Origin of the sequence: Corynebacterium glucuronolyticum DSM 44120, assembly GCF_030440595.1 — a bacterium.
GTDB classification, from domain to species: domain Bacteria; phylum Actinomycetota; class Actinomycetes; order Mycobacteriales; family Mycobacteriaceae; genus Corynebacterium; species Corynebacterium glucuronolyticum.
Genome location: NZ_CP047452.1, coordinates 1,441,788 through 1,557,130, shown reverse-complemented (window position 1 = coordinate 1,557,130; position 115,343 = coordinate 1,441,788). Strand labels below are relative to the sequence as shown.

The 115,343-nt window shown below is 57.4% G+C and carries 89 protein-coding genes (2 of these 89 cut by a window edge); 63 read left to right on the top strand and 26 right to left on the bottom strand.

What is annotated here, in order from left to right; genetic code table 11:
• The 11 genes from CGLUCO_RS06935 to CGLUCO_RS06885 form a co-directional block, all read left to right on the top strand.
• On the top strand, positions 1–891 hold the 3' portion of the coding sequence (locus CGLUCO_RS06935; protein ID WP_005389906.1) for an endolytic transglycosylase MltG. It extends 204 nt beyond the left edge of the window; the window shows 891 of its 1,095 coding nt (coding positions 205–1,095); the start codon falls outside the window, past its left edge; its stop codon occupies positions 889–891.
• A 756-nt stretch (positions 892–1,647) separates the two neighbouring features.
• Positions 1,648–2,463, top strand: coding sequence for a shikimate dehydrogenase (locus CGLUCO_RS06930; protein WP_005394083.1), 816 nt, complete (start codon positions 1,648–1,650; stop codon positions 2,461–2,463).
• 152 nt (positions 2,464–2,615) lie between these two features.
• Complete coding sequence (locus tag CGLUCO_RS06925) at positions 2,616–3,119, top strand: prepilin peptidase (RefSeq protein WP_084036310.1); 504 nt, start codon at positions 2,616–2,618, stop codon at positions 3,117–3,119.
• A gap of 231 nt (positions 3,120–3,350) precedes the next feature.
• A complete protein-coding gene (aroC, locus tag CGLUCO_RS06920; protein ID WP_040428822.1) occupies positions 3,351–4,571 on the top strand; it encodes a chorismate synthase in 1,221 nt (406 codons plus the stop codon).
• Positions 4,555–5,070, top strand: coding sequence for a shikimate kinase (locus CGLUCO_RS06915; RefSeq protein WP_005389911.1), 516 nt, complete (start codon positions 4,555–4,557; stop codon positions 5,068–5,070). Before aroC ends, CGLUCO_RS06915 begins: the two co-directional genes overlap by 17 nt.
• Positions 5,071–5,569: 499 nt before the next feature.
• Complete coding sequence (gene aroB, locus CGLUCO_RS06910; protein WP_005389912.1) at positions 5,570–6,655, top strand: 3-dehydroquinate synthase; 1,086 nt, start codon at positions 5,570–5,572, stop codon at positions 6,653–6,655.
• Positions 6,656–7,047: 392 nt separating this feature from the next.
• Positions 7,048–7,551 (top strand): type II 3-dehydroquinate dehydratase, encoded by a 504-nt coding sequence (aroQ, locus tag CGLUCO_RS06905; protein WP_231286055.1) that lies wholly within the window; start codon positions 7,048–7,050, stop codon positions 7,549–7,551.
• Between the two features lie 419 nt (positions 7,552–7,970).
• A complete protein-coding gene (locus tag CGLUCO_RS06900) occupies positions 7,971–9,065 on the top strand; it encodes a M24 family metallopeptidase (RefSeq protein WP_084036311.1) in 1,095 nt (364 codons plus the stop codon).
• A 146-nt stretch (positions 9,066–9,211) separates the two neighbouring features.
• Positions 9,212–9,775 (top strand): elongation factor P, encoded by a 564-nt coding sequence (gene efp / locus CGLUCO_RS06895; RefSeq protein WP_034989002.1) that lies wholly within the window; start codon positions 9,212–9,214, stop codon positions 9,773–9,775.
• A 4-nt stretch (positions 9,776–9,779) separates the two neighbouring features.
• Complete coding sequence (gene nusB / locus CGLUCO_RS06890) at positions 9,780–10,808, top strand: transcription antitermination factor NusB (protein WP_005389918.1); 1,029 nt, start codon at positions 9,780–9,782, stop codon at positions 10,806–10,808.
• Between the two features lie 244 nt (positions 10,809–11,052).
• Entirely contained in the window at positions 11,053–11,904 is an 852-nt protein-coding gene (locus CGLUCO_RS06885) for a PPK2 family polyphosphate kinase (RefSeq protein ID WP_005389920.1), read from the top strand.
• A gap of 180 nt (positions 11,905–12,084) precedes the next feature.
• On the opposite strand, the gene CGLUCO_RS06880 is transcribed toward CGLUCO_RS06885, so the two are convergent.
• Together CGLUCO_RS06880 and CGLUCO_RS06875 are read right to left on the bottom strand one after the other, a co-directional pair.
• Positions 12,085–12,585, bottom strand: a complete 501-nt coding sequence (locus tag CGLUCO_RS06880; protein WP_005394072.1) for a hypothetical protein — start codon at positions 12,583–12,585, stop codon at positions 12,085–12,087.
• Positions 12,586–12,862: 277 nt separating this feature from the next.
• On the bottom strand, positions 12,863–13,306 hold the full coding sequence (locus CGLUCO_RS06875; RefSeq protein WP_084036312.1) for a YbjN domain-containing protein: 444 nt from the start codon (positions 13,304–13,306) through the stop codon (positions 12,863–12,865).
• A 226-nt stretch (positions 13,307–13,532) separates the two neighbouring features.
• Between CGLUCO_RS06875 and pyrR the strand changes: the two genes are divergently transcribed.
• The 27 genes from pyrR to tpiA all read left to right on the top strand — a co-directional run bounded on the left by pyrR (position 13,533) and on the right by tpiA (position 48,080).
• A complete protein-coding gene (gene pyrR, locus CGLUCO_RS06870) occupies positions 13,533–14,150 on the top strand; it encodes a bifunctional pyr operon transcriptional regulator/uracil phosphoribosyltransferase PyrR (protein ID WP_005389924.1) in 618 nt (205 codons plus the stop codon).
• Positions 14,151–14,169: 19 nt separating this feature from the next.
• The gene (locus CGLUCO_RS06865; protein ID WP_005394069.1) at positions 14,170–15,483 is read left to right on the top strand and encodes a dihydroorotase; all 1,314 of its coding nucleotides are present in this window, start codon (positions 14,170–14,172) and stop codon (positions 15,481–15,483) included.
• Positions 15,484–16,743: a glutamine-hydrolyzing carbamoyl-phosphate synthase small subunit gene (gene carA, locus CGLUCO_RS06860; protein ID WP_005389926.1), complete on the top strand. Its 1,260-nt coding sequence runs from the start codon at positions 15,484–15,486 to the stop codon at positions 16,741–16,743.
• A gap of 2 nt (positions 16,744–16,745) precedes the next feature.
• The gene (carB, locus tag CGLUCO_RS06855) at positions 16,746–20,120 is read left to right on the top strand and encodes a carbamoyl-phosphate synthase large subunit (protein WP_084036313.1); all 3,375 of its coding nucleotides are present in this window, start codon (positions 16,746–16,748) and stop codon (positions 20,118–20,120) included.
• Positions 20,121–20,916: 796 nt separating this feature from the next.
• The gene (pyrF, locus tag CGLUCO_RS06850; RefSeq protein ID WP_005389928.1) at positions 20,917–21,744 is read left to right on the top strand and encodes an orotidine-5'-phosphate decarboxylase; all 828 of its coding nucleotides are present in this window, start codon (positions 20,917–20,919) and stop codon (positions 21,742–21,744) included.
• 261 nt (positions 21,745–22,005) lie between these two features.
• Entirely contained in the window at positions 22,006–22,329 is a 324-nt protein-coding gene (gene mihF, locus CGLUCO_RS06845) for an integration host factor, actinobacterial type (RefSeq protein ID WP_034989000.1), read from the top strand.
• Between the two features lie 9 nt (positions 22,330–22,338).
• Positions 22,339–22,914: a guanylate kinase gene (gmk, locus tag CGLUCO_RS06840; RefSeq protein WP_005389930.1), complete on the top strand. Its 576-nt coding sequence runs from the start codon at positions 22,339–22,341 to the stop codon at positions 22,912–22,914.
• Positions 22,915–23,070: 156 nt separating this feature from the next.
• The gene (gene rpoZ, locus CGLUCO_RS06835) at positions 23,071–23,349 is read left to right on the top strand and encodes a DNA-directed RNA polymerase subunit omega (RefSeq protein WP_034988997.1); all 279 of its coding nucleotides are present in this window, start codon (positions 23,071–23,073) and stop codon (positions 23,347–23,349) included.
• A gap of 756 nt (positions 23,350–24,105) precedes the next feature.
• Positions 24,106–25,410 (top strand): bifunctional phosphopantothenoylcysteine decarboxylase/phosphopantothenate--cysteine ligase CoaBC, encoded by a 1,305-nt coding sequence (coaBC, locus tag CGLUCO_RS06830; protein ID WP_084036314.1) that lies wholly within the window; start codon positions 24,106–24,108, stop codon positions 25,408–25,410.
• 412 nt (positions 25,411–25,822) lie between these two features.
• The gene (gene metK, locus CGLUCO_RS06825) at positions 25,823–27,028 is read left to right on the top strand and encodes a methionine adenosyltransferase (RefSeq protein ID WP_005394060.1); all 1,206 of its coding nucleotides are present in this window, start codon (positions 25,823–25,825) and stop codon (positions 27,026–27,028) included.
• A gap of 6 nt (positions 27,029–27,034) precedes the next feature.
• On the top strand, positions 27,035–29,704 hold the full coding sequence (locus CGLUCO_RS06820) for a primosomal protein N' (RefSeq protein ID WP_084036315.1): 2,670 nt from the start codon (positions 27,035–27,037) through the stop codon (positions 29,702–29,704).
• Between the two features lie 251 nt (positions 29,705–29,955).
• Positions 29,956–30,489, top strand: a complete 534-nt coding sequence (def, locus tag CGLUCO_RS06815) for a peptide deformylase (protein ID WP_005389936.1) — start codon at positions 29,956–29,958, stop codon at positions 30,487–30,489.
• A 59-nt stretch (positions 30,490–30,548) separates the two neighbouring features.
• The gene (gene fmt, locus CGLUCO_RS06810) at positions 30,549–31,511 is read left to right on the top strand and encodes a methionyl-tRNA formyltransferase (protein ID WP_005394057.1); all 963 of its coding nucleotides are present in this window, start codon (positions 30,549–30,551) and stop codon (positions 31,509–31,511) included.
• A 15-nt stretch (positions 31,512–31,526) separates the two neighbouring features.
• Complete coding sequence (locus CGLUCO_RS06805) at positions 31,527–33,389, top strand: RsmB/NOP family class I SAM-dependent RNA methyltransferase (protein WP_084036316.1); 1,863 nt, start codon at positions 31,527–31,529, stop codon at positions 33,387–33,389.
• Between the two features lie 250 nt (positions 33,390–33,639).
• Positions 33,640–34,305 (top strand): ribulose-phosphate 3-epimerase, encoded by a 666-nt coding sequence (gene rpe / locus CGLUCO_RS06800; protein ID WP_034989055.1) that lies wholly within the window; start codon positions 33,640–33,642, stop codon positions 34,303–34,305.
• Complete coding sequence (gene ribD, locus CGLUCO_RS06795; protein ID WP_331252790.1) at positions 34,302–35,357, top strand: bifunctional diaminohydroxyphosphoribosylaminopyrimidine deaminase/5-amino-6-(5-phosphoribosylamino)uracil reductase RibD; 1,056 nt, start codon at positions 34,302–34,304, stop codon at positions 35,355–35,357. The genes rpe and ribD overlap by 4 nt, the downstream gene beginning before the upstream one ends.
• Entirely contained in the window at positions 35,339–35,986 is a 648-nt protein-coding gene (locus CGLUCO_RS06790; protein WP_084036317.1) for a riboflavin synthase, read from the top strand. The genes ribD and CGLUCO_RS06790 overlap by 19 nt, the downstream gene beginning before the upstream one ends.
• Position 35,987: 1 nt before the next feature.
• Entirely contained in the window at positions 35,988–37,283 is a 1,296-nt protein-coding gene (locus tag CGLUCO_RS06785) for a bifunctional 3,4-dihydroxy-2-butanone-4-phosphate synthase/GTP cyclohydrolase II (protein WP_005389949.1), read from the top strand.
• Positions 37,284–37,398: 115 nt separating this feature from the next.
• Complete coding sequence (ribH, locus tag CGLUCO_RS06780) at positions 37,399–37,887, top strand: 6,7-dimethyl-8-ribityllumazine synthase (protein ID WP_005389951.1); 489 nt, start codon at positions 37,399–37,401, stop codon at positions 37,885–37,887.
• Between the two features lie 30 nt (positions 37,888–37,917).
• A complete protein-coding gene (locus CGLUCO_RS06775) occupies positions 37,918–38,505 on the top strand; it encodes a PH domain-containing protein (RefSeq protein WP_005389953.1) in 588 nt (195 codons plus the stop codon).
• A gap of 242 nt (positions 38,506–38,747) precedes the next feature.
• Positions 38,748–40,790, top strand: coding sequence for an excinuclease ABC subunit UvrC (uvrC, locus tag CGLUCO_RS06770; RefSeq protein WP_232621839.1), 2,043 nt, complete (start codon positions 38,748–38,750; stop codon positions 40,788–40,790).
• Between the two features lie 318 nt (positions 40,791–41,108).
• Positions 41,109–42,017, top strand: a complete 909-nt coding sequence (gene rapZ / locus CGLUCO_RS06765) for an RNase adapter RapZ (RefSeq protein ID WP_005394038.1) — start codon at positions 41,109–41,111, stop codon at positions 42,015–42,017.
• A 166-nt stretch (positions 42,018–42,183) separates the two neighbouring features.
• Positions 42,184–43,158, top strand: coding sequence for a gluconeogenesis factor YvcK family protein (locus CGLUCO_RS06760; RefSeq protein ID WP_005389958.1), 975 nt, complete (start codon positions 42,184–42,186; stop codon positions 43,156–43,158).
• Positions 43,159–43,342: 184 nt separating this feature from the next.
• Positions 43,343–44,284, top strand: coding sequence for a DNA-binding protein WhiA (whiA, locus tag CGLUCO_RS06755; protein ID WP_005394035.1), 942 nt, complete (start codon positions 43,343–43,345; stop codon positions 44,282–44,284).
• A gap of 612 nt (positions 44,285–44,896) precedes the next feature.
• Positions 44,897–45,904, top strand: coding sequence for a type I glyceraldehyde-3-phosphate dehydrogenase (gap, locus tag CGLUCO_RS06750; RefSeq protein WP_005389963.1), 1,008 nt, complete (start codon positions 44,897–44,899; stop codon positions 45,902–45,904).
• 200 nt (positions 45,905–46,104) lie between these two features.
• Positions 46,105–47,322 carry a phosphoglycerate kinase gene (locus CGLUCO_RS06745; RefSeq protein ID WP_084036319.1) on the top strand — a complete coding sequence of 406 codons (1,218 nt, stop codon included), beginning with the start codon at positions 46,105–46,107 and terminating at the stop codon, positions 47,320–47,322.
• A gap of 2 nt (positions 47,323–47,324) precedes the next feature.
• Positions 47,325–48,080: a triose-phosphate isomerase gene (tpiA, locus tag CGLUCO_RS06740; RefSeq protein ID WP_005389965.1), complete on the top strand. Its 756-nt coding sequence runs from the start codon at positions 47,325–47,327 to the stop codon at positions 48,078–48,080.
• A 51-nt stretch (positions 48,081–48,131) separates the two neighbouring features.
• On the opposite strand, the gene CGLUCO_RS06735 is transcribed toward tpiA, so the two are convergent.
• Positions 48,132–49,046 (bottom strand): fumarylacetoacetate hydrolase family protein, encoded by a 915-nt coding sequence (locus tag CGLUCO_RS06735; RefSeq protein WP_034988988.1) that lies wholly within the window; start codon positions 49,044–49,046, stop codon positions 48,132–48,134.
• Positions 49,047–49,280: 234 nt separating this feature from the next.
• Between CGLUCO_RS06735 and secG the strand changes: the two genes are divergently transcribed.
• Together secG and CGLUCO_RS06725 are read left to right on the top strand one after the other, a co-directional pair.
• Positions 49,281–49,517: a preprotein translocase subunit SecG gene (secG, locus tag CGLUCO_RS06730; protein WP_034988986.1), complete on the top strand. Its 237-nt coding sequence runs from the start codon at positions 49,281–49,283 to the stop codon at positions 49,515–49,517.
• 200 nt (positions 49,518–49,717) lie between these two features.
• The gene (locus CGLUCO_RS06725) at positions 49,718–50,935 is read left to right on the top strand and encodes a hypothetical protein (protein WP_005389971.1); all 1,218 of its coding nucleotides are present in this window, start codon (positions 49,718–49,720) and stop codon (positions 50,933–50,935) included.
• Positions 50,936–50,940: 5 nt separating this feature from the next.
• Here CGLUCO_RS06725 and pgl read toward each other — a convergent pair whose 3' ends face one another.
• The 5 genes from pgl to tkt all read right to left on the bottom strand — a co-directional run bounded on the left by pgl (position 50,941) and on the right by tkt (position 58,024).
• Positions 50,941–51,675: a 6-phosphogluconolactonase gene (pgl, locus tag CGLUCO_RS06720; protein WP_005389973.1), complete on the bottom strand. Its 735-nt coding sequence runs from the start codon at positions 51,673–51,675 to the stop codon at positions 50,941–50,943.
• Between the two features lie 18 nt (positions 51,676–51,693).
• Complete coding sequence (locus CGLUCO_RS06715) at positions 51,694–52,668, bottom strand: glucose-6-phosphate dehydrogenase assembly protein OpcA (protein WP_005389976.1); 975 nt, start codon at positions 52,666–52,668, stop codon at positions 51,694–51,696.
• A 111-nt stretch (positions 52,669–52,779) separates the two neighbouring features.
• Entirely contained in the window at positions 52,780–54,300 is a 1,521-nt protein-coding gene (gene zwf, locus CGLUCO_RS06710; protein ID WP_005389978.1) for a glucose-6-phosphate dehydrogenase, read from the bottom strand.
• Between the two features lie 532 nt (positions 54,301–54,832).
• The gene (tal, locus tag CGLUCO_RS06705) at positions 54,833–55,915 is read right to left on the bottom strand and encodes a transaldolase (protein WP_005389980.1); all 1,083 of its coding nucleotides are present in this window, start codon (positions 55,913–55,915) and stop codon (positions 54,833–54,835) included.
• Positions 55,916–58,024: a transketolase gene (gene tkt, locus CGLUCO_RS06700; RefSeq protein WP_196793942.1), complete on the bottom strand. Its 2,109-nt coding sequence runs from the start codon at positions 58,022–58,024 to the stop codon at positions 55,916–55,918.
• Between the two features lie 732 nt (positions 58,025–58,756).
• On the opposite strand from tkt, the gene CGLUCO_RS06695 reads away from it, so the two are divergent.
• The gene (locus CGLUCO_RS06695; protein WP_081446524.1) at positions 58,757–59,707 is read left to right on the top strand and encodes a heme o synthase; all 951 of its coding nucleotides are present in this window, start codon (positions 58,757–58,759) and stop codon (positions 59,705–59,707) included.
• A gap of 162 nt (positions 59,708–59,869) precedes the next feature.
• On the opposite strand, the gene CGLUCO_RS06690 is transcribed toward CGLUCO_RS06695, so the two are convergent.
• The 6 genes from CGLUCO_RS06690 to mptB form a co-directional block, all read right to left on the bottom strand.
• On the bottom strand, positions 59,870–60,505 hold the full coding sequence (locus CGLUCO_RS06690) for a sugar O-acetyltransferase (protein WP_084036320.1): 636 nt from the start codon (positions 60,503–60,505) through the stop codon (positions 59,870–59,872).
• Positions 60,502–61,470: a quinone oxidoreductase family protein gene (locus CGLUCO_RS06685; protein WP_005389984.1), complete on the bottom strand. Its 969-nt coding sequence runs from the start codon at positions 61,468–61,470 to the stop codon at positions 60,502–60,504. The genes CGLUCO_RS06690 and CGLUCO_RS06685 overlap by 4 nt, the downstream gene beginning before the upstream one ends.
• Positions 61,471–61,492: 22 nt before the next feature.
• Positions 61,493–62,491: a COX15/CtaA family protein gene (locus CGLUCO_RS06680; RefSeq protein WP_005389985.1), complete on the bottom strand. Its 999-nt coding sequence runs from the start codon at positions 62,489–62,491 to the stop codon at positions 61,493–61,495.
• Positions 62,492–62,836: 345 nt separating this feature from the next.
• Positions 62,837–63,547, bottom strand: a complete 711-nt coding sequence (locus CGLUCO_RS06675) for an ABC transporter permease (protein ID WP_005389987.1) — start codon at positions 63,545–63,547, stop codon at positions 62,837–62,839.
• A 178-nt stretch (positions 63,548–63,725) separates the two neighbouring features.
• Positions 63,726–64,709 (bottom strand): ABC transporter ATP-binding protein, encoded by a 984-nt coding sequence (locus CGLUCO_RS06670; protein WP_005394021.1) that lies wholly within the window; start codon positions 64,707–64,709, stop codon positions 63,726–63,728.
• Positions 64,710–65,247: 538 nt separating this feature from the next.
• Positions 65,248–67,161 (bottom strand): polyprenol phosphomannose-dependent alpha 1,6 mannosyltransferase MptB, encoded by a 1,914-nt coding sequence (mptB, locus tag CGLUCO_RS06665; protein WP_005394019.1) that lies wholly within the window; start codon positions 67,159–67,161, stop codon positions 65,248–65,250.
• Positions 67,162–67,922: 761 nt separating this feature from the next.
• Here mptB and CGLUCO_RS06660 point away from each other — a divergent pair.
• From CGLUCO_RS06660 to hutH, 8 genes are all read left to right on the top strand, one after another.
• Positions 67,923–68,585 carry a helix-turn-helix transcriptional regulator gene (locus CGLUCO_RS06660; protein ID WP_081446514.1) on the top strand — a complete coding sequence of 221 codons (663 nt, stop codon included), beginning with the start codon at positions 67,923–67,925 and terminating at the stop codon, positions 68,583–68,585.
• A gap of 20 nt (positions 68,586–68,605) precedes the next feature.
• Positions 68,606–70,015, top strand: coding sequence for a Fe-S cluster assembly protein SufB (gene sufB, locus CGLUCO_RS06655; protein ID WP_005389992.1), 1,410 nt, complete (start codon positions 68,606–68,608; stop codon positions 70,013–70,015).
• 3 nt (positions 70,016–70,018) lie between these two features.
• Complete coding sequence (sufD, locus tag CGLUCO_RS06650; RefSeq protein ID WP_005389993.1) at positions 70,019–71,188, top strand: Fe-S cluster assembly protein SufD; 1,170 nt, start codon at positions 70,019–70,021, stop codon at positions 71,186–71,188.
• Between the two features lie 224 nt (positions 71,189–71,412).
• Positions 71,413–72,171, top strand: coding sequence for a Fe-S cluster assembly ATPase SufC (gene sufC, locus CGLUCO_RS06645; protein WP_084036321.1), 759 nt, complete (start codon positions 71,413–71,415; stop codon positions 72,169–72,171).
• Positions 72,172–72,283: 112 nt separating this feature from the next.
• The gene (locus CGLUCO_RS06640; protein WP_084036322.1) at positions 72,284–73,546 is read left to right on the top strand and encodes a cysteine desulfurase; all 1,263 of its coding nucleotides are present in this window, start codon (positions 72,284–72,286) and stop codon (positions 73,544–73,546) included.
• A gap of 4 nt (positions 73,547–73,550) precedes the next feature.
• On the top strand, positions 73,551–73,985 hold the full coding sequence (gene sufU / locus CGLUCO_RS06635) for a Fe-S cluster assembly sulfur transfer protein SufU (RefSeq protein ID WP_005389999.1): 435 nt from the start codon (positions 73,551–73,553) through the stop codon (positions 73,983–73,985).
• Between the two features lie 278 nt (positions 73,986–74,263).
• Positions 74,264–74,707, top strand: coding sequence for a metal-sulfur cluster assembly factor (locus tag CGLUCO_RS06630; RefSeq protein WP_005390000.1), 444 nt, complete (start codon positions 74,264–74,266; stop codon positions 74,705–74,707).
• Between the two features lie 639 nt (positions 74,708–75,346).
• The gene (gene hutH, locus CGLUCO_RS06625; protein WP_005390002.1) at positions 75,347–76,885 is read left to right on the top strand and encodes a histidine ammonia-lyase; all 1,539 of its coding nucleotides are present in this window, start codon (positions 75,347–75,349) and stop codon (positions 76,883–76,885) included.
• 387 nt (positions 76,886–77,272) lie between these two features.
• Here hutH and hutG read toward each other — a convergent pair whose 3' ends face one another.
• Positions 77,273–78,235, bottom strand: a complete 963-nt coding sequence (gene hutG / locus CGLUCO_RS06620) for a formimidoylglutamase (protein WP_005390004.1) — start codon at positions 78,233–78,235, stop codon at positions 77,273–77,275.
• Positions 78,236–78,254: 19 nt separating this feature from the next.
• Here hutG and CGLUCO_RS06615 point away from each other — a divergent pair, with 19 nt between their 5' ends.
• The 6 genes from CGLUCO_RS06615 to CGLUCO_RS06590 all read left to right on the top strand — a co-directional run bounded on the left by CGLUCO_RS06615 (position 78,255) and on the right by CGLUCO_RS06590 (position 87,012).
• Positions 78,255–78,986 carry an IclR family transcriptional regulator gene (locus CGLUCO_RS06615; RefSeq protein ID WP_005394004.1) on the top strand — a complete coding sequence of 244 codons (732 nt, stop codon included), beginning with the start codon at positions 78,255–78,257 and terminating at the stop codon, positions 78,984–78,986.
• A gap of 508 nt (positions 78,987–79,494) precedes the next feature.
• Entirely contained in the window at positions 79,495–81,201 is a 1,707-nt protein-coding gene (hutU, locus tag CGLUCO_RS06610) for a urocanate hydratase (RefSeq protein WP_196793932.1), read from the top strand.
• A 54-nt stretch (positions 81,202–81,255) separates the two neighbouring features.
• Positions 81,256–82,449 (top strand): imidazolonepropionase, encoded by a 1,194-nt coding sequence (hutI, locus tag CGLUCO_RS06605; RefSeq protein ID WP_005390008.1) that lies wholly within the window; start codon positions 81,256–81,258, stop codon positions 82,447–82,449.
• Between the two features lie 461 nt (positions 82,450–82,910).
• The gene (locus CGLUCO_RS06600) at positions 82,911–83,957 is read left to right on the top strand and encodes a cation:proton antiporter (RefSeq protein WP_232621840.1); all 1,047 of its coding nucleotides are present in this window, start codon (positions 82,911–82,913) and stop codon (positions 83,955–83,957) included.
• Positions 83,891–84,931 carry a cation:proton antiporter gene (locus tag CGLUCO_RS06595; RefSeq protein WP_232621841.1) on the top strand — a complete coding sequence of 347 codons (1,041 nt, stop codon included), beginning with the start codon at positions 83,891–83,893 and terminating at the stop codon, positions 84,929–84,931. The genes CGLUCO_RS06600 and CGLUCO_RS06595 overlap by 67 nt, the downstream gene beginning before the upstream one ends.
• Positions 84,932–85,398: 467 nt before the next feature.
• Complete coding sequence (locus CGLUCO_RS06590; protein ID WP_084036323.1) at positions 85,399–87,012, top strand: metallophosphoesterase family protein; 1,614 nt, start codon at positions 85,399–85,401, stop codon at positions 87,010–87,012.
• A gap of 926 nt (positions 87,013–87,938) precedes the next feature.
• On the opposite strand, the gene pepN is transcribed toward CGLUCO_RS06590, so the two are convergent.
• A complete protein-coding gene (gene pepN, locus CGLUCO_RS06585; RefSeq protein WP_070738945.1) occupies positions 87,939–90,557 on the bottom strand; it encodes an aminopeptidase N in 2,619 nt (872 codons plus the stop codon).
• Between the two features lie 68 nt (positions 90,558–90,625).
• Positions 90,626–91,762 carry a lycopene cyclase family protein gene (locus CGLUCO_RS06580; protein WP_084036324.1) on the bottom strand — a complete coding sequence of 379 codons (1,137 nt, stop codon included), beginning with the start codon at positions 91,760–91,762 and terminating at the stop codon, positions 90,626–90,628.
• A 380-nt stretch (positions 91,763–92,142) separates the two neighbouring features.
• Here CGLUCO_RS06580 and CGLUCO_RS06575 point away from each other — a divergent pair, with 380 nt between their 5' ends.
• Complete coding sequence (locus tag CGLUCO_RS06575; RefSeq protein WP_084036325.1) at positions 92,143–93,774, top strand: ABC-F family ATP-binding cassette domain-containing protein; 1,632 nt, start codon at positions 92,143–92,145, stop codon at positions 93,772–93,774.
• 153 nt (positions 93,775–93,927) lie between these two features.
• On the opposite strand, the gene CGLUCO_RS06570 is transcribed toward CGLUCO_RS06575, so the two are convergent.
• Together CGLUCO_RS06570 and CGLUCO_RS06565 are read right to left on the bottom strand one after the other, a co-directional pair.
• Positions 93,928–95,313 carry a PFL family protein gene (locus CGLUCO_RS06570; protein WP_005390020.1) on the bottom strand — a complete coding sequence of 462 codons (1,386 nt, stop codon included), beginning with the start codon at positions 95,311–95,313 and terminating at the stop codon, positions 93,928–93,930.
• 10 nt (positions 95,314–95,323) lie between these two features.
• Complete coding sequence (locus tag CGLUCO_RS06565) at positions 95,324–95,590, bottom strand: ACT domain-containing protein (RefSeq protein ID WP_005390022.1); 267 nt, start codon at positions 95,588–95,590, stop codon at positions 95,324–95,326.
• 228 nt (positions 95,591–95,818) lie between these two features.
• Between CGLUCO_RS06565 and CGLUCO_RS06560 the strand changes: the two genes are divergently transcribed.
• The gene (locus tag CGLUCO_RS06560) at positions 95,819–96,334 is read left to right on the top strand and encodes a DUF4112 domain-containing protein (protein ID WP_232621842.1); all 516 of its coding nucleotides are present in this window, start codon (positions 95,819–95,821) and stop codon (positions 96,332–96,334) included.
• A gap of 144 nt (positions 96,335–96,478) precedes the next feature.
• Here CGLUCO_RS06560 and CGLUCO_RS06555 read toward each other — a convergent pair whose 3' ends face one another.
• From CGLUCO_RS06555 to can, 4 genes are all read right to left on the bottom strand, one after another.
• A complete protein-coding gene (locus tag CGLUCO_RS06555) occupies positions 96,479–97,930 on the bottom strand; it encodes an amino acid permease (protein ID WP_005390025.1) in 1,452 nt (483 codons plus the stop codon).
• 128 nt (positions 97,931–98,058) lie between these two features.
• Positions 98,059–98,769: a glutamine amidotransferase gene (locus CGLUCO_RS06550; protein ID WP_005390026.1), complete on the bottom strand. Its 711-nt coding sequence runs from the start codon at positions 98,767–98,769 to the stop codon at positions 98,059–98,061.
• Between the two features lie 47 nt (positions 98,770–98,816).
• Entirely contained in the window at positions 98,817–99,377 is a 561-nt protein-coding gene (locus CGLUCO_RS06545; protein WP_081446516.1) for a TetR/AcrR family transcriptional regulator, read from the bottom strand.
• Between the two features lie 368 nt (positions 99,378–99,745).
• On the bottom strand, positions 99,746–102,562 hold the full coding sequence (can, locus tag CGLUCO_RS06540) for an aconitate hydratase (protein ID WP_084036326.1): 2,817 nt from the start codon (positions 102,560–102,562) through the stop codon (positions 99,746–99,748).
• A 905-nt stretch (positions 102,563–103,467) separates the two neighbouring features.
• Between can and CGLUCO_RS06535 the strand changes: the two genes are divergently transcribed.
• From CGLUCO_RS06535 to CGLUCO_RS06525, 3 genes are all read left to right on the top strand, one after another.
• On the top strand, positions 103,468–103,953 hold the full coding sequence (locus CGLUCO_RS06535; RefSeq protein ID WP_232621843.1) for an Rv1476 family membrane protein: 486 nt from the start codon (positions 103,468–103,470) through the stop codon (positions 103,951–103,953).
• Positions 103,954–105,413: 1,460 nt separating this feature from the next.
• Entirely contained in the window at positions 105,414–107,240 is a 1,827-nt protein-coding gene (locus tag CGLUCO_RS06530; RefSeq protein WP_084036327.1) for a DIP1281 family NlpC/P60 protein, read from the top strand.
• 692 nt (positions 107,241–107,932) lie between these two features.
• Positions 107,933–109,135: a ferrochelatase gene (locus CGLUCO_RS06525; RefSeq protein WP_081446517.1), complete on the top strand. Its 1,203-nt coding sequence runs from the start codon at positions 107,933–107,935 to the stop codon at positions 109,133–109,135.
• A 226-nt stretch (positions 109,136–109,361) separates the two neighbouring features.
• Here CGLUCO_RS06525 and CGLUCO_RS06520 read toward each other — a convergent pair whose 3' ends face one another.
• On the bottom strand, positions 109,362–110,093 hold the full coding sequence (locus CGLUCO_RS06520; protein WP_084036328.1) for an Rv1486c family protein: 732 nt from the start codon (positions 110,091–110,093) through the stop codon (positions 109,362–109,364).
• A gap of 230 nt (positions 110,094–110,323) precedes the next feature.
• On the opposite strand from CGLUCO_RS06520, the gene CGLUCO_RS06515 reads away from it, so the two are divergent.
• The 3 genes from CGLUCO_RS06515 (at position 110,324) to CGLUCO_RS06505 (ending at position 113,347) form a co-directional block, all read left to right on the top strand.
• Positions 110,324–111,157 carry a DUF3097 domain-containing protein gene (locus CGLUCO_RS06515; protein ID WP_005390036.1) on the top strand — a complete coding sequence of 278 codons (834 nt, stop codon included), beginning with the start codon at positions 110,324–110,326 and terminating at the stop codon, positions 111,155–111,157.
• Positions 111,158–111,410: 253 nt separating this feature from the next.
• Entirely contained in the window at positions 111,411–111,845 is a 435-nt protein-coding gene (locus CGLUCO_RS06510; protein WP_005390039.1) for an NfeD family protein, read from the top strand.
• A 182-nt stretch (positions 111,846–112,027) separates the two neighbouring features.
• Positions 112,028–113,347 carry an SPFH domain-containing protein gene (locus CGLUCO_RS06505; RefSeq protein WP_005393971.1) on the top strand — a complete coding sequence of 440 codons (1,320 nt, stop codon included), beginning with the start codon at positions 112,028–112,030 and terminating at the stop codon, positions 113,345–113,347.
• A 407-nt stretch (positions 113,348–113,754) separates the two neighbouring features.
• On the opposite strand, the gene CGLUCO_RS06500 is transcribed toward CGLUCO_RS06505, so the two are convergent.
• Together CGLUCO_RS06500 and CGLUCO_RS06495 are read right to left on the bottom strand one after the other, a co-directional pair.
• A complete protein-coding gene (locus tag CGLUCO_RS06500) occupies positions 113,755–114,315 on the bottom strand; it encodes a hypothetical protein (RefSeq protein ID WP_034989047.1) in 561 nt (186 codons plus the stop codon).
• A 351-nt stretch (positions 114,316–114,666) separates the two neighbouring features.
• Positions 114,667–115,343, bottom strand: the 3' portion of a protein-coding gene (locus CGLUCO_RS06495) for a TVP38/TMEM64 family protein (protein ID WP_084036329.1). 97 nt of this gene lie beyond the right edge of the window; 677 of the gene's 774 nt are visible here — the last part of the coding sequence; the start codon falls outside the window, past its right edge; its stop codon occupies positions 114,667–114,669.

Sequence of the window (115,343 nt, the reverse complement as noted above, 5' to 3'; positions counted from 1 at the left end):
GCAACGAATACAAAAGCAGCGGATGTAAAACCCGGATTTTACAAGTTGCAGAAGAAGATGAGTGCCGAGGCGGCTGTCAACGCGTTTGTTAATCCAGAAAACGCGATTGATCTGCTGAAGGTTCCTACCGGCGCAACCCTCATGGATTCCAAGGTAGTTGGTGGGGACACTCGGTTCGGTATTTACTCACTCATCTCTGCTATTTCCTGCAGCGTGGGTGATTCCTGCTTGAGCCCAGAGGAACTGCAGTCTGCAGGCGCAAACGCAGACCCAACCTCGCTTGGCGTGCCGTCATGGGCAATGGGACATGTGCAGGAGGCTACAGGTGACCCGAAGCGCCTCGAAGGGTTGATTGAACCTGGTGAATACGTTATTGACCCCGAGGCGAGCGCAGAGGAGATTCTCACACAACTGGTCACAACCTCCGCTCAGAGCTTCACAGAAACTGGAATCGTCGAGCGTGCCGGAGCAATCGGTTTGAGTCCCTACGAGCTGCTTACGGCAGCATCGCTGGTCGAGCGGGAGGCTCCCGCTGGCGAGTTCGATAAGGTGGCGCGCGTCATCTTGAATCGCTTGGCAAAGCCGATGCGTTTGGAGTTTGATTCCACTGTCAACTACGGCCTGGACGAGCAGGAAGTTGCAACGACGGACGAGGATCGCGCCCGCGTCACTCCCTGGAACACCTACGCAAAGGACGGTCTTCCGGCCACACCGATCGCCTCGCCGTCTATCGAAGCAGTGACTGCCATGGAGAATCCGGCACCCGGCAATTGGCTATTCTTTGTCACCATTGACAGGGACGGAACGACTGTCTTTAACGACACGTTCGAGCAGCACATGGCCGATACACAAAAAGCTGCAGATTCAGGAGTCTTGGATTCCAACCGCTAGCGGAGGATCAGAGGCCTTTTAGTGGATAAGGGAGCGCCCTATGGGCGCTCCCTTCCCTTTATTTCCCTATTTACTGGTCACGTTTAACCGCCGGATTGTTCTGTCTCCCCATTTCTCGCTACCAACGTCGTGTGATATTCAGGAGAATGCGGTTTGCGTTTGCGCTCAGATGACGTAGGCCGCACCCTGCCGATCATCGTGAACATGGACGAGTGCGGGAGCACGAGCGCGGACACGTCGATGTGCTTTTCATCTTTTCTACCCAGCTTGTACGGCATCCCAGCTTGAACGGCATCGCTGTGTGCTGAGATTCCACGTATGTTCTCTCTCCTCCGGGCGACAGCGTGGAAGGCTCCCGCAGGCTCCCGGTTTGGCCAAAGCGCGAATCGCTTCGCCGAACACGCTGAGTACCAGTTGGCAGCCGAGTTTCTCCCGACAGTATGCAGGAATACGGATGCGGCCCTTCTTTCTCTCCTGGTACATTTGCTCCTAACAGTGCTCTCGCACACGGCTCATTGGCCACGCACGCGCCCTTTATTAATCGCTCGCCAATCATCCTGGTGTCTGGATCGTGGGTTGGTGTGCACGTTAGGTTTCGTTCTCGTTTGTCACTGACATGTTTGTCGAGGTAAACCTAATGAGGGCACCGACCTGCGGGAGCTGTGTTTGGAGTGTGTGGAACGGCAGCATGCGTGTGGTCAGCGTAAAAATCGAGCATTGCGCGTGCGCAGTGCACAACTTATCAGTGGAGAATCTATGAACACCTGCTATGTAATCGGCTCACCCATCGCCCACTCACTGTCTCCGGTACTGCACACGGCCGGCTACGAGGCGTACGGAATTGCCGCCGAATGGACATTTCTCCGTCACGAATGTGTGGCCGAGGAGGTGGCAGACTTTATCTCTCACCTTGACTCATCGGTGCGGGGAGTGAGCGTCACGATGCCATGTAAATTTGCGGCACTGGATGTCGCAGATGAAGTTTCCGATCGGGGAGCCACAATTGGTTCCGCCAACACTCTTGTGCATAACGAGGATGGGACGTGGTTTGCAGACAATACCGATTGTGAAGGAATCCTCGGTGCGCTTGAAGAGCTGGGTGTGGCTGGCACTGTGCGTGGGCGTGACGCTGTTGTCATTGGCGGAGGTGGCACATCGCGGCCAGCATTGTGGGCTCTTGGATATCTTGGTGCGTCGGGTGTCACCGTAGTTAATAGGACCGACAAATCTGATGAACTGCGCCCCATCGTCGGTGATGCGGACTTCCACTACGTCGATTACTCCGTCGACCTAGCTTCACTGACTTCAGATGCCGCAGTTGTGATATCAACAGTTCCATCTGTGGTTTTAACAGGAAAAGAAGAGGACATTGCCCAATGTCCGGTCTTAGATGTCATTTACGATCCTCGCCCGACTCCGTTGGCAACCGCCGCGCGAAAGAAAGGGTGCAGCGCGGTCGAAGGCAACGTCATGCTCTCCTACCAGTCCTTCTCCCAGTTCGAGCAGTACACCGGGTTGCGGGCTCCTCGCGACGCAATGCGGAATGCTTTGGATGAATATCTCGCCGAGTGAAACCCCGACATTGATACGAAAGATGAAGCGTACTCGAGGTAACGGTGTGCCTGGTGGACGAGTAACCATGTGCGTCGACAAGCAAGGGCGTGCGAAACCGGTTGTGCGGGGCAAGTCGGAAGCGCAACCACTATGTTCGTACACTGGGGCTCATGTGGGGGGACATCGCTCAGGCAGAACAACAGCTACCAGCCACGCACCTGCTCGTCGGTGTTATTGCGAAGGGTGTTGATGAGTGGGTGGGGACAGCTGTTCTGATCCTTACCTTTGTCTGGATGTGCCTGCTTGTCGGATGGGATGTGTGCTTTCGGCGGTTGCCCAATTGGCTGACAGTCCCAGCCTGGCTTGTCGCTCCTACTGCATGCGTGGTCCTTGACGGGGCGCATGCTCAGGAACGGCTGTTAGCTGGAGTGGTCTGGGTGGCGCTCTACCTCGCTGTTGGTCTTCTAACGGGCGGTGTCGGCGGAGGAGACATCAAGGTCGCGTTTCCCCTCGGGATCATTGTCGGTTTTCCGTATCTCTTCGCCGCTGTCGCCGGTGCGTCTGTAATCACACTCCTTTCCGCTCGCCCCACACACCCGGTAGCCCACGGGCCTGCAATGATCCTCGCGGTTGTCCTGTGCTACTACGCTCGTTCACTTTGTGCAGGGTTTTAGCGTGAAAGCATGGGGGACTGGCTTTGGTTTCCCGAAGGTGAGCTAGTGGTGCGGGCTGACAGGTGTGCGTGGAGGTTGGCTGTAGGCACGCAGTGCGGATGTGCGTGGGTGACGTTTCCGGGCGAACAGAGCCGTGCGCAGAGTTGGGAAGAAGGTGCACAGAGTGGGGAAGAACGTGCACAGAGCGGGGAGGAAATTGTTTTTCACGATATTCGTGAAAGAATATGCTCTATGCTTCGATGGTCTACTTCAGGAGAATCACACGGACAGGCGCTAGTAGCCCTGATTGAGGGGATGCCCCGCGGGATCGAAATGAGCACCCGCGATGTGCAGCGTGCCCTCGCACGACGTCGGCTCGGATACGGGCGTGGCGCCCGGATGAAGTTCGAGGCCGATGAGGTCACTTTCCTGGGGGGTTTTCGCTATGGATATACTCTCGGAAGCCCGATTTCCATTGTCATCGGAAATACAGAGTGGCCGAAGTGGACGACGATTATGAGCGCCGACCCCGTTGACGAGAATGATCCCGAGGTAGATAAGGCGCTGCATTCAGGCAGGGGAGCAACGCTGACTCGGCCACGGCCGGGTCATGCGGACTTCGCGGGCATGATCAAATACGGTGCAGAGGACGCGCGTGACATCTTGGAGCGTTCCTCTGCGAGAGAAACCGCAGCACGGGTGGCATGTGGGGAAGTGGCCAAACAGCTGCTGGCACAAGTCGCGGGGATCACCATCCTGTCCCACGTCGTATCGATCGGTGGGAGTCAACCGAAAGACACGAGTGTCCCCCAGCCGGGGGACGAAGAACGCATTGATGCTTCCCCGGTCCGCGCAATGAGCGAGGAAGCGACTGCAGCTATGGTCGCTCGCATCGACGAAGCGAAGAAACAAGGCGACACTCTCGGCGGTGTGGTTGAAGTGGTAGCGCATGGGCTGCCGATTGGATTGGGATCACACGTGACGGCTGGAAGCAGGCTGGATGGCCAACTGGCCCAGGCCGTCATGAGCATTCAGGCCATCAAGGGCGTGGAAATTGGTGATGGATTCGAAGAAGCCAACCGGCCCGGAAGCGCCGCTCACGATGAGATTGTTACTGACGACGGCGTGCCTACTCGCGCCAGCAACCGAGCTGGTGGACTCGAAGGCGGAATGACCAACGGCCAACCACTCGTCGTCCGAGCCGCAATGAAGCCAATTTCGACCGTTCCACGAGCGCTACGTACGGTGGACATGTCGACGGGCGAACCGGCTACTGCAATTCATCAGCGCTCCGACGTATGCGCTGTTCCCGCTGCAGCCGTCGTAGCTGAATCTGAGGTGGCACTTGTACTTGCTCGGGCAGTCCTAGACATGTTCGGTGGAGACACGGTGGGTGAGATCACGAAGCGGGTTTCTGACTACCGCGCGTACGTCAACGAGCTGTTGACGTGGGGGAATGGTGCGCATGAGTAAGCCGCGCGTTGTTCTCGTCGGACCGCCCGGAGCTGGGAAGACCACCATCGGGCATCGACTAGCAAGCACCCTCAACATTCCGTTCATTGACACTGATCAGCTCATCGAGAAGGAATACGGGAAGGCGTGCGGAGACGTGTTCTCCGAACTTGGTGAAGCTACATTCCGAGATGTCGAACGTGAAGCCATTTCTCTGGCTCTTTCCAACCACGGAATCGTCAGCGTGGGTGGCGGGGCAGTAACTACGCAAGCGACTCGAGATTTATTTGCCGGTCACACTGTGGTGTGGCTTGATGTCTCAGACGAGGCTGGCTTCGCTCGCACCAGCGCAGAGGGAACGCGCCCGGTGTTGGAAGCTGAAAATCCGAAGGAGCACTACGCAAAGCTTCTCGCAACACGGCGGGACTGGTACCGCGACGTGTCAATGTACCGTGTCCGTACCGACGACAAGCGACCGACCGCCATTGTAGGGGAGATCCTCGAGATCATTTGGGGGTAGTCGCTATCGCTATAAACACCCGCGTTCCTTCGGTGCGACTGGAGGGACGCAGCATGTGAGCTAAAGCGTTAGAGGAATCGCTGTTCGTTCCTGCGAAGCCGAACGGAGGACGAGCCACAACCGGCCGATAAGTGGTGACCGTGGTCCTGAATTTACCCCGGGAACGTCAGTGGAACCGTGGTTAAGCTTCGGTGCTAATGAGTTGTAAGTGGGGGAGAGTCGGTAAGTATTGTCGGAATTATTGGCCGACGTGCTCATCGTGGGGGAAGTGTACGGCTCATAACTCTTGAAGATTGCGCTAATTGTGCAGATTTCGGGGGTAGGCGTTCGTTGGAAAAGTGCAGGTCAGAGCCGTTGGTTCTGAAGAATTGAGCTAAATTTGTTCAGCATGTGGCAAAATTAGCAAAGAAGAAACCGCTATGTTACGTAACTTCGCGTGATTTTCTCTAAAATTTTAGCAAATAGATGTAGGGTCGCTACGGGCCGATGGAGGTAGAGAATGCCAGACAGGCAGAGCATCGTTGTCAATGCTCAAAGGCAGTACACTGTCACGATTGGGAACGACCTGAAGAAAGAAGTTGTAGCCTTTATCGCAGGTTTGGAGAAGGCTCGTCACGTTGTCCTCGTTCACCAGCCAACATTGGCTCACGCTGCTTCACAGCTGGAAAGTGAATTGTCCCTTTCTGGGCTCGTAGTGACCCTGGCTGAAATCCCCGATGCTGAGGCTGGCAAAACTTCTGCCGTACTAGAAAAACTCTGGGACCTGTGTGGGGAGAATAATATTTGCCGTTCCGACGTCGTTGTCGGGCTCGGTGGAGGTGCAGCGACAGATCTGGCAGGTTTCCTCGCTGCCACGTGGATGCGCGGTGTCCCACTTGTCAACATTCCTACGTCCTTGCTTGGCATGGTTGATGCTGCTGTAGGCGGAAAAACCGGTATCAATTCCTCCTACGGCAAGAACCTTGTCGGATCGTTTTACGAGCCCAACGCCGTTTTTGTTGACCTCGACTTTCTTTCCACACTTCCGGAGGAAGACCTCATTTCCGGGGCAGCCGAAATCATCAAGTGTGGTTTCATCAAAGATCCCGCGATCCTCGAGATTGTAGAGAAGAATCCGGCGTGCTTCCAGGAGAAGGCGGCGGACCTCACCTCAGTTATTACGCGCTCCATACAAGTTAAAGCCGATGTTGTCTCTCAGGATCTCCGGGAGAGCGGTCTACGCGAGATCCTTAACTACGGGCACACATTCGGTCATGGTGTGGAGAATTACGAGCAGTACACTTGGAAGCACGGCTATGCGGTTGCTGTGGGGATGGTATTTGCCGCACAGCTTGCAAAGAATCGTGGCCTGATCACGCAGGATCTCGTCGATCGGCATATCAAGATCCTCGACTCTGTCGGCCTTCCGACGACGTATAAGCAAGGTATCTTTGGCCTCGTTTACGAGTCCATGAAACACGACAAGAAGGCGCGGGCGGGCAAGCTTCGGTTTGTTTGCCTCGAAGGTGTCGGAAAAACGACTCGCGTTGAAGGCCCGAGTTTTTCGGAGCTGCGCGCAGCATACGAAGCCCTCGCCGCCGAATAAAATCAACCTCACACAACCTTGGTTATCTGGGGGAGATGCAACGGTGCCCGCCGGGCTCATTCGACGTGAGTCCATGACTGTGGTTTCACTGGTGAAGCGGCAGGTTATGGCCCCGTTTGCACTCGGATCGCCAGCGCCTTGTGTGAAAATAAGTAACGCACGCACGATTGCTCGGTTCCTGCTGATTACCCTATTTTCACCTGCGTCCTTTTAGATCCCTCGTGCGTTTTCGTCGGTGGCGGAGTGTTTTTCAGCGATGATGACGGCGATGGTAACAGCGCTGTCTGGTCTACACTGAGCAGGTGATACACCACCGACGCGGTGTGGGGCCGGCACTCGTGCATGTAGCGTACGCGTGATTTCACGATCCGATGAGAAAGGAATACCTCCCCATGACACATCAGCAGGAGAACTCGCCACTCGATTTTTCCACCAGCGGGCGCGTGTCTGACTCTGCGGATATTCTCGTGCTTAATGGTCCGAATCTGGACCGACTCGGGAAACGCCAGCCTGAGGTGTACGGAACAACAACACTGTCTGACGTATGTGCGCTTATCGATTCGGAGGCGCACGCCTACCAGGTCACCGTGTGCCATCGTCAATCTAATTTTGAGGGGCAGCTCATCGAGTGGGTCCACGAGGCTGCCGATGCGGGTATCCCAGTGATCATCAACCCGGGCGGTTTTACTCATACCTCCGTCGCGTTACGAGATGCACTAGCCGAAATTGCCGACGGAGCCGGGTTTGTAGAGGTGCACATTTCCAATATCCATGCCCGTGAGGAATTTCGGCATCACAGCTTCCTTTCGCCAATCGCGCGAGGCGTGATTGCCGGCCTTGGAATTTACGGGTACGTCGCTGCACTCGGTTACTTTGCTAGGCCATCCCAGTGCTAGCTGTTCCTCTCCCCGCATAGGAGCAGCATTTTTGCACTCTGATCCCTGATTCGGTGAGCTGCACCCAACGCGTGGACCGGACGGAACCACCGGACGGCGTCGGCACCCATACGACAGATTTTCCGAATATTCTCTCCGGATCAATTTTTTGCCGGAGAGCTCATGGTAGACCGTTTCCGCACGGCTCCATCTCCATCGTGCCGGTAGTTCTATCCCCAATGCGCTGGCATTTCCATCTCCATCGCCCCGGTTTTTCTATCCTCACCGTGCTGGCAACCCCGTCTTCGTCGTCCAGGTTTTCTGGAAAACTGCCCGTAAAACCTCGGAAGTGGGGGAGATAAGAAAAACTGCAATGCCGAATCGCAGTTCGGGGCTACTATAGGGTAAACGATTCATCCCCTACGTGAAGGTGGTTAAACATGACAGTCTATGCAGATACCCGGTTCCAAAATCGACGTCGTCGCCTGGCGTCAACCCTTGCCGGTCAGCGCATAGACGCGATGCTCGTCACGCACCTTACCCATGTGCGATTCCTCTCCGGGTTTTCAGGGTCCAACGGTGCAGTTCTGGTGAAGAAGGATCTCACGGCCCTTATCTCCACCGATGGCCGTTACACAACGCAAGTCGGAGAAGAAGCCTCCGACCTCGAGCTCATCAGTGCACGTAACTGTGGCTCTGCGCTGTTGGAAACCGTCGATGGGCCGCGTCGGGTGGGATACGAAGCCGACTATGTCACTGTGAGTGAGCTCGAAAGCCTGCAGAAAGCCTGCCCCGAAGGCATCACTCTTGTGCCTGTCACCGGCGTCATCGAGGAAATCCGTTTGGTTAAGGACGAAGTATCCCTCGACCACCTCCGCCACGTTGCGCGTATCGCCGTCGTAGCGTGGGAAGAACTCCTGGAGGCTGGGGAACTTCGGGCTGGCCGCCGGGAGAATGAGGTGGCCGCAGATCTTGAATACCGGATGCGCAAACACGGGAGTGAGCACACATCCTTCGATACGATCGTGGCAAGCGGGCTGAACTCCGCCAAGCCACACCATGGAGCAGACGACACAGAAATCCAAGACGGCGACATCGTCACTGTTGATTTCGGCGCACACCTGCTCGGCTTTAATTCCGATATCACTCGTAGCGTCATCGTTGGTCACACCACGGACTTCACAAAGGAAGTTTACGATGTCGTCCTCCGCGCACAGCTCGCGGGCATCGATGCCGCAACTCCTGGAACTGCGCTCGTTGATGTGGATCGTGCATGCCGGGATATTATTGACGAAGCCGGCTACGGCGAATACTTCGTCCACTCCACCGGACATGGGGTCGGACTCGACGTTCACGAGGCCCCCTACGCCTCCACAGGAGGAAAAGGCGTTCTTGAGCCGGGGATGACGCTTACCATCGAGCCCGGTATCTACGTTCCGGGCAAGGGCGGAGTTCGCATCGAGGATTCGCTCATTATTCGGGCTGGCGCGCCGGAAATCATAACCGATACTCCAAAGGAATTGCGACTGGTGTAAGATTTACCCGCTAGTAAAAAGATAACCCTCGACGTTCCGAGGTATTCGGCGGACTAAACAGTGCGTTTCGCTCTCTAGAGTGGGCTTTCCACGCGCTCTTTCGTCGGATTCGGGACGTGTCAATGTGTTTCGAAGGAGTTCGTTCGGTGGCAACTACCGCTGATTTCAAGAACGGTCTTGTTCTCAAGCAAGACAACAAGCTGCAGCAGATCATTGAGTTCCAGCACGTGAAGCCCGGCAAAGGGCCTGCTTTTGTGCGTACGAAGCTCAAGGACGTTGTCACGGGTAAGGTCACCGACAAGACGTTCAATGCTGGCGTGAAGGTTGAGACCGCCACGGTCGATCGCCGTGACATGACCTACCTGTACAACGACGGCAGCGCATACGTTATGATGGACGACAAGACTTTCGAGCAGGTCGAGGTCGCCCCCGAAAAGATTGGCGAGCCCGCTCGCTTCCTCAAGGAGAACATGCCCGTGGAGGTTTCTTTCCACGAGGGTGAGGTTCTCTTTGCTACTCTCCCCACGTCTGTTGAGCTCGAGATCGCCCACACCGATCCGGGCCTGCAGGGAGATCGCTCCACCGGTGGCACTAAGCCTGCTGAGCTGGAGACCGGCGCGGAGATCCAGGTTCCGCTGTTCCTGGAGACCGGCAACATTGTGAAGGTTGATACTCGAGACGGCTCCTACCTTTCAAGGGTTCAGAACTAAAACCTTGAGCGAAAACAATACCCACTCTAAGCATGGCGCCCGCTACAAAGCGCGGCGTCATGCTGCAGAAATCCTGTTTGAAGCCGAAGCGCGTGACATCGATCCGGTTGAAGTAACTCGCACCCGCGAGGAGCTTTCTCACGGGCCAGAACCTGTTACCGCTCCTGTGCGTCCCTACACTAGGGAGATCATTGAGGGGGTTGCCGTCAACCTAGACCTCATTGATTTCGCTATTGAGCGGGAGCTGGCTGATACGGATTGGACATTTGACCGCCTTCCCGGCGTCGACCGCGCGGTGCTGCGCGTAGCCACATGGGAGCTGCTGTTCAATGCCTCGAACGTTCCACAGAAGACCGCAGTCACCCAGGCCGTGGAACTCGTGAGCCAACTGTCGACCGACGATTCGCCTGCCTACGTGAATGCCGTTCTTGACGCAATGTGGAAGAATCCCGAGTCACCGGCCGACGCGCTTGCACGCGTGGAGGCCGAGGAGGAACAAAGGCGCCTGGAAGCCGAACGCGAAGCCGAGGAGCGCCGTGCCGAAGCAGAGCGTCGTGCGGCCGAGAATGCTGCTTTCACCATCGAGGGTTTGGAAGCGGATGCGGATGCGGATACTGTCACGGAAGTGGCGGATGTCGCTCCCGAGGATCCCGTTCCTAGCGACGATGCGGGCGAGGCAGAACCTACTTCGCCACCCGAGATCGGTGTCGTCAGCGGATTCACCCATACCTTCACTTACTCCCAGGAGGACGAGGGTGCAGCTGGTTCCGATTCCCCAGAGGCGGATTCTGATTCCTCAGAGCCTGCCGTTGCGGGGGCTGGTGACAAGGACCGTGCAGCTGCACCGGCTTCGGAGTCACCCTGGTCTGCTGAGACGAGGAGCTCTGCCGGGGACAGCGAGGAGTTGAGCGTCGAAAAGCCTGAACCTATCGCTGACACCGCAGTTGATGAAACCGGTGAGCACACCGCAACCATTGCTGCGGATGCGCCAGAGCCCACTAGCGATGCCGAAGGCTCTGACGAGCAGAAGTAACGCCAGCATCGGCCGGGGCTGCGTCCGTCCCGGATGGCGGGGTACGTTCGACCTGTGTAGGTGATGATGTAAAGAGCCAGGGTATTGTCCCTGGCTTTTTCCACGTCATAACGGTGGTGATTCGGGAAGACGATTCAGCTCGCAATGCGCTCCCTGCCGGGGTGGGTGTAGGATTTCGCGCACCTATTTCTCCGGATAAGGTCTTTCCAAACGCATAAGACCGTGCACTGGTAGCTTTTAGGTTATGGCTAAATTCTCCACTGATGACGCTCTTGATCTTGCTGTCGGCCCCCACTTCCGGTTAGAGGATGTGAAACCCGATTCCACACCCCACTTCGATTGGGACGAAGACGACTGGGAGGAATATTTTCACAAGCACGACGATGAGCTGAGAGATCTGCAGGAAATGCTCTACGCGAACTACCGTGCAGGTGTGGAGGGCACCGGAAATATTCTTCTTGTCCTCCAGGGAATGGATACCTCGGGCAAGGGAGGAATCGTTCGCCATGTCGTGAGCGTCTTCGATCCGAAGGGGGTAACCCTCGCTTCCTTTGGGAAGCCAACTGACGAGGAACTCCAGCATGATTTCCTGTGGCGGGTGGAAAAGGAGCTCCCGAAGCCGGGTTTCGTCGGTGTATTCGACCGCTCCCACTACGAGGACATCCTGATCCAGCGCGTGAACCAGATGGCGCCTGCAGAGGAAATTGAGCGCCGGTATGGGGCGATAGTCGCATGGGAAGCCGACCTGGTGAAAAAAGGTACCCGGATTATCAAGGTGATGCTGCACATTTCGCGTGACTTCCAGGAGGAGAATCTGCTCGAGCGCATAGAGCGAGAAGATAAACACTGGAAATACAATCCCGGAGACATCACGGAGCGCACCAAGTGGGACGACTACATGGAGGCCTACCAGATTGCGCTGACGCGGACCTCGACGGCGACGGCCCCTTGGTACTGTGTTCCGTCGGATAACAAGCCCTACGCCCGGATGGTGGTGAAGTACCTCCTCCTCAACGAGCTGCGGGCGATGAACCTTAGCTGGCCGGAAGCAGACTTTGACCCCGAAGAAGAAAAGGAACGGCTGAAGAATTCCTAGAGGACACACGTCGAAGGAGGCGAACCCCGGCTAGGACCAACATGATTCCGCATGCTAGCGTTGCGGTGAAGGAAAGGCGCACGGCACCTGGACATCAGGTGCCGTGCGCCCTGTGTGTTGGGCTCCGCACATGTTTCCGGCGGCACACGCTGAGTTCTCACGCGTCGCTCGCGGGTGAAGCTAGAGATGGTTGCGGATCTCCGAGGACTCTCTCGCGAGAATTCCATGCGAGGCGATGATGCCGGTGAACGCTGTGTGCAGCTCCTGGGTCAGCTGCTGGTCGGTCAGTCCGGCACCGGTAAGAATCTCATACTCGATTCGGGCGACTGGATCAGTATCGACATCGGCGATAACGGCCTTGATCCCGTAGATGCGGGAGTTAACGGTGTTTGCCGCGAGGTAATCTGCGGTGAAGGTCGCGTCATCCACGTCGTCCCCGGCGGGATTCAACCGCCGATCGGAGCGGACAATCATTGCGGCGGGAGAGAGCTGTACGACAAGAGTGTCGAACCCGTTGAGGTTGACCTTCCACACAGTTGGTTTGTTTTGAGCTTGCTCCGTGGCCGTGGTGGCATCGGTCGAGGATTCGGGGGTGGGGAGCTCGACAGGGGTAAGAGTGACATCGTTTGCAGCTGCGGCACGGACGATGCGGTCGGGGGTGACTTCGGTTGGTTCTATCAATTCACGTTCCTTTGGGGTATGTGGCTGTGTTTGTGGAGTATGTGGTTGTGTCAGCGGAGTGTGTGGTTGTGTTTATGGAGCATGTGGTTGTGCCCGGGCATCAGGATGGGCTAACACGTACTACTTTGCTCTTCGGGACTGACATTTCCCGTTCAGTAAAAATAGAGGAGTTTTTTGCTGCTGTGTTTGTACGTGTCTTATTCGGTACACGTATTGGTGCGACATGCTTCCGGCCATGGTGGAAGGGGGTGCCTTTTCACAAGCCGTGCATTGGAGGTTAGGCGGGGCTTCCGTCCTCATTCCAATTCACGGCCTCCGGGAAGATGCCAGCGAGCCACTGGGCAGCGCTCCCACACTGCTCAATTGTGGTGAGCAACCACGCACCTAGCTGGTTGTGGCTCAGACCGTACGTGGCATCGGTCCCACGTCGCATGAAAATGCTGAGGCGTTCGCCTTGTTTTTCGAAGCTCATCGTCGGGAAAAGCTGAGTCTCGTTAAACGTCGTGCAGGCAGAAAGCAGCTGCGCAGACGAGTCTATAGGCAGCGTGCCTCGCCACACACCCGTCGCGGTAAGTTGGTCGGAAGCAAGAGTGAATTGGATGACGATGTCGCTGAATCCGACGAGGAGGTTGTCGCCACGGGATTCCGAGCGGATTCCGTTTTCCTGCAGGATCGCGGCAGCTCTCTGCGACGTGTAGGGGGCAGGAGTGGTTGAGGTCATGCGTCCATGGTCTCACACATGAGAAGGACTGCGCTTGCTACCCCGAACGTTGCAGCAGGAGACCGGCGCGCGTGGGGGTGGCTCTGGGTTGAATTAAAGGTATGCAGGAGAAGTTATGTAATGCTTTGGGGCACAGCGTGGTAGCATGTGCGGAAGAAAAAGTTCATATATTTACCACTAGACAACCTTTAACGGACCGCACAGAGAGGCGGGGAAGGGGGTCACGATGAGAAACGACGGTAGTACCGCACAGGGATCGGAGTCCACGGAGCTGTTAACCAGCGCCGATGTCTCCCGCACTATCGCACGCATCGCGCACCAAATTATTGAAAAAACTGCGCTCGACTCGGACGCTGCGCGCCCAGTCATTCTTCTTGGTATCCCCTCGGGAGGGGTACCGTTGGCCAATCGTCTGGCCGAACTAATCAAAACGTTCACGGGGGTTTCCGTCCCCGTCGGGGCTCTCGACGTCACGCTGTACCGTGATGATCTTCGCAACAAACCGCACCGCGCCCTCCAGCCCACCACGATTCCTCGCGGTGGTATCGACGGTGCTGTTGTTGTGCTTGTCGACGATGTCCTGTTCTCCGGTCGCACGATCCGTGCGGCACTCGATGCACTGCGCGATATTGGCAGGGCAGAGGAAGTCCAGCTGGCTGTGCTTGTTGATCGAGGTCACCGGCAGCTTCCCATTCGCGCGGATTACGTAGGCAAGAACATCCCGACTTCCCGTAGCGAGGATGTGATCTGCAAGCTGAAGGAACTCGATGACGCGGACAGCGTCGAGCTCATCCGCAGCGAAAATGCCCAAGATTCAACCAGCAACGAAACGAACCGCTCGTAGCGCGAAAGTAGCAATTCACATGGAGAAGAAAAACGTGAATCTCATCATCACAAACGTTCGCCCATACGGCGAAGGCGACCCCACAGACATCACGGTTGAAAACGGGATGATCACCGCAATCGGCAAAGCAGGAAAGAAAGACGGCTTCGATGTTGTCGATGGCAACGGTGGAGTGCTTCTTCCTGGCCTCGTCGATATGCACGTCCACCTGCGTGAGCCCGGACGTGAACACACGGAGACAATCGAAACCGGGTCGCGCGCGGCAGCGCGCGGTGGCTTCACGGCTGTCATGGCCATGGCGAACACCCAACCCGTCGATGACGAACCGATCATCGCCGAATCGATCTACCTCAAAGGACGCGAGTACGGACTCGTCGACGTTCACCCGATCGGCTCCATTACAAAGGGCCTTGAGGGAAAGACACTGACGGAATTTGGGCTCATGAAGAACTCCATGGCCCACGTCACCATGTTCTCCGACGACGGAAAGTGCGTCGCCAATTCCCAGATCATGCGGCGGGCACTTGAGTACGCCGCTGGTACTGATGTTCTCCTCGCACAGCACTGTGAGGACCCGCTGCTCACAGAAGGTGCATGTGCCCACGAAGGCCCTGTTGCCGGGAAACTCGGCTTGCGGGGCTGGCCACGTGCCGCAGAGGAGTCCATCGTTGCTCGCGACATGCTGCTCACCCGTGACTACGGCGGTCGCCTGCACTTGTGCCACTTGTCCACTACGGCCTCTGCGGATCTCGTGAAATGGGGCAAGGAGCAGGGCATCAACGTCACAGCTGAGGTGACCCCACACCATCTTCTGCTCACCGACGATCTGCTCGTCAACTACGACGGGATTTTCAAGGTGAACCCGCCACTGCGGGAAAAACACGATACCGAATCCCTCCGCCAGGCCCTTCTAGACGGAACTATCGACGTGGTCGCCACCGACCACGCCCCGCACGCGGCGGAAGATAAATGCGTCGAGTTCCAAAACGCACGCCCAGGCATGCTTGGCTTGGAAACGTCGCTTGCCATTATCGCGGAGATCTTCGTTCGCTCGGGGCTTGCAGACTGGCGGTTTGTGGCCAAAGTGATGAGCGAACGCCCGGCAGAAATCGTCCGGCTGGCGGATCAAGGCCGACCCATCGCGGTCGGGGAGCCCGCCAACCTGACAGTTGTCGACCCAGATCGCACGTGGGTCTCGCGCGGAGACAATCTGGCATCGAAGGCCTCCAATAACCCCTACGAGGGCATGGAATTCCATACACGCGTGACACACACGTTCCTGCGTGGCGCGCTTACACACAGCCTGGAAGAAGCGAAGGAAAGCAGCAAGTAAATGGACAACAACAACGCTCGTCAACACACACCGGCGGTTCTCGTTCTCGCCGACGGCCGGACGTTTAGGGGGATCGGTTTCGGTGCGACTGGCCGCGCGCTCGGCGAGGCTGTGTTTACCACAGCAATGACCGGCTACCAGGAAACAATGAGTGATCCGTCGTACCACAAGCAGCTGGTTACCCTCACCGTTCCGATGGTGGGCAACACAGGCTACAACGAGGAGGACTGGGAGTCCCATGGCGATAAGATTTGGGTCGCCGGCCTCATTATCCGCGATCTTGCAGTCAAGCACTCCAACTGGCGCGCTGATGAATCGCTTGAAGACGCGATGGTTAAGCAGGGCATCGTGGGAATCCGAGGGGTGGACACCCGTGCCCTCGTGCGTCACCTCCGCAACCACGGATCCATTGCCGCCGGTATCTTCTCCGGCGACGAGGCGCTACAGGACACGGAGACGCTCGTCTCCATCGTTACCTCTCAGCCGGCAATGGAGGGCGCGGATCTAGCCGCCGAGGCGGGAACCGATGACGTTTACGTCGTCGAGCCAACCGGAACCGTGGCTAGTGGTGCGCATGCTGCACAATCCGTACCTACCGTTGTCGCCTATGACATGGGCATTAAATCCGCTACGCCAAAGAACATGGCCGCCCGCGGTCTCCGTGTCGTCGTCGTCCCCGCCAACACCCCGTTCCAGGACATTGAGCAGTACAAACCGGACGGAGTCTTCGTATCAAACGGCCCCGGCGACCCGGCTACTGCAGACACGATGGTGGGGATCGTCCGCGAGGTTCTAGCTGCAAAGATTCCGTTCTTCGGGATTTGCTTCGGTAACCAGATTCTCGGTCGCGCGCTCGGTCTCGAGACGTACAAGATGAAGTTCGGCCACCGTGGCATCAACGTGCCGGTGAAGAACCTCATCACCGGCAAGATCGATATCACAAGCCAGAACCACGGCTTCGCCCTGAAGGGAACGCGGGGCGACACTTTTGAAACTGATTTTGGACCTGCTCGCGTGACCCACGTGTGCCTCAATGACAACACCGTCGAGGGCGTGGCCCTGGAGAATGGCCTGGCATTCTCGGTTCAGTACCACCCAGAATCCGCTGCTGGCCCCAACGATGCGAACCAGCTGTTCGATCAGTTTGTGCAGCTACTGACGGAGGGGCCTGGCAACGGCCCGTACGATCCGCCGGCGGCCTTTACACACAGCGCGTCGAGCCTCATTGAAAAAGATAACGTTAAGAAGGGCGATAAGTAACTATGCCAAAGCGTAAAGATCTACAGCATGTCATGGTCATCGGCTCTGGCCCGATCGTTATCGGTCAAGCCTGTGAGTTTGACTATTCCGGTACCCAGGCCTGCCGCGTGCTGCGGGAGGAGGGCCTGCGCGTGACGCTGGTGAACTCCAACCCCGCCACCATCATGACGGACACGGACTTCGCCGATCACACCTATGTGGAGCCCATCGAGCCGGAGTTCATTGACAAGATTTTCGCCAAGGAGATCGAGCAGGGACACCCCGTGGATGCCGTTCTCGCCACCCTCGGCGGACAGACCGCACTGAACGCGGCGATCCAGCTAGACCGCCAGGGGATTCTCAAGAAATACAACGTGTCCCTCATCGGTGCGGATATTGACGCTATTGAGCGTGGCGAGGATCGCCAGAAGTTCAAGGACATTGTGGAAAAGGTAGGTGGCGAATCCGCCCGTTCTCGCGTGTGCCACAACATGAACGAGGTCCACGAGACGGTAGCCGAGCTTGGCTTGCCCGTCGTCGTTCGCCCCTCATTCACCATGGGCGGTCTGGGGTCAGGACTTGCATTTACCCCAGAAGATCTCGACCGCATCGCCGGCGGTGGCCTCGCTGCCTCTCCAGAGGCCAACGTCCTGATCGAGGAGTCCATCCTCGGTTGGAAGGAATACGAGCTGGAGCTCATGCGTGACGGAGCCGATAACGGCGTCGTTATCTGCTCGATCGAAAACGTAGATGCGCTCGGTGTACACACCGGCGACTCCGTCACTGTCGCTCCCGCGCTGACTCTGACGGATAAGGAGTACCAGCGTCTACGCGATCTCGGCCTGGCAATTATTCGCGAGGTGGGCGTCGATACGGGTGGCTGCAATATTCAGTTCGCCATTAACCCCGATGACGGTCGGGTCATCGTTATTGAGATGAACCCCCGTGTGTCACGATCGTCGGCACTGGCATCGAAGGCTACCGGCTTCCCGATTGCCAAGATCGCCGCCATGCTCGCCATTGGCTACAACCTGGACGAGATTACGAACGACATCACGGGCGAGACTCCCGCAGCTTTTGAACCGACTCTGGATTACGTTGTGGTTAAGGCCCCGCGCTTTGCTTTCGAGAAGTTCACCGGCGCGGACGATACCCTCACAACGACAATGAAGTCGGTGGGTGAGGCGATGTCGCTTGGGCGCAACTACATTTCCGCCCTGAATAAGGTCATGCGATCGCTCGAAACGAAGAAGTCAGGTTTCTGGACGGTTCCGGACTCCGCAATTGCTGGCGATGCCTGCACCGACAAGGATGCTGTCCTTGAGCTCACCAAGCGCCCGACCGATGGACGTATGTACCAGATTGAGCTCGCGCTGCGCCTTGGCGCAACGGTAGAGGAGCTGCACGAGGCGAGTGGCATCGACCCGTGGTTCCTCGCAGAGCTGGAGGGCCTGGAGGAATTCCGGACGACGTTGCTTGAAGCACCGACGCTGACGGAGGATCTGCTCCGCCATGCCAAGTACTACGGTCTTTCCGATGCTCAGATCGCCGCACTTCGCCCGGAGATCGCCGGCGAAGATGGCGTGCGCAGGCTCCGCTGGTCGCTTGGTATCCGCCCGGTATACAAGACGGTGGATACGTGTGCTGCGGAGTTCGAGGCTAAGACGCCGTATCACTACTCTTGCTACGAGCTCGACCCGGCCGCCGAATCAGAGGTGTCCAAGCAGGAGGAGAAGCCGAAGGTGCTGATCCTGGGCTCCGGCCCGAACCGCATTGGCCAGGGCATCGAGTTCGATTACTCCTGCGTCCACGCGACCCTCGAGCTATCTCGAGTCGGGTACGAAACCGTCATGGTCAACTGCAACCCCGAGACCGTTTCCACGGACTACGACACCGCCGACAGGCTCTACTTTGAGCCCCTCACGTTCGAAGACGTTATGGAGGTGTACCACGCGGAGAGCGAATCCGGGACCGTAGCAGGTGTCATCGTTCAGCTTGGTGGGCAGACCCCGTTGGGGCTGGCTCAAAGGCTTCGCGACGCTGGTGTACCGGTTGTGGGTACTACTCCGGAAGCCATCAACCTCGCAGAGGATCGTGGCGAGTTCGGTGGTGTCCTCAAGCACGCTCAGCTTCCAGCTCCGGCCTTTGGCACAGCAACGAGCTTTGAGGAAGCCAAGGCCGTTGCAGAAAATATCGGTTACCCCGTGCTCGTCCGCCCCTCCTACGTGCTCGGTGGCCGTGGCATGGAAATCGTTTACGACGAAGACAGTCTGCACGATTACATTTCCCGTGCGACAGAGATCACGAGCGATCACCCGGTTCTCGTGGATCGCTTCCTGGATAACGCCATCGAGATCGATGTTGATGCCCTCTGTGATGGGGAGAACGTCTACGTTGGTGGCGTCATGGAGCACATTGAGGAGGCTGGCGTTCACTCTGGCGACTCCTCTTGTGCGCTGCCACCGATGACGCTCGGCTACGAGGATCTCGCAGCGGTACGCCGCTCGACCGAGGCTCTCGCCCACGGCATTGGCGTGAAGGGGCTGATGAACGTCCAGTACGCGCTCAAGGATGACATCCTCTATGTCATCGAGGCGAACCCGCGCGCATCGCGTACCGTTCCCTTCGTGTCAAAGGCAACGGGTGTTCCGCTGGCCAAGGCAGCAGCACGCATTATGCTTGGTGCCACGATTGAAGAGCTGCAGGGCGAGGGTATGATTCCCACGACCTACGATGGTGCTTCTCTACCACTTGATTCTCCGATCGCTGTGAAGGAAGCCGTCCTTCCGTTCAACCGTTTCCGTGCACCGGATGGAAGCGTCCTGGATACGATCCTCGGTCCGGAGATGAAGTCCACGGGCGAGGTCATGGGACTTGCCGATAGTTTCGGTGCTGCATATTCAAAGGGCGAGCTAGCTGCTGCAGGAAAGCTTCCAACAGAGGGCACGATCTTTGTTTCCGTCGCAAACCGTGATAAGCGCACACTCATCTTCCCGATCCAGGAGCTGGAGGCCATGGGCTTCAAGCTGCTGGCAACATCAGGCACGGCCCAGATGCTGCGCCGTAACGGTGTTGAGTGCGAGGTCGTCTACAAGGTTTCCGAGGTCGCAGAAAAGAACGAGGATGCGGGCAGCGAGGCGCATGAGGGTGCGGAGACGCGCCAGTCCATCACAGACCGCATTTATGCGGGCGATGTCGATCTCATTCTCAATACCCCTGCAGGTTCCTCTGGGGCACGCCACGACGGCTACGAGATCCGCGCCGCTGCGGTGGCGACCAACACGCCCCTCGTGACTACAGTGCAGGGCATCACTGCGGCGGTGCAGGGCATCGAGGCGCTCCGCAAGGGTGGCCTGACCGTCCGTGCGCTGCAAGAGGTCGATCACTCTGTTAGATAGATAACCGCTAAGTAGGAAAACTGGCGTCGCTCCCGCACCTGCTGCGGAGAGCGTAACGGGGCGACATGAGGCGCCGTGAGAGCATGTAGGGGTGCGGGCTCTCGCGGCGTCTCTTTTGGCTTCTGACCTGTGGTTGTGGCCCGGAAGGATCCTTTCTTTTTCGTTTCGCTTCATCTGCGGGGACGTTCGCGCCGACATACGCTCTCTTGCCTGCTGAAAATACCGTGTATCGACGATATCGTGTGCCGGAGGTGCGGCCACTTTGACGGTTGCAGTGGAGGGGGACGTGGTACTCCGTGTGGTGCTTCTCATGCCCTGTTCAAAATCTGGGGGCGAAATGCGCGGGGGAGAAGGCTCGTGAGGGATGGAAGGAAACGACGCACCTGACACCTCGGGCAGATGGGCTAACGAGTAAATAGAGCTGTGGAGCGGGTCATCGTGGTTCGGTATCTCCCGGCCCTGCCCCCAGGATTGTGGGCCTCTTGGGGCGGGATGGTGTGGTTACATTCCGTGCGAAAAATGAGGACGTATTCTCAGTATTATTACGAAGTATTTATGCGATACGGTAGCCAATGCGGCAGCAAATTGAAGCTGGAAAGTTCCCTTTCTTTGTGCTTCCAATACGAGGTGGGGAGGACAACGAAGACGATATAGAAGGGCGGGGATGCGTCGATAGGCGTTAGTCAGCGCGTTAAAGACGGTTGTTTGCGCACTACAGCTGGTATGTATGTAATCTTGATACCAGGTGATTGTGGGATGATACGCAGAGCACCTGTGAGAAGCACATATTTTCTCTATGCGAAAGGATAATTCCATGGTGAGCTTCGGTGCGCGACTACGCGAGGCAGCAAACAAAACAAACCGGTTGTGTGTTGGGATCGATCCGCATCCTTACCTTCTTGAGGAATGGGGAGTGGACATCGATACGTTTTCTGCTCGCTGTGTGGAGGCGTTTGCAGGCCGGGTCGCTATGGTGAAACCACAGGTGGCATTCTATGAGGCCTACGGTTCGCGCGGATATGCGATTCTCGAGAAGACGATCGCTGGCTTGCGTGAGTCGGGAACGCTCGTGCTCGCTGATGCGAAGCGGGGGGATATCGGTTCAACGATGTCTGCGTACGCACGTGCATGGCTGTCGGAGGGGTCACCTCTTGAAGTTGATGCCGTCACGGTGAGTCCTTACTTGGGTGTGGGATCCCTCAGCCCTTCTTTCGACCTAGCAGCGGACAATGGCAAGGGTGTCTTCGTCCTTGCTGCAACGAGCAATCCCGAAGGAAACACCGTTCAGGGATGTATGACCCGGGATAGTGTCACGTTGGCGGAGGATGTCATTTCTCGTGTCAGCGCGTTAAACAGTAAGCACTTCGCAGGGGATGAACTGGGAAGCTTCGGTGTGGTGTACGGCGCAACGGTAACCATGAACGTGAATCTCAGCACATTCAACGGGCCTGTCCTCATGCCTGGAGTGGGGGCACAGGGGGCAACTTCAGACGACGTACATTCTCTCATGCGTGGAAATGTGGGCAATGCGTTTCCGAACATTTCGCGAGCTATTCTCTCGCACGGGCCGAACGTTGCTGACCTGCAAAAAGCTTGTGACGAGGCTGGTAGAGAATTTGCTTAGCGTGGCGTAGCGGGGCGCGTTGGTGGGGCTAATCGTTGACTTCGGCCGTTGTGCCTGTACACTAGCCCCTTGTGCCAGCGAAAAGGTGGTAAGCTTCATTGCAGTTTCGACAGCCATTCGCAGGTCAACCACAGTCGGTTCCGCGCATTGCTGCGAACCTTACGTGGTAGGCTATGGCAAACATGGTTGGTTTATACCTAAAGGGTATAAACTTGCTCATAGAATTACCGAGAGAAACTTTTAGATTTGGAGGAACTCCTCATGGCCCTTCCCAAGTTGACGGATGAACAGCGCAAGGCAGCCCTCGCGAAGGCAGCTGAGGCCCGCAAGGCACGTGCAACGATGAAGGAAAACCTCAAGCGCGGCAAGATCACCCTCAAGGAAGTTTTGGACAAGGCGGGTAGCGATGAGATCGTCGGTAAGACCAAGGTCTCCGCTCTCCTCGAGGCAATGCCGAAGGTAGGCAAGGTCAAGGCTCGCGAGATCATGGAAGAGCTGGAGATTGCTCAGACCCGCCGTCTGCGCGGACTCGGTGACCGTCAGCGTCGCGCCCTCCTCGATCGTTTCGGTTACGGCGAGGAGTAAAACCGGTACATGACTGACCAAAATCGTCAGGGGCGGCTTGTTGTTCTAGCTGGCCCCTCGGCGGTGGGGAAGTCCACCGTAGTCAGTCGGCTCCGTGAAGAAGTTCCCAACCTTTACTTTTCCGTCTCTATGACAACGCGTTCCCCGCGTCCTGGAGAAGTAAATGGTCGGGATTACTTTTTTGTCACACCTGATGAGTTTCAGCAGCACATCGACAACGGTGAAATGCTTGAATGGGCGGATATCCATGGAGGGCTGCAGCGCTCCGGAACCCCCCGGCAGCCTGTTGCTGAAGCAGTTAGCGCCGGTCGACCCGTCCTTGTAGAGGTCGATCTGGCCGGTGCGCGGTCGATCCGGAAGTCTACGCCCGAAGCCGTTCACGTTTTCCTCGCTCCTCCTAGCTGGGAGGAACTGGTAGAAAGGCTTAAAGGGCGTGGCACAGAGACCGACGACGTGGTGAAACGGAGGCTGGAAACGGCTCGGACAGAACTCGCTGCGCAGGATGAATTCGATATTGTGGTGGTGAACAAGGACGTTGATGACGCCGTTGCAGCACTGACCGAGATTCTTCTTGGACAAAAATGATGTGACCGGCAATCTAGATGAAAATGGCCGGTTAACTTGGGTCGCGCCTCGCCATCTACTATAATTGCTGGGAATTGCGACCTTCGCCGACGCGACCGGGTAAGAACTTGTCGGTTGACTGTCGGAGAAAACAAGCTAGAGGAATGTGGAGTACACGTGGTGACTGATAATTCAGAGAACAAGGCGGTTTTCGATCCGCCGACAGGTATTACCGATCCGCCGATTGACGAGCTCTTGGAGAAGGTTTCCTCCAAGTATGCTCTCGCGATTTTTGCGGCAAAGCGTGCCCGTCAGATCAACAGCTACAATCAGCAGACTGGCGATAGCGTTTTCGAGTACGTCGGCCCACTGGTTCCTCCGGAGCCGGGCGAGAAACCACTGTCAATTGCTCTGCGTGAGATTAACCAGGGGCTCCTGGATCACGAGGAAGGTTAAACCTCGTCGCTCAGTTGGATGTCCAGTTGAGCCGGGTTCCATCCCTCATTGAAGCAGCCGCTACGCGTTTATGCGTAGCGGTCTTTTTGCTTTTCCACTCCCGAGGACGGATATCGAAGTGAGGGAACAAAAGCAGGGGGTTGGCTGCACCGTGGACCCGTGCGCCATGTCTAGCTTCTTTAGCCAATTGAACATATTTCGCGTTTGTGCGCGAGGGCTGACCAGCGTATTTCGGCTGGAGGTTTCTCCGTGCGGAGGATTTCCTTCACCTAATGGGACGCAGATGAATGCGCTTTAGGCTCGCCAAGAGCTCCCCACAGTCTCAGGGCCTCAGAGCCCCCGATCTCACAGCCCCAAGGGCCCCGATTTCTCCAGCTTCGATCTGCTTCCAGCTTCGATCTGCTGAGGCTTTTGCACGGTTTGTCGCGGGCGGTAATTCGCAATATCGGTTGCCGGCCTTTTTCGTTGCTCCACACGAGCGACGTTTGGAACCGCCACCACGTGCTCACTCACTTAAAGGCGTGGATATGCAAGCTGGGAACTGAGTCTAGTTCGTCGATCCCGCAAATGGCGACACCCGTGGTTCAGGCAGAAAGACGTTCATTAAGGGTGTCGAGGAAGGATCAGTCTCGCAGCACAGGAGCAGAGAGGACAAAGTAAGGTAGGTAGGAAAGCATGGTGCCATTGCTGCGCCATGGTCCTAGCGTCCTATCAGCATCGAGGTGGTGACGGAACCTCTTCAGAGGATTCCTTTGCATGTTTGGTGCGTTATTGAAAGGTGAGTTCGTGTCAACGTCAGCCGTGCACAGGGACGGGCAGGAATCGCTGCCCACACCCGCAAACATTATTGTCGGGGTTACCGGTGGCATTGCCGCCTACAAGGCATGCCAGGTGATTCGGGACTTCACCAAGATGGGACACAATGTTACAGTAGTTCCCACTCCGAATGCTTTGAACTTCGTAGGTAAAGTCACCTTTGAGGCGCTTAGCGGGAATCCAGTAACGACCTCAGTCTTTGAAGCCGTAGACGAGGTCCGACACGTCTCGTTAGGGCAAAATGCTGATCTGGTTGTCATCGTCCCTGCCACGGCAGATTTTCTTTCTCGGCTTGCGCACGGGCGAGCCGATGATCTTCTCACGGCAACGTGTCTTGTCGCGACGTGCCCAATCGTCGTGGCTCCGGCTATGCACACAGAAATGTGGAGGAATAAAGCTGTTCAGGAGAACGTGTCGCTGCTCCGCGACCACGGAGTGACGGTTCTCGATCCTGCTATCGGGCGTCTGACAGGCCCGGATTCTGGTGCAGGAAGACTCCCGGAGCCGCAGCAGATCGAACAGCTCGCTCTGGCACGGCTTGGCGGTGTGGAATTTCATCGCAACCTGGAGGGGATTCGTGTGCTTATCAGTGCCGGAGGGACAAGGGAGGATCTAGACCCCGTCCGCTACATTGGCAACCGGTCCTCGGGTAAGCAGGGGTTCGCATTAGCCGAGGTTGCGGCGCAACGTGGGGCCAAGGTAACAGTTGTTGCTGCAAGCACAGAAGCCTTGCCCGACCCGCTGACCGCAACGATGGTGCACGTCCGATCGGCGCGGGAACTCAAGGCAGCAATGGAGGAGAATATGTCTCGTTCCGATGTCATCATTATGGCGGCTGCGGTTGCCGATTACAGGCCAGCATCGGAATCTGAAACGAAGATGAAAAAGGGGTCGGAAGCGGAAAGGAATTTGTCGTCGCTTGAGATGACCGAGAACCCGGATATCCTCCGTGGCCTGGTTGAGCAGCGGGATCATCAGATCCTCGTAGGTTTCGCCGCCGAAACTGGCGATTCCACTCACACACCCTTGGAGCACGGTCTAGCGAAGACGAAGCGAAAAGGATGCGACCTGCTTATGTGCAACGAGGTTGGTCGAAACAAGACGTTTGGCTCTTCGTCCAATTCGGGCTGGTTGATTGATAAAGCCGGAGGGTACAAGGAAATTGAAACGGCATCGAAGTACGTTGTCGCCGGGCAGATTCTCGATGCTGTGGCAACACTTGCGCCGCATCATTTGCATGTATAGACCGCTTGGTCTATCTTAGGTAGGTGAAAGTGACCGCTTCCCGTTTGGCTTCTGCTGGATGATCGTGTGTTTTGGTGCGTGTAAAATTTGCAGATGCCTTGCTCCGAATGTGGATGCGGCTCAACGAAATGAAGGTTGTGGTGCACCGAGCTGTGGAGCTGTGGATCCCACCTCGACCGCAAAGGAGCATCTGTGGCACAACTCCGCAGGCTCGTGCCCGCAGTCTGTTTTGTTTCGACCCGCAGGCCGGCACGTCTCTGGGTGAGGAAGAACAGGCGGTGGCATGCGGGTGTACGCTAGTGCCAGCACCGCACATAAAAGTGCTGGATGATCGGCGGAAAAGCCGCAAGAATTGAACATCCGTGAGAGACGGTAAGCCGACCAAGTATTCCAAGGAAGAATCGAGTTTTACGTGAGACTTTTTACTAGTGAGTCTGTCACTGAAGGACATCCAGATAAGATTTGTGATGCCATCTCTGACACTATTCTCGACGCGATGCTGCGCGAGGATCCACACTCGCGCGTCGCCGTTGAGACCGTTGTCACCACCGGGCTTGTCCACGTTGTGGGAGAGGTGCGGACATCGGGTTACGTGGAGATTCCACAGCTCGTACGCGAGAAGCTGAAGGAAATTGGCTTCACGTCCTCCGAGGTCGGCTTCGACGGCACCACCTGTGGTGTGACCGTGGCGATCGGTGAACAGTCAAAGGAAATCGGCGACGGTGTGGATACCTCTCACGAGGCTCGTTCCGGTGCCGTTGAGGACGACTTGGACCAGAGCGGCGCCGGCGATCAGGGGCTCATGTTTGGTTACGCTTCCAATGAGACACCGGAGCTGATGCCCCTTCCCATCGCACTTGCACACCGCCTCGCCCGCCGCCTGACGGAGGTGCGCAAGCAGGGTATCGTGCCCCATCTCCGCCCTGACGGAAAGACGCAGGTTACCTTCGCATATGAGGAGGACGGAGCGACACCGAAGTACCTCGACACGGTCGTTATCTCCACGCAGCATGACCCTGAGATCACACAGGACTGGCTTGCGGAGCAGATGCGGGAGCACGTTATTAAGTCTGTCATCGCAGACATGGGCTTGGACAATCTCATCACCGAGGAGCTCACCGTCCTGATCAACCCCTCCGGGTCCTTCACCGTCGGCGGCCCAATGGGCGACGCGGGACTCACAGGCCGCAAAATCATCGTTGACACCTACGGTGGCATGGCTCGCCACGGTGGTGGTGCGTTCTCCGGCAAGGATCCCTCGAAAGTGGACCGTTCTGGTGCCTACGCAATGCGCTGGGTAGCAAAGAATATCGTGGCTGCTGATCTTGCGGATCGCTGTGAGGTCCAGGTTGCATACGCAATCGGTCGCGCCCACCCGGTGGGGCTGTACGTAGAGACGTTCGGCACCGCTAAGCACGGGCTCACCAATGACCTCATTCAGGGTGCCGTGAGCAAGGTCTTCGATCTACGTCCGGCAGCAATCATCCGCGATCTGGATCTGCTCCGGCCGATTTACGCACAGACGGCTGCGTACGGTCACTTCGGCCGCACGGATATCGATCTGCCCTGGGAACACACCAATAAGGTCGATGATCTCCGCACAGCCCTGCTAACATAGGCAAACATGCCAGTCGCCCGCGTCCCCGCTCCTCACCAGCCGGTGGCGCGGGTTTTGCCGTTGCTGGGGCTGCCACACCTCGACCGTCTTTTTGACTACTATGTGCCCGCCGCTTTTGACGAGCAGGTTCTCATCGGCTGTCGGGTGCGCATCCGGTTCTCTGGCAGGCTTGTCGACGCCCTGGTGTACGCCCGTGCATCATCCAGCGAGCACTCGGGGAAGCTCAGCTATATCGACCGGGTCATCTCCCCGGCACCGGTCCTCACCCCGGCGATCGCTCGTACAGTCGAAATGCTGGCAGACCGCTATGCAGGCATTCGGTCGGATATTCTCCGCGCTGCTATCCCTACTCGGCATGCCGGCGCAGAAAAGGCCGATTTCTCCACCCCCTGGGAGGATTTGGGGACCCCGAGTGAGCCAGATCTGTCGGGGTGGACGAGCTACCGGTTCGGGCCGTCCCTCGTCGACGCGATTATTGCTCGGGTGGGGGAACAGCCACGTCCGCACGTCATAGACACGTGGTTAGAGATTGCGAAACGCCCGGAAACGTCCCCCCCGAGACTCTCCGTGGTGCAAGGAGAAGCCAAAGATGATGGGAGCGCAACCAACAGCGACACTCAAACCACGTCCCGTCCTGTGCTGCGGTTGGTGCAGGAAGAGCCGGTGGCCACCGACCCCGCCGACGAAGAGTCCGGTAAGTCCGCGAAAAAGAAAAAAGGTAAGCGGCGCGCTCCAGATTCGTGGAAGCAAAAACAACACCCGCCGAGGGTCATTCCTCAACCAGCTGATTCCGGAGAAACACATGCGCAGACAGGAGCTGAGGATACTCATGCCCGCATAGGGGCTAAGGATGGAGAGAGCATTTTTGGGGACCGCGTTACGCCATCGACAGGCACCCCGGTGGATGAAGACGATGTTCTCACCGAACATCCGGAAGCCAATGCCCACGGAGTTCAGTCCTGGGCTGATAAGCGCCCCTCGGTTTCTGCCTCTGTGCCGGACTATTCCGATGAAGAACACGGTGACGCGCCAAGTACCAATGCTCCCAGCAGGGATACGAGCAAGGACGCAGGTGCTCATTCCGAAGGTGGTGTTGGCGCCTGTGCCAATGCCGGTAGCAATGCCAGCACGGCTGATCGTCCAGCAGCCGTTCCACGCGCTGCATGGCAAGTTCTCCCCGGCGAGAAATGGGAAGAGCCCGTGGCAGCGCTGGCGACGAAAGTAGCGATCGATGGTGGTGGTGTTCTCATCGTCGTTCCGGATGCACGCGATGTCGCGCGAATCGACGCGCAGCTGCGTACGAACATCTCGCCGCGGCAATTTGTCACACTGGAGGCTTCACTCGGGCATCAGGCACGTTACAGGCGCTTCCTTTCCATTCTGTCAGGTCAGGCACGTATTGTTGTAGGAACCCGGTCAGCGGCCTATGCGCCCGTTCATAACCTCGGCCTCATCGTGTGCATGTTCGATGGGGATGATTCGCTTGCCGATCCTCGAGCCCCGTACTGCCATGCGCGAGAGATATTGACTACTCGTTCGACGGTGGAAAAGGTACCACTCATCATCGGCGGGTACTCGCGGACAGCGGAAACGCAGCTTTTTGTTTCCTCTGGATGGATGCATTCCCTGGAAGCTCCGCGAGGAGTGATTGAGCAACGTCGCCCGCGCATTGAGGCAGTGGGTGACCAGGCATCGGCCTTCGATCGAAATCCAGTGGCCGTAAACGCACGCATTCCGTCGCTGGCTTTCGCCGCAGCCCGTGAAGCCCTGGGCCGTGAGCTACCCGTGTTGGTTTCTGTGCCACGAGCAGGCTACATTCCCACACTGGCCTGTCAGGATTGCCGTGCCCCTGCCCGTTGCCGGTATTGCAACGGCCCGCTGCGCCTCAAACAGGGTGATAACCAGGCCCCACCGTTTTGTGGGTGGTGTGGAAAACCTGCCGCTAACCACAGGTGCCTGGAATGCGGTTCGCCGAGGTTACGAGCTGTTGTGCGCGGAAGCGACCGGACTGCAGAGGAACTAGGTCGGGCGTTCCGAAACGTGCCAGTAATCAGCTCCTCGAGTGACCACATCATTGACGATGTCGACAGCGGTCCGCGCATCGTTGTCGCCACCCCGGGTGCCGAGCCCCGTGCAGAAGAAGGGTTCGGCGCAGCACTGATTTTGGATACCTGGTCGGTACTGTCGCGTGCTGATCTGCGTGCTCACGAGGAGGCGATCGCTCAGTGGGCCGAGGTAGCAGCACGAGTGCGGCTCGATGGGCGCGTGGTTATCATGGCTGAGCCTTCACTTGCAGTTGTACGTTCTTTTCTTCAATGGAATATGACGGGTGCGGCTGAACGGGAACTAGCCAGTCGTGCGGAGGTTGCTTTTCCCCCGACTGTGCATATGGCGGCCATTGACGGCCCGATGGAGACGATTTCTCAATTTGTCGAGGAGGCCGAACTACCGGAGCAGTCGGAGATCCTCGGTCCGGTTGATTTGCCGGTCGGTATCCGGATGCCGGCGGAATACGATACCGGCGAGTGGGGAATTCCTCAGCGGATCCTCATCCGCAGCCCGCTCGGTCCCCGCTCGGAGCTGGGGAGTGCCTTGCGTCGTGCACGAGCTTTGAATAGCGCGCTAGCGAACCGGACGAGAATGCGCGTTCACGTCGATCCGCTGCACATCGGTTAGTGCTTAGGTCATGCTCAGCAGTTCGTCCTTAGCCTCACATCGATTAGTGCTTTAGACTTGACCAGCGCGAAGACGTAAAATGCCCCAGAGACGCTGCTTTGTGGGTAGTGAAACCGCCGTGAGCCACACGAGAGGATCGCTAGAGCCATCCTAGAAACATGCTCGAGGCTTGCTCGAGACATACTCGAGATAGAGTAACGGACCTGTGGTGTGCGATAGAAAGCAAAAGAGAAAGGGAAGACTGGAACGATATGATCAGGAAACTGCGCTTAATGGGAGACCCTGTTCTCGTATCTGAAGCTGAGCCCGTCGATGAGGTAACCGCCTCCACCAAGACACTGGTGTCCGACATGCTTGAGACGATGGACAGCGCTGGTGGCGTAGGTCTTGCCGCAAATCAGGTTGGTGTCCTCCAGCGAGTGTTTGTGTACGACTGCCCGGTAGACGACTCAGATCCCAACCCTGATCGGGAGTACAAGCGTGGTGCCATCATCAACCCGGTTTGGGAACCAGTCGGTGAAGAAATGCAACTCGGGCAAGAGGGGTGCCTTTCCATTCCTGACGTATACGCGGATACCGAGCGTTATATGAACGTGCATGTTACAGGGTTGGATGAAAATGGTGACAACGTTGACTTCGAAGCCACGGGGCTTCTGGCTCGATGCATTCAGCACGAGACCGATCACCTTGACGGTGTTCTTTTTATCAAGCGCCTGACTAAAGAGCGCCGTAAGGAAGCCATGAAAGAGATCCGTAACTCCGAGTGGTTCTTGAGCAATAATTAACAGGACAGCGCCCCGCAGGTGACCCCCGTTGCACACATCATGGAAAGAGAAATAAGTAAATGAGGATCCTTTTTGCTGGCACTCCGGAACCGGCTGTCGCAACGCTGGAAAGGCTGATAGCTTCAGACCACGAGGTGATCGGAGTGGTCACGCGACCCGACGCACGGCGCGGGCGCGGACGGACTCTGCATCCTTCTCCCGTGGCGGAATGTGCAGACAAACACGGCCTGCCGGTGTACAAACCTGAAACCCTGCGGGGTAATAAGAGTTTTGTTACTTTGCTCAAGGAGCTCGCCCCTGACTGTGTCCCGGTCATCGCCTACGGCAATCTCATTCCCGAAGAGCTGTTGGACATCCCGGAACACGGATTCGTCAACGTTCACTACTCCCTGTTACCCCGTTGGCGTGGAGCAGCACCCGTGCAGGCAGCAGTCGCCGCAGGAGACGACCAGACGGGAGCTACAATCTTCCGCATCGATGCCGGCCTGGACACTGGCCCCGTCCTGTCCACAGTCACAACCGCCATCACAGCCGATGACACGGCCGATGACCTGCTGACTCGACTTGCCTACGAAGGTGCGGATCTCTTGGTTCAAACACTGACGGACCTGGAGCAGGGCGCGGTTGTTCCCGTTCCCCAGGAAGGCGAAGCAACGTACGCCCACAAGCTCGATAAAGATACCGCCCGCATAGACTGGGAAGAGTCAGCGGATGTAATCGACCGCAGGATCAGGGCGTTCACACCTGCACCCGGTGCATGGACGCAGTGGGACGGCGCGAAAGTAAAACTCGGCCCGGTTTCACCGCTGCCGTGTACGCAAGCCCCAACATCATCCTTGCCGCCTTCATCGCAGGTCAGCCTCTCACCAGGGGAGGTTCGAATTGAGAAGAACAATGTGTTTGTCGGTACAGGTTCCGTTGCAGTGGCACTGTCTACTGTGCAGGCTCCGGGGAAGAAGATGATGGATGCTCCATCGTGGGGCCGGGGAGTTCAACAACAAGACGGAATCGTGTGGAAGTAGGACGGAGCGCAAGCGATGAGTGGTGGATTTAGGTCTCGCAGTAAGAAGGCATCGACGGCGAGCACGGGTTCCAAGCGGGAGCCCCGTAGCGAAGCAAACAGGGGTGCTGATGGCCAGCATCCCGAGCAGCGTGGACGTATCAGTGTCGGCGGCAAGCGTCATGCCGGAAATCTGGATGATGCGCAGGCGCAGGAGCAGAAGGGGCCTGCAGGCGAAAAGAACGGTGGCGGAGGAAATCGTGGCCGGATCAACCAGCGGGACAACAACCGAAGTGACCACAGAGGTGGCGGACGCAACGGCCGGAGAGGCGGAGGTAGAAATGACCGTCCGCGTGGCGGTAACGACCGGCGACGCGGCGAGCGGAATGATAGGCGAGGCGGCGGCCGGTCACGTGGCCAGGACGCATCATTCGAGGTACCCGACGTTGACACCCCACGCCTGATTACGCTCTCGGCTCTCGGTGCGGTGTTTAACGACGGTGCCTACGGAAACATCGCCTTGCCGCGGGAAATTACGGAGGCCGGGTTGAGTGGCAGAGATGCCGCTTTTGCTACCGAGATTGGCTACGGCACCATGCGGATGGTCGGTGTCCTAGACGAGATCATCGGCAGCTGCTCCAGTCGTCCCATGAGCGAGCTTGATCCCATCGTTCTCAACGCACTGCGCATGGGTATCTACCAACTCCTGTACACCCGGGTCGAGGATCACGCTGCTGTGGATACGTCCGTTCGACTCGTGCCCCAGAGGGTAAAAGGGTTTGTCAATGCGATCCTGCGGGCGGTGCAAAAGAAGCCCCTTGAGCAGTGGATCGAAGAACTGGCACCGGAGGGGAAACTGGCTCAGCTGGCGTTCCGTACCGGTCACCCGGAATGGATCGCGCGTAGTTATCTAGCAACGCTATCCGCTCCTAGCGGTGCCGTCCCATCCGCAAATGGGGTGGGTACTGAGTCATCTGCAGATGGGGCGCGTGCTGATGCCTCCGCTGCCCGCTCCGACCCCTCTACTGATCCTTCCGCTGAACCCTCTACTGGTTCTTCCACCATTCTTTTCGACGAACTCGCAAAGGCCTTGGAAGCAGATTCCACGCGGCCAATCGTTCACCTGGCGGCGAAGCCGGGGGAGATTTCCGCTGACGAACTGGCGTTGATTACAGGAGGCGAGGAAGGGGCCTACTCGCCGTACGCGGTTTACCTCGAAGGCGGCAACCCCGCAGACATCGAACCTGTCCAGGAAAAGCTCGCATTTATCCAGGATGAGGGATCGCAACTCATCGGCGCGGCGCTCGTGCGCGTCGATGTAGACAACGATGCTGGCCGGTGGCTCGACCTGTGCGCGGGTCCCGGTGGCAAGGCGACGATGATCGGTTCTCTCGCTGCGATTGATGGGGCCACGGTGACCGCCGTAGAGATTGCACCGCACCGTGGTGATCTCATCCGGAAGGCGACGGAGGGCTTGCCCGTCACCGTCGTGGTTGGTGACGGCCGAACTGTTGACGTCGGCTCCAGCTTTGATCGAGTGCTCGTCGATGCTCCCTGTTCCGGGTTGGGTTCCCTGCGTCGTCGCCAGGAATCGCGCTGGACGAAGGACGAGAGCGACATCGAGGAGCTCACCGCGCTCCAGTACGAACTCCTGGAGGCCGGAGTGTCTCGGTGCAAGCCAGGAGGCGTTGTGGTGTACTCCACGTGCTCACCCGATCTGCGCGAGACGCGCGAGATCGTTGACAAGGCCCTGGTCACTCTTCCCGTAGAGGAACTAGACGCACATCCGCTCGTTGCCCCGATGGACAACGTGGGACGCGAGAAATCTGTGCAGATGTGGACGTATCGCCATGGCACGGATTCGATGTTCTTTGCCGTGCTGCGCAAGAAAGCCGAATAGGTAGCTAGAATAAAACGAACCTAAAGGCCAGATCGGGCCGATCTGCCTGATGGGGCGGATCTGCTGGATGGGGCCGATCTGCTCGATGTGCAACATGGAGCAGGTTGGTTCGTGGGAGGGGCGCTCGCAACAGGAGCGCTCCTTTCGTTTTGGGACGGCGAAGGACTCCGTACCCCGGATACCCCGCAACTGGGGAGATGGGTTCTGGTACTTAGCCACCGGAATCTGCAACGTGGCTAGTATTGGTGGCATGACACTACCTACTCGTCCCATTATTGCCCCGTCGATTCTGGCTGCGAACTACGCAGCTCTGGGAGAAGATATCGCCAAGGTCGATAACGCCGGCTGGATCCACGTCGATATCATGGATGGACACTTCGTCCCCAACCTTTCCTTCGGTGCCGATGTGACGAAGGCCGTCAACGAGGTGACCGACCAAATTCTTGACGTTCACCTCATGATCGAGGAGCCAGAAAAGTGGGTCGACAACTACATCGAAGCCGGTGCGGATTGCGTCATCTTCCACGTCGAGGCTACCGATGACCCGCGCCCACTTCTCGTTGCTCTACGCGAGAAAGGTGTCCGCGCCGGATTCTCTGTTAAACCCGGTACCCCCATCGAGGATTACCTCGACCTTGTTGATATCGCCGACCTCGTGCTCGTGATGAGTGTCGAGCCCGGCTTCGGCGGGCAAAAGTTCATGCCCGACATGCTCGACAAGGTGCGCACACTCCGTGAGTACATCGACAAGAAGGGGCTGAGGACCCTGATCGAAATCGACGGGGGTGTAGGAGAGGGCACGATCACGAAGGCTGCCGAGGCTGGCTGCGATGCTTTCGTGGCTGGTTCCGCGGTGTTCGGGAAGGATGATCCCCACGCAGCCGTCGACAAGCTGAAGGAGCTTGCAACCCTGTGACCGCGAGAGGACCACTAACCTCGATTCCCGGGGGAGATCCCCCCACACCACGGATCCCCGAACACCATCGCCTGGGAGTGGACGCAGCCATCACAGCAGGTGAGGAGGCAGTTGGACGAGCGCGTCCAAACCCCGCTGTTGGGTGCGCGCTTGTCAAAAATGGCAGAGTCATCGCCACCGGCTCCACCCAGCGCGTTGGCGGGCCACACGCAGAAATCATGGCACTGCGAGCTGCCGGTGAGGATGCGCGCGGGGCAACAGCGTACGTTACCCTCGAGCCGTGCAACCACACTGGCCGTACAGGCCCGTGCTCACACGCACTCGTCGAGGCGGGTATCGCGACGGTGGTATACCTCACCCCAGATACATCGACCCCTGAAGCAGCCGGGGGAGGCGACTACCTCAAAAGCCACGGAGTAGAGGTGGAGTATCTCCCTGTCGCCGTCGGTGCGCTGACTCCGTGGTTGTTTGCACAGCGGAACCACCGACCCATGTTCACCGTGAAAGTTGCTCACACCATCGATGGGTATGCTGCTGCTTTGGACGGAACGAGCCAATGGATCACCGGAGAAACGGCACGCGCCTACGCTCATAGGGATCGATCCAGGCGGGATGCCATCCTCGTGGGTACAGGGACCGCTCTCGCCGATAACCCTTCACTCACAGCCCGTCGGGAGGACGGGAGCCTGTACGAAAACCAGCCGGACAAGATCGTTTTCGGCTCGCGCCCGGTGCCACGGGATTACCACCTCTATGAGACCGGGTTCATTCAAGTGGACACTCTGGAAGAGCTCGTGCAGCTGCCGTACAACGACATCCTCGTGGAGGGTGGTCCTGGCGTGTTGTCCACTTTGTTTACCAACGACCTTGTCGATACCATTCATTCTTACGTTGCGTCGGCGGTACTCGGCGCGGGAATCCCCCTCATCTCCACGGGATGGGGCACCTCCATACAAGACATAAAGCGGTTCAGCCGCACCGACACGATCAATCTTGGCGACGATGTCCTCATCGTCCTAGAAAGGCACGGCAGTTGTTTACAGGGCTTGTAGAAGAAGTCGGGCACATCGCTAGGCTCGAAGCCGCCGACGATTCCGTTATTCTCACTGTCAACGCGGACACAGTGCTCGACGGCGTGCACACCGGCGATTCCATCTCCGTCAATGGCGTGTGCTTAACTGTGACCGCATTCACCGACGAGAGCTTTCAAGCAGACGTGATGAAAGAATCCCTCGACCGCTCGAATTTGGGCGCGCTCAGTGAGAGAAGTCCCGTTAACCTCGAGCGCGCTGCTGAACTGGGTTCACGCCTTGGTGGCCACCTTGTTCAGGGACACGTCGATGGCGTTGCCACTCTGCTACAACGGACTCCAGGAAGCCACTGGGAGGTTTTCCGCTTCACCTTGCCTGCAGCTTTGTCCAGGTACGTGGTGGAAAAGGGATCCATCTGTGTCAACGGCACATCCTTGACCGTTTCGGGAGTTAGCGCGACAGGGACGTTGACCGAGGGGAACACTTCGGACGCGTGGTTCGAGGTGTCACTTATTCCGACGACACTCCGTGACACGAATCTCGGTACGTTGGAACCGGGGGACAGCGTCAACATCGAGGTAGACGTGATTGCGAAGTACGTGGAAAAGATGCTGACACCCGACACGGGTTACGCACGCATGACAGACTAAGGTGAACAAGGTGACTGAAAGCGTAAAACTCGATACCGTTGACGAGGCCATTGCAGAGATTGCCGCAGGCAAGCCCGTCGTTGTCGTTGACGACGAAGATCGCGAGAACGAGGGCGACATCATCTTTGCCGCAGAGAAAGCCACCCCTGAGCTTATGGGGTTCCTTGTCCGGTACTCGTCGGGCTACGTCTGCGCCCCGCTCACTGGAGCAGACTGCGATCGACTGCAGCTTCCGCCGATGGTTCAGAACAACCAGGACGTGCGCGGCACTGCCTACACCGTGACCGTAGACGCGGCCACGGGATCGACCGGTATTTCGGCGATGTCGCGCTGTGAGACGGTTCGACGGCTTGCGAGTGCGACCTCTACTCCGGATGATTTCACCCGACCGGGTCACGTGGCCCCACTGCGCGCACGGGAAGGTGGGGTGCTCGTTCGGGCAGGCCATACGGAGGCTGCGATCGATCTCGCTCGTCTTGCTGGGCTGCGGCCAGCCGGTGTGTTGTGTGAGGTCGTGTCCGAGGACGATCCGACCGACATGGCTCGCTTGCCGGAACTTCGTCGCTTTGCAGACACGCACGGTTTGAAGCTGATCTCCATCGCGCAGCTCATCGAGTGGCGTCGCGCGCACGAGAAGCTAGTGGAGCGGGTAGCAGAGACCCGGCTTCCCACCGAGTACGGACAGTTCAAGGCATACGGCTACACCTCGCTTGTCGACGGTGTGGAACACGTCGCGCTCGTGGCAGGGGAGATAGGCGATGGCGAGAACATCCTCGTTCGCGTGCACTCCGAATGCTTGACAGGCGATGTGTTTGGCTCGCGGCGTTGCGACTGCGGGCAGCAGCTCCACGCCGCGCTGAAGAAGATTCAGGATGAGGGGCGTGGCATCCTGCTGTACATGCGTGGACATGAGGGGCGCGGGATCGGGCTCCTTGCCAAGCTGAAGGCTTATCAGCTACAGGATGAAGGGGCCGACACGGTAGATGCGAACCTCGCACTTGGTTTCCCGGCAGACGCACGTGAATACGGAACCGGTGCCCAGATTTTGGCGGATCTGGGCGTGAAAAGCCTGAGGCTGATAACCAACAATCCGTCGAAGCGCGTCGGGCTGGACGGATACGGGATTGATATCGTCGGCCGTGTTCCGATTTCCGTTGAAGTGAGTGAAGATAACTACCGGTATCTGGAAACCAAACGTGATCGCATGGGGCACCAGCTGCCTGAGCTCGATGAGTTTGCCCACACCCACGAGTCCTTTGTTGAGGCACTCCACAGCAACCGCACCCCTGAGCAATAAGACGGAGGCTCCGCGGATCGCGTGCGGCCTTCGCATCATCCATTGGTATAGTTTCTCTGTATCCGTGCCCAGCAGCGACGGTTGGGTCGAACAATAAAACAAAGGAAGTGTAGATATGTCCGGAGCAGGGTTGCCGACGTTTGGCAGCATCGATGCGACGGGTTTAGCCGTTGCTGTGGTCTCCTCGACGTGGAACGAGGAGATAACCGACATCCTCCATGCCCACGCCGTGGCTAAGGCGAAAGAACTCGGTGCGCGCGTATACGACGTGCGCGTTGTTGGCGCACTTGAAATCCCTGTAGTGGTGGCCAAGCTGGCTCAACACTTCGACGCAGTTGTAGCAACCGGCTGCGTGGTAAAGGGAGGAACACCGCACTTTGACTATGTGTGCGACTCTGTCACCGAAGGGCTGACCCGCATTGCCTTGGACACGGGGACTCCGATCGGCAACGGAGTCCTCACGACCAACACGCTTGAGCAAGCGCGGGAGCGCTCGGGTGTGGAAGGTGCAAGCGAAGATAAAGGCGCGGATGCGATGTTTGCGGCGCTGCACACAGCGCTCACGCTGCGGAAGATTGTCAAAGACGCTGGCAGCTGGAAATAGTGCCGAGGAGTACAGGCAGCAGAGGAGATAATGATGAGTGAACAAGAAGCACCAAAAGATCAGCAGTCGGCGGGTGAAGCGGTGAACGCTCCTACACCAGGAGAGAGCACGCAGAATCCGGCGGATGAGCAAGAGATCACACGCATGGTGGCGCTTGACCCCACCATCTCTTCTTCTAAACCGTGGAAGTTCGAGGTTCGCTCACCGTACTTGACCAAGGTCATGATCGTCGCGATGGTCATTGTTGTGCTTGGTGCGGCATTCATGACGGTTGCCGTGGGCATGGACGAAAACGGTGCTGCCCTTTCCGTGGCTGATGACCTCGCTTTTATCGGTATCGGGATCATTGGTCTGTTCCTGTGCCTCCTCATCCGCCGGCCGCGCGTTCGTGCCAATGAAGATGGCGTGGAGGTTCGTAACTTCCTCGGGACGCGGTTTTATCCGTGGCAGATCGTGTACGGCCTCGCGTTTCCTAAGGGCGACAGGTGGGCTCGGCTCGAGCTTCCGGAATTTGAGTTCGTTTCCATGCTGGCTTTTCAAGCCGGAGACGGTGAACATGTGGTGCGCAAAGTGCACGAGTTCCGCGAGCTTGAGAACGCATACATGCCAGACGAGTAAGCGATGTTTCCTCCACGCCACCTATCTGCTGCGTGGCGTGTGCCTACGGCGATTACGTAGAACCCTGCTCTTCACATAACTCTGCTTGTCACATGACTCTGCTCGTCGCATGTCAGCGCCAGAAAGTGTGGCGGCAACCCCGCTCTGACGAGTGGGGTTCGGTTTTTTTGGGGCACCGATGGACGTAGAGGAGGAATTCACGTGGGCTACATTGGTTGTAGTTTGTGGAAGGAAGTGTGTTTGTGGCAGACCCGTTGAGCTACCGTCCCGCACCGGGAACGATCCCGGAGGAACCGGGGGTATACAAGTTCCGTGATGCACATAAGACGGTGATTTACGTCGGCAAGGCAAAGAACCTGCGTGCCCGTTTGGCAAACTATTTCCAGCCACTGCAAGATCTCCACCCGCGGACGAGACAGATGGTGACCACGGGAGCGTCTGTGGAGTGGACGGTAGTTGCTTCCGAGGTAGAAGCGCTGCAGCTCGAATATACGTGGATCAAGAAATTCGATCCCAAGTTTAACGTCATGTATCGGGACGATAAGACGTATCCGATGCTGGCTGTTTCTTTGAAAGAGCAATACCCGCGAGCTTTCCTCTATCGCGGTCCGAGGCGGAAGGGCGTCCGATACTTTGGCCCCTATTCTCATGCGTGGGCAATTCGCGAAACCCTTGACCTGCTTACGCGCGTATTCCCGCTTCGAACCTGTTCGAAGGGTGTTTTCAACAGGCAACGGCAGCTAGAACGTCCGTGTCTTTTGGGGTACATCGACAAGTGCAGCGCCCCGTGCGTGGGCCGGGTGAGCGTCGAAGAGCACCGCGAGATCGTTAACGGTTTCTGTTCCTTTATGGCAGGGCAGACGGATGCGGTGACACGGAGCTTGAAGCGCGAGATGAATCAAGCCGCAGAGGAGCTGGACTTTGAGAAGGCAGCTCGGCTACGCGACAATCTGGGAGCGATCTCCAAAGCAATGGAACGTCAGTCCGTCGTGTTCGGCGACGGTACAGATGCAGATCTGATCGCCTTTGTCACAGACGAGTTGGAGGCCGCCGTGCAGATTTTCCACGTGCGGGGCGGGCGCATCCGTGGCCAGCGTGGGTGGGTCGTGGAGAAGGAAGGAGACGAGCCCATTGCTGAACTCATGCAGGACTTCCTCATGCAGTTCTACAACGATGCAAGTCTGGCAAAGCAGGAGACAGCAGTGGAACTGGAGCGCCGTGGCGTAGATCAGCTCTCGCACACGGAGGTTTCCCATAACAGCGTGGTTCCGAAAGAGGTCCTCGTCCAAGAGCTTCCGCTAGACGTGGAAGCTGTTCAAGAGCAGCTGGAGCACCTCCGTGGCGCACAAATTTCGCTTCGCGTACCCCAACGCGGGGAAAAGCGAGAGCTCATGGAGGTTGTTGAAAGAAACGCGAAAGAAGCGTTGAAGCAACACAAACTTAAACGGGTAGGCGATTTGACGGCCCGTTCCGCTGCCATTGAACAGCTCAAAGAGTACTTGGAGATGGATGAGGCGCCTCTCCGTATTGAGTGCACGGATATTTCCCATATTCAGGGCACCGATGTCGTTGCGTCTCTGGTTGTGTTCGAAGATGGGCTACCTAAGAAATCGGATTACCGCCGCTACATTATCCGTGATGAACCTGGAAATGATGTGGCTTCCATTGCGGAAGTAACGCGTCGTCGCTTCAAACGGCACAACGAGGACAAGCGCGCGATGCCGGAGGAAGATGAATTTACCGATGTGGAGGCGACGAAGCGTTTTGCCTACCCGCCACAGTTGTTCATTGTGGATGGTGGCCTGCCACAGGTGCATGCTGCTGCCGAGGTCTTCGAAGAGCTGGGAATCACCGATGTGAAGCTCATTGGATTGGCAAAGCGGCTTGAGGAGGTGTGGATTCCCGATGATGATGATCCGCTCATCCTCCCTCGATCGTCGGAGGGACTGTACCTGTTGCAGCATGTGCGCGACGAAGCTCACCGCTTTGCGATCACTTTTCACCGCCAGAAGCGGTCGAAGCGACTTCGGGTGTCTGAGTTGGATTCGATCCGTGGTCTCGGTGCGCAGCGAAAGACTGACCTGGTCAAACACTTTGGCAGCGTAAAGCGACTGAAGGAGGCAAGCCTAGACCAAATTGAGGAGGTAAAGGGGATTGGCCCCAAGCTCGCAGAATCGATTTTCTCCGCTCTTCATCCTGATACAGGCAGCCGACGGGTAGCCGAAACCAAGCCTGTTGCTGATACCAAGCCTGTTGCTGATGCCAAGCCGGTAGCTGATGCCTAGCCTGTAGCTGCCTAGCCTGTAGCTGGCACCTGGCCTGAAGGCGCTGTTTAATCTCTTAATCTCACTGCGTTGCTGCCAGCGCTGAGGTTGGGAGATAGTTTGGCTATTCGCGGGCTTCCCCGCGCGCTTGTCACTGAACAGCCAGCCTTCGGGTGCTCCTAGGGGACGAAAGTGGTGGGACGCGAATTGTGCCATCTGACAGGTAGGGCGGTTACCAGCCAAGATGCCCACCTTCCTCTCGTTGTGGGAGACCGTAAGGGCACGGATTACGGTTCGAAGGAGCGTCGATTAGCAAACAAAGACGGTAGAGTTGAAGCCATGATCAACGATCCAGGGACCCCGAAAGCCAAGGAAGAAGGGAAAGGTAGCAGCAACCGACCCGTGCTGCTCACCGGAATGTCCGGGGCGGGGCTGAATACCGCCTCGCGAGTGTTGGAGGATATGGGGTTCTTCGTGTCGGAGAACTTGCCTCCACAGGTCATCCTTGAGCTTGTAAAACTTAGTTTTGCAGAGGATTCACCTGTAAATAAACTCGCTGTTGTTACGGATGTCCGTTCGCGCGACTTTCGCGGTGGCCTGACGCAGACCATTGATGAGCTGGCAGCACGTGGGCATAACCCCATAGTGATGTTCCTTGAAGCTCGCGATGATGTCCTCATTCGTCGTTTCGATTCCGTTCGCCGAACCCATCCACTCCAGGGCTCGGGGACACTACAAACGGGAATTTCCCGCGAACGGCAAATCCTTTCTTCGATCAAGGAAAACGCCGACATCGTCATTAACACCTCGGATCTCAGCATCCATGATCTCCGCCGCGCCATTGAAGCTAGGCTCGCCACCATTGCCCAGATGAAGCGACACATCACCGTGCTTTCCTTCGGCTTCAAGCATGGAGCACCAGCAGATGCTGACCTGATCGTTGACGCGCGGTTCCTGCCTAACCCGTATTGGGTCCCGGAGCTACGCCCATTTCGTGGCGTAGACAAGCCCGTGTCTGACTACGTCCTCAGCCAGCCCGGAGCGCAGGAATTCGTGGACAAGTTTGTCGACATGCTCAAGACAATGGTTCCGGGTTATCGGCGGGAAGGAAAAAACTTCATCACTATCGGAGTGGGTTGCACAGGTGGCCATCATCGCTCCGTTGCTGTCGCTGAGGAAATTGCGCGTCGTCTGCGGGAAAGTGGCGAGGAAGTCTCCGTTTCCCACCGCGACATCACGAGATCATAAACGGCAGATCGGAGAAGGCTGATAATTCGCGCGAGTGAGTGACGTCGGTGTGTGTCCCGGTGTGGGGCCTCGTCGGGGTCATAGGATCGTGAAAGTAATCTACATACTATCGATAGGGTGGCTGAGCGCTACCCGACGATCAAGACGAGTGAAGAAAGGGTGACACGTGGCAAAAATCGTGTGTTTGGGCGGCGGCCATGGACTTTTTCAGACTTTGACGGCTTTCCGCCTCAAAGGGGAGAAGGACATTACAGCAGTGGTTTCCGTCGCAGACGACGGTGGCTCGTCGGGGCGAATCCGGAAAGAACTCGAGCAGATTCCACCGGGTGATCTTCGGATGGCCATCGCCGCGTTGACACCTGACCGGGAGAATATAGGCTCCGTCCCCTGGGAAGATCTCCTGCAGCACCGCTTTGGAGGCCACGGCGCTCTTGCCGGACACGCGGTGGGAAACCTTCTTATCGCAGCCTTTACCGAGATGCTTGGAAGCTCCGTAGCGGCTCTCGATACAGTGGTGAAAGCGGTAGGTGCCGTTGGCAGAGTTCTTCCCGTCAGCTGCCAGCCACTGCAGATTGAGGCCGACGTGTCGGGTCTTGACCACACCAACATCGGAAATATCTACCCCGTGCGCGGTCAGGTGGCTGTCGCTTCTACTACCGGTGCTGTGCAGAGAGTCCGACTCATTCCGCAAAACCCGCGACCGTGTGCGGAAACGATGGAAGCTATCCGCCGAGCGGATATCATCACCTTGGGGCCGGGCTCCTGGTTTACTTCTGTCATCCCCGATGTGCTTATCCCAGGTATCGAGCAGGCTATTAACGACTCGTCAGCCGTCACTGTCGTGGTACTAAACCTGTCCGCCGAACCAGGTGAAACTGCAGGGTTTACAGCGGAAAGGCACCTCTACGCGCTCAAGAGGCATTCGCAGCGCTTACACGTGGATTATTTCCTGGTCGATCAGAACATGGTGAACTCGGAGAAGGAGCAACGCGAACTCGTCATCTCCGCCTCCGATTTTGGTGCCACAATTCTGTTTAGAGATCTGTGTGAAAAGGACGAGTTTGGCACTCCCACTGATAGGCACGATCCTGAGCTGCTCGGTGAGGCGTTGGACGAAGTGCAGCGGGCAGCACGCTCTTAGGAGACACCGACGTGCCGGGGATGTTCGTGCTGCAACGGTTACCGTGGAGCGCGTTCTAGGACTACAGTTGTAACCTCAAGCAACGGCACTTCATGCAGTCAATAACTAGCTAGCGCAGTTTGTGGATACCTCCAACACGCTGCCACTGCCGACACGTTGGAGACGAAGAGAGAGGCATCGAGGTATGACGCTTACAGACGATGTAAACGCGGAGTTGGTGACAGTTCCCCTGGAACGCACCTCTGCTGCGGCGGAGCTCGCCACCTTCATCCGACTCAACGGTAGCTTCGAACAAGATCCAGAATTCGTTTTGAAGATCACGTCCGCCACTCCTCGCGTGCTCGACCGATTGGCCGTGCTACTGCATGAGGAGTTCATGCGAGATGCGGAGATTGCGGGGGATACCCTCGTTGTCCGAGATGGAGTGGCAGCACTTATCCGAAAGTTGGGACTCGTTACTCGGGCCGGTGAACCCGTACGCGGTCTGCCCGTCTTCATAGTAAACGGAACCATGTTGGATGCGGAATCGGCGTGGCGTGGTGCATTTCTCGCAGCCGGCACGCTCATGGAGCCGGGGAGGAGCTCGTCGCTCGATATCCAATGCCCCTGCCAAGAAGTGGCTCTTGCTTTGGTCGGGTGCGCCCGGCGGCTTAACCTCGTCGTGAAAAGTAGGGAAGTGCGGGGCTTCGATCGCGCTGTAGTCAAAGACGAGCACGATATCGGCGCGCTTCTCACCCGTTGCGGTGCTCCACGGACCCGAATCGTGTGGGAAGATGAGCTGAAGAAGAAGCAAAAGAGCGCCTCAAACTCCCGTCTTGCTAATTTCGACGACGCAAATATGAGGAGATCGGCGCAGGCCGCCGTCGCAGCGGCAGCGAAAGTTAGTCGCGCTCTTGAAATTCTCGGAGACGATGTGCCGGATCATCTCGCCGAGGCCGGGCATCTGCGAATCACCTATCGTCATGCGTCCCTGGAAGAGCTGGGGAAGCTTGCCGATCCGCAAATGACGAAGGATGCCATAGCCGGACGCATCCGGCGCCTCCTCACCACTGCTGATCGTCGGGCGAAAGAGTTGGGGATCCCGCCAACGGCGGAGGCACTGAAGCATCTCGACGAAGCCGAATAAAGCACGAGGCAAAAGCTGGATCAGCGGTGTCTGCCGGCGGCGTGAGCCGCGTATGTTGTAGCGATGGGGAGCCGCTTCACCGTTCGCGGTCCACTGCCACTCATGGCCGTCCACATCCTCCACTTTTGTGAAAGAGCTAGAAGAAAATACGGTGTGTGACCAAAAACACAAAGGTGAACCTTTTGTGTATCACTAACGGGGGCGTGGGCGCGTGCAGCGTTCGTCCAATCGGACAATTTCCCACTAAAACGGGCGTAAATAAAACTCGATTTTGCGATTGTGTTCGTGCAAACGATACCAAACGGGCAAATATGGAAGGCGAAAATGCCCGCTTGGGGAGTAAAACCGGGCGCGTAAAACTTTTGATTCATGCAGGAACCGAAATATCCCGGTACAGTTAGACACGTGGAGTTGGAAAACGAAACACAGCGTCGCACGGCCGGTTCTTGGTAAGAGAAACACCTTCCAAGGGCCACCATAAGAGCACAGTCGAGATGTGGGATTGCGAAACGGTTTCCCAGCGACTGCGCGCACAGGGCAGCAGTTCCTGTTACGGCGAAAGCGGTTTTCCAACAAAACACGAACTGCACAACAAATTTCAAGGAGATAAACGTGACTGTACGTGTAGGTATTAACGGCTTTGGTCGTATTGGCCGTAACTTCTTCCGCGCTGTTCTCGAGCGTGGTTCCGACCTGGAAATCGTGTCCGTCAACGATCTGACCGACAACAAGACCCTGGCTCACCTGCTCAAGTACGACTCCATTCTTGGCAAGCTCTCCGATGACATTACCTACGACGATGAGTCCATCACCGTCGACGGCAAGCGCTTCATCGTTCACTCCGAGCGCGACCCCAAGAACCTCAAGTGGGGCGAGGAGAACGTGGACATCGTTATCGAGTCCACCGGTATCTTCACCGAGCGTTCCGCCGCTGCAGCCCACCTCGAGGCTGGCGCCAAGAAGGTCATCATCTCTGCACCGGGCAAGAACGTTGACGCAACCTTCGTCGTTGGTGTGAACCACACCGACTACGATCCCGAGAACCACGTCATCGTGTCCAACGCGTCCTGCACCACCAACTGCCTCGCTCCCGTGGCAAAGGTGCTCAACGATACCTTCGGCATTGAGCGTGGCCTCATGACCACCGTTCACGCTTACACCGGCGACCAGCGCATCCACGACGCTCCGCACCGCGACCTGCGCCGCGCCCGCGCCGCTGCCCAGAACATCGTTCCGACCTCCACCGGCGCTGCTAAGGCTGTCGCCCTGGTTCTTCCGGAGCTCAAGGGCAAGCTGGACGGCTACGCACTCCGCGTTCCGGTCATCACCGGCTCCCTCACCGACCTCACCATCGATGTCGCTAAGGAGACCACCGTTGAGGAGGTCAACGCTGTGGTGAAGAAGGCTGCTGAGGGCGAGCTCAAGAACGTTCTCGGTTACACCGAAGATCCGATCGTCTCCACCGACATCGTCACCGATCCGCACGGCTCCATCTTCGACGCTGGCCTCACCAAGGTTATCGGTGGCACCCAGGTCAAGATCGGTTCCTGGTACGACAACGAGTGGGGCTACACCAACCAGCTCGTTCGCCTGACCGAGTTCATGGCTGCAAAGTTCTAAGAGCAGGTTCATAAACCAAGTACCTATCCTCGTGCCAAACGGAAAACGTGGCGAGGAAATGCCTTGGCTTTTTGCTCAAGCCCCGCATCCTGGCACTACGCGAGGGTGCGGGGCTTTTTGGGTCAGCACGTGTTTTCACACCGAGACCCTCCCGCAACTAACGCGCCCATACACTTTCTTTACAAACAAGGAGTATCTATATGGCTGTTAAGCAGCTGAAAGACCTCATCGAGGCCGGTGTAGAGGACCGCTACGTCCTCGTCCGTTCTGACTTCAACGTCCCGCTGGATGATGATCGCAACATCACCGACAAGGGTCGCATCACCGCCTCCCTACCCACCCTCAAGGCGCTTGTCGACGCTGGTGCCAAGGTGGTCATCATGGCTCACCTCGGTCGCCCGAAGGGTGAGGTTAAGCCCGAGTTCTCCCTCAAGCCCGTTGCTGAGGCTCTGAGCGAGGAGCTTGGCCAGTTCGTTGCTCTCGCTGGCGATGTCACCGGCGAGGACGCACACGAGCGCGCCAATGGCCTCAACGCAGGCGACGTGCTCCTGCTGGAAAACGTTCGCTACGATCCCCGCGAGACCTCCAAGAAGGAAGAGGAGCGCGCAGAGTTCGCCGATGAACTTGTCGCCCTCGTCCCCGGTGGTGCTTTCGTGTCCGATGGTTTCGGTGTTGTCCACCGTGCCCAGACCTCCGTCTACGATGTCGCCAAGCGCCTTCCGCACTACGCAGGCGAGCTCGTGAACAAGGAGATCTCTGTTCTCGGCTCTGTGGCTAAGGATCCGAAGAAGCCGTACGCTGTTGTGCTCGGCGGCTCCAAGGTTTCTGACAAGCTCGGCGTTATTGAGGCTCTGGCAACCAAGGCAGACAAGATCATCATTGGTGGTGGCATGTGCTACACCTTCCTCAAGGCTCAGGGCTACAACGTGGAGAAGTCCATGGTTGAGGACGATATGGTTGATACCTCGAAGAAGCTTCTTGAGGAGTACGGCGACAAGATTGTGCTGCCGGTTGACCTTGTGTGGGCTGACAAGTTCGACAAGGATGCCGAGAAGAAGATCGCCGATCTGGATAACCCGCCGGCTGGCTGGCTCTCCCTCGATGTGGGACCGGAAACCGTGAAGAAGTACGCGGAAGCCCTGTCCACCGCTAAGACCATTTTCTGGAACGGCCCCATGGGCGTGTTCGAGTTTGAGAAGTTCTCTGACGGCACCCGTGGTGTCGCTGAGGCCATCATTGCTGCTACCGATAACGGTGCATTCTCCGTCGTCGGCGGTGGCGACTCCGCAGCCTCCGTACGTACGCTGGGTCTGCGCGAGGAAGGTTTCTCGCACATCTCCACCGGCGGTGGCGCATCGCTCGAGCTGCTGGAAGGCAAGGATCTGCCCGGCATCAAGGTACTGGAAGAGGAGAACTAATCATGGCACGTAAGCCGCTTATTGCAGGCAACTGGAAGATGAACAACGACCACCTAGAGGCCCTCAAGGAGGTTCAGGCGTTCGCGTTCGCACTGGAAAAGCACGACGATTACTTTGAGAAGGTCGACGCTGCGTTCCTCGTCCCATTCACCGACATCCGCTCCGTGCAGGTGTTCGCAGAGTCCGAGAAGCCGAAGTTCACCTACGGCGCACAGGACATCTCCACCCATGACAAGGGTGCCTTCACCGGTGAAATCTCCGGCACCATGCTGAACAAGCTGGGCTGCACCTACGTCATCACCGGCCACTCCGAGCGCCGCGAGTACCACGGTGAAACCGACGAGCTGGTGGCTGAGAAGTCTCGCGTTGCTATCGAAAACGGCCTGACACCGATCATCTGCGTCGGTGAGAGCCTTGATGTCCGTGAAGCCGGCAACCATGTGGAGTTCGTCGTTGAGCAGACGAAGAAGTCCATTGAAGGCATCAAGAATATTGAAGATGCTGTCATTGCCTACGAGCCTGTGTGGGCTATTGGTACCGGCAAGGTTGCGACGCCGGAGGATGCTCAGGAAGTGTGCGCCGCGATCCGTGAGGTCGTGGGCGAGAACGTTCGCATTCTCTACGGCGGCTCCATGAAGGCTGAGACGGCCGCTGACCTTATCGCGCAGAAGGATGTCGACGGCGGTCTCGTCGGCGGCGCTTCCGTCCACGGTGAGGACTTTGCAAAGCTTATCGCTAACGCTGCAACGAGCCTGTAACTAACGTCCGCTCAAAGCCTCTTCGGAATGTTCCGGAGAGGCTTTTTGCATTTACGACCTTTGCATTCGGAATGTGTTGCTGATGGATCCTAGCTTGTCGACGATCACCTCGACGGTATCCCCATCAGTCACCCTCTCCTTGGGAGACCGAGCAAACCCAACGCCGCTGGGGGTTCCGGTAGCAATGACATCTCCGGGATTGAGTGGATAGATATGGGACATGTACGACACGATGGTGGCGGGGGAGAAGACGAGGTCTGCAGAATTGCCACACTGTTTTTCCACACCGTTGACAAGGGTGGTGATGCTAAGTCCTGAACCGCACTCGTCTGTAGTGGTCATCCACGGTCCGAAGCCAGACGAGCGGTAAAATGACTTGCCTTGGTGCCACTGCACAGTACGGTTCTGGTAGTCCCGCATCGTCGTATCGTTCATGATGGCAAATCCCGCGATGCCTTCCTCCGCGACGTTTTCATCGGCTTGGTAAACACGGCGACCGATGACGATGGCGAGTTCCCCTTCCCAGTCGATACTGCCGGTGGCATAAGAGGGGACAGACACATCAGCAAAGGGGGCTGCAACGGCATCAAAGAATTTCGTGAAGACAGTGGGGTAGGCGGGCAATTCGCGACCCATCTCCTCGATGTGGCGGCGGTAGTTCACGCCTACACAGATGATCTTCCGCGGCTCCAACACAGGGCAGAGGAGATCTTCCCGGCGTATGTGTAGCACTGTGTTGCGGGCAGCGCTGTGAGACGTGATACGGGATGCGGAGTACACGGACGTAAGGGAGTCCCTCCACGTCGGCATTGCTAGAAGGCTCGCCACGTCTCTAACACCTGGAACCGGGAGCACCTGCACAGTGCCCGGCGTACGCCCAGCCTCATCCAGATCACTGAGGATAATGGCGCACGTTGTGTGCTCTTCCGTGTCTGTTCCCGCCATGCGGATAGTTCCGAGCTTCATCAGTGCTCCTTGCAAAATAGGATTGTTCGACATCTTCATTGTAAGAGTCGGGGGAGCAGCTCTGAGGGGTTTCAATATGGTGCCGACGGATTCGCGAAACACCAGCCCCGGAGACATCAGTCGGAAGAATCGTAGTGTATAGTTAGTGCTTGCGCTTCAAGGTATGAACGCATAGGCTTCATACTTTCAGGAGTAAGACATTTCAGATCACCACCGTAAAGGATGAGTACGTACATGACCCTGGCACTTCAGATCATCTTCGTCATCGCAAGCCTGCTCATGACGATTACCATTCTCTTGCACAAGGGCAAGGGTGGCGGTTTGTCGAGCCTCTTCGGTGGTGGCGTACAGTCCAATCTCTCTGGTTCCACCGTCGTGGAGAAGAACCTTGACCGCCTGACCATCGTCATGGTTGTCATCTGGGTCGGCTGCATTATCGCGCTAAACCTAATCCAGTCCTACGGCCTCTAAAACCCCGCGTCGCCGTAGACTCGTAGATCTTTCCCGCTCCTCTGCTAAAGCAGCCAGGGGCGGGATTTTTGCATCTCAAAAAGAATTTGTAGCACTGGTCTAAACTAACCTTTACCATCCCTATTTCCCGGCGCGGCGTGTGCTGTTGTCACGGAGAACCAAAGGACAAATCAAAAGACCAACCAAAAAGCGAGGTGCCAATGCGATACAAAACTCTTGGCTGGATCGTCGTCGGTGCATTTATAGCACTACTCGCTTTGCCTTTTGTCCTCTTAGCAGCCGACCAAGCCTGGATTGGGGTCAAAAGAGCGGACATAGATACTCCAACACTTCCTTCTCAGGTTGCCGTTACAGGGGTGGCTGCCACGGAGGAAACGAAGGGAGGAAAAAACCTGTGGTTCCAGTCGCACAGTGACGGCACGTACGAAAGTGAGCTAAAGGATGGGTATTATTCCTCGCCCCTCGTGCGTGTGGGAAGCGATGAATTCCTCTATGCGGACGATGAGCAACTTGTTTTCGCTCAGAACCTGCGCGGTGGGGAGGAAAGGCGGCTGCAGCCAGGCTACAAATTGGGCTACATGATCTCCGGGATCACCTCCGACAGTGGCGAACACGCCCTGGTGATGTCCAATCTGTCCTGGAACGATCCAACACCCCGCGAGAACGGAACTTTTGTGTACACGCTGACAGATGGCGAAAGAGAAAAATCCATACTTCTGGATTATGAGGCATTCAGCAGCGTCGTTACCGATGACGGACAGGCACTCATCGTCACACCCGATGACAACTTTTTGGGGTTCTGCGTTACAACGTTCAGCTACGAAGAGGAAAAGAATACCGAGTGTCTCGAACCATTAGTTGGGAAGTACCTCAACGATCCCATAGTGGATGTCATTGACGGAAGCGCGAAACTCTTTTCTGAATGGATCACAGATGAGCAGTCTAAGGGATGGGTTCTGTACGAGCAGACCGACCGTGGATGGGAATTAGTAAACGAGCAACAAGCCACCGAAGAGACATCGCCGGGGAAGAGGCTCGAATCGGAACGGAGCTTTACCAAAGAAGGGAAGGTGTATTGGTTTACCGAAGAACCAGGATTATCCTCGTTCGCATTTCCAACAAGGGAAGACTCAGAGCTGGAGATTCACCATGACTCTCTAGCTGACGTGATGGACGGGGAGCTCATGTCGTTCACAGTCGACGGCGACATCATACACTGTGTGAGCGCCCGAAAGGACCAAGGGGAGGATGCACAGTTTGTCAGCTCGTTTAACCTCAAAGATCTGACTAAGCACACAGGCCCGTGGCTTATTCCTCGCACGTTTGAGACGCGCGGAATCTTTGACGTTCCCCGTCCTATCACGGTTATCTATTTCACAGATGATGCCACACTGCAACAACTAGGTGTGACGAGATGATCCAGCTAGTGCAGCTCTGAGGTGAGAACCTCGGTGCTGACCAAACGTGTCACCTCAGCAGCGGGACATTCCTCAACAGCAGCATCGCTCGACACGTTATCAAACGCTTCAGCCTTAGCTGCACCACTAATGAGAAGGATCGCCTTTTTCGCCCGTTCCACCGCAGAAAAAGTGAGTGTGAGACGCTGTGCCGGAGGTTTCGGTGAATCCGTGACCGCAGTGACGAGCGAGTCGCGCGCTGCAAGGACAGGGTGGCCGGGGAACAGTGAGTTAACGTGACCATCCGGGCCAACGCCGAACAGGTGTACATCAAAGTGCTCCGGCAAAAGTTCCGCGTACTGCTGAGCCTTTTCCTCTAGGTAAGCCTCGTCGGGAGTGCCGTCGAGGCTGTATGAGTGGATATTCTCGGCGGGAATCGGAACGTAATCGAGCAGAGCCTCCCGTGCCTGTCCCTCGTTCGAATCCGGGTGGGAGACAGCAACGTTTCGCTCATCGCCGAAGTACACGTGCGTATTCTGCCAGTTGATCGCAGCGATGGGGAAGCTTTCGCGCTGTTGCTCTGCGGCCTGGTGAAGCGCTAGGAGTCGCCGACACGTCTCAATTCCCGCAGTACCACCGGTCAAAACGAGATGCGCGGGTGATCCGTCCTGCTGCACATCAGCAATCGTGTTGACCACAGCACGAGCGGCATAGTCGCACATCTCGCGCAGCGATGGCTGATCAGTGTGGGTAAAAGACATGGTGCAAATCCTTTCGTATTAGTCGGCTTCGAGGTAGGTGACCTTGGAAAGACCGTTGAGGGCACCCGCATAGGCCTGGTCTGGAACGAGGTGGCGCATTTCCTCGGATAGACAGTCCACATCGGGCCTGCGACCCTGCGCAATCTTTGTGACCGGGCCGTCGCCAATCGTCAATTCAATTGTCTCGGCATCGGCGACGGTGAGACGAACCGTACCTGTTTCGCGTTCTAGAATAACTTCAGCAACCGGTATGGCGGGTAGACCGTTGCGGTCGACTGGGTGGTCTGCGGACCCCCGAACCTCGCGGAAAACGGGTACCCCGAGGACGTCGGCAAGCCATCCGGCAGCAAGATCCACCGTGGGGCTTACCGCAAGCCCGTACAACTTGGCTCTCTTTACCTGCTCAAACGGAGGCTGGTCGAGTGCAGAAGCCAGGATTCCACGCCACGGAGTGAGCCTGGACCAGCACAGATCGGAATCACCGGGAGTGTAGTTGGAACGCCGGCGATAAATCGCGTCCTCGGCAGGATCATAGAAAGAATCAGTGATGCGGCGGGTAGCTAGGCGGCCAATCGGATCTTCCGCCGGATTCACCGGGGCTGATGCCGGCCACCATGCGACAATCGGAGTATCGGGGAGGAGCAGCGGAGTGACAACGCTATCCAAATGCTCGGTGACCTCGCCGCGCAACTGCAGCCAGATGATTTCTGATGCGCCGGCATCCCCACCGACGTGGAGTTCCGCATCGATAACCGACGGAGGGTGCACGCCCAATGCGTGGGCTTCCTCCTGTGGCTCGAGGATGAGTACACGGGATGGATGCTCCTTGGAAGACGACGAAATCGTGTGAAACAGCTTGTCCTTGTTCGTCTTGCCATGGATGACCACGATGAGGGTGAGGACGTGATTGGCCCGAGGCTGCATGCCCGATGCCTCGATGTGCTCGATGGTGGAGGAAATTTCCCTCGTGGACGTGTTGCGCAAATGATGCATAGTGCTATTTTCCTCCGTTCGACGCGATGAGATGAAGTGACGATGAGGCCACAGTAGTCACAGCGGCAGGAGCGAGTGTGGCTCCGCCGTGGACAGGGGATACTCCGTTCATTATGGGAGCCTCCACCTACGACCGGTGCGGCTCATCATGCGGTCGGCAGAAGCCGGGCCCCAGGTACCTGCCTCGTAATCTTCCGGAGTGCCATGCTTTGCCCAGTGGGCGATGATCGGGTCGAGGATCTTCCACGAGAGCTCCACCTCTTCATTGGACGGGAAGAGGCTGGACTCATCGAGAAGCACATCGAGAATAAGGCGCTCGTAGGCTTCCGGAGACTCCTCGGTGAAAGACTCGGAGTACGAGAAGTTCATGTTCACATCGCGGACTTCCATGATCTGTCCGGGAACCTTGGAACCAAAGCGGAGTGTGACACCCTCATTGGGCTGAATACGCATGACGACCGCGTTGGAGGTGAGGGCATCATCATCCTGGAACGGCATGTGTGCAGCCTTCTTGAATACCACGGCGATCTCCGTCACACGCCGGCCTAGGCGCTTTCCTGTGCGCACGTAAAAGGGCACGCCGTCCCAGCGACGCGAATGGATAGCAAGAGTACAGGCAGCAAAGGTCTCCGTGCGGGACTCCGGATCGAAACCGGACTCCTCCCGCAGCCCGACGACCTTCTCTGATCCCTGCCAGCCTGCTGTGTATTGACCACGGGCCGTAGTAGCAGACAACGGGTACACAGGCTCCGTGGCGCTGAGCACCTTGATCTTCTCCGCCTGGAGAGCAGCGGGGCTGAAGGAGGCGGGCTCTTCCATTGCCACGAGAGCCATGAGCTGAAGCAGGTGGTTTTGGATCACGTCACGAGCTGCGCCGATACCGTCGTAATACCCCGCGCGGCCACCAAGACCGATATCCTCGGCCATGGTGATCTGGACGTGGTCGACGAAGTTAGCGTTCCATAGCGGCTCGAACATGGCACCAGCAAAACGCAGGGCCACGATGTTCTGTACGGTTTCTTTGCCCAGGTAGTGGTCAATGCGGTAAACCGAGGATTCCGGGAAGACAGAGTTGACCGTTTGGTTCAGCTTCCGTGCCGATTCAAGATCGTGACCAAAAGGCTTCTCAATGATGACGCGTCGCCACGCATTGTCGTCCTTTGGCTTTGCTAAGCCGGAGCGGTCGAGCTGGTAGCACACATCGTCGAAGAAACTCGGAGGCACCGAAAGGTAGAAGGCCCAGTTGCCGTGGGCGGAGCGGAGACTGGACAGCGTCTCGGCGAGACTGTCGAAGTCCTCGTCGGAATTGAGATTGCCCTTGACGAAGGTCATGCCCTCTGTCAGGCGCTCCCACACATTCTCGCGGATCTCCGTGCGTGCCCCGGCTTCGACGGCCTTTCGGACATAGGAGGCGAATTCCGCGCGGTCCCAATCGCGACGACCGAAACCCACGAGCTGGAAGCCAGCAGGGAGCAGACCACGGTTAGCCAAGTCATATACCGCAGGCAGCAGTTTCTTGCGCGCCAAATCGCCGGTTACGCCGAAGATGACGATGCCGGACGGGCCTGCAATCCGCGGAAGCCGTGAATCCTTTGCGCTTCGTAGCGGATTTTCCCATTTCCCATCTACCACTGAGCTACCTCACTATCTGCCACGAATGTCTTACTCACGATTGTTCACTTTTCAACAGCGATGCAGGCGAGAAAACGCGCAGTCAATACTGTCAGCTGTGTTCTAGAGCGTGGCCACGCACCCGCTGGATCGCTGTGTTGCATAGAACATCATAAGCCAAAACCTTGCTTGTACTCTCATTCCCCGCTTAATCCAGCGCCCGTTGCACGTAAGCCCACAGTGCGCCACAGCGCCTCGCGCATGCCACGCACTCCAGTGGATGGAGGAACGAAAACACGCCTTTGCAAAGGATGTGCCTTTCCTTTCTCGCCACTCGGAGTAAGCAACCAGCAGGAGACGGGCTACATAAAGATACATACGAAGGGCGATTTGGGGCTTGTGAAAAGCCGCCTAGGGATATGGACAGGCCTCACGGTGGCTACACATCGATACACAAGGACAACAAGAAGGCGGTGAGCCAATCGGCCCACCGCCTTTCATGCACAGCTGTGCGTGTCAAGTCAAAAAGCTTCCTCGACTAGACGTCAGCGTGTTACGCAAGCTTGCTCTGCATAGAGTCGAGCAGTTCTTCCCATGCCTTGACGAATTTCTCTACGCCCTCACGCTCGAGAACCTCGAAGACATCCTCGAAGTCAATACCGATCTCGCTGAGCTTCGCGAAGAGCTCATCAGCTTCCTCACCCTTGCCGGACAGTGTATCGCCGTGAATACCGTTGCCCTCGAGAGCAGCATCGATCGTCTTCTCCGGCATGGTGTTTACCGTGTTCGGACCGGCGAGCTCCGTCACGTACATATCCTGCGGGTAGTCCGGGTTCTTCACGCCAGTGGATGCCCACAGCGGGCGCTGAATGTTTGCGCCCTCCGGCAGGTCTGCAGCCTTGAAGAGCTCTTCGAATGCAGCATAGGCACGGTGTGCGTTGGCGATACCAGCCTTGCCCTTGAGTTCCTTGGCCTCATCGGTGCCGATGGCATCCAGGCGCTTGTCTACTTCCGTGTCCACGCGGGATACGAAGAAACTTGCGACAGAGTGGATCTTAGACACATCGTGGCCATTTGCTGCCGCGCGCTTAACGCCATCGATGTAGGTCTGGACGACCTGACGGTAAACCGGCACGGAGAAAATGAGGGTGACGTTAACTGAAATGCCCTCGGCAAGTGCATCAGCAATTGCCGGCATGGATCCCTCAGTGGCCGGAATCTTAATCATCGCGTTCGGACGATCGACGCGCTCCCACAGGTTCTTTGCCTGGGTGACGGTTGCATCGCGGTCGGCAGAAATACGCGGGTCTACCTCAATAGAGACACGACCATCCTGACCGCCGGACTGCTCGTAGACGTCAGCGAAAAGATCGCAGGCATCCTGAACATCCTTGATGGCCATGGTGTAGACGCTATCGTCGACGTTCGAGCCGGCCTCCTTCAGCTCGCTGATCTGGGCATCATATGCGGTGCCCTTGCCCATAGCGGCAGCGAAGATAGAGGGGTTCGTAGTCACGCCGACGATGGACTTGGAGCTCAGGAGCTCCTTGAGATTGCCGGAGGTAAGACGGTCACGGGAAAGATCGTCCAACCATGTGGAGGTGCCGACCTTCTTCAGATCGTCAATTGCGTTCATTTATGCTTCTTCCTTTACAGCGTTGAGGGATTCCTTGGCGGCGTCGTACACAGCATCTGCGGTGACACCGAACTCGTCGTAAAGCTTCTGGTACGGAGCGGAGGCACCGAAGTGCTCGATGGATACCGGACGGCCATAGGTGCCGAGCCAGCGGTACCACGGCTGGGCGATGCCTGCCTCGACGGAAACTCGAGCCTTGACAGAGGAGGGGAGGACCTCCTCGATGTAGGAGGCATCCTGCTCCTCGAACCAGTCAAGGCAGGGGACACTGACAACGCGAGCTGCGATGCCCTCAGACTCGAGCTTCTGAGCCGCTTCGACGGCCAGCTGAACCTCGGAACCGGTACCCATGAGGATGATGTCCGGGGTCTCCTTCGAGCCTTCGACGAGGACGTAGGCACCCTTGACTACGCCGTCCTTTGCCTTTTCCTTCGTGCCCTCAAGCACCGGCACGTTCTGACGGGTCAGAGCGATGCCCTTCGGGCCCTCGTGGTACAGAAGAGCAGCCCGCCATGCAGCGGCCGTCTCGTTCGCATCTGCCGGGCGGACCATGGACATCTCCGGGATGGCGCGAAGAGATGCAAGCTGTTCGATCGGCTGGTGGGTCGGGCCATCCTCGCCAAGACCAATGGAGTCGTGGGTCCATACGTAGAAAGCGTCGGTGCCCATGAGGGCAGCGAGGCGAACAGCAGGACGCATGTAGTCGGAGAAGATGAGGAAGGTGCCACCGTACGGACGCGTCGGGCCGTGCAGGGAAATACCGTTGAGGATCGAACCCATAGCGTGCTCGCGGATACCGAAGTGGAGGTTGCGGCCGTACGGCTGTGCCGTCCACGTATCGGTGGAGATCTCCTCCGGGCCGAAGGAATCATCGGCATCGATCGTCGTGTTGTTGGAACCTGCGAGGTCGGCGGAACCGCCCCACAGCTCAGGGAGCGTCTCTCCGAGAGCCTGCAGCACCTTGTGCGAAGCCTTACGGGTAGCGACACCTTTGGGATCTGCATCCCAAGTGGGCAGGTTTTCATCCCAGCTCTCGGGGAATTCGCGGTGGGTGATGCGATCCAGGAGTGCCTTGCGCTCCGGGTTCTTCTCTGCCCATTCGTCGAACTTCTTGTTCCACTCTTCGTGGGCCTGAGCGGCACGCTCACCGATGGAGCGGGTGTGGGCGAGGACCTCGTCAGAAATGTAGAAATGCTGCTCTGGGTCGAATCCGAGTACCTTCTTCGTTGCCGCAACTTCATCGTCTCCGAGAGCCGCACCGTGGATACCGCCGGTGTTCATCTTTCCGGGTGACGGGTAACCGATAACGGTCTTCACTCGGATGAAGGACGGGCGGGAGGTGTCAGCCTTTGCTTGCTCAATGGCCTTCTCAATGGCGACGATGTCCTCGCCGGACTCGACCTCGAGAGTCTGCCAGCCGTAGGCCTGGTAACGGGCTACAACGTCCTCAGTGAAAGCGATTTGGGTGTTGTCTTCGATGGAGATGTTGTTGTCATCCCAGAAAACGATGAGGTTACCGAGCTTCTGCGTGCCTGCGATAGAGCACGCCTCACTCGTGACGCCTTCCTGCATATCGCCGTCGGAGGAGATGACATAGATGTAGTGGTCGAATGGAGATTCACCGGCCGGTGCCTCGGGATCGAGGAGGCCACGCTCCCGGCGGGCTGCCATGGCCATGCCAACAGCCGATGCGAGGCCTTGGCCAAGCGGGCCGGTGGTAATTTCCACACCCTTGGTGTGCCTGTACTCGGGGTGACCCGGGGTCTTCGCACCCCATGTGCGAAGGGCCTTCAGATCTTCCATTTCAAGGCCGAAGCCCGCGAAGTAAAGCTGGATGTACTGGGTGAGGGAAGAGTGGCCACAAGAAAGGACGAACCGGTCGCGGCCGAGCCACTGGTCATCCGCGGGGTCAAGGTTCATCGTGCGCTGGTAAAGAGTGTAAGCCAGCGGCGCAAGACTCATGGCGGTGCCCGGGTGACCAGAACCGCAGTTCTGAACTGCGTCAGCTGCGAGGACACGTGCCGTATCAACAGCTTGGGTGTCCAGGTCAGTCCAATCAGTGGGATAGTTGCGTGCAGTTTTTTCCTGCAGTTCAGGTGACAGGTTCAGGTCGGTCACGTGTGTTCCTCAATTCCTGATTAGGTGGATAGTTTCGTACACCAGCTTAGCCGGATTTTCGGGCTCTGAGGGGCGTTATTGCCAACAGTTTCATCGATCGACCGTTTGTAAACGTTGCGCCAGGTTCTGTCCTGGGGTAATGAGCAAAGCCAATAGAGCTATTGCCCATTTTCACGCCAACCGTATGGTGGTTAGCCGACGCGGGATGTATTGGTGGCAGGTGGCCATGAAAATCCCTACCGGGAGCTGCACGAACCGCCGGAGGGGGCATTACGGCGCCTCGAATGGAAGGCTTCGCACACTGTGAAGATGCGTTGAAGATGCGGTGAAGATGCGTTTCGCCAAAGATCACAGTGGTGCCCCACAGTGAAGGACACCCGCACATGACGGCCAATGGCGTTAACAAGGGAAGTTACGGTTAATAGCTGCACCGAGCATTAGTAGTGGGCGATGGAGATCCGTCTGCACGGTAGATGTAAAATACCTCACCGAGGTTGTTCGGTATGAGCATCTGCGGAAGGTTGCCCTTGTTCGCACCCGGTTGTCCTACGGTGCGGTGGGCTCCCGTGGCCAGTGGTAGCCGCTCATCCGCTGCACTGGTAGGTTGTGACTTTGTTGCCGGAGACGGGCTTCACCTCAATAAAGGGGGAAAGTTTGTAACTGCGAAACGTTGATGGGGGTAAACCTAACTACGGGTAATTGCGATTAACCTCCAATCAAACGATAGTATTAACGCATACCAAACGACACCGGTTGGAGGAATATTTCGTGGAGAGAGTGAAAGCTTACATTGCCCTGACTAAACCCAGGGTCATCGAGCTCTTACTTATCGCGGCTATCCCCGCCATGCTCCAAGCTGACCGTGGCACGGTTCACCTGGGGCTTATCATCCTCACACTGATCGGTGGCTGGATGGGCGCGGGTGCTGCCAATACGCTGAATATGGTGGTCGACTACGACATCGACCAGAAGATGCGCCGCACGGAGGGGCGCCCGCTTCCTAAGCATTCGGTGGGGAAGAATCAGGCTCTTATTTTCGCCGTTCTGCTGACCATCGGTTCGTGCGGAATCCTCTGGTTCCTTGCCCATTCCCTGCTCGCAGCGGTCTTCATTCTGATCACGATTTTCTGGTACATCTGCATCTACACCAAGTGGCTGAAGCGGCGGACCTCCCAGAACGTGGTGTGGGGAGGCGCAGCCGGGTGCATGCCGGTAATGGTGGGCTGGGCTGTCATCGTAGATAACACGCAGGGTGCCGCCAACTGGTGGCAGGCTGTCGTATTGTTCCTCGTCATCTTCTTCTGGACTCCGCCACACACGTGGGCGCTGGCAATGAAGTACCGCGACGACTATAAGGCTGCGGGGGTTCCTATGCTTCCTGTCGTTGCGAAACCGGCGGCAGTGACTCGGGCAATCCTTATTTACACTGTGGCTACAGTTCTCACGACCCTGCTGCTGACTCCAGTTGCTGGATTCTTGTACCTTGCGGCTTCCGTGGCCGGTGGCATCTGTTTCATCGTCCGTGCGTGGCAGCTGCACATGCGTGTGAGAGCAGGTCACACCGTCCGCCCGTTCCAGCTGTTCCTGCTCGCGAACGTGTACCTTGCGGTAGTATTCATCGGCCTAGCCTTGGACGCTGTCTTCCTTCCGTCCCTTATGGAGATCTTCTCGTAGTAGTCCAACCCATGCTTTTTCCGGAACCACCGGTTCCGATCCGGACTGTGTTCAGTAGGTCCACAGCCCTGTCCAGTCTCTGACCTGTACGGGGTCTGACCTGTTAGTGTCTGGGTTATCTTCCTGAAACAGCCCCGCACAGTAGGTGCGGGGCTGTGTTCGTCATTGCTTCTCGACGCGCTGCCGGTCCTCGGCATCGGGGAGTTCTGCGCGCTCACGGTAGTCTCCGGGCTGATTCAGCTTTCGTTTAACCTCAGCGGGAACCCCCGCTACAAGACTGTCATCGGGGATGTCCTTCGTAATGACAGCACCGGATGCAATGACGCATCTGTTGCCAATGGTCACGCCGGGCATCACCATTGCCCCAGCACCGAACCAGCAGTCATCGCCGATGCGAACAGCGTGCCCCCGCTCAAAGCCGATTCTGCGCATCTCCAGATCGCCTACGGGGTGTTCCACAGAGATAATCTGGCAACCGGGGCCAAAAAGCGCGCGTGCACCGATAGTTACCTCAACCGTGTCGAGGATGACGCAGTTATAGTTGAGAAAGCAGCCCTCGCCAAAGCGCGTGTTGAAGCCGTACTCGACATTGAACGGAGCAAAAATCTGTGGCACTGCAGAATCCGCAGGCAGCAGCTCACGGAGGATGTCAGCACCACGCTCGGGATCTGTGTTTGCAAGGTCGTTGAACTGTTTGAGGAGTGCTACCGTAGTTTGCTTCTTTTCCTCGGCTGCATCGGAGCAGGGGATATGCCAACGCCCTGAAACATAGCCGTCAACGGCGTGCCAATCGGTCATGGCTTGCTCACCTCCAAAACGATGGAGCCCGTCGTCTTGCGACTCTGCAGGTCCGTGTGGGCGCGGGCGGCTTCTTCCAGTGGATACACTCCACCTACTCGGATATCGAGCGTGCCGGCGGCGACGGCCTTCGTTACGGCTTGACAGCGCATGGCGAATTCGTCGTCGGTGGCGATGTAGGCGCTAATGGAGGGGCGCGTGAGGAAGATAGAACCGTGTGTGTTGAGGAGCTGCGGATCGATCGGCTCAACCGGTCCGGATGCCGCCCCGAACAGAGCCACCGTGCCACGGGGCCGAACAACCTCAAGGGATTCCTGGAAGGTGTCCTTGCCGACGCCATCGTAAACGACATCGACGCCGACACCACCGTTGTAACGACGGACCTTTTCGGCCAGCTGCTCGCTGTAGCGGAACACCTCCGTGGCTCCTGCCTCGCGAGCCAACTCTTCCTTTTCGTCGGAGGAAACGACGGAATACACCGTCGCCCCCAGGCTGACAGCGAATTGGGTGGTGAGGAGTCCGACACCACCGGCTCCTGCAGTGATGAGGCAAGTGGAATTCTCATCGAGGTGGTAAACGCCATCGGTGAGGTAGTGCGCCGTCACTCCCTGGAGGAGCATGGATGCCGCGACTGTGGGTGAGATGGTGTCGGGTACCGCGACGATGCGGTTGCGTGGTACGCAGACGTATTCGGCGTAGGAGCCGAGGGCAGTAAACCAGGCGACAACGGTGCCCTCGGCTATCTCGCCTCGGGGATCCTGAACTACCTTGCCGGTACCTTCCTGACCCGGGATAAAGGGGAGTCCCGCGTGATAGATACCCGAGCGGTAGTAGGTGTCGATATAGTTAATCCCAGCCACATCGACCTGGATGAGGACCTGGTCGTCTGTTGGCTGGGGAATGGGGGCCTCGGAAAGCTTCAGGACCTCCGGGCCGCCGGTTTGTTCAATAACTATTGCACGCATACCTTCAACGGTACTGTGCTTCTTACCTCTCTGGGGTCAGAAAGGGGGTGGCGTTGGTCACCGAGTCCGTGCCCGTAGCTGCGTGATCGGACGTGGCGGGGACACGTGACGTGCCGTGCGCGTAGACAAACCCTGTGAAGGCAGTGACCACCGAACTTAAGAAAACGTGAATCGGCACGGTCCAGTTTGGTACGTGGAGGTTGACTTGGATGATGCCGACAAGCGCCTGGAGGACGCAGACGACGACGAGGCCGACGGCAAATTTCCGGGCAACCTCGGATGTGGTCTTGGTGGCAAAGATGGCGGCGAGGAGACCGACGATGAGCCCCAGGAAAAGGTACATCGTGCCAGCGTGAATGTGTGCCATCCACTCGATATCTACTTCCAGCCGTCCCTTCATACCGTCGTTTGCGTCGCCGGCGTGGGGGCCTGCGCCCGTAACCATTGTTCCGGTTGCGAGAACGAGTGCGAGTGCAGCCGCTGTTCCGAGGGCGAGGTACTGAATGGTACGTGGGTACTCACGGCGATCTACGCCGTTGTCAGGCTCCATCACGCGGACGCACGTAAGGGCAGCAAAGAACACGAGGAAGACGGAGGGAAGGAAGTGGAGCGCGACGGCGTACCACTTCAGATCCATATGCACGGAAATGCCGCCGATGACAGCCTGGACGAAGACACCGATGAGCTGGAGCCACGCGAGCTTCTTGATGTAGGACCTACGGCCAGCCTTGTAGACGGCGACGAGCAGCCACACAGTCAACGCGACGAGGACGAAAGTAAGTGTGCGGTTACCGAACTCAATCAGCTGCTGGATCCACGGTGCAGCGCCTTGAACTGGGACGAGGGAACCCGGGTGGCAATTGGGCCACGTGTCACAGCCGAGCCCTGAACCTGTAACGCGAACAATGGAACCGGTGAGGGTGATGAGACTTTGACCGGCAAGGACACCGAAGGCCGCGTTGCGCTGATTTCGTGCCGAGCGCAACCCGGACTGGTGGTTAGCCGTTTCTGCTACAGACATAACCTAAACTTTAGACGTAGGTTGAATCAATTGTGCAATTGGGTGTGCGTTCCCTGTCAGAGCGGGGAGAAAAAGGGAAAACTCGTGTGTGGACTGGGTTTAGGCGCTCGGCTGTAGAGACGTAGCCGTTGTATGGGGCTCCAACTAAAGGCGGAGGGTGAGTGTTGGGGGCGGACGCTCATTGCCTGTCGACGATACGAGGTAGTCTGTCTTCCCCGCGTCGCAGCGTGCCAGACGATGCCACGTTCCCAACGGTTACCCCCTCTGTTAGCTCTTCTTGGGGAGGAGAACGGCGGGCAATCTGGCATCATTTCCGCTGCTCGCCTCCGTTCAGAGCACGGGGTGCTAGCGCTTGTAGGTGAAAGTGAAGAACCGATTGGCCAGAAGTGTGCCGACAACGGCCCAGATAATAAGCGAAATGAGGTGGGGAAGCGGGAAGGTGCCCACTGTGGCCTGCCACAGAGCGTCGGTAAGCGCGACGGAAGGCACTGCAGTGAGGAACGCAGGAACGCCGGGGCCGAAGGTGATCGCTGCTGCACCGGCTGCTCCCAGGAGGAGGAACCAGATGAGGTTCGCCACTGCGAGGACAATTTCCGAACTGGTTGTTCCGCCGAAGAGGAGACCCCAGGAGATGAATGCCCAGAGGCCGACGAGGATGAAAACGATCGCGATCGGGAAGGCAACCAGTGGGGCACGCCAGCCCAAGGCCAAAGCAATAGCGAGGATCAGGACAGCCTGAATGACGCTGACGACGAGTACCGCGAGGATCTTGCCACCGATGATGATGTTCTTCGGCACTCCGGACGCCCCGATTCGCTTCAGAGCTCCATAGCGACGGTCGAAGACGACGCTAATCGCCTGGCCGGTGAACCCCGCAGACAGCGCGGACAACGCGAGGGCGAAGGGAACCGCAAGCTCCAACGGGTTGTCGATTCCAGGAACGGGGAAAAATGCCAGCCCGATGAGCGACATGATGGGGATGATGAGTGAGAGGAGAAGTTGCTCGCCATGGCGGAGGATGAGCGTCGTCTCCATCCGGGCCTGGTGCAGGAGCATGGTGAACGTGCCGGCCGAACCGGGATCCGGGGTGAACGTCCCCGGTGCGAAGCGAGACGTCCGAGTAGGACGAGAAACGTTTGCAGACGACGAGGACGGTACCCGCGTGGCGCGGTCAGTTATGGGCGAGGACTGCGGAGTCCGCGCCGAGGGGGAAGACGGGGATGTAGCCATTGGGTTAGTTCGCGTCCTTTCCAGTGATGTCCAGGAAGATATCTTCGAGGGACGGCGTGGCCGCCGAGATTTCGATGAGGGGGAGACCAAGGTCTGCGCATGCTCCTGCAAGAGCTGCAAAAGCAGAGGCCGTCGGCTCGCACGCAACTTTGAAAGCACCGATCTCGTTGGCGTGATTTGCGGGGGAGAAACTATCAGCGGAAATTGTCAGTCCGTGACGCACTACCCGCTCTGCGAGCTGTATGGGGTCGACGGGGCCGTCAATAACAAGGCAGATGTGTGGCGCCGCCTCCTCTCGTGCCGTGCGGGCAAGATCGGCCGGACTTCCTGCAGCGACGAGGGAACCCTTCTGAATGATGAAGACATTGTCGGACAACGCCTCGGCTTCATCCAGGTGGTGTGTAGTCAGGATAATGCTGACCCCGTCGGCCTTTAGCGCTTCAATGAGTTCCCATACGAGGTGGCGTGCCTGGGCATCGAGCCCGGCTGTAGGCTCGTCAAGGAAGATCAGTTCCGGGCGTCCAATGAGCGCACACGCGAGAGAAAGTCGCTGCTGCTGACCCCCAGAAAGGCTCTTGTATGTCGTCTTTTCCTGGTCACTGAGCCCGACGAGCTCGAGGAGCCAGTCGGGGGACAGCGGGTTTTTGGCGTAACTTGCCGTGAGGCGAAGCAGTTCGCCGACACGAACCCCCGGGTACGCGCCGCCACCCTGAAGCATGATGCCGACTTTGCTTCGAAGCTCTGCTTGTTCGGTACGCGGATCAAGACCTAGCACGCGGATTGTTCCGTCGTCGGGGGTGAGGAACCCCTCGCACATCTCAATCGTCGTGGTTTTGCCGGCACCATTCGGGCCAAGAAGCGATGTGACGTGGCCACGAGGAATCGTGATGGTGAGATTATCAACCGCCGTCGTAGTGCCAAATCGCTTGGTCACATGCTGAAGCTCCACCGCAGCGCCTGCGGTGGACAAAGGGGCGCTATTCGCCATACGTTCTTTAACCTATCTAGTTCGAAGGTCCACGGAAGCTGTTTATCCATCGAAAGTCTGCCAGCTGCGTTGACATTCCGCTACTGGCAAGCTTGCCGTCCATAGACATTCTCGCTGCCTATAACCTCCCGCTATCTTAGGCGGTCGAGGAGGTGGAACCGAAACAGAGCTGGCGAAGCGAGGTGCGTGGCGCAGATATTTCAAGTAAGCCGAAAGATTCAAAGGGATGTAGCGGGTGCAAGGGAGTAGCGGTAGCGGGGTGGACAGTGCAGAAAACGGGGGTAGGAGCATCTGCAGACCGATTCGTAACGACAGTCCGCGCGGGGAGTCGTCGACAAGCCTGTGGAAACCAAACGGTGCACTCTGGCAACATCTCGAGGGTTCCTTCGGCCCACCTTTAAATTTCGCGCTGGCGACAGGAAGCATGGGGCCGCGCTGGTGGCTGGAAGCGTAGGGCCGCGCTGGTGGCTGGAAGCGTAGGGCCGCGCTGGCGACAGCGAGAGGAAACATTCCTCCCTCGAGCAATGCCCAGTGAGTGCTACATGTGTGGACCGTAGAGCTTGTTGCGGGCAAAGAGAAGCACCCCGATGACAGTGATGAACGCGATGAGCGATGCCACATAGATGCTAAAGATAGTTCCGGGTGGCAGCGCGAGCCCGCGGGGAAGCACGAAGAAGCACATGATCGCGGAATAGCCGATAGCCGCGTAGCGGAAGATGTTCTGGTTGGCCCAGGCTGCCAGGGGCAAGATCGCCCAGAGCATGTACCAGGGGTGAACAACGGGGAAGAGGACAACGAGGAGGAAAGTGCTCACCCCAAAACCACCCACCGGGCTAATTGTGCCGCGGAAAGTAGCGATGAGCATGCGGACCATAAACGCCAGCGAGATTGCTATACCGATGCCACGGGTGATGACGAGGATCATCTCTGTATGATCCCCCAGTCCGAGGAGCATGCCCGCCCATCCGCTAATCACCCCCAGGTCCGTTGTGATAGACATCCACGAACGAATGGTCGCAGCACCACCTTGGCCGGTGACCCATCCAAAGCCGATGCCCGTCACCGCACCCACGAGAATTGCCGTGAGAACGAGGACCGTCGCCTGCACCGCGATGGCACGGGCAATATGGAACCAGTGACTCAGGCTCCACTTGTTATTGGGACGGGAGCGTTCAGCCTCGCTTAACCCCTCTGGATTGACAGCATCGGAAGATAGGTGGCGGGTGTCGAGGCGGAGCCGATCCGCTTCCGTGCGGTACGTCATCCGGGCGAGCGCCATACCCACAAAGCCCAACGCAATAAAGCCTGTCACCTTGACCATGCCCGACATGGAAATGAGGACACCAGAAGCGACGATGAGGCCCCAGCCGTGACGGGCAATCGACGGATGTGTGACTCGTGTCGGAACACTCGGTTGCCGTGGTCCTTTTAGCTGGGCAGTGGGCTGCGCAGTGGCATCCGTGCCTTCCCTGCTATCTGTCACTGCGGTGCTTAGCGAGGGTAATCCTTGCTGCATCGCTGACGCGGATGCTCTCCCGATACGCACTTCGCGGATGGCATCAACACCACGCAGGCCGAGCTCCATTCCCACCAAAGAAAGACCGAGCATGATGGACTCGTTATGGATGCCTCCGATAAGGTGAAGGAGTGCCAGGGGGTTGAGGATCCCGAGCCACACTGCCGTCTGAGAGCGCACGTCACATCGTCGAGCAAGCTTGGTAATTGCCCAGCCTGCAGCCATCAGTCCGATGACAGCGACGAGTCGGTGAGCAAGCACGCCGAAGAAAATGGATTCCCGGGTAACGACGTTGATGGCAGCCGCGATCCCCAAGGCAATTGGCCCATATGGTGAAGGGGAGTTAGCCCAGATAAAGGGAACAGATCGCGCGAGGTGGTGTTCCGGACCCAAGATCTGTACGGGACCGGCTGCATAGGGATCGAGTCCGTAACTTACGATCGCCCCCTGAGCCAAGTAAGAGTAGATATCTTGGGTAAAAAGCGGTGCAGTCAACACAATCGGAAGTACCCAGGCAACCCACGTCCTCCGAAGCGTCGAAAGCGTGATGAGAGGCGCGCCAGTGATGTTTTTGTCCTTAGACGCTCCTACATAGGGAGCCATGAGCACCCAGGCAAGAACGAGCAAGCCGACGCCAACGAGGACGATGACGGATGACGTTTGAAGCATCCGGCTCATGAGGCGTCCGAATGGGAGGTACGCGTAGGGATTATCGATCACGGGCAGCGCGCCCGCTCCAAGCCCGCCCAAAGAGATCAGCAACGTTCCCAGGGTGCCGAGCCAGCGCAGCTGGCCGAAGCGCGTGAGGTCGAGGTACGACAGTCGTGGGCGGTCGGGAATGCGGGTGTTTCCCGTCCCGTGGAGGAGCGTTGAGCGGCTACCCGGCTCGCCCATGCGGGGCATCAGGCCGGAAAAAACGCCGGGCCTCTTCGCCATCGACTCCTCCGTTTCCGATTGTTCTGGTTCGGTACCGCTGTGGATTTGTTCTTCTCCCGTACCGGTGTGGATCCTATTTTTGGAGATCCTTCTTCTGTTTGTTACGCCCGCTACGTCACCTACATCGCGGGTGCGATGCTCCACAGTGGGTAGTGATCCCTTTCAGTCTAGTGTTCCGCTTCCGATGACCGGCCGTGCCACCTGGTGTGCCCACGTGGCGTGCACATGGGGTGCCCACCCGACTCGCCACCGGCTATGCCAATCAGGATGGCGTTGTGCAACCGCTGGACCTGGGGTCCGCACGTTTCGACATACGTCAACATCTTTCGACCTACGTCAACATCTTTCGACCTACGTCAACACATGTCGGCATGTTTACACCTGCTTCGGCATAGTCTGCTTCGGAATAGTGCCGGACGAGCCTTTAAAAGAGCCTCAAGAACAACCCGTGAGGTGCCGGAGAAATATCGCGGTGTCTCGGTTAGCAGCCCGCCATGGCTTGGCATCTGGTGCGTGGGGGAGAGGGGATCGACCCGAATTTCGACATGGATGCCTTCCGCTTGGCATCTGGTGCGTGGGGGAGAGGGTCTTACCGACGTGTTATAGAGCCAAACCTGGAAACGGTGAAGATTGAAAGGCTTTTCGAGTTTCTTGTTGGAAACACGAGAGGAAGAATGTACATTGGTACGTGCCAAGAATTTAGAAAACACAACTGTTGCTAAATTGTATGTTGGCCGCCGATTCGGTTGGAAGGAGGAACTGTGGACACAAGGGAAACAATCCTAAACATGTTGTTGAAGGACGGTCCACTTGCCGCCACGGATCTTGCCACCCGACTTTCGATGTCCGCCGCCGGTGTTCGGAGACAGCTCGACCTCCTAGAAGAGGAAGGGCTCGTTACGACAGCTCCGGAACGGATTAAGAAAGCGCGTGGTAGGGGTCGTCCTGCAAAGAAGTTTATCCTCACCGCAAAAGGGCGGGAACAGTTCGGTCACGGATACGACGAACTTGCAGTTCATGCCCTGCGGGCGTTGCGTCAGACGGGTGGTGAGGATGCGATCATGATGTTCGCGCGGCAACGAATTGAAGATATCCTCCAGTCCGTTGAGGAACAGACATCCCCAAAGAGTGGGCTTTCTGCTGCTGAGGTGGAAGAACTGGCTCGCCGTTTGGCGGATCAGCTCACAGAACACGGCTACGCCGCCGAAGTGCAAGAAAATGGGGCGGGGGTACAGCTGTGTACCCATCACTGCCCGATTTCGGAAGTAGCCTCAGAGTTTCCCGAACTGTGCGCCGCCGAGAGGGAGATCGTCTCCCGCATTCTCGGGCAACATGTGCAGCCTTTAGCTACGATTGCCGACGGCAACGGGATCTGTACGACCAACATACCGATAACACCGATTGATAGAAGGAGCAACGCGTGACGGCACCAACCGATAAAAAGATGTCGGATGACGAAATCATCCAGTCCATGTCGTCGAAGTACAGCTACGGCTGGCACGACTCAGATGACGCTGGACAGGCCGCCAAGAAGGGCCTTGACGAGGAGGTTGTCCGCACCATCTCGGCCACGAAGAATGAGCCGGAATGGATGCTCGAGCAGCGCCTCAAGGCGCTCGAGATCTTTGAAAAGAAGCCCATTCCCAAGTGGGGACCGGATCTATCCTTTATCGATTTCGATGAATTTAAGTACTTCGTTCGTTCGACTGAGAAGCCGGCTGCAAGCTGGGAAGATCTCCCGGATGACATCCGCAATACCTACGACAAACTCGGCATTCCCGAGGCGGAGAAACAGCGCCTGGTAGCGGGTGTCGCCGCCCAGTACGAGTCTGAGGTTGTGTACCACCAGATCCGCGAGGACCTGGAAGAAAAGGGCGTTATCTTCCTCGATATGGATTCTGGTCTGCGCGAGCACCCGGATCTGTTTAAGGAATACTTCGGCACCGTAGTCCCCGCCGGCGACAACAAGTTCTCCGCTCTCAATGCGGCTGTGTGGTCGGGCGGGTCCTTCATTTACGTCCCGAAGGGTGTCCATGTGGAGATCCCACTGCAGGCATACTTCCGCATTAATACGGAATCGATGGGTCAGTTCGAGCGCACCCTCATTATCGTCGACGAAGGTGCTTACGTGCACTACGTTGAGGGCTGCACGGCTCCGATTTACAAGGCCGATGCTCTTCACGCAGCAGTCGTGGAGATCATTGTGAAGGAAAACGCGCGGTGCCGCTACACGACGATTCAGAACTGGTCCAACAACGTCCTCAACCTGGTCACCCAGCGCTCCCGTTGTGAGGCAGGAGGAACGATGGAGTGGGTCGACGGCAACATCGGCTCCAAGATTTGCATGAAGTACCCCGCCGTGTGGCTTGCCGGCGAATACGCCAGCGGCTCCGTTCTGTCTGCGGCTTTCGCAGGTGAAGGACAGATCCAGGACACGGGTGCCAAGATGGTTCACCTCGCTCCGCACACGTCTTCCAACATCGTGAGCAAATCCGTAGCCCGCTCCGGCGGCCGGGCAGCTTACCGCGGACTGGTACAGATTAACGCTAACGCCCACCACTCGACGTCGAACGTGGAGTGTGACGCGCTGCTTGTTGACGAAATTTCCCGTTCAGACACCTACCCGTACAACGACATTCGAAACGACCACGTCTCGTTGGGGCACGAGGCCACTGTGTCGCAGGTCAGCGAGGATCAGTTGTTCTACCTCATGGCCCGAGGCCTCGCTGAAGACGAGGCAATGGCGATGATCGTGCGTGGCTTCGTCGAGCCCATTGCAAAGGAGCTCCCGATGGAATATGCACTGGAGCTGAACCGTCTCATCGAACTGCAAATGGAAGGATCTGTGGGTTAACCAATGGCTGAACTAGCATCAACAGTGCACGACAACAAGGGTGATCTCTTCGCATCCTTCAACGTCGATGATTTCCCGGTGCCCCACGTTAAGGACGAGGTGTGGCGTTATGTTCCGCTGCGCCGCCTCCGCGGGCTGCACGACGGCACGTTCAGCACTGCCGTTCCCGCCCAGGTGAGTGTGGAGATTCCGGCGGGCGCCGATGGCGTGACCTACGAAAAGGTTGCCCGTGATGACGCGCGCATCGGTCGCACCGGTGGCGGCGTGGACCGTGTCGCCGCGCAGGCGTGGACCTCCTCAACCGAGGGGCACATCGTTACCTTCGCCAAGAATTCGACGACGACCGAGCCGGTCATCATCACTATTACGGGTTCTGGACCGGATGTCACCGCCTTTGGCAACCTCGTCGTCGAGGTCGAGGACGGCGCTACAGCATCCGTCCAGATCCACACGGTGGGAACAGGAACGCTTGCTGATAACCACGAGTATCTCGTTGGCGACAACGCCCGCCTGTCGGTTGTTGTCCATGAAGACTGGGATGACGATGCCGTCCACTTGGGTGCAGAGGTTGCTGAACTCGGACGCGATGCCGTCCTTCGCCATAACGTGGCGTTGTTCGGTGGTTCGGTCGTCCGCCTACAGCCACGGGTCAAATATCTCGCTCCAGGCGGCGATGCAGAGCTGCTCGGTGTCTACTTTGCCGATGATGGCCAGTTCTTCGAGCAGCGCATGCTCGTCGATCACAGCCAGCCCAACTGCCGTTCCAACGTGCTCTACAAGGGAGCGTTGCAGGGGGACAAGACCACCCGCACACCTGATGCGCGCACGGCGTGGATCGGCGATGTGCTCATTCGAGCCAACGCGCAGGGGACGGACACGTACGAAGCTAACCGCAACCTTGTGCTGACGGAAGGTGCACGTGCAGATGCCGTGCCGAACCTTGAGATCGAGACCGGCAGCATCGTCGGTGCAGGTCACGCCGCCACCGTCGGCCGTTTCGATGATGAACAGCTGTTTTATCTTCTGTCCCGCGGTATCCCCGAGGCAGAGGCAAGAAAACTCATTGTCCACGGCTTCTTCTCCGAAGTGATTGCTCGAATCCCCGTCGAGGGTTTGCGCGAGACGCTGGAGGCGAAGATCACCGAGGAGCTGGAAGGCCTCAGCTTTAACTGAACGTTCCGCGCACTGTTCCGCAACTCGGATTATTCCGCTATTCGGACTGAGTCGCCATCGCACTGATTTTGCCCCTCGGGCTCACGCGCCCAATCAGGCGCAGGTGGTTGGAGAGGGGCTAGGCATGACGGCTTTTCAGGAACAAACGAAGAGTTCCAGCGGTTTAGGCTGAAACGATAAAACCGAAAACGCACAATACTAGCTAAAACGAAAAGGTAGATGTAATGAGCACGTTGGAAATCAAGGATCTCCACGCCGTTGTTAACTCCACGGACGGCAAAACTGAGCCCAAAGAGATTCTTAAGGGTGTCAACCTCACGCTGTCCTCCGGCGAAACCCACGCCATCATGGGGCCGAACGGATCGGGTAAATCCACTCTGGCTTACACGCTGGCTGGCCACCCCCGCTACGAGGTAACCAGCGGTGAGGTGCTTCTCGACGGGCGCGATGTCCTCGAGATGACTGTAGACGAGCGCGCCCGCGCCGGTCTGTTCCTCGCCATGCAGTACCCGGTGGAGGTACCGGGTGTCTCGACCTCCAACTTCCTGCGCTCCTCCGTGTCCGCCGTTCGCGGCGAGGCACCGAAGCTGCGCGATTGTATGAAGGAAGTCAGGACAGCGCAGGAAGAGCTGAAGATTGACAAGTCCTTTAACGAGCGCTCGATTAATGAGGGCTTCTCCGGTGGTGAGAAGAAGCGTCACGAGATCCTCCAGCTGGGGCTTTTGGCTCCAAAGTTCGCGATCTTGGATGAGACGGACTCTGGCCTGGACGTGGATGCACTGCGTATCGTGAGTGAAGGCATTAACCGCTACCAGGAGCGCACCGGTGGCGGAATCCTCATGATCACCCACTACAAGCGCATCCTGGACTACGTCAAGCCGCAGCACATTCACGTATTCGCGGATGGCCAGGTCGTTCACTCCGGTGGACCCGAGCTCGCCGATGAACTCGAGGCCGAGGGCTACGAGAAGTACGTCAAGTAATCCACACGTCGCCGGCGCTGCGCTGGTATCCACACGGATGAAACTGCGCACGCGGTGGTGCACGTCGTGTTTTTGGCTCAAAGATTGACAGACTAGAAAGAATGCGAAACTAATGAGCGAATTCCTAACCCTGGACGGGAAGCTGGACGTAGAAAAGGTACGCAAGGAGTTTCCCATCCTGTCCCGCACGGTTCGCGACGGTAAACCGCTTGTGTACCTCGATTCCGGTGCTACGTCACAGCGCCCCGAGCGCGTGTGGCGGGCGGAAGAGGAATTCGTCCTGCACAACTTCGCTCCGGTCCACCGTGGTGCCTATGCGCTGGGCGAAGATGCCACCGACACCTACGAGACAGCCCGCAACAACATCGCTGCGTTCGTGGGAGCCGACGGTGAAGAGATTGCGTTCACAAAGAACGCTACTGAGGCGCTCAACGAAATTGCCTTTATTCTTTCAGACAAGCGCGCAGGCGATCTGTACGTGGGGGAAGGCGACACCGTCGTCGTCACGGAACTGGAACATCATGCGAACCTCGTTCCGTGGCAGGAACTGTGCCTGCGTACCGGCGCGACCCTGAAGTGGTACACATCCACTCCGGATGGGCGCATTGACCTGAATTCTCTGGAACTGGATGACTCGGTCAAGGTCGTTGCCTTTACCCATCAGTCAAATGTGACGGGAGCTGTGGCGGACGTGGCAGAGATCGTTCGGCGTGCGAAGGACGTCGGAGCCATGACTGTACTCGACGCGTGCCAGTCCGTGCCTCACATGCCGGTTAACTTCCATGAGCTCGATGTTGACTTCGCCGGCTTCTCCGGGCATAAGATGTGTGGCCCCTCGGGCGTGGGCGTCATGTATGGCCGCAAGAAATTGCTGGAAAAGCTTCCACCATTCCTCACCGGAGGGTCGATGATCGAGGTGGTGACGATGGAAAAGACCACCTTCACCGATATCCCCACGCGCTTTGAGGCGGGCACGCAGATGACGAGCCAGGTTGTTGGTCTCGGCGCTGCCATTGAGTTCTTGCAAGAAATCGGGATGGATGCGATCCACGCCCACGAGCAGGAATTGACGGCCTACGCCCTTAAGAAGCTGCAGGAAATCGACGGGCTGACGATTCTTGGGCCGACGACACCTGCAAACCGCGGTGGGGCCATCAGCTTCGCCCTTGAAGGGGTGCATCCGCACGACATGGGGCAAGTTCTCGATGACTCGGGAATTTCTATCAGAGTCGGTCACCACTGCGCCTGGCCCATCCACCGCCAGGCCGGTGTCAACTCGACCGGGCGCGCTTCCTTCTACCTGTACAACACATTCGATGAAGTCGACCAGTTGGTAGCTGGGCTTCACCGGGTCAAGAATTTCTTCGGAGTGTAAGAGTATGCAACTTGAGCAGATGTACCAGGAAGTTATCCTGGACCACTACAAGCATCCGCAGCACGCCGGGCTTCGTGAGCCCTTCGATGCGGAAGTCCACCATGTCAACACCTCCTGTGGCGATGAGCTGACGCTGCGCGTGAAGCTCAGTGAGGATAAGAAGACGGTTGAGGATGTCTCCTACGATGCCGAGGGATGTTCTATTTCGCAGGCAGCTGTCGACGTGCTCACCGAGGAGGTGATCGGGCAACCACTGGATACAGCGTTGGCCAAGCTTGCGGAATTTGAGAAGATGGTGACCTCCCGCGGGGAGCACGAGGGTGACGAGGACCTTATCGGCGACGGTGTTGCTTTCGCCGGTGTCTCCCGCTACCCAGCTCGTGTCAAGTGTGCGCTCCTAGGATGGAAGGCTTTTGAGGCAGCTGTAGGGGAGGTATAGAGCATCCTGGGCCGTGAGCGGGGAGACAACCGCCCCGCTTTCTGCCACCGCGTCCCCACCTTGTGTGAGGGCTGGGGTGCTCTCCCCGGAACGGTTTTCTCACGGTGCTTTTCGACGATCACCAGCAGCGAAACTACGAGCATTGACGATCACCCGACGATCAGCAAAGGAAACTTCTAACTGTGACCACTGACAACAATGAAACAACGGCAACGAACGACGTTGTCGATTCGCCGTCCCACACTGCGACTTCACCTGCACCGGAACCAGCACAGGATGTGCAGCAACCGGACGACAGGTCGTCGGAAAGCGAAAGCCAGGACACCGCAGCTGCCCCTGCTCCGGCAAACGGCAGCTCCGATTCGCTCAGCGGGCCGGCCCAGAAGCCCCCGCAAAGCGAGGAGGATTTTGAGCTTGCGTCCGATGTAGAGGAGTACCTTCGCGATGTCATCGACCCGGAGCTCGGCATCAACGTTGTTGACCTCGGACTCGTCTATGACATTTGGATCGAAAACGGCAACACTGCCGTCGTGAACATGACGCTGACCTCACCTGCGTGCCCTCTTACTGACATGATCGAGGAGCAGGCTGCCGCCGCAGTGATGACCCACGATCTTGTGGAAAAACTGACTATCAACTGGGTGTGGATGCCGCCGTGGGGGCCGCAGATGATCACGGAGGAGGGGCGCGAGCAGCTTCGCGCTCTTGGCTTCTCCGTGTAGTCCGTGTGCTTGCAGTAGTCGGTGTAGTGGGCTCGGATGTGTCCTCCTGACGGTAAATAGCCTCGTGCAAAAACCCGATCACGAAACGCACCTGCGAAAGCCCTCTTCCAGGACCACACTCAGTCCGGATCGCCCTCAACCGGGATTGTCCTCAGCCCGGATCACCTTCATCCAGAATCCACCCGCCCCTGATCAGAAACAGCAGTGGCCTGCGGAGGACTGGGGAGCAGACAAGTAGGTGGATCGACTGAAAGCCGAGCTGGAATCTAGGAATCTGGTGAGGGAAGGAGATTGGGAGTTTCCAGAAAACAGTAAACGCAAGCATTAGGGATAAGGCGTCATAAAAGGCCACACGAAAAGGCGTCATAAAAAGGTCGCATAAAAGGACGGCAAAGGTGGACTCGCTACAAGCGGATCCACCTTAGTTTTTGATTTTTCGCTTGGGGCGTGGGGGATCGAAATGCGACAGGTGAGACAGAGGGGGGAGTACTACCTTCAGTGTCCAACCCCCGTCGGGGGTGAGAACAAAAAGTCTTGAATATGAGAATGTGGAGCGATGAGGGGAGAAGGTGGCACAGACAGAGTTCACGAGTGGCTAATATCGGACAAAGAATAGTCAACCTACCAGGAAGGTGAACCATGGATTGCGTTTCTGTCGGAGTAGGTGCCCTGAGCATCGACGATGTCGTTAATGTAGCCCGCTATGATGCCCCCATCGAGATTTCCGAGGACGCCATGAAGACTATGGCATCCACGCGAAGTCGCGTTGAAGACCTTGCCAAGGATCCCACCCCCGTCTACGGCATTTCTACAGGCTTTGGTGCACTCGCGAAACGCCACATCCCGGAAGACATGCGTGCGCAACTGCAGAAGTCGCTTGTGCGATCTCACGCTGCGGGGTCTGGCCCTGAAGTAGAGCGGGAAGTCATCCGCGCTCTCAATCTTCTTCGTATCAGTACGCTGTGCACTGGACGTACAGGCGTCCGTCCGGAGGTCGCTCAGTGCTACGCCAAGCTCCTCAACGCAGGCATCACACCGATCGTCCACGAATTCGGTTCCCTAGGCTGCTCAGGTGACCTGGCACCCTTGGCACACAGCGCGTTAGTTCTTCTTGGTGAGGGGCGAGCCCGCACGAAGGACGGAAAGGAAATTACCGGTGCCGAGGCTTGCTCCCTTGCGGGGTTTGAGCCGATCGAGCTCAAGGAAAAGGAGGGACTCGCCCTCATCAACGGCACTGATGGCATGCTCGGCCAACTGTGCCTGGCGATCGATGACATCCGACGCCTTGTCACCACGGTGGACATCGCGACCGCCATGTCACTCGAAGGACTCAACGGAACTGCGACGGTCTTCGCAGCAGATTTGCAGGAGCTTCGACCCCATCCAGGCCAAGCCGTCGCAGCAGCCAATGTTCTCAAGGTCGTGGAGGGCTCGGGCATTCTTGAGGCTGCAGCAGAGGACTTCGCCATTAACCAGGTTCAGGATGCGTACTCAGTGCGGTGCAGTCCGCAGGTAGCCGGAGGCGTGCGAGACACTCTTAGCCACGCGATTTTCGTTGCCAACAACGAGCTTGCTGCTGCTGTTGATAACCCCGTGGTGGCAAAGGACGGACGGGTCACCTCGAACGGAAACTTCCATGGCGCACCGTTGGCGTATGTCCTCGATTTCCTGGCTATCGTGACCGCGGATCTCGCATCCATTTCGGAACGGCGAACGGATCGGTTCCTCGACCCTGCCCGTAATAGAGGGCTGAACGCTTTCCTCGCTGATGATCCGGGTGTGGATTCAGGTCACATGATCGCTCAGTACACGCAGGCTGCGATTGTCAGTGAGATGAAACGAAACGCTGTCCCTGCCAGCGTCGACTCCATTCCCTCCTCTGCTATGCAAGAGGATCACGTATCGATGGGGTGGTCGGCAGCCCGGAAGCTGCGTCGCAACGTGGATGGCCTGACACGAGTTCTCGCAGTGGAGATTTTGACCGCAGCACGCGCCATCGACATGCGTGGCGGCGAGCCTGGTGTTGGAACCAAGGCCGTTATTGACGTGCTTCGGCGCACCGTCGATGGCCCGGGGCCCGACCGCTTCCTCGCTCCCGATATTCAGCACACTGTCGATCTTGTTGCCTCTGGTGACATCGTCAGGGCTGCAGCCGACGCTGCAGGTGAGCTGGGCTAGTAGCTAATCTAAAACCAGTAGGTGCGGCAATCCGGTAGGAATGCCCAGCCGATGGATGCACAGTCGAGGATTCGGCAATATGAGGCAGCCGGGTAGATACCCGGCTGCCTTTCGCGTCGTGCAAAGAATCCACTGCAGTCCCTCGTCCTCCTTCTGCAGTCCCGCTTACCAGACACAGAAGGAATGGAGAGTTTGCCTGGAACGTTCGCCAGGTACGTTTGCCTGGAACGTTCGCCAGGTACGTTTGCCTGGAACGTTCGCCTGCGAACCTTAGCTTGCCAACGTTTTTCTGTGAACGTTCGTGTGCGGATGTTCGTGTGCGGGAGTAATCTTGTGGACCATCCGCTTCATCGGTTGTAGGACCTGGAAGGGAAGCGCGCGGGAGTGCTACATAAGCGCCGTTGCGTCGCTGATCAGTCGAGCTGCCACCTTCGCGGTGCGATTGTCGATGTCATAGGTTGGGTTCAGCTCGACTATATCGATGAGCCGAACCTTTCCAGTCTGCATGCACGCTGCTAGGCCATCCCTGATCGTGTTCAGATCCACACCTACGGCGGCAGGTGCGCTTACTCCGGGCGCCACTCCCGCTGGAAGAACATCAAGGTCAATGGATACGTGGAGGATATCAACATCGCGAGCGGCCGTGGAGATAATTTCGGCGATATCTGCATGCCGTAGCTCGTCCTCAGTGGCGTACGTGACACCAAGGGCATCCGCCTCGTCGAAAAGCACTTTCGTGTTGTTGGGGCGAGAGATACCAATCACCGTGTAGTGAAATGGGTCTACTTCCTGGGAAATCTGTTTGAAGGGAGTACCTGATGTCGGCCTGTCCGCAGTGCGTAGGTCGAAGTGGGCATCAAAGTTAATGATTCCGATAGAGGCCGAATCGCTACTGCGAACGAGGCCCATGTGGGTGCCGTAGGCCGTCTCGTGCCCACCACCGACGACAATGCAGGTCGTGTCTGTGCTGGTGATAGCGGCGACTGCCGTGGACAGTGCTTTATGCCCTCCTTCAAGATCTGCGTCGGTCACGGAAATGATGCCCGCATCATAGGCGCGGGTTTCTGCGGGGACTGCGAGACTGCCCAGTGCCGTGAACGCGGAATTCGGCCCCTCCGCGGCTCCGACTCGACCGTGGTTGCGGCGCACTCCTTCATCCGAGGCGAAACCGAGGATCGTCACGGAGTGGGAGAGTTCCTTTGCGGTGGCTTCATCTAACGAGGAGTTTTCCTCGAGGGGGTTGAAGGGAAGTGGCTTGATCGTGTTGAACCAGCGGGCATGCTCGGGGCCTTCGCCGTCGTTGCGGCCTGTCCATGAAAATGTGGGGGAATAGCTCATAGTGTCAAGCATATTAGGTAATCTAACTATTATGTCCCACGTACCCGCCGCAGCAAATACTCTTCGTATTTTGACGTTGCTTTCCACCCTGGATTCCCCAGTGAGCGCAGCTCGAATTCAACAAGAGCTCGGTCTTCCTCGGTCGACCACGTATCACCTGCTCAACGTCATGATCGAGTACGGTTACGTGATGTACGTCCCTGAACGGCGTGCTTACGGTTTAGGGATTGCCGCTTATGGCATGTCCGGTGCCTACGCCACACAGCAACCGCTCGTTCGAGCAGCCACTAGGCCGGCTAAACACTTAGCTGAACTAGTCTCCGGCACCTGTCACGTTTCTCGCATCGTCGGTGACGAGGTGGTCTACATTTTAGAGCTGCCCTCGCCTGGTGCGCCCAGACTCGTAACAGGCGTGGGAGTGAGACTGCCCGCGATGCATACTGCGTCGGGGAAAGCAATGCTTTCGATGATGGACACAACCCGTATCAACGCTGTTTTGGGAAGTGTCCCGGAGGAATTGTTGGAAATCCGGGTCCAGGGGTATGCGGAGGAGATCGAAGTTGTCGCCCCGGGGCAGGAATCGATTGCGGTGCCGATTCTCAATCATCTGCAAGAGCCTGCTGCCGCACTTGCCGTCACTTTTGCGACCGGTTCCATCGGTGATACTGCCCGCATGTCTGTGATAGAGGATTTGCAAATGAAGGCTGCAGGACTGGAGAAACGCGTGTTCGGGTCGGCTTCTAAACGCCACCTGCTCGAGTAAGCATGTCCCGGCAGTAGAGCGCGGGGAGGAAAGGTTTTCACGCCACTTTTCTGCTTCTCGTACTGTTCGCTGTTCAGCAATCCGGATCTGCTTAGGCAATCGTCTTGTGATGCGAGGTGGTGAGCCATCGGCTCGGGTTAGGGATGCACCCTGCCGAACGATAAGCCTGTGGCTTGGAGGAGGGGGAAAGGAAGGGAGGTAGACGGGGGTGAAGATGAAAGTATCGGAGGCGGTGGGGAGGTCTGGGGGAGTTTAGCGAATCCTCGTCCGGATCCAGTTTCTTCCTGCGTGTGGGGTGAAACAGTAGGGTGTGCTGCTATTTAGCGCGGAGAGCACACTCTTTTGTCTGATACTAAAGACATTCCATCGTTCGTAAACTACTCCGAAATTGGCCAACGCTACCTAAAGTGGGTGGAGAAATACAGATATAGTTCATTTGTGATGTTGGGTTCTATCTCGGCGCTCCCGCTGGGATCGGAATCCCAACGGATGTAGGAAAGGTTGCGCCTTGAATCCGAACCTGTCAACCCCCGGTCATGGTCCTCGCGAAGTTCACGCCCCCCGTGGCACGAAGCTCAACGCCAAGAGCTGGCAAACAGAAGCTCCTTTGCGGATGCTTATGAATAACCTCGATCCAGAAGTCGCTGAAAAACCGGATGAACTCGTTATCTACGGTGGTACGGGGCGCGCTGCTCGATCGTGGGAAGCATTTGACATGATCGTCGAAACGCTCAAGGAACTCGAAGATGACGAGACCCTCCTCGTCCAGTCCGGGAAACCCGTTGGCGTGTTGAAAACGAACGAGTGGGCTCCGCGCGTGCTCATCGCCAACTCCAACCTGGTCGGCGACTGGGCCACATGGGAGGAATTCCGTCGCCTCGAGGATGAGGGCCTCATCATGTACGGCCAGATGACTGCAGGCTCCTGGATTTACATCGCTACGCAGGGCATTCTGCAGGGAACCTTCGAGACGTTCGCGGCCATTGCGCGAAAGCGTTTCAACGGCACCCTAGCAGGAACTATCTCCCTCACCGGTGGGTGCGGTGGCATGGGTGGTGCCCAGCCTCTTGCCGTCACACTGAACGGTGGCGTGGTCATCATCGCAGATGTTGACCGCGGTAGGCTCGAGCGTCGCATGTCCAAGCGGTACCTCGATACCATCGCTGACAGCATCGATGACGCGGTGGCACAGGCAAATCAGGCCAAGGAAGAGAAGCGAGCGCTGTCGATCGGTTTGGAAATCAACGCCTCCGAGCTGTTCCCCGAGATGCTCAAACGTCACCGGACGGGCGAAATCCACATCGATATCGTGACTGACCAAACTTCAGCACACGATCCCCTCAGCTACCTTCCGCAGGAAATCCCCTTCGATAGGTGGCACACCGAGGCAGCAGACGACCCGCAGACGTTCACGAAGAAGGCACGCGAGTCGATGGCCGCTCAGGTACAGGCAATGGTGGAGTTCCAGGATGAGGGTGCCGAGGTATTTGACTACGGCAACTCGATCCGCGACGAAGCTCGTAAGGCGGGATACAACAGGGCCTTCGAGTTCCCAGGCTTCGTTCCGGCTTATATCCGCCCGCTGTTCTGCGAAGGTAACGGACCTTTCCGGTGGGCTGCGCTATCTGGCGACCCCAACGACATCAAGGTAACCGACGATGCTCTGCGCGAACTCTTCCCCGAGAACGAGCATCTCATCCGCTGGCTCGATGCAGCAGAAGAGTACGTAGAGTTCGAGGGTCTTCCCGCACGTATCTGTTGGTTGAGCTACGGTGAGCGCCACAAGGCCGGGTTGAAGTTTAACGAGCTAGTTAAGGAGGGCAAGATCAGCGCCCCGATTGTCATCGGACGTGACCATCTCGATTCCGGCTCCGTCGCCAGCCCGTACCGCGAGACAGAAGGCATGATTGATGGTTCCGATGCGATCGCTGATTGGCCAATCCTCAACGCGCTTGTGAACACTGCCTCCGGCGCGACGTGGGTGTCCTTCCACCACGGTGGTGGTGTCGGCATCGGCCGCTCCCTGCACGCAGGACAGGTAACCGTCGCAGACGGTACAGACCTGGCAGCTAAGAAGCTGGAGCGAGTGCTGACGAATGATCCTGCGATGGGTGTCATCCGGCACTTTGATGCAGGGTACAATCGCGCACATGAGGTCGCAGAGGAACGGGGCGTGCGGATCCCCATGGAATTCCACAGCCGTGAGGAGCAGTAAGCACTGCTACCTCTGAAACATTCGTTTGCCCATCCTAGCCGGAAGGAGCCACTCGTGGCAGCCAACTCAGTACTATTTACCGGAATCTCCGAACTCCGCACCGTGTCCAACGGAACCCTCGAGAATGCCGCTCTTGCAACAGAAAACGGGCAGATCACGTGGGTCGGTGAGGCTGCGGAGGCACCGGAGGCCGCCGAAGTCACTGACCTCGGAGGACGGGCGGTGATTCCTGGCTGGGTGGACTCGCATACGCACATGGTCTTCGATGGCGACAGGTCAGCCGAGTTTGAAGCGCGGATGGCTGGTCAATCCTACGAAGCCGGTGGCATCCGCACGACGATGGAGGCTACCCGACAAGCGTCCGAGGAGCGTCTCCGCAAGTTGGTGCGTGGGCGGCTGGCCGCCTGTCATGCTGGAGGTACGACCACCGTCGAGACGAAGACCGGCTATGGGCTGACGATTCCGACGGAGGTCTTGGCGGCAGAAATTGGCGCAGAACTCTGCGACGAGGTGACCTTCCTCGGTGCGCATGTGTGCCCTCCCGAAATGGACCAGTCAGACTATGTCGAATTGGTAGCAGGGGAGATGCTGGAAGCTGTCGCCCCTCACGTGGGCTGGATTGACGTCTTTTGTGAGGAGGGTGCCTTCACTTACGAGGAGTGTAAAAAGATTCTTGAAGCCGGCAGGAAGAAGGGCCTCGTGCCCCGTGTGCACGGTAATCAGCTCGGTGAGGGCCCCGGCATCGCGCTCGCTGTCGAGGTAGGGGCTGCATCGGTCGACCATGTGACATTCCCCTCAGATCAGGATGTGGAGCTGCTTGCCGGATCGGATACCGTAGCAACGATTCTCCCTGGTGCGGATATCTGCACTCGTCATCCACTGGCCCCTGCGAGGAAGCTTCTCGACGCCGGCGTAACCCTGGCTATCGCTTCAGACCTCAACCCGGGAACATCCAACACCAGCTCTATGAACTGGTGTGTGGGCACCGCCGTTTTGCAGGGCTACCTCTCGTTTGATGAGGCCCTTGCTGCTGGAACCCTCGGCGGGGCGAAGGCTCTGCACCGCAACGAGGTCGCTGGTGGACTGGATGCATCCGGGCGGCCAGCGGTAGGCACCCTCTCTGTCGGTTGCGCGGCTAACCTCCACGTCCTCAACACGTCTCATGCGGTTGATCTGGCGTACAGGCCAGGTATGCACTTGGATTACGCAACGTACATCGGTGGTACGTGCGTGTATTCCGCCGAGTAGGGATCGTTCTTAGGAGCCACGCTTCTGGCTCGCTCCTCGGGATCGCTCTTACAAACCGCGCTCGTTTCCTCGGAACATGCAGCGAGCGCGGATGCTGTGAAAACCCATGATCTGCGGCTCATCGTGCTTCTGATCTGCGGCACCACCGTGCATCCACTTCCTGTTGATCGCTGTAGCCGCTGTCAATCATGGTGCACAGACCCGACGGCTGTGCTGCGAGATCCAAAACAGATGCTGCAGCATGTTTGGTGGGTGGCTGCGGCATGCCGCCTGCGCGCAGTCACTGTGGCAGCGTAATCCACGCAATTATGGGAAAAGACGAGTAGTTTTGGGGGCCGGAGGCAGGAGTGCAGGTCTCCTGGCCCCGGAAAGAGACAGAAAAACCATGCGTCGCTGCTGGGCAGCTGTATCGGGAGTAGTACTCTAGACCAGGTACACGTGCCGAACGTAAGGCGGAATTCATGCAAGCTCTCGAAATGATCCTCGCCCTGTTCACAATCATTCTGGTCTCGTCAGTTCTTGATCAGGTAATGACGCGGTTATCCCTGCCTCTGGTACAGATTGCCATGGGCATTGTCGGCGCGCTCATCATTGGGGAACCCTTTAAGTTGACCTTTGATTCCGAGCTCTTCCTCGTCCTTTTCATCGGTCCATTGCTTTACGACGAATCGCAGCACGTGGTTAAGCGGGCGCTCATGAAAAACGCGGGAGCCATTCTCTCCCTCGCCATCGGACTCGTCGTAGCTAGCGTTTTCGTCGTCGGCTTCACCCTCCAATGGATTGTCCCGACGATCCCCTTAGCAGCAGGCCTCGCACTCGGAGCCGCGCTCGGCCCGACGGATGGTGTGGCTGTATCTGCGTTGTCGAAATCAACGAAGCTGAGTGGTCGTCAGCAGGCTCTCCTTTCTGGAGAATCCCTCATTAACGATGCTTCTGGTATCGTGAGTTTCCAGTTCGCAGTCGGCCTCGCCGTGACAGGCATCTTCTCCATCAAAGATGCGGCTACCACCTTTGCAGTTTCCTTCGGTGGAGGACTGCTCTTCGGCATCGCCATGGGCATCGTGGTGGTTCTCATCCAAAGGGCGGTACGCGGAATTGGTATGGAATCCACGGTGTTCCACGTCACCTTCGAGATCCTTACTCCGCTGTTTATCAACTTGCTGGCGGAGAAGCTTGGCTTCAGCGGAATCCTTGCAGTTGTGGCTGCTGGCCTCTTTATCGCCCTCATTCCCACGCGGAGTACGGTCTACGCGGCTCGTGTATCCCTCGTCTCCCAAGGAGTGTGGGAGGTCATGTCGTTTGTCCTCAACGGCATCGTGTTCGTGTTTCTGGGGTCACGCCTACCAAGCATTTTCACCCACTCGTGGGAGGCGACCACGAAGCCGTTGTCGCTGCTTACGGCAGTGTTCGTACTCACGGCAATGATACGCTGCTGCGATTCGTGTGGATCGTGGTCCTTGACCTTAACGCCCGGCGCCGAACCCCTGGCTCCGTGCCTGCCTCGCTGACAGACCTCATTGTCGCCTCGCTAGCCACAACGTTGGGCGGTCCCAAGGGAGCAGTCACGTTGTCCATCGCGTTGACGCTTCCACACTCACTTGTCGGCATCGATGGATTGCACATCAGGGATGAACTACTCTTTCTGGCATCCGGAATCATTCTTTGCACGCTGCTGCTCGCGAACTTTATTCTCCCAGTCCTTGCTCCCGCCGAAGGGACAGGAGATAACGAGCGGGACACTGAGGTTCGGGTGAAGGTGAAGGAACGCCTCATTTCCGCGATAAGCGAAGAACTTGGTCCCAAGCATCCTCACGCCGTCTCCTTCCTTATAGCGCGTTATAACCGGGAGATCGCCGAGTTGACGATGGGTGAGGAACTTGAGGAAGCTGTCGGCGAGCAGCGTGCAGATCTCCTCGTGCAACAACTTGATTATCTCGATAATCTCTGTGCGGAGGGTGAGCTCACTGAGGCCATTTACACTCCCATGAAGCAGGCAAATGAGCGCATGCTCCGGGCTCTCAAGGAGCGTCAAAAGCGCCATGGACGGCGTAAGAGGGTTCTCCTTAGGCTTGCTCGTGGCTTCAGGGATCGTTTTAGCAAGCGAGGTGTGGAGAAGCGCCAGGCTGTGCCGACGGATATTCGTGCAGCCCGCCAGGAAATGGCACGCTTTTCCCTCGCTTACTTGTCTCACCTCGACCCGAATACGGACGCGGCGCAAAACGCCATTCACTATCTCATTGCTGAGAACCAACGTTTCCTTCTGCTTGCAGACCAGCTTCAGGCTCGTAGAGAAGAAGGAAGCTCCCGCGTGATGTCTTTGGCTGAAGAACAGGATTTGCTCGAGGTCGAGGCACTTCGGTTGGAGCTCGGATGTATCCAGGAGCTTCGTGAGGCCGGCGAGATTACTACCGCTGAGGCTGCGACACTTCGTGACGAGGTATACCTTTTGCAGATGAACCTCTCCGATTACGGCGCGCATTAGTGCTTCGACGACATGGTATCAACCAAGACCTGCAGATACTGCAGATACTGCAAGGTCTGCAGGGCCTGCAAGGTTCGAGTTTTTGAGCAGGTCCTGCAAGGGTTGAGTTTTTGAGCAGGTCCTGCAAGGGTTGAGTTTTTGAGCAGGCCACAACACTAGGACAGCTTGTTCTCGCTGTTTGTCCTGGCGGCCGGATTATCTAGCAGTAGCATGTCTTCGGCTTCTGGAGGAGTTCGGCGCTACCCGTGTGGCCAGCGGGCAGTGAAAAGCGTGCTCCGTGGCCGGACAGAGAGTGCATATTGGTTTCTGCGGGGGGATCCCAAATGAGCCCAGTGCCAAGAAGTGCGGTCTTTTGGTTTCACCTCAATGCCATGCGGCGTTTTTCTTCCTGTAACCGGCTGGTCACCTCGGCAGATTAGGCTATCAACGTTTTGATCCAATAGCTTTGTCGGAAAAGAAAGAATCGCATGCGCACATCCTTCCTTTCAGCTGTCGTAACCCTCTGCCTGCTCGCATCTCCCGTGTCGGCACAAAATCTCTCCTCGGGCCGGGTGGACGGGCTTTTGAGCTCACTGTCCTGGGAAAACTCCTCATCTGCTCCCAGCCAATCCAACGGTTCGTCGGGTGCGGCTGGCTCTGCCGATGCCCCAGCAAACCCCGACGCATCGGCACCAATCACTGATCCTGTTACCGGCGGCACTTGGATGGAAGACTTCGAAGATCGCACGGGTTGGACTGTCCATACCAATGTTCTTCACTCCGGGGAAAAACGCTGGGAAGGGTGGAACTTCGCCACGATCCGTGACTGGACGTGGGCCGTGGGCACAGACAAGCGTCACTACTTCACGCGCGGTGACGGAAAGGTGGCAATAGCTGAGAGTAAGCACCACCGTTTGAAAGCGGGGGAACAGATGACGACGGAACTGACCTCCCCATCAGTCCCTATCACTCCTGGTGTGGCCTACCAGCTTGAGTTCGAATCGCATTACCGTCAGGGATCGAGCGACAACACAGCAAAGGTAGTTCTGACGTTTGATACGGGCGAATCCAAGACGGTTCGGGAGTTTACGAAGGATTCCTTCTCCACCCACGAACAAGTCGGCTTTACTGCTCCCAGCGGTGCACAATCTGTTAGCGCGACGTTCGTTTACGGGAATGCGCAGGACGATTGGTTCTGGGCGATCGATAACGTCACCGTCACCACACCACTACCTGCGGATCCGGGTACGCCTACCGCAGTCGTCGATGTTATCTCCGACACGCATAACGAGAAGAAGTACGGCGATGTGATTGACTTCCTCAACCGGCAGCCAGACCCTGCTGGCGCGATGGTAGTCAATGGGGACTATGTCGATATGGGCTACGCGGAAAACTATGCCAACTTTGCTGCTGATAGAGCTGCGCATCCGCATGCTTCAGGCAGGGAGTACTTTACGATCGGTAACCATGAGATGCTTGGCACGGACGGATCGGATACGTTCCTCCACCGTTACTTGGATATGACCAAGCAGGATCACGTATGGCGCGAAGAAGTTGTCGATGGTCAACCGCTGCTCATGATCTCGACCGAGTTTTACGATGATGTCGCCCGCGACGGAAAAGAGCCCTATGTGGTGCTGTCCGATGCGCAGCTAAATTGGCTCAAGCAGCGTCTCGATTATTGGGAAGGGAAAGGAAAGACGGTCTTTCTCTTCAGTCACCTCGTCCTTCCATACACAGTGACGAGCACGCATTCGCCTTGGTACGGAAACGATTTCGCGGAATTGGGCAAGCTGAATAAAGTCCTCCAAGGGCACGACAACATTGTTATGTTCACTAGCCATACGCATGCTTCACTGACTGCAGGGGATTGGTGGGGTGTCTACCGTGGAGCGGACAAGCACGGTTTCCCGGTTGTAAATACTGGCGCCGTAAAAAACGCAAATCTTCCGGATGGTGACTATGATGAGGAGGTCGATCCCGCACTACCGCAGACAACGGGGCTCCGCGTCAAAACCTATCCTGACCGTGTCCGTGTTGAGGCATGGGACTTTGAAAAGCAGGAAATGATTCGGTTCCATGATTTCCCGATCCACTCGTAGACTCTTGCTGGAGGGATCATTTTCCAACGTGTAGTTTTCGCCCGCTGCACGGTTAGAAAAGGTGATTAGTGAAGGTTGAGAATCTGGTTCGGTTTTTCGCTTTACTTACGTCTGTGCAGTAGCCAGTTTCTACTAGCGTGTATTTGTTGAGGCTTCACATTTTGAGATGTCACAATCTGGCTAGCAGATCGGAGCTGGTAAATCTGAGCTGGTAGCGGACACCCGGGCGGGGCCCGGGCGGGTACGCATGGGATCTCACATCCCTTTCTAGTCCACTTTGTATGCTTGAAAGTAGCTTGTCGACGCCCTGTGGTCTCCGTTTCTTCAACAGTTTCAGGGCTCATTAGCACCTCGAAAGCTGCTGCTGTTCGCGCCTCGTGCGGACTCTAAGAAGTGAAGAAGCACCGATCACTAGTGGCGAGGGGCGCGTGCCACAGACAGCAGCCACTTTTTGGCCGCTTGAAGCAGTGACTAAAGTGTCCGCAATAGAATACTGGTAGCCGGAGACGAAGCGCATGGAAGTTCACCGCTACCAAGGCGTGCACAGAGGAGAATCTCTGCACGAAGGTCTTTTTATGCTGCCGAGAAGTTGGGGTGTCTTCGGACGAGCCAGGTGCGGATCCTGGGCGGGGGAAAGGGAAGTCGATGGAAAGGGAGAGTGAAAGTAAACGGCAGGGAGGTAGACGAAGGAGGAAAAATTACGGAAAAGGCGTACCCAGACTATCTGAGTACGCCTTTGATGACCGGATTCGTGCAGTGGCCGAAAGCAAGGAACGTTGTCGCTTTTAACCCGTGCGAAAACGGCGTGCGCTTAGGTTAAGAATCCACGGTGTTCCTGCTATGCCCGCCGGAACCAACAAATAGCGCTGGGACGACCATCGCTGGCAACATGACTGGGCCAGCAGGAACTCTCGTTTTCAGCGCTGCTATTTATCAGCTTCGCGGTTGCGCAGCGCGCGCTGGAGCCGATCCTGGCCTTCGGCGATAACGCGGTGGAGTGCTGCAGGGTGCTCGGAATCGAGGACAACCTGTGCCGTGTCGACTGTCTCCTGTGACGTGGCGTAGTAGGGGAAGAGGCCTTCGACCATTTGCAGCGCGGTCTCCGAGCTGAAGTTCTTCCACATGCGTGGAGCCAGTGCGAAGTAGTCCTTGGCAAACGGTTCGAGGAGCGGAGCAGATCCTGCAAAGGTGAGGCCCTCCAGCTTGTGCCTGCGCTCCAGGTTGCTCATGGAGCGTGACGTATCGGTCAGCTCCTTCCACACAGCGGTCTTCACGTCCTTCGTGGGGATAGCAGCCCCGGCGCGCCACGCAGAGTTCTGCCCGGAGGCAAGCTTGTCCTCTTCTCGCATCGCCCGGATCTTTTCCTCTGGGGCGTTGATGTCGCCGGCGGCGATGAGGGCAGTAAGGGCCTTCCACTTGAGTTCAGCATCGACCTCAACACCGTCGATGGAGGGCGTTCCCTCGAGGATTGAGCGGAAGAATTCCTTCGCCTCCTCGGTGGGGGTGACAGAGAGGAGCTGGTTGACGAAGGCGACCTGGCGGAAGTCGCGGGTAACCTTTGCTCCTTCGAGCAGGGTCGTTGCCAGGAGGGCGTTGCCCTCTGCTTCGACCCACTCGGGGTCGGAGTAGCGGGTGACGGCCGTCGTCGCCTGCGCCAGGATTTGGCCGAGGACGGCGGTTTCCTTCTCTACCGGGGCGCCACGGCGAACAAGCTCGACGAAGTCGCGGCCACGCATCTTTGTGTTGCGGACCATCTGCCAGGCCGCAGACCAGCACAGTGCGCGGGCCATCGGGTCCTCGATGTCCCCAATGTGTTCCTGGACAAAGGAGAGGGATGCCGGGTCGAGCTCCATGATGGCGTAGGTCAGATCGTCATCGTTGACCAAGACGAGGTCGGCTGCATCCTTACCGATGAACTCGCTGACTTCCTTCGATGCCGAGTCGATGTCTACCTCAACCCGGTCGGTGCGGGTGACCTTCCCGTCGATAAGCGAATACAGACCCACACCGATACGGTGCGTGCGGAACTCACCGTTACCCGGCTGGGCCCCATCCTGCTCAACGGCGAAGGACGTGTACTTTCCGTCCTCTACGGTAAAGGCCGGGCGCAGCGCGTTAACACCGGTGGTCTTCAGCCACTGGTGAGCCCAGTCAGACAGGTCGCGGCCAGAAGATTCCGACAGCGACTGGAGAAGGTCATCGAAGGTGGCGTTGCCGAATGCATGGCGGGCGAAGTGCAGGCGGACGCCGGCGAGGAAGGCATCCTGGCCAACGTATGCCGCCAGCTGCTTCAGCACGCTCATGCCCTTGGCGTAGGTAATGCCGTCGAAGTTCTGCTCCACGGCCTCAATATCGGAGGCATCGGTGGAAATTGGGTGAGTAGTGGGAAGAGTGTCCTGAGCGTAGGCCCAAGCCTTCTCTACCGAGCAGTAGGTAACCCACGCCGTCTTGTACTTGGTGTTGGCGACCATCGCGGTGGCGGCAGACCAGGTGGCAAAGGACTCGTTGAGCCACAGGTCATCCCACCACTGCATGGTGACCAAGTCGCCGAACCACATATGGGCCATTTCGTGCAAAATAGTGTCGCAGCGGCGCTCGTAGCGGTACTCCGTCGGCTTGGATGTGAAAACGTACTCATCGCGGAAGGTCACGCAGCCGGCGTTTTCCATCGCGCCCATGTTGTATTCAGGGCAGAAAACCTGGTCATATTTGTGGAACGGGTACATGACACCGAAGACCTGATGGTAGAAGTCGAATCCCTGCTTCGTCTGATCGAAGAGAACGTCGGCATCCAGTGCCTCGGCGATCGACTGCCGGCAGTAAATGGATAGTGGAATGGTCAGTTCGTCTGCCTGGCCGACGTGCGGGCCGTATTGGCCTTCGGGTGTCTCGGGATGCTTGGTCAGGGGTCCCGTCCAGGAATCCTTGACCTCGAAGTACGGGCCAGCGATGAGGGCGACAAGGTAGGTGGACAGGCGGTAATCAATAGTTGAGGTGTGGGTGGCCTTGCCGTCCCTCACATGTGTCTCAACAGGTGCGTTGGTGACAATGACGAAGTCATCAGGGGTGACGACGGTCAGATCGTATGTTGCCTTTAGATCCGGCTGGTCGAAGCAGGCAAACATGCGCTTGGCGTCGGCGGCCTCGAACTGTGTATACATGTACACGCGGTTATCGGCGGGGTCGACAAAGCGGTGAAGTCCCTGACCGGAGTGGGAGTACACAGCATCAGCGGTGATCTGAAGGGTGTGCTCGCCTTCAGTCAGACCGGTTAGGACAATGCCGTGCTCCTCGTCGTAGCCGGCATCGTTGAGAGTCAGTGCTTTGGCGGTGATGTCCTCACCGTCGAGGAGCACCTCGGTGACGTTTTTTGCACGCAAGTCAATGAACGTGTCGCCGGACTTTTTCACCTTGAAGCGGGCTGTGGTGATGGAGCTGAAGGTTTCCTCGCCGGTGGTGAGGTCGAGGTGAATGGTGTAGTGCTCGACGTCGAGCATGTCACTGCGGTGTTGTGCCTCTTTCTTTGTGAGGTTAACCGAGGTCATGGGTATCCTTTCGTGTCCAGTGAGTGCGTGCTGCGGCAGCATAAAAAGCCTGCCTCTTGTTCTGTGGCCTAACTGGTGGCAAAAGCGCGTACAAGCTTCGCTTTGTCAGTGCTATCGCGTAAACCAATCCAGATGCGAGCCATCCCCTTAAGGGTAGCGCTTGGATGTCCCAAAATGAGGAAGTTTCGGGCCAGATCTGGGGAGAGCGTGAACACAGATTCAATCACGTTTCGGCGGGTTTCCAACGGAAGCGCGAGAAGACAGGTGAGACAGCGCTGAGACAATGCTTCATCTGCGCGGAATCTCCTTGTCTGCCAGGGAAATAAGGGAGACGGAGAAACAGCTTCCTGGTCACCTCGCACGGAAGAAGCAGTGGTTTTCCCCAGTCTGGCAAAGCGGTCTAGAATGCGTGTCTCGGAACGTTGCTGATGGTGGCTGCGAGCCTCCAGTGCGTCGAGGGTGGGATCCGCAAAGCGAAACGACGTGGCGATGGAGTAGCCAGTAAACGGATTGATAAAACCAGCGCGGGAGCCATAGGGGACATGCGGCCCTGTGTACGCTCGAGGGGCCAGAGGAATGAACACGTCGGTGCCAGTGCGGCCGTTGCCGCAAGCGCCGTCATTGTTACCGCTACTGCTACAGTTGTTGCCCCTGCGCCCTTTACTGGGAGTTCGCGTGGCAAGGATGGTGTCCTGCTGGAGGTAATCGCCGTTTGCCAGCGGCACCGTGTAGAGAAAATGATCCGGTTCATCTGTGCGGAAGTCCATGAACACTGTCTCGTGTTGACCCCGCTGGTAACTATCAGTCGCAACCTGGACTGGCGTTCCGCTGGAAAAGAGGTCCCGCGTACCGCGTGCGTCGATGACAATGTCTGCTCCTAAGTCCTCGGCGGTGACGCTATCGGCATCGACGGCTTCGCGGTGAACGGGAAAAGTCGTAAGCGCCTTCCATACACGGGGATTGTCAAGGACGAGATAGTCGCGGTTGAGACAGATCCGCTGCCTGTCGTGTGTGTAGACGACAGGTGAAGAAACGGATTGCTCTGGCAGGGATGCCGCCCAGTGGGGGAGCTCATCGGCAAAAACGCTGAGGACATGCGTCGGTGGTGGTTGCGGATCCCACCCGGCCACCTGCCACCCGCGTACCGACGCGCGGTGTGCGATGGCGAGACCAGCGGGGCCTAGTCCGATAACGGCGAGTTTCATGGCTTGATTGTAGGTGCCACATGCGGGGACGTGGCAAAATACTGCTTCTACACATGCCTCTGCACGCCGAAGTGGAGATACTCCAGGGACAACGCTTCTGGGCAGCGAGTTCCTATGCACGGTGGTCTTCGGTGCGGGGTGTGCGCACTGAAGTCAGATGTCGATGCCACAATCCGATGTCACAATCCACAGTGCATCCAAATGGTCCGCCATCTGTTTCGCCCCTCCCAGGTCCATGCGCCCGTCGGGAAACATCAACGAGGCGACAGAGTGCGCTGTTTAGGTGCAGTATCGATATTGCGTAGCGATGGCGCCTTCGCCCTCAGGCACCTGCCGTCGTGGCTAGGGGTTGCTTTGGCGGTGTTGTACACTGTATCGCCGTGATTGTTACGCAGGATTTAGAGGTACGTGTCGGTGCCCGGACACTTCTGACGGCTCCGGGGCAGCATCTTCGTGTGCAGCCCGGCGACAGAATCGGGCTGGTGGGCCGCAACGGTGCGGGAAAGACCACCACCATGCGTATTCTCTCCGGAGAGACGGAACCCTGGCGGGGTTCTGTCAAGCGTTCCGGAGATATCGGCTACCTGCCACAGGATTCCCGCGAAGGAAATATTGAGCAGACGGCACGTGACCGCGTCCTTTCCGCCCGTGGCCTGGGGGAGATTAAGACCTCAATGGAGCGCCAGCAGGAGATCATGGAGACAACCATGGACCCCAACAAGCAGGCCAATGCCATTAAGAAGTATTCCCGGTTGGAGGAACGCTACCACTCCCTCGGCGGTTACGAAGCAGCAGCAGAAGCTGCACGGATCTGCGACTCCTTGGGGCTTCCGGCCCGTGTACTCGACCAGCCCCTGAAGACGCTGTCCGGTGGTCAGCGCCGACGCGTGGAGCTGGCGCAGATCCTCTTCGGATCCACGGCCGGTTCCGGGAAGTCGACGATGACTCTGCTTCTCGACGAGCCGACCAACCACCTGGATAGTGACTCAATTTCCTGGCTACGTGAATTTCTCCGCAAGCACGAGGGCGGACTCCTCATGATTTCCCACGACGTGGAGCTTCTCAAAGCCGTGTGCAACAAGATCTGGTTCCTCGACGCTGTGCGTGCTGAGGCAGACGTGTACAACATGGGGTGGGACAAGTACGTTGATGCCCGGGCAACGGACGAAGCGCGCCGCAGGCGGGAGCGCGCCAACGCGGAAAAGAAAGCTGCTGCGCTGCTCAAGCAGGCGGATAAATTGGGCGCGAAGGCGACGAAGGCCGCCGCAGCCAAGCAGATGCGGGCGCGCGCAGAAAAGATGGTTGCCCGGACCGATGAGGTGCGTCAGCACGACAAAGTCGCCCATATTTCCTTCCCGGATCCGGCTCCGTGCGGCAAAACCCCGCTTAATGCCACAGGCTTGACCAAGATGTACGGCTCGCTTGAGGTGTTTGCGGGCGTGGATCTCGCCGTGGATAAGGGCTCCCGTGTGGTGATCCTCGGCTTCAACGGCGCAGGTAAAACGACGCTGCTGAAACTTCTCGCCGGTGTTGAGCGCACCGACGGCGAAGGCGGTATCGTCCGCGGTCATGGCCTGAAGATTGGCTACTTTGCCCAGGAACACGACACCATCGATCAAAATGCGACGGTGTGGGAAAACACGATAGCCGCCTGTCCCGATGCCGACGAGCAGCAGCTGCGCAGTCTGCTCGGTGCCTTCATGTTCTCTGGCGACCAGCTGGAGCAACGCGCGGGAACTCTCTCGGGCGGTGAGCAGACCCGTCTCGCGCTGGCCACGCTTGTTTCCTCCCGTGCCAATGTTTTGCTTCTCGACGAGCCGACGAACAACTTGGATCCTGTCTCGCGCGAGCAGGTGCTCGATGCGCTGCGCACGTACAAGGGCGCCGTCGTCCTCGTGACGCACGACCCAGGTGCTGTGAGGGCGCTTGATCCTGAGCGTGTCATCATCCTGCCTGATGGCACCGAGGATCTGTGGAACGATGAGTACATGGAAATCGTCGAGCTGACTTAGCTCTTTGCCGCCGTGTCCAGGAACTTATGCGGCTCCGAAAGATGAAGCAATGAGGAAGTGAGTTGTTTATAAAAAGGCTGCAGCCGAACGAAAAAATTCGGTTGCAGCCTTTTTCTTTGTGGCCGTCGCCGCGCTATATAAGGGCTCTACAAACTAATTGCGGAACCCGTGGACAGGCGCGGGGATGAACCCGCCACGGGAGACGAAGGCTTCTGCCGATTTCTGGCCCACCTCGATGACCGGTGCGTAGCCCAGGAGACCGCCGAAGTCCACGTCGTCGCCCACGGTGGCACCTGGAACGGGGATAACGCGGACTGCGGTTGTTTTATGGTTCATCACGCCGATGGCTGCCTCATCGGCAATCATCGCAGAAATCGTGGAGGCCGTCGTGTCGCCCGGAATCGCGATCATGTCGAGCCCGACAGAGCAAATGCACGTCATAGCCTCGAGTTTCTCGATCCGGAGAGTACCTGCCCGGACGGCATCGATCATGCCCTTATCTTCAGACACAGGGATGAATGACCCCGAGAGACCACCAATGCGCGAGCAGGCCATGAGACCACCCTTCTTTACGGCATCGTTAAGCAGCGCCAATGCTGCCGTCGTGCCGTGGGTACCGACCTGTTCCAGGCCCATGTGCTCAAGGATGTGGGCGACGGAGTCGCCCTGTTCAGCCGTAGGCGCAAGCGAGAGGTCGACGATGCCAAACGGCACGCCAAGTCGCTCCGAAGCCATCGTGCCGACGAGCTGGCCAGCACGGGTGATCTTAAAGGCAGCGCGCTTAATTTCCGCCGCCACCTGATCGAGTGTGGCACCCTCCAGCGTGCCGATGGCACGATCGACGACACCGGGGCCGGACACCCCGACATTGATCACCACATCGGCTTCTTCCACGCCGTGGAAAGCTCCTGCCATGAACGGGTTGTCGCTGACTGCATTGGCAAAAACAACGAGCTTCGCGCAGGCGATAGCAGAGGCATCCTTCGTGGCTTCGGCGGCATCCTTGATCACGGTGCCAAGCAGCTTCACAACATCAATGTTGATACCGGCGCGGGATGAACCGACGTTGACTGAGCCACACACGATATTTGTTTGTGACAGTGCTCGTGGCATGGATTCTATGAGGCGCTTTTCGCCTGCTGTCAACCCCTTGTCGCACAGTGCGGTGTAGCCGCCGATGAAGTCGACTCCGACTTCAGCAGCAGCCTTATCCAGCGCCTCTGCGATGAGAACGGGATCACCGTCAACGGCGGTCGCGAGGATGCCGACTGGGGTGACAGAAATGCGCTTGTTGACAATCGGAATGCCGAGCTCGTCCTCAATTCCCTCACACACGGGAACCAGGTCGTGGGCGGTGCTGACGATGTGCTCGTAGACCGCGTCGGCGGTCTCCTGCATCGTCGTGCGAATGCAGCCAAGGAGGTTAATGCCCATGGTGACAGTACGGATATCGAGCCGCATCCGCTCAACCATGTTGATCGTCTCGAGGATGTCCGAGGAATTGGTTACTAGGGGAGAGGCATGTAGCGGTGTATTCATAACAGGTCCCCTATACACGGTGCATAGCGGTGAAGATGGCCTCGGACTGGACGCGGATCACGACCTTTTGGCTATCTCCCACTCCGGACATGTGTTCTTTAAGGTCAGCGATGTTAGTACCGTCGTCACATTCCCCATGCAAAATCATGGTGAAGTAGCCATCCATGATCGTCTGGCTGATGTTCAAAATATTCACATTCTTTTCTGCAAGTGCCGTGGTTACGGCGGAGACGATGCCAGTATGATCTGGGCCCGTCACGGTGATAATCGCGATCATGAAAAATGAGTATAACCCCCTGACGTGAGAATTATGCATTGGGGGATTCTTCGCTCAAGCGACCATCCTGTTCGTGCGCACACCATACGAGGGTAGTAAAGGCGTGCACAGCATACGACGAGGGTAGTAAAGGCGTGCACAACAAACGAGGGTAGGAAAGGCGTGCACAGGGCGGACCCAATTCGCTCCGATTAGCTTCTCGCGCCCGTGTGCTTTACATTGGCCACCGTGAAGGAATTTGATGACCTACCCGTTCAAAAGGATGAGCCCGTCACGCGAGCACGGCAGCGCCACGGCGGAACCTCACGTACACTCGCCTGGCTTCTCGACGATCTCATCACCATCCCGGGCACGAACCGTCGCGTCGGACTTGATCCACTCGTGGGGCTCGTCCCCGGCGCCGGCGATATTGTCACCATGGTTGCAACTGGTTCGACGCTTATCGACGGCCTCCGGTACCGGGTCCCATTACTGGTTCTGCTCAGGATGATTGTCAACATGGGGCTGGACTCACTCATCGGAAGCATCCCCCTTGTCGGTGACGCGTTCGACTTTTTGTTTAAGGCAAATCGGCGCAATGTGGCGCTTTTGGAAAATGCGATCGCCGATGGAAACCAGGCCAAGATGAGTGCGAAGAGGTACTTCATTGTGGTGGGAGTCCTTGTTGTCCTCGCATTCGTAGCCGTCCTCGCTCTCATCATTTGGCTCATCGCCTTCATAGTTGGACAGATCGGCTGGTTCTAGAGGAGGTGGCGAGCAGATCCATTTTCTTTTGGTCTCGCTTCGCATCGTCTCGCTAGGGGTAGACACACGGAAGGGGCCTCGTTACAACAGGTAACGGGGCCCCTTCTGCGACGGTGGATGGAGACGTCGAAAAGCGGAGATAACCTACCAGTTCTTGTTCCGTTCAAGATCAGCCTCAGTCGGCTTCACAGCTGGAAGACCAGTGACGAGCTTGTGAATGCCCCACAGAGCAAGGAACACAGGAATTCCCAGGTAGGGGGTGAGTATTGCCAGGAAGTCCTCTCCCGCAGCGACAGGACCGATCGCCTGCCCGATGACAACACCGAAGCACAGCACGAGCGCCACGATTGCACCGAGCGGGAAGAAGGGACTCTTGTAGGGGAGAGATTCCAGCGGAACGTTCTGAGCACGGAGAGCCAAACGGAATTTATAGTGCGACCAGGAGATGCCGATCCACGTGATAAAGCCCGCGAGAGCGGAGAGGGTGAGCAGGAAGGTGTAGGCTGTGCCGTCTCCAACAATGGAGGTAATAAAACCGGTCATACCGACAACCGTCGTTGCACACAGTGCGCGAAGGGGCACTCCGTGGGATGTCAGCTTGGCAAAGAATTGTGGAGCCTGCCCCTCGGTGGCCAAAGCGTACAGCATGCGCGTGGAAGCGAACAGCCCTGAGTTACCGGCGGAAAGTACCGACGTTAGGATCACAGCGTTCATGAGAGCAGCGGCGAAGGCAACGCCAACGCGGTCAAAAACAAGCGTGAACGGGGAGATCGCGATGTTCGATTCCGAAGCGTTGAGCAGGTTCGGATCTGTGTACGGAATGAGGAAGCCGATGACTGCGATGGCTCCAATATAGAAGATCATGATGCGCCAAAAGATCGTGCGGATTGCCTTCGGGATTGTTTCCTCAGGATTCTCCGCCTCCCCCGCAGCCACACCCACGAGCTCTGTCCCCTGGAAGGAATAACCTGCGGCGATGAACACCATGAGGATACCGAAGCCGCCGTTAACAAAGGGAGCCTCGCCTGTGGTCCAATTTTCTAGCGCAGACTCCGCGCTGAAGAAAATTCGGATGATCATGAAGGTTCCCAAGGCCAGGAACACTAACACGGTGACGACCTTGATAAGTGCGAACCAGAATTCACTTTCACCGTAGGCCCGTGAGGAAAGCGCATTGATAAGGAATATCGCAGCTAGGAAGACTACAGACCAAATAATCGATGGCACCTCCGGAAACCAGTACTTCATCACAAGTGCGGCAGCGACAAGCTCTGCAGCAACGGTGATCGCCCAGTTGAACCAGTAGTTCCACCCCATGGCGAAGCCGAAGCTGGGGGAGACGAACCGGCGTGCATACTCCTGAAACGAACCGGCTACCGGGAGGTAGGCAGCCATCTCACCAAGGGACTGCATGATGAGGTACACCATAATGCCGATCAGTGCATACGCCACGAGCGCGCCACCAGGACCAGCCTGAGAAATAGTCGTGCCCGAGGCGACGAAAAGGCCGGTACCGATTGCGCCACCGATAGCGATCATATTGAGGTGCCGGGCTTTCAACCCCCTCTTAAGCTGGCTTTCCGCCTGTTCAGTCATAGTTAAGTCACTTTCCGCGTGAGGGTAGATAATCTATTGATTGTCGGTGTGTTTGTGCCGAATGTCAAAGAGCACCACCCGCCCCCTTGGGAGAAACGATTCGAGTGGGTGCATGAAGGAACGGCAAGCTACTGACAGTAACGGACAAACGAGGCTAACAGCCCATTTGAGTACGTAGTATCCACTGTGGGAAGGGTGGCCACGATTGCGTCGTAGTCCTCCTTGTGGAAGTACCCGTAATCCATGTAGAAGTTCATTCGAATCTGCATGGATGCAGGATCCATCTCGGCGTGGAATTGGGCTGCCCACGTGTGTTCCCCGTACCGGAAAATCTGCACGGGGCAGGTTGGCCCCTCGGCGAGGAGAACACACGACGAGTCGAGCAAAGTGATGTTCTCGGTGTGCCCCGTCAGTGCCTGGAACGTATCAGGGAAAGAGGAAAGCAGGGGATCCCTCTTCCCATCTTCTGTCAGGTGGACGACTGTACCCCCCGATTCCTCGGGGTGGGTGCGCCCGACGCTTCCACCAAGTTCGGACGCGACGAAACCAGCACCGAAACAGATAAAGATTGAAGGGAGCTCGCAATCAATGAGTGTACGGAGCTGCCCCATAATGTGAATCTGTTTGGGGGTATGCAGCTTGTCGGTGATATTGAAGGGGCTGCCACCGACGATGACGCCGTCGTAACCGTCGAGGGGTGGAAGGACATCCTCTGTGCTATCCAGTTGCACCTGGGTGAGTTCGTCGCGGCTCAGCCCTGTGGCCTGGAGGAAATCCTTATACTCCTGCGCGACAACACCGTCACCGGTGCGCGGCGACACTAAAAGGAATGAAGACATGCAGGATATCCTACTTGTCCCTCATTTCGGCTTTGCTGTGGGGTGAACTAGTTCTCACGCACAGCACGCTCAGCCAGCCCCAGAACGTCCCGGAGGAGATCCGGATCTTCTCCCATCGACAGTCGCGAGATAAGCCCGTCCAGGATCGTCTCAAGGAATGCGCGATGGACCTCTACACCATGCGCATCCCGATGAGACTCTGAGGGGGTGGATGCGAGACGTTGACGCAGAGCCGAATCGACGATTTCCTGTTGGTCCTGCCAACGCTCCCGGAACCCGGGATCCGTGCGGACAAGGCGAACGACTTCCAACCGAGTAGCAAGCCAATCGTGTCGTTCGGGGTGGTCGAGAATCTCATGCATGACTTGTACTAATCCGGCGGAGGAAATGACGTCGGCCTGTCGCTGTGCATCCTCTCGGGCGAGGGCGAAGAAAAGCCCCTCCTTATCGTCGAAATGGTGGAAGATTGCACCGCGGGACTTTCCCGTTGCCCCTTCCAAACGGCGAACGGTGGCTCCTTCGTAGCCATATTGGCCAAAACAACGGCGTGCTCCGTCGAGTATTTCTGCTCGGCGATTATGCAGATCTTCTTCGGAAACGCGTGGCACGATGTGTAAAACCACCTTCTAATTCGGGTAACAGTATTGATTAACTTAGTGAAGTGTCAGTTTGGCGTGGCGCAACACCCGCCGCTTGACGCGTTGATCAGCAAGTTGTCGGGATAATCCGGTGCTGGGAGCGAGCGACATCCGTGGGGGACCTGAAAGTCTCAGATGTGGCAGTCGCACGATTCGGCACTGATCAAAACGAAAGAATACAAAATGCTCCACGTGCGTCGGTTTGTGGGGAGTGGATGGAGAGAAAATGAACAGGAAAGGGGGAGACGGGGCTTTCCGTCTCCCCCTTTCCTGCTGTATAGAAGCGTGCGGATGTCAGCCGTGAGCTGGTATCACACACTCCGGACTAGCTGCAGAGATTACTGCTCGCCCTTAGCCATGGAACGCAGGACGTACTGCAGGATGCCACCATGTCGGAAGTAATCGGCCTCACCGGGTGTATCGATGCGGACAACAGCGTCGAATTCGACCTTCTCACCGGACTCCTTCGTTGCAGTCACGTGGACGGTGGAAGGAATCTCGCCGTCGTTAAAGGCCGTGACACCGGTGATGTCGAACGTTTCCGTTCCGTCGAGGCCGAGGGACTCGTGGGACTCACCAGCTGGGAACTGCAGCGGGATGACACCCATACCGATGAGGTTCGAGCGGTGGATGCGCTCGAAGGACTCAACGATAACGGCCTTTACACCGAGGAGGTTAGTGCCCTTAGCGGCCCAGTCACGGGAGGAACCGGAACCGTATTCCTTGCCACCGAGGACAACGAGCGGGGTGCCGGCCTTCTTGTAGTTGACAGACGCATCGTAGATGAATGCCTGCGGGCCACCCTCCTGGGTGAAGTCGCGGGTGTAGCCACCAGCAACGTCGACAAGCTGGTTGCGAAGGCGGATGTTTGCGAACGTACCACGTACCATGACCTCGTGGTTACCGCGACGGGAGCCGAAGGAGTTGTAGTCCTTACGCGCAACGCCCTTGGAATCGAGGTACTGGGCGGCCGGAGTGCCGGGCTTGATGGCCGAGGCGGGGGAGATGTGGTCGGTGGTGACCGAATCGCCGAGCTTCACCAGGACACGAGCGCCGGAGATATCCTGAACAGGCTCCGGATCCTTCGGCATACCGTCGAAGTACGGTGCCTTGCGCACGTAGGTGGAGTCCTCGTCCCATGCGAAGGTGTCGCCCTCCGGGGTATCGAGGTTCTGCCACTGCTCGTCACCCTTGAATACGTCGGCGTAGTCAGCCTCGTACATTTCGCGGGAGATAGCGGACTGGATGGTGGATTCGATTTCCTCCGTCGTCGGCCAGATGTCCTTGAGGTAGACGTCGTTGCCTTCCTTGTCCTGGCCCAGGGGCTGGGACTCGAAGTCAAAGTCCATCGTGCCCGCGATGGCGTACGCGATGACGAGCATCGGGGAAGCAAGGTAGTTCATCTTCACATCGGGGGAGATGCGACCCTCGAAGTTGCGGTTACCGGAAAGAACTGCGGTAGCAGCGAGATCGTTCTCGTTGATGGCCTGCGAAACCTCAAGAGGCAGCGGGCCGGAGTTGCCGATGCAGGTGGTGCAACCGAAGCCAGACAGGTAGAAACCGAGCGCTTCAAGGTCCTTCCACAGGTCCGCACGCTGGTAGTAGCCGTCGACGACCTGGGAGCCGGGAGCACAGATGGTCTTAACCCACGGCTTAGAGGTGAGCCCCTTCTCCACGGCCTTACGTGCAACGAGGCCAGCGCCGATCATCACGGACGGGTTGGACGTGTTCGTGCAGGAGGTGATGGAAGCGATGGCGACCATACCGTGGTCGAGGGTGTACTCGCCGCCGTTCTGGGAGGTGACGGTGATCGGGTTCGACGGGCGGCCCTTCGCACCCACAGCGAGGGTTTCGCCGTGTCCCTCACCAGACTTGTTCAGATCCGTGACCTGGACGTTGTTCTCGATGTTGCCACCCTCGTTGGCCATCCGCTTGGCGGGCTTGGAATCGTCCATGCACACCTCATCCTCGGTGTAGTTGGCGAGGTCCTTGCGGAACTGCTCCTTGGCCTCGCTCAGCAAGATACGATCCTGCGGTCGCTTCGGGCCAGCGATGGACGGGACAACGGTAGAAAGGTCGAGCTCGAGGTACTCAGAGTACTCGGCTTCTTCCGTATCGTCATCGAGCCACATGCCCTGGGCCTTTGCGTATTCCTCCACGAGAGCGCACTGCTCATCGGAGCGTCCGGTCAGCCGCAGGTAGTCGATCGTAACCTCGTCGATGGGGAAGATCGCACACGTGGAGCCGTACTCAGGGCTCATGTTGCCGATCGTGGCACGGTTAGCAAGCGGAACCTGCTTCACGCCACTGCCGTAGAATTCAACGAACTTCTGCACGACTCCGTGCTGACGCAGCATGTCCGTGACGGTGAGCACGACATCCGTTGCGGTCACACCTGCGGGGATCTCGCCCGTCAGCTTGAAGCCGACGACCCGCGGGATAAGCATCGAAACGGGCTGGCCAAGCATTGCGGCCTCGGCCTCGATTCCGCCGACTCCCCAGCCGAGGATGCCCAGGCCGTTTTCCATCGTGGTGTGGGAGTCCGTACCGATACACGTATCTGGGTACGCGAGTCCCTCGTTGTCGAAAACGAGGCGTGACAGGTACTCGATGTTCACCTGGTGAACGATGCCCGTTCCCGGAGGAACAACGCGGAAGTTAGAGAAGCTCTTGGAGCCCCAGCGCAGGAACTGGTAGCGCTCCTCGTTGCGCTCGTACTCAATCTTTACGTTCTCGGCGAGGGCGTTCTGGTCACCGAATGCCTCCACGATAACGGAGTGGTCGATGACCATTTCTGCCGGGTTGAGCGGGTTAACCTGATCCGGATTGCCACCCAGATCCTTCACAGCCTCGCGCATCGTGGCAAGATCCACTACACAGGGGACACCCGTGAAGTCCTGCATAAGAACGCGGGCCGGGGTGAACTGAATCTCCGTGGAAGGTTCAGCCTTGGGGTCCCAATTGGCGATTGCCTTGATGTGTTCTTCGGTGGTGTTCTTGCCGTCTTCATTGCGCAGCAGGTTCTCACCAAGAACCTTAAGCGAATACGGGAGTTTCTCCATCCCTGGGACAGCGGAAAGCGCGAAGTAATCGTAGGTTTTGTCACCTACGGTTAGCTGCGTTTTTGCCCCAAACGAGTTCTTTGAGGTAGCCATAAGCGTTTAACAGACTCCTTATGTCGATCTTCACCAGTGCACTATTTTCACATGAGGCCAGTAAACCGGCGGTTTGGGCCATTGAAGGCTGCATCCGGTCTCGGTTCTGGGCTACTCCACCGGCAGGCTGTTCGGCGAGACACCGCAGTAGTCGAACTGGCTCACTACAAACAATAATAACAGTACGGGCGTTCTGGTTCTGGATGTGGGGCTAAACGTGGCTAAATTCACGGATTTCCCCCTTTGTCTAGCCCCGTGTGGGGTGGATTTCCCACGTTTTGAAGCCTCCGCTCTCAGAATTGCTGGTGATCACACCCCCACAGCGTTCAATGTTGCGGGGAATGAGACGGCCCAGCAGCGGGTACTGCAACCGCACGGGCGCGGTAACCGATTGCCGGCCCATAAAGTTAGCTGAAAAGCTAGCCCGCAAAGCCGCTCATATTTATCCCATCCCGAAGCACACCAGAAGATGGAGCCACCAATACCAAAAAGACAGTGGACTAAAGGGAGGACTAATAGAAAGTGGCCTGAGAGAATAAGACCTTAAAGTATTAAAGGGACAGCGGGGGAAAGAATAAAGGAGGAAAGAATAAAGGAGGAAATAGGAGAAGGAATAAACGGGAGAATAGCTATGTGGTGATCTGTGGACCCACGGGAGACCAGTGATAAGCGACATCAGCGACATGTCTAGGCCGGTCTGCGATGTCGGCATGCGATGTCGGCTGGCGACCCGCTAGAATAGGGCAACCAGGGGCACCTGAAAGGCTGTCCCGAAAGACCGCCATGCATGATGGATCCGCTGCGGTGGAATGACTGCAGGTCTGTGTACTGTGGTCTTGCTGACGTTGACCGGCAGCGCTACAAGTAATCGACAGCATGTGAACAAGACGGAAAGAGAGCTGGTAGTGATTCCAGAGGACGTGGATATCAATGAACTGGTTCATGAGCTCGATGCTGATGGCGTATACATTGGTTCACTTGCGGATCAATACCCAAGCATGGAAGAGCAGCTCATCGCTGTCACACAGAAGGCTGAAGAGCAAGGGATCGGCGATATGAAAATCGCCTTCATTGACCAAACGCCCGCTCATACTGCTGATTTACGAGATATTGCGCAGGAGTTACTCAACAACACGGGGGCAGATCTGGTCCTTGTTCGTAATCCGATGTCTGGTGCCGTCGTCTCCACTGATGTCTCCCGTGCGACTCTTGAGGCTGCTCAGTATCATTTCCTTGCCGATCCCGATTACGTACGCGCCTCTAACTTCTTCGTCGATTATGTGTCATCCAGTAGTATCCCGTGGGCGCTCGTTGGAATCGTCGTTCTCATTGGGCTAGTGCTGGTTGCTGCCGGTACCTGGTTCTTCGCCCGCCGTTCGCGGCCTGCCTAACAAGATCTCCTCGCCGGAGAAATATTCCGTTAGCAGATAAAACAGCCACCTCGTGCATGCAACTCATGCATGCGGGAGCGATGAGCCAGAGCGGTACCGAGTGGATTTGCTCGATTCGATTTCTTCGCTGACTATTACGTGCTTGATTTACTCGTTACGACCAGGCCCCTTCGGGCAAATGATGAAAGTGTGCGTGTTGCTGGAGCAGGAAAGGCACGTGAGGCTGGGGGACAAAGGGCGTTCAGATAAGGGGATAGGAGTGCAGCTAGTGAGCAGCGACGGCATTCACGGTTGAGCACGCTCAACGCCCACAAAAAGAAGACCATGTATCACCAACATGGATCATCAGTGTGGAAACTCGCCCCACGAGTAATGCACATCACAGCCCCGCTGGAGGGCTTAAGAAACACTCGTCGCTAAAAGCAACGTTCGCGGTTCGCGTAATGGTGCGGGCGCGGTCGCGTTGTGGTGTGCCGCAGTGTGCCACAGCCAAAAGTTCGTCAAGCCTGAAACCTTTACAATTGCAGCGAGAGAGTGACGGCCAGTGCTCGCTATACCTCTCGCGCCAGTGGGAGCTGGAAAAAATATAGCCGGAAAAACGGCCACAAACCGAGCTCCGCATGGCCTGCTGACGCGGAAGCAAGAACACACCCTTTACCAAAAACTCTCAAGTTTAAGTTCAAGGTTTAACGGCGCGTCGCCATTATAGTGACCAAAATCACATAACGACTTGATAACGGAAAGGTGCCAGGTAGAACGGGTGTTGGTCATGTTTCGGAGTTTGCCTTATGTGAAAATCGTGGTTGACGTTCCCAAATTTGACCAAAGTGAATTAACCTAAGCGTAGTCGGCTCACGAGGCGACGAATAACTCAACAAAATCAACCATCACTTGCGATACATAGTCAGGTTCATGTACTTGACTTGAGTGATTTGGGAGTAGCACTTTCGGCCAGTGGGGAAGCTTGCATGAAAGGCACAACCATTTCTCGCATGGCGGTTGCAACACTGAAGCAGGTTTTTCACCGGGATTCACGAAGCGTACGTACTCTCGCTGAGTGAGCGAACGTGGAAGAACGGGCGAGTTCCGTGTAGCGAGGCCGTCATATTTTCTTACCCAGTAGCGCACGTGGGGTGGGCTTGTGAGCTACGCGTCTAATCGGGGAACCGGCGATTCCTGCACACGCGTGTACGGCCTGTGCTTCGCAGTTTCTGGTCTGCGATCCCGCACAGTACAGCGCGCACAATAACTGAAGCCTTGTCAAGATTGGACGATGTCGGGTCTTTTCACCGTGAGTACGCGTCTTACGCGCAACTGCGGGCTGTACTCCAGTGGTGGTGGGTGTTCTTGCACACCACATGCTGCTGGTACAGCCGGGGTATGCTCACGGCGCGGTCGAACGCGCGCTGTGAAAGGTCGGTCTCCATCTCAATGAGGTTTCGAAAGTAAGAGGAGACCTCGTGGTTTGCTTTTCTCCAGTCCGTCGACTGAAAAAACGCGCCGTTTCAATCGGTGCGGTGAGCATCATAACGATGATGGCTGCTACCAACGTACCTGTTGCATCGACCCAAGATATCGATGCCAGTCAGCTGACACAGTTGGCGACTCAGCTATCAAGCGCCGTTTCAGACATTTCCGCGCTTGAGGCTCAGATGGGTGGCCTGCAAGAAGCCGTTAATCAAGCCCTCGTGGATCTGAAGGATGCACAGATCATTGCCGAGGCGGCCCGGCAAAATGCTGCAGCGGCAAATCAGGAGCTTGATGAGGCAACGTTGGAGGTCTCCAACGCCCAAGATCGGCTCGACGAACTAGCTCGCACCGCCTATCGACACGGCTCAACAAGTGCACACTCATCGATGCTCTCATCCAGTAGCGATGCCAAGCGTGAGCTTGACAGGTTCACATTCCTACGACGCCAGACGGCAGAACAGCGCGGTGTCGTTGATGCGCTGGATGCAGAACGGACAAAGAAGGCCAACAAGGAGTCCGCTCTTCGCGCAGCTCAACAAGAGGCTGAGCAGCGAGAACGGGATGCGCTCGCGGCGGAACAATCTGCCAAGGATGCAATTGCGCAGCATACGCTCGAGCTGTCTGCAAAGCAGAACGAGCGGCAGCAGCTACTCGATCAGGCCCGCGAGGTAAAACAGGAGATCGATCGGCTCAAGGGGCTACGCGCGGGTGAGACGAATGAGATCGGCGCGCAGGTTCTTCCCAGCAATCAAGGCGTGACCGATCCAGGTGCTGATACTGCTGCTCCGGCTCCGATCCGCGAGGCAGACCAGACGGCGACTTCTGCAGCGCCCCAACCTGAGACAGGCTCGGATGCACCAGGGTCTTCCGCAGCTCCTCAGGCCGACAATTCCAACGGTGGAGCCACGGCAACCGCAAATGGGAACGTGGATGCACAACTGGTAGGTGGAGCAGCCGATGGGGAACAGGGTTCGTCCGCCTCAGGGTCTAGTGTTCCGGAGGTTGCAGATCGCGTAGGCGGCGGGGCACCGGCTCCTCGTGAGATTGATTACTTGCAGCTGGCCAACACCGCAGTTAACACCGCTCAAGCTGTTGTTGATTCTGGTCTCCTGGATCCGGGAACACTGGATGACCCCTTTAAGACAGTCGATGCCCTCGGCAACGTACTCCCTGCTCTCTCCGGTTCCTCCTCATTGAGTTCCACGACGGCTGATGTCGCCTCGGGCAACGGTGGTACCTCTGGCAACGCCACGACGGAGTCGGACCTGCTCGATGCCCTGACTAATTTGGGCAATTCCGGTCTCTCGGATGAGTCGAATGGAGCCGGAAAGTACTTGGATCTCGGCACCATGGAGGATCTCTCCGACAAGGCGTCGTCGGCTATCACCGGCTCAAAGAATCAACGCATCGAGACGGTTATTGCCCGTGCGAAGAGCCAGCTTGGTACTCCCTACGCGTGGGGTGGCGGTAATGCATCCGGCCCAACAAAGGGAATTCGCGACGGTGGAGTCGCGGACACGTATGGCGACTACAACAAGGTTGGTTTCGACTGCTCCGGGCTTGTGCTTTATGCCTTTGCCGGTGCTGGCATTGCCCTTCCGCACTACACTGGCTACCAATACCAGCGCGGAACCAAGGTAGATATCAGCCAGATTCAGCGCGGCGACCTGCTCTTCTGGGGGCCATCAGGAAATCAGCACGTGGCGATTTACCTTGGTGACGGCCAGATGATCGAGGCACCACAATCAGGTGGAGTTGTGCAGATTAGCTCTGTTCGTTACGGTGGCATGGCTCCCAACGCCGTACGCCTCATCTAGAAAGGCACCTCAGAAAGCGCGACGGGCGGGGCCCGACGAGCCGGAGGAACCGACTTCCGGAGGGGCGTCGAGAAGCTAGATAGTAGGGAAACGATGGTCTCAGTGACCATCCGCCAACAAACAAATGAGAAATAGACCAGCCGTGAGAGTGCGTGTGCAGGACACACTCCCACGGCTTTTTCACGCTCCCGCAGCCTATGCACAACCGGCCGTGTGCTTCCTGAAGCGGGGACTCTCGGGGGAGAGGAATGGCCGACCTGGACTCGGTATGACGACGGCCGCGCACCTTCTGTGCAGTAGCCTCAGGAGAACCGTAAGGTGAGCAGCTGCTGGCAGCTGTGAGCAGCTGTGAGCAGCCGCGAGTAGCTTCGGGCAACGGTGAGCGCCGGTAAGTAGCGTTTATATTCCGCTCGGGTCAACCGTCCGTGGGTGACTGTTGTTGCTCCACCACGTTTCATCGTCGCTGTTTCACTGTCGCTTCCATTTTCCCAGCATGAACTGCTGGGTATCTCAGGTGGATCACCTGATTTCAGCGCTGAGGGGAGTCCCCCTCAGCCACGATCGGCAGAGATGCCTGAAGCACACTCCCACACTGCCTTTGCGCACAGCCTCCAGTTGAATCGGCCACCAAGTCCAACCAAAGTTGGATGCCCGGAGGTCGAAGGAAAAAGTCGGCACGGTACTATGCCACCATGGCTTCCTTAGGTTTCACCGACGAAAATTCCTTGTCAGCATCATCCGCACGGCGGGGCACAAACACAGAAAGTTCCGGCGATAAGAAATGCGCCCTCATGATTCTCTCGTTTGGCGGGCCGGAGCACCATGATCACGTCCGGCCATTCTTGGAAAACGTCACCCGTGGTCGCGGGATTCCGCCGGAGCGCCTGGACGAAGTGGAAGTCCACTACCACCATCTGGGTGGTGTCAGCCCTCTGAACGCACTGAACCGAGAGATCATCAACAATGTAGAAGAAGAGCTCAGCGCGCGAGGTAGGGATCTTCCGGTTTATTTTGGCAACAGAAACTGGCATCCGTTCATCGAAGAAACCGTCGAAGAGATGGTGGGAGACGGAATCACGCATGTCTACGTCTTCGCAACGTCTGCGTGGGGAGGTAGCAGCGGTTGTAGGCAATACGACGAGGACATCGAGCGTGCGCTCAACCACTTGGAACGCAAAGACCTCCCGCGTCTAACAATGGTGAAGCTTCGCCAATTCTTCGATCATCCCGGGTTTATCAACCCCTCAGTGGAGTCTGTGAAACGAGCTTTCTCACAGTTCAGCAGAGAGGATACACCCCGCCTAGTCTTCACCGGCCACTCGATTCCCACTGCTGCCGATGAACACTCCGGTGTACCCGCTGACGGGACCCTGTATTCTAACCAGATTCGTGCAACGTGCGCCATCATCGCCGAGCGTCTCGGGATTCCAAATTATGACCTTGTGTGGCAGTCGCGCTCTGGTTCCCCCCACACCCCGTGGCTCGAGCCAGACATAGTCGACCATGCGCGAGACCTCCACGAACGTGGCATCAATGACCTTGTTGTCTATCCGGTTGGATTCATCTCCGACCACACCGAGGTGGTCTGGGATCTTGATAACGAACTGAAGGTTGCAGCAGACGAATGGGGAATGACCATCGTTCGTGCTGCGACCGTTGGTCCTACACCTGACTTCACGGCGATGATCGTCGACCTCATTGAGGAATATGAAGCCGGCAAAGCACCACTACGTATAAAAGGCCCCATCACAGTCGCGCTACGCGGTTGCTCCCTTAATGGTGCACCTTGCGCAGAGGGGTGTTGTGTCTCTGCGCGTCCAATGCACGGCAATGGGCATGGGAGCTCGAAGCATGGTCATACCGCTCACGCTCATGAGGCTGAAGGGCATAGGTAAGCCTCACGCTCGCACCGGATATCCTCCACGAGATGGCCAAGACCTTCTGGCCGTTTCGTGGATAAACCGTATGGGGCTCCCCGCTCGCCGGAAATGGATGGTCTGGAGCCACCTCATGGGGTGCAGGTCAAAGGACTAGTACGCACCCCTTTATTCGCACTCCTATATACCTATATAAAAGTATAAAGGTGTATATGTGTATAAACGTGGTATCGGAGGTAGGGAGCTACATCCCGGATCCGCGCTGATACTCACGGTCGGCAGCCGCAACAGCAGCGACGCGCGCTTCAGCGATTTTCGCCAGCAAGGGAAATAGCTGTGCATCGAAAGCATGGTCGCGTGCGCGGTCCTGTACCGTCTCAATAATCGCAGCCACGCGGTTAGCACGAGCAATGAGCTTCTCCGCGCGGGGCGAGACTCCCGGTGGTAACCCCGGAGCCTCGTAAAAGTCTGTGAGTGTGCCCACAATGAGGCGTGGCTGGGTGAGCTTCGACGAGCGGGACGAGGTCGGCTGGAGGGCATCGATTAATTCCGAAGCGCGGCGCGTTGCTTCAGCGAGCATAAAGTCGGCTTCGCCGGGCATTGATGGTTCGCGAAATAGAACTGTATCGTGTGTGGCATACGACCACACCGTCATACCTTCATCATCGCTCGTCGAGGACCAGGCATGAACGACCGGGCCGGCAACAATGCCGAAACCGTCATAGACGCCTCTCGGCAGAGGGCGCCCGTATCCCCCAAGCAGGAGGCGAACGATTCCCGTTCCCTCGTCAGCGTCGGTATTTCTTGCCTCCTCCATCTGTGCCCGCAGAACACGCAACACGTCATCATCCATCGCGAGGTCGAGCTCCCATAGCGCATCTTGAGCATCATCGAGGGATACTGCACCATGGACCCACGCAGATAGCCAAAGAGCACAGTTTTGCTCTGGCGAATAGACAAGATCGCGTGGGTTCATTGCGCTCCTTCATGTTGATGAAAAACCTGTGGCGGACAAAACCAGAAACGAGCAGCGTCCCGAAAACTAACGGGCTTCTGGGAAACGTAACGTTACCGCACTGGCATGCCTCATTCTGTTACCGCCCCCGCTGCTCGTACCTCGCCGTTCCATTTTTCGATAGTTTCCTCCGACGCATTGTCGTTGGCCTGTTGGCTACTATGTGCCTCCGGTTCACTACTATTTCACCCATGAACCGGTACTCAGGCAATATTTTTGACGGACATGCGCGGAACCGACCCCGCCAATATAAAGAGGTGGTGGCGAAACTTGGAACTGTTTTCGAGGTTGTCGCAGATGGTTACGTAGGCGCGGTTGTCGGCTGGGAGAAGACACCTCAAGGTGACATGCTCCGCTTGGAGGATCGGTACGGAAAGACGCGGATATTTCCTGTACGAGCGGGGGCTTTCATGGTCGACGGCGTGCGTGTCACCCCCACGCGCTATATTCCGCCGCAGCAACCGCGCCATTCCAACTCTGGATCGCGGTTTGTTGAGAACCACCAGGCTCGAACCGCGCTCCCGTCCCGCATTTGGGTCGAGGGGATTCACGATGCCGCCATCGTCGAGCGAATCTGGGGTCATGACCTGCGCGTAGAGGGTGTGGCAGTGGAATACTTGGAGGGACTCGATAACTTGCCGGATAAACTGCGAGAATTCCAACCGCGCGAGGGACGACGCGTAGGAGTTCTGGCTGATCATCTCGTCCGAGGATCAAAAGAAACCCGCCTGACGGACTCCGTCGGTCCGCACGTCCTCGTCACAGGCCACCCTTTCATCGATATTTGGGCAGCTGTGAAGCCGGCGGCAGTAGGAATCCGTGCCTGGCCAGATGTACCACGAGGGGAGGACTGGAAACAGGGAGTATGCGATCGTTTGGGGTGGCACGAGCCGAAGGAAGGGTGGAACCGTGTGTACAACGCCGTCCATTCGTACAAGGATGTCGATTCCACGCTCATCAACGCCGTGGAGAGACTCGTAGATTTCGTCACTAACCCGCAACTTGCAAAGGAAGATCTGCAGTAAGAGTCTCCCAGCCGGGCACAATTCGCTGCCGAATTGTGCACTATTGCTGGTGATTGAGTACATTGGGCGCGTGGACGCACCGCCTTTGTTCCGCGTACTCTGACAGCGTCATCATTCCGCCAACGTCATCATTCCGCCACGGTCAACATTCCGGCAACGCAAAGCACTCCAGCAATGCAAGCACTCCGGCAAGGTCATCTGACGGGCGGAGAAGAGCTACGCATAGAGCAATCGCTCATGTACCCTAAAAGCTGTGGGTTCTTTAGTCTGGTTAATTGCAGCACTGGCGCTCGGCGCAGCCGAGTTAGCTGTCGGTGACTTCACACTCTTGATGCTTGCGCTTGCCGCCCTGGGCACCGCCGGTGTTTCCCTCGCGGGCGTTCCGCTCGCAGCGGAGATCATCGCTTTCGCTATCTTTGCCATCGGACTTCTTTTTCTCCTTCGCCCCTGGCTTAGGCGCCGCATGATGAAGAGCCCCATCCTCGACACCTCGCAGAAAGCACTTGAAGGGAAAACCGGCCACGTGCTCGAAACAGTGAGCGCTCACTCCGGACAGATCCGGCTGGACGGATCCATCTGGTCCGCGCAGAGTCTTGACCCTTCACGCGAATTCCTGCCTGGAGAAGTCGTGCGTGTCGTGAGTATTGAGGGAAATACCGCAGTGGTTTGGGAAGACGTCCAGGCGTAGCGGTTTTGTGCCCCTGCGAGCTAACTCGCAGGGTTTTTCGCTTTTCGACGCTCCGGCCCCATCTCTATCAGAAGGTTTGTTCCATCCCGGCTTGCAGGAAAAGCCGTCCAGCAGCGGTGGTCTAAAACACGTAGGCTGGGGAGGAAAGATGTCCCATAACCAACCGAAAGGCGATTCCGAGCATGTCTTTTATATTATTCGGGCTTATTCTTCTCCTGGTTGTCGTTGTTGTGGCACGCTCCATTGCTCTGGTCCCGCAAGGAACAGCGGCAGTCATCGAGCGTCTCGGTCGCTACACGCGCACAGTGGAGGGCGGAATAACGCTCCTAGTTCCGTTCGTCGACCGCATCCGCGCCAAGATTGATACTCGTGAGCGGGTCGTCAGCTTTCCTCCTCAGGCAGTCATCACTGAGGATAACCTCACCGTGGCGATTGATATCGTCGTCACTTTTCAAATCAACGATCCGAAGCTGGCCATCTACGGTGTGGACAACTACATCGTTGGTGTTGAGCAGATTTCTGTTGCCACACTCCGCGATGTTGTCGGTGGTATGACTTTGGAGGAGACGCTTACCTCCCGTGACGTCATTAACCGGAGGCTGCGTGGTGAGCTTGACTCCGCCACCACCAAATGGGGGCTGAGGATTTCTCGCGTAGAGCTGAAAGCAATTGATCCGCCACCGTCGATCCAACAGTCTATGGAGAAGCAGATGAAGGCGGACCGCGAGAAGCGTGCAATGATCCTCACAGCAGAAGGCCAACGCGAGGCTGATATCCGCACAGCCGAGGGCGAAAAGCAGGCTCGCATTCTGATGGCTGAGGGTGAAAAGTCAGCCGCCATTTTGAGTGCTGAGGCAGAACGTCAAGCGATGATTCTCCGCGCGGAAGGCGAGCGAGCAGCCCGCTACTTAGAGGCGCAGGGTGAAGCTAAGGCCATCCAGAAGATCAATGCTTCCATTAAGGCTGCGAAAGTCACGCCTGAAGTGCTGGCCTACCAGTACTTGGAGAAGCTGCCGAAGATCGCAGAGGGACAGTCGTCCAAGGTGTGGATGATCCCGAGTGAATTCGGTGATTCTCTTGAACGTTTTGCCAAATCGTTCGCCAGGAAAGACGATGACGACGTCTTCCGTTACGAGCCGGCCCCCGTGGACTCAGAGGGCTTGGATATCGTTGAAGATAAGGAGACAGATTCCTGGTTCTCGACTGAATCAGACCCAGAGATTGCCGCTGCCGTGGCAAAGGCAAATAGGGAAGCCACAAGGCCCGTTGATCCTGCACCGCACGAGGCTGCAAAGGCAAAGCGAGACGAGAAGCTAGCCGCCGAGCGCGCGGAAAGCCCAGTTAACACAAACCCTGCTGCACTGGAGGCTCCTCAGACTCAGTTCTCCCAAAGGTGGACGGGAGAGGACGAAACGCCAGTCACTCCACCGGCTCCCACCGGGGGTGCGCACCAGGCCACGCCTGAAACTGAAGCACGTCAACTTCCACACTTCGGCGAATAGGAAGCTGTCTGTCGCTCAGTGGCCTCTTGTGGTAACACCTGTTTGTGACTGATTGTGGTAGCACTTGTTTGCGGCTGAGCCGACACGTTACGGGCAGCTGTTCTCTTTTGCTATCGTCGCTAGTCTCGCTTGCGTCACTAGCGCCGTTAAATGGGAGAAGAACCTCGCTGAAGTGCCAACCCGCGTGCGTTAGCGTGGCGTTACGGAGACACACGCTGCGTGAGCTTGGTTCCAATAGGAGGTTTTCTAAGACCGTCACGGTCACATGAACCGGCCGGAGTATACCTTTCGGCCGGTTTTTCTCATGCCCCCAGAACAGTTCCGTCACAGACGGGCACCTGGTGGCCTCGCCAAAGGGCGTGGCCTGCATAGGTTAAGAGCGTCGCTAGTGAGCTGCGTTCATTGGCTCACAGTGCCTGTGATACCTGGACCAAAAGCCTCGTCGCTAGTTCCCATCCAGCATTTTCCGCATCCCAACCGGCGGCTTTGAGCCTTTGGCTCATGGCTTGCTTGGTGATCCCCAGCTCCTCTGCAGCCTCGACCTGACTAAGCCCCGTTCGCATCAGCCCAGTAGCTTCCCGGCCCTGATCGGACCTTTTGGCAAGAACGAAGGCAATGAGGACGAAGGCATCAACAATCGCTTGCTCGTAAATTTCCTCGTGGTCAGGTGTAGCTACTGTGACTGGTAGCGAGCGGGGACCCCGCTTTGCAGCAACAGCTGCATACTCGCACGCCTCTTCGGCAGTCGAACCACAACCGAGACTGATAAGCCATTGCTCTGAGGATAAAAGAGCCATGATAACGGCCACGGTGGACTCAGAAGATGTGATTGGGGCAACGATGGTCTCCACGTTGTGCACGCTAAAAGCTGGACCATCAGTGATCGTGGAAAGAGCCTCGGCTGAACGACGAACGATTTCGGCACGTCGCTTATCTTTTCCCTTGTAGGTAGCCTGTACAGCAAACATCGTGCGCCTTCCTTCCTTGTCAGGAGACCTCACCAATGAGCACAGACGTGTTGACTCACGCATGAGCACCGGCGTCATTACCTTTGCTCGGTTCACCTGCCACCGAGTGCCCCAGAGGCACTGTGCACTGGCCGTCTGCCCGCGAATTATCGGGCTACTGACATAGTCTACCCTGTAGCCTTTACTCTCGTCGCCACTTTCCATACGCAGCGGAGACATCGCTCTTTACAGTGTGGGGCAACGCGGAGGTACAGACCACGCTCACCTCTATGTGGACAACGTGTCAGTGGATTAGCGGCGGTCCAATCGCCATGCCGCGAAGCGATTAGTACCTGGCGCATTCCAGTTTGTCTAACCCCGCTCCGGCGCAGACAATTGGGTCGAGGTGGAGTGTCGATTTTCCCGGACGGGGAGTTTGGCATCGAGGATGAGGCCGGACACGCCGAGGACAAGCAGCACAGCGGATACCAAGAGGAGAGCGGGGTTCACGTGCCCAGTGAGCGTGTCGCCGAGAAGAACAATCGCGATCGTATTCGGAGCCAAGCCGATAAAAGTTGCGACGATGTAGGGTAGGAAACGAATAGAGCTGACAGCCGTGGAGTAGTTAAGGACGAAGAACGGGATCCCTGCGATCATTCGCAAACACGTCACCGAGAGCCAACCGCGCTGGCGAAGGCGCTCATCGATACCGGCGACAGCGGGGTGGCTGAGCTTCGGTGCCATCCAATCCCGCAAGAAATGACGAACGATAACGAAAGATATGATTGCCGAGACTGTTGTCGCAGTGAGTGCAAGAAGGCAGCCACGTACCGGGCCAAAGAAGATCCCCGACATCAAAGTGAAGAACGTACGAGGAATGGGGAACTGAGTGAAAAAGACGTAAATGAGGAAATAGAGGAGGAAGAACCAATCCCCAGCCTTATCCGCCCACTGGCGAAGCAACTCGACACTCGGCACGTCGACGAAGATGAGAAGTGCAACAGCTGTTACTGCGGCCACAATGAGAGCAAGCTTTTTCCAGCGTGGGA

Excerpts from the sequence above, each read along its gene's own strand:
- CGLUCO_RS06930 (WP_005394083.1), top strand. The coding sequence starts at position 1,648 with ATGAACACCTGCTATGTAATCGGCTCACCCATCGCCCACTCACTGTCT.
- CGLUCO_RS06925 (WP_084036310.1), top strand. The coding sequence starts at position 2,616 with ATGTGGGGGGACATCGCTCAGGCAGAACAACAGCTACCAGCCACGCAC.
- aroC (WP_040428822.1), top strand. The coding sequence starts at position 3,351 with ATGCTTCGATGGTCTACTTCAGGAGAATCACACGGACAGGCGCTAGTA.
- CGLUCO_RS06915 (WP_005389911.1), top strand. The coding sequence starts at position 4,555 with ATGGTGCGCATGAGTAAGCCGCGCGTTGTTCTCGTCGGACCGCCCGGA.
- aroB (WP_005389912.1), top strand. The coding sequence starts at position 5,570 with ATGCCAGACAGGCAGAGCATCGTTGTCAATGCTCAAAGGCAGTACACT.
- aroQ (WP_231286055.1), top strand. The coding sequence starts at position 7,048 with ATGACACATCAGCAGGAGAACTCGCCACTCGATTTTTCCACCAGCGGG.
- CGLUCO_RS06900 (WP_084036311.1), top strand. The coding sequence starts at position 7,971 with ATGACAGTCTATGCAGATACCCGGTTCCAAAATCGACGTCGTCGCCTG.
- CGLUCO_RS06885 (WP_005389920.1), top strand. The coding sequence starts at position 11,053 with ATGGCTAAATTCTCCACTGATGACGCTCTTGATCTTGCTGTCGGCCCC.
- CGLUCO_RS06875 (WP_084036312.1), bottom strand. The coding sequence starts at position 13,306 with ATGACCTCAACCACTCCTGCCCCCTACACGTCGCAGAGAGCTGCCGCG.
- pyrR (WP_005389924.1), top strand. The coding sequence starts at position 13,533 with ATGAGAAACGACGGTAGTACCGCACAGGGATCGGAGTCCACGGAGCTG.
- CGLUCO_RS06865 (WP_005394069.1), top strand. The coding sequence starts at position 14,170 with ATGGAGAAGAAAAACGTGAATCTCATCATCACAAACGTTCGCCCATAC.
- carA (WP_005389926.1), top strand. The coding sequence starts at position 15,484 with ATGGACAACAACAACGCTCGTCAACACACACCGGCGGTTCTCGTTCTC.
- carB (WP_084036313.1), top strand. The coding sequence starts at position 16,746 with ATGCCAAAGCGTAAAGATCTACAGCATGTCATGGTCATCGGCTCTGGC.
- pyrF (WP_005389928.1), top strand. The coding sequence starts at position 20,917 with ATGCGAAAGGATAATTCCATGGTGAGCTTCGGTGCGCGACTACGCGAG.
- mihF (WP_034989000.1), top strand. The coding sequence starts at position 22,006 with ATGGCCCTTCCCAAGTTGACGGATGAACAGCGCAAGGCAGCCCTCGCG.
- gmk (WP_005389930.1), top strand. The coding sequence starts at position 22,339 with ATGACTGACCAAAATCGTCAGGGGCGGCTTGTTGTTCTAGCTGGCCCC.
- coaBC (WP_084036314.1), top strand. The coding sequence starts at position 24,106 with ATGTTTGGTGCGTTATTGAAAGGTGAGTTCGTGTCAACGTCAGCCGTG.
- CGLUCO_RS06820 (WP_084036315.1), top strand. The coding sequence starts at position 27,035 with ATGCCAGTCGCCCGCGTCCCCGCTCCTCACCAGCCGGTGGCGCGGGTT.
- def (WP_005389936.1), top strand. The coding sequence starts at position 29,956 with ATGATCAGGAAACTGCGCTTAATGGGAGACCCTGTTCTCGTATCTGAA.
- fmt (WP_005394057.1), top strand. The coding sequence starts at position 30,549 with ATGAGGATCCTTTTTGCTGGCACTCCGGAACCGGCTGTCGCAACGCTG.
- CGLUCO_RS06805 (WP_084036316.1), top strand. The coding sequence starts at position 31,527 with ATGAGTGGTGGATTTAGGTCTCGCAGTAAGAAGGCATCGACGGCGAGC.
- rpe (WP_034989055.1), top strand. The coding sequence starts at position 33,640 with ATGACACTACCTACTCGTCCCATTATTGCCCCGTCGATTCTGGCTGCG.
- ribH (WP_005389951.1), top strand. The coding sequence starts at position 37,399 with ATGTCCGGAGCAGGGTTGCCGACGTTTGGCAGCATCGATGCGACGGGT.
- CGLUCO_RS06775 (WP_005389953.1), top strand. The coding sequence starts at position 37,918 with ATGATGAGTGAACAAGAAGCACCAAAAGATCAGCAGTCGGCGGGTGAA.
- rapZ (WP_005394038.1), top strand. The coding sequence starts at position 41,109 with ATGATCAACGATCCAGGGACCCCGAAAGCCAAGGAAGAAGGGAAAGGT.
- whiA (WP_005394035.1), top strand. The coding sequence starts at position 43,343 with ATGACGCTTACAGACGATGTAAACGCGGAGTTGGTGACAGTTCCCCTG.
- CGLUCO_RS06745 (WP_084036319.1), top strand. The coding sequence starts at position 46,105 with ATGGCTGTTAAGCAGCTGAAAGACCTCATCGAGGCCGGTGTAGAGGAC.
- tpiA (WP_005389965.1), top strand. The coding sequence starts at position 47,325 with ATGGCACGTAAGCCGCTTATTGCAGGCAACTGGAAGATGAACAACGAC.
- CGLUCO_RS06735 (WP_034988988.1), bottom strand. The coding sequence starts at position 49,046 with ATGAAGCTCGGAACTATCCGCATGGCGGGAACAGACACGGAAGAGCAC.
- secG (WP_034988986.1), top strand. The coding sequence starts at position 49,281 with ATGACCCTGGCACTTCAGATCATCTTCGTCATCGCAAGCCTGCTCATG.
- CGLUCO_RS06725 (WP_005389971.1), top strand. The coding sequence starts at position 49,718 with ATGCGATACAAAACTCTTGGCTGGATCGTCGTCGGTGCATTTATAGCA.
- pgl (WP_005389973.1), bottom strand. The coding sequence starts at position 51,675 with ATGTCTTTTACCCACACTGATCAGCCATCGCTGCGCGAGATGTGCGAC.
- CGLUCO_RS06715 (WP_005389976.1), bottom strand. The coding sequence starts at position 52,668 with ATGCATCATTTGCGCAACACGTCCACGAGGGAAATTTCCTCCACCATC.
- tal (WP_005389980.1), bottom strand. The coding sequence starts at position 55,915 with ATGAACGCAATTGACGATCTGAAGAAGGTCGGCACCTCCACATGGTTG.
- CGLUCO_RS06690 (WP_084036320.1), bottom strand. The coding sequence starts at position 60,505 with ATGACCGATTGGCACGCCGTTGACGGCTATGTTTCAGGGCGTTGGCAT.
- CGLUCO_RS06685 (WP_005389984.1), bottom strand. The coding sequence starts at position 61,470 with ATGCGTGCAATAGTTATTGAACAAACCGGCGGCCCGGAGGTCCTGAAG.
- CGLUCO_RS06680 (WP_005389985.1), bottom strand. The coding sequence starts at position 62,491 with ATGTCTGTAGCAGAAACGGCTAACCACCAGTCCGGGTTGCGCTCGGCA.
- CGLUCO_RS06675 (WP_005389987.1), bottom strand. The coding sequence starts at position 63,547 with ATGCTCCTGCACCAGGCCCGGATGGAGACGACGCTCATCCTCCGCCAT.
- CGLUCO_RS06670 (WP_005394021.1), bottom strand. The coding sequence starts at position 64,709 with ATGGCGAATAGCGCCCCTTTGTCCACCGCAGGCGCTGCGGTGGAGCTT.
- mptB (WP_005394019.1), bottom strand. The coding sequence starts at position 67,161 with ATGGCGAAGAGGCCCGGCGTTTTTTCCGGCCTGATGCCCCGCATGGGC.
- sufB (WP_005389992.1), top strand. The coding sequence starts at position 68,606 with ATGTCGGATGACGAAATCATCCAGTCCATGTCGTCGAAGTACAGCTAC.
- sufD (WP_005389993.1), top strand. The coding sequence starts at position 70,019 with ATGGCTGAACTAGCATCAACAGTGCACGACAACAAGGGTGATCTCTTC.
- sufC (WP_084036321.1), top strand. The coding sequence starts at position 71,413 with ATGAGCACGTTGGAAATCAAGGATCTCCACGCCGTTGTTAACTCCACG.
- CGLUCO_RS06640 (WP_084036322.1), top strand. The coding sequence starts at position 72,284 with ATGAGCGAATTCCTAACCCTGGACGGGAAGCTGGACGTAGAAAAGGTA.
- sufU (WP_005389999.1), top strand. The coding sequence starts at position 73,551 with ATGCAACTTGAGCAGATGTACCAGGAAGTTATCCTGGACCACTACAAG.
- hutH (WP_005390002.1), top strand. The coding sequence starts at position 75,347 with ATGGATTGCGTTTCTGTCGGAGTAGGTGCCCTGAGCATCGACGATGTC.
- hutG (WP_005390004.1), bottom strand. The coding sequence starts at position 78,235 with ATGCTTGACACTATGAGCTATTCCCCCACATTTTCATGGACAGGCCGC.
- CGLUCO_RS06615 (WP_005394004.1), top strand. The coding sequence starts at position 78,255 with ATGTCCCACGTACCCGCCGCAGCAAATACTCTTCGTATTTTGACGTTG.
- CGLUCO_RS06600 (WP_232621840.1), top strand. The coding sequence starts at position 82,911 with ATGCAAGCTCTCGAAATGATCCTCGCCCTGTTCACAATCATTCTGGTC.
- CGLUCO_RS06590 (WP_084036323.1), top strand. The coding sequence starts at position 85,399 with ATGCGCACATCCTTCCTTTCAGCTGTCGTAACCCTCTGCCTGCTCGCA.
- pepN (WP_070738945.1), bottom strand. The coding sequence starts at position 90,557 with ATGACCTCGGTTAACCTCACAAAGAAAGAGGCACAACACCGCAGTGAC.
- CGLUCO_RS06580 (WP_084036324.1), bottom strand. The coding sequence starts at position 91,762 with ATGAAACTCGCCGTTATCGGACTAGGCCCCGCTGGTCTCGCCATCGCA.
- CGLUCO_RS06570 (WP_005390020.1), bottom strand. The coding sequence starts at position 95,313 with ATGAATACACCGCTACATGCCTCTCCCCTAGTAACCAATTCCTCGGAC.
- CGLUCO_RS06565 (WP_005390022.1), bottom strand. The coding sequence starts at position 95,590 with ATGATCGCGATTATCACCGTGACGGGCCCAGATCATACTGGCATCGTC.
- CGLUCO_RS06555 (WP_005390025.1), bottom strand. The coding sequence starts at position 97,930 with ATGACTGAACAGGCGGAAAGCCAGCTTAAGAGGGGGTTGAAAGCCCGG.
- CGLUCO_RS06550 (WP_005390026.1), bottom strand. The coding sequence starts at position 98,769 with ATGTCTTCATTCCTTTTAGTGTCGCCGCGCACCGGTGACGGTGTTGTC.
- can (WP_084036326.1), bottom strand. The coding sequence starts at position 102,562 with ATGGCTACCTCAAAGAACTCGTTTGGGGCAAAAACGCAGCTAACCGTA.
- CGLUCO_RS06525 (WP_081446517.1), top strand. The coding sequence starts at position 107,933 with ATGGCTTCCTTAGGTTTCACCGACGAAAATTCCTTGTCAGCATCATCC.
- CGLUCO_RS06520 (WP_084036328.1), bottom strand. The coding sequence starts at position 110,093 with ATGAACCCACGCGATCTTGTCTATTCGCCAGAGCAAAACTGTGCTCTT.
- CGLUCO_RS06515 (WP_005390036.1), top strand. The coding sequence starts at position 110,324 with ATGAACCGGTACTCAGGCAATATTTTTGACGGACATGCGCGGAACCGA.
- CGLUCO_RS06505 (WP_005393971.1), top strand. The coding sequence starts at position 112,028 with ATGTCTTTTATATTATTCGGGCTTATTCTTCTCCTGGTTGTCGTTGTT.
- CGLUCO_RS06500 (WP_034989047.1), bottom strand. The coding sequence starts at position 114,315 with ATGTTTGCTGTACAGGCTACCTACAAGGGAAAAGATAAGCGACGTGCC.